The 82,568-nt window shown below is 38.6% G+C and carries 77 protein-coding genes and 1 other RNA gene; 15 read left to right on the forward strand and 63 right to left on the reverse strand.

The features are described from left to right. Window positions 1-342 precede the first annotated feature (342 nt). Entirely contained in the window at window positions 343-1,248 is a 906-nt protein-coding gene (locus tag ACOEN1_RS04435) for a selenium metabolism-associated LysR family transcriptional regulator (protein ID WP_422485262.1), read from the forward strand. 5 nt (window positions 1,249-1,253) lie between these two features. Here the strand turns inward: ACOEN1_RS04435 and ACOEN1_RS04440 are convergent, their stop codons facing one another. The 9 genes from ACOEN1_RS04440 to ACOEN1_RS04480 form a co-directional block, all read right to left on the reverse strand. Next, window positions 1,254-1,907: a LuxR C-terminal-related transcriptional regulator gene (locus ACOEN1_RS04440; protein ID WP_422485263.1), complete on the reverse strand. Its 654-nt coding sequence runs from the start codon at window positions 1,905-1,907 to the stop codon at window positions 1,254-1,256. Then, window positions 1,888-3,030 carry a TMEM165/GDT1 family protein gene (locus ACOEN1_RS04445; protein ID WP_422485264.1) on the reverse strand — a complete coding sequence of 381 codons (1,143 nt, stop codon included), beginning with the start codon at window positions 3,028-3,030 and terminating at the stop codon, window positions 1,888-1,890. The genes ACOEN1_RS04440 and ACOEN1_RS04445 overlap by 20 nt, the downstream gene beginning before the upstream one ends. A 114-nt stretch (window positions 3,031-3,144) precedes the next feature. Beyond that, window positions 3,145-4,674: a histidine ammonia-lyase gene (hutH, locus tag ACOEN1_RS04450; protein WP_422485265.1), complete on the reverse strand. Its 1,530-nt coding sequence runs from the start codon at window positions 4,672-4,674 to the stop codon at window positions 3,145-3,147. 169 nt (window positions 4,675-4,843) lie between these two features. Further along, a complete protein-coding gene (locus tag ACOEN1_RS04455) occupies window positions 4,844-5,875 on the reverse strand; it encodes a LacI family DNA-binding transcriptional regulator (protein ID WP_422485266.1) in 1,032 nt (343 codons plus the stop codon). Window positions 5,876-5,910: 35 nt separating this feature from the next. Then, window positions 5,911-11,187, reverse strand: a complete 5,277-nt coding sequence (locus tag ACOEN1_RS04460; protein WP_422485267.1) for a diguanylate cyclase — start codon at window positions 11,185-11,187, stop codon at window positions 5,911-5,913. Between the two features lie 14 nt (window positions 11,188-11,201). Then, on the reverse strand, window positions 11,202-11,645 hold the full coding sequence (locus ACOEN1_RS04465) for a MarR family winged helix-turn-helix transcriptional regulator (RefSeq protein ID WP_422485268.1): 444 nt from the start codon (window positions 11,643-11,645) through the stop codon (window positions 11,202-11,204). A 10-nt stretch (window positions 11,646-11,655) separates the two neighbouring features. Beyond that, window positions 11,656-12,540, reverse strand: a complete 885-nt coding sequence (locus ACOEN1_RS04470) for a diacylglycerol/lipid kinase family protein (RefSeq protein WP_422485269.1) — start codon at window positions 12,538-12,540, stop codon at window positions 11,656-11,658. Between the two features lie 126 nt (window positions 12,541-12,666). Further along, window positions 12,667-13,140 carry a hypothetical protein gene (locus ACOEN1_RS04475; protein WP_422485270.1) on the reverse strand — a complete coding sequence of 158 codons (474 nt, stop codon included), beginning with the start codon at window positions 13,138-13,140 and terminating at the stop codon, window positions 12,667-12,669. A gap of 21 nt (window positions 13,141-13,161) precedes the next feature. Then, a complete protein-coding gene (locus tag ACOEN1_RS04480; protein WP_422485271.1) occupies window positions 13,162-13,611 on the reverse strand; it encodes a YtxH domain-containing protein in 450 nt (149 codons plus the stop codon). Window positions 13,612-13,966: 355 nt separating this feature from the next. On the opposite strand from ACOEN1_RS04480, the gene ACOEN1_RS04485 reads away from it, so the two are divergent. From ACOEN1_RS04485 to ACOEN1_RS04495, 3 genes are all read left to right on the forward strand, one after another. Continuing rightward, window positions 13,967-15,733: an ABC transporter ATP-binding protein gene (locus tag ACOEN1_RS04485; RefSeq protein WP_422485272.1), complete on the forward strand. Its 1,767-nt coding sequence runs from the start codon at window positions 13,967-13,969 to the stop codon at window positions 15,731-15,733. Then, window positions 15,726-17,726: an ABC transporter ATP-binding protein gene (locus ACOEN1_RS04490; RefSeq protein ID WP_422485273.1), complete on the forward strand. Its 2,001-nt coding sequence runs from the start codon at window positions 15,726-15,728 to the stop codon at window positions 17,724-17,726. Before ACOEN1_RS04485 ends, ACOEN1_RS04490 begins: the two co-directional genes overlap by 8 nt. A gap of 140 nt (window positions 17,727-17,866) precedes the next feature. Further along, window positions 17,867-18,667 (forward strand): histidinol-phosphatase HisJ family protein, encoded by an 801-nt coding sequence (locus ACOEN1_RS04495; protein ID WP_422485274.1) that lies wholly within the window; start codon window positions 17,867-17,869, stop codon window positions 18,665-18,667. Between the two features lie 47 nt (window positions 18,668-18,714). Here ACOEN1_RS04495 and ssrS read toward each other — a convergent pair. Both ssrS and ACOEN1_RS04505 read right to left on the reverse strand, forming a co-directional pair. Further along, a non-coding RNA gene (gene ssrS / locus ACOEN1_RS04500) (6S RNA) lies at window positions 18,715-18,893 on the reverse strand. Window positions 18,894-18,942: 49 nt separating this feature from the next. Next, window positions 18,943-19,842, reverse strand: coding sequence for an RluA family pseudouridine synthase (locus tag ACOEN1_RS04505; RefSeq protein ID WP_422485275.1), 900 nt, complete (start codon window positions 19,840-19,842; stop codon window positions 18,943-18,945). Window positions 19,843-19,978: 136 nt separating this feature from the next. Between ACOEN1_RS04505 and ACOEN1_RS04510 the strand changes: the two genes are divergently transcribed. Continuing rightward, window positions 19,979-20,785, forward strand: a complete 807-nt coding sequence (locus ACOEN1_RS04510; RefSeq protein WP_422485276.1) for an NAD(+)/NADH kinase — start codon at window positions 19,979-19,981, stop codon at window positions 20,783-20,785. A gap of 53 nt (window positions 20,786-20,838) precedes the next feature. On the opposite strand, the gene ACOEN1_RS04515 is transcribed toward ACOEN1_RS04510, so the two are convergent. The 3 genes from ACOEN1_RS04515 to ACOEN1_RS04525 are packed head-to-tail and all read right to left on the reverse strand — an operon-like array spanning window position 20,839 to window position 23,911. Continuing rightward, entirely contained in the window at window positions 20,839-22,239 is a 1,401-nt protein-coding gene (locus tag ACOEN1_RS04515) for a peptidoglycan D,D-transpeptidase FtsI family protein (RefSeq protein WP_422485277.1), read from the reverse strand. Beyond that, complete coding sequence (locus tag ACOEN1_RS04520) at window positions 22,232-23,467, reverse strand: FtsW/RodA/SpoVE family cell cycle protein (protein WP_422485279.1); 1,236 nt, start codon at window positions 23,465-23,467, stop codon at window positions 22,232-22,234. Before ACOEN1_RS04520 ends, ACOEN1_RS04515 begins: the two co-directional genes overlap by 8 nt. Before the next feature lie 12 nt (window positions 23,468-23,479). After that, window positions 23,480-23,911 (reverse strand): FHA domain-containing protein, encoded by a 432-nt coding sequence (locus tag ACOEN1_RS04525; RefSeq protein ID WP_422485280.1) that lies wholly within the window; start codon window positions 23,909-23,911, stop codon window positions 23,480-23,482. Window positions 23,912-24,033: 122 nt separating this feature from the next. Between ACOEN1_RS04525 and ACOEN1_RS04530 the strand changes: the two genes are divergently transcribed. Genes ACOEN1_RS04530 through ACOEN1_RS04545 form a run of 4 tightly spaced genes read left to right on the forward strand, consistent with a single transcriptional unit; the run spans window position 24,034 to window position 25,883 of the window. Next, on the forward strand, window positions 24,034-24,423 hold the full coding sequence (locus ACOEN1_RS04530; protein WP_422485281.1) for a PspC domain-containing protein: 390 nt from the start codon (window positions 24,034-24,036) through the stop codon (window positions 24,421-24,423). A gap of 24 nt (window positions 24,424-24,447) precedes the next feature. Continuing rightward, a complete protein-coding gene (locus ACOEN1_RS04535; protein WP_422485282.1) occupies window positions 24,448-25,071 on the forward strand; it encodes a RecX family transcriptional regulator in 624 nt (207 codons plus the stop codon). Then, complete coding sequence (locus ACOEN1_RS04540; RefSeq protein ID WP_422485284.1) at window positions 25,064-25,333, forward strand: GIY-YIG nuclease family protein; 270 nt, start codon at window positions 25,064-25,066, stop codon at window positions 25,331-25,333. Before ACOEN1_RS04535 ends, ACOEN1_RS04540 begins: the two co-directional genes overlap by 8 nt. After that, complete coding sequence (locus ACOEN1_RS04545) at window positions 25,317-25,883, forward strand: glycerol-3-phosphate responsive antiterminator (RefSeq protein WP_422485285.1); 567 nt, start codon at window positions 25,317-25,319, stop codon at window positions 25,881-25,883. Before ACOEN1_RS04540 ends, ACOEN1_RS04545 begins: the two co-directional genes overlap by 17 nt. Before the next feature lie 29 nt (window positions 25,884-25,912). Here ACOEN1_RS04545 and ACOEN1_RS04550 read toward each other — a convergent pair whose 3' ends face one another. The 5 genes from ACOEN1_RS04550 to ACOEN1_RS04570 form a co-directional block, all read right to left on the reverse strand. Continuing rightward, a complete protein-coding gene (locus tag ACOEN1_RS04550; protein ID WP_422485286.1) occupies window positions 25,913-26,374 on the reverse strand; it encodes a hypothetical protein in 462 nt (153 codons plus the stop codon). 11 nt (window positions 26,375-26,385) lie between these two features. Continuing rightward, window positions 26,386-27,888 carry a hypothetical protein gene (locus tag ACOEN1_RS04555; protein WP_422485287.1) on the reverse strand — a complete coding sequence of 501 codons (1,503 nt, stop codon included), beginning with the start codon at window positions 27,886-27,888 and terminating at the stop codon, window positions 26,386-26,388. Beyond that, on the reverse strand, window positions 27,885-29,279 hold the full coding sequence (locus ACOEN1_RS04560; RefSeq protein WP_422485288.1) for a sensor histidine kinase: 1,395 nt from the start codon (window positions 29,277-29,279) through the stop codon (window positions 27,885-27,887). Before ACOEN1_RS04560 ends, ACOEN1_RS04555 begins: the two co-directional genes overlap by 4 nt. A gap of 9 nt (window positions 29,280-29,288) precedes the next feature. Beyond that, window positions 29,289-29,981, reverse strand: coding sequence for a response regulator transcription factor (locus tag ACOEN1_RS04565; RefSeq protein ID WP_422485289.1), 693 nt, complete (start codon window positions 29,979-29,981; stop codon window positions 29,289-29,291). 131 nt (window positions 29,982-30,112) lie between these two features. After that, the gene (locus ACOEN1_RS04570) at window positions 30,113-31,834 is read right to left on the reverse strand and encodes an ABC transporter ATP-binding protein (protein WP_422485290.1); all 1,722 of its coding nucleotides are present in this window, start codon (window positions 31,832-31,834) and stop codon (window positions 30,113-30,115) included. 151 nt (window positions 31,835-31,985) lie between these two features. Between ACOEN1_RS04570 and ACOEN1_RS04575 the strand changes: the two genes are divergently transcribed. After that, window positions 31,986-33,131: an MFS transporter gene (locus ACOEN1_RS04575; RefSeq protein WP_422485291.1), complete on the forward strand. Its 1,146-nt coding sequence runs from the start codon at window positions 31,986-31,988 to the stop codon at window positions 33,129-33,131. On the opposite strand, the gene ACOEN1_RS04580 is transcribed toward ACOEN1_RS04575, so the two are convergent. From ACOEN1_RS04580 to ACOEN1_RS04600, 5 genes are read right to left on the reverse strand one after another with little or no spacing between them, the layout of a single operon-like run. After that, entirely contained in the window at window positions 33,128-33,940 is an 813-nt protein-coding gene (locus ACOEN1_RS04580; protein ID WP_422485292.1) for an alpha/beta hydrolase, read from the reverse strand. The genes ACOEN1_RS04575 and ACOEN1_RS04580 overlap by 4 nt on opposite strands. A gap of 1 nt (window position 33,941) precedes the next feature. Next, window positions 33,942-34,850, reverse strand: coding sequence for an ROK family protein (locus tag ACOEN1_RS04585; RefSeq protein ID WP_422485293.1), 909 nt, complete (start codon window positions 34,848-34,850; stop codon window positions 33,942-33,944). A gap of 15 nt (window positions 34,851-34,865) precedes the next feature. After that, the gene (nagZ, locus tag ACOEN1_RS04590) at window positions 34,866-36,086 is read right to left on the reverse strand and encodes a beta-N-acetylhexosaminidase (protein WP_422485294.1); all 1,221 of its coding nucleotides are present in this window, start codon (window positions 36,084-36,086) and stop codon (window positions 34,866-34,868) included. Window positions 36,087-36,097: 11 nt separating this feature from the next. After that, a complete protein-coding gene (locus tag ACOEN1_RS04595) occupies window positions 36,098-37,744 on the reverse strand; it encodes a nucleoside kinase (protein ID WP_422485295.1) in 1,647 nt (548 codons plus the stop codon). A gap of 16 nt (window positions 37,745-37,760) precedes the next feature. Next, window positions 37,761-38,726 carry an RluA family pseudouridine synthase gene (locus tag ACOEN1_RS04600; protein WP_422485296.1) on the reverse strand — a complete coding sequence of 322 codons (966 nt, stop codon included), beginning with the start codon at window positions 38,724-38,726 and terminating at the stop codon, window positions 37,761-37,763. A gap of 100 nt (window positions 38,727-38,826) precedes the next feature. Between ACOEN1_RS04600 and ACOEN1_RS04605 the strand changes: the two genes are divergently transcribed. After that, window positions 38,827-39,333: a hypothetical protein gene (locus ACOEN1_RS04605; RefSeq protein ID WP_422485297.1), complete on the forward strand. Its 507-nt coding sequence runs from the start codon at window positions 38,827-38,829 to the stop codon at window positions 39,331-39,333. Window positions 39,334-39,358: 25 nt separating this feature from the next. On the opposite strand, the gene ACOEN1_RS04610 is transcribed toward ACOEN1_RS04605, so the two are convergent. The 20 genes from ACOEN1_RS04610 to ACOEN1_RS04705 form a co-directional block, all read right to left on the reverse strand. Continuing rightward, window positions 39,359-39,919 carry a DUF6648 family protein gene (locus tag ACOEN1_RS04610; protein ID WP_422485298.1) on the reverse strand — a complete coding sequence of 187 codons (561 nt, stop codon included), beginning with the start codon at window positions 39,917-39,919 and terminating at the stop codon, window positions 39,359-39,361. Between the two features lie 46 nt (window positions 39,920-39,965). Continuing rightward, window positions 39,966-40,685 (reverse strand): pseudouridine synthase, encoded by a 720-nt coding sequence (locus ACOEN1_RS04615; RefSeq protein ID WP_422485299.1) that lies wholly within the window; start codon window positions 40,683-40,685, stop codon window positions 39,966-39,968. 49 nt (window positions 40,686-40,734) lie between these two features. Further along, the gene (locus ACOEN1_RS04620) at window positions 40,735-41,157 is read right to left on the reverse strand and encodes a hypothetical protein (protein ID WP_422485300.1); all 423 of its coding nucleotides are present in this window, start codon (window positions 41,155-41,157) and stop codon (window positions 40,735-40,737) included. Between the two features lie 31 nt (window positions 41,158-41,188). Then, window positions 41,189-42,157, reverse strand: a complete 969-nt coding sequence (locus tag ACOEN1_RS04625) for a TIGR01212 family radical SAM protein (RefSeq protein ID WP_422485301.1) — start codon at window positions 42,155-42,157, stop codon at window positions 41,189-41,191. A 15-nt stretch (window positions 42,158-42,172) separates the two neighbouring features. Beyond that, window positions 42,173-43,006 carry an HAD family hydrolase gene (locus ACOEN1_RS04630; RefSeq protein WP_422485302.1) on the reverse strand — a complete coding sequence of 278 codons (834 nt, stop codon included), beginning with the start codon at window positions 43,004-43,006 and terminating at the stop codon, window positions 42,173-42,175. A 59-nt stretch (window positions 43,007-43,065) separates the two neighbouring features. Next, a complete protein-coding gene (locus ACOEN1_RS04635) occupies window positions 43,066-43,413 on the reverse strand; it encodes a DUF1292 domain-containing protein (protein ID WP_422485303.1) in 348 nt (115 codons plus the stop codon). A gap of 69 nt (window positions 43,414-43,482) precedes the next feature. After that, the gene (locus ACOEN1_RS04640) at window positions 43,483-44,925 is read right to left on the reverse strand and encodes an aminoacyl-histidine dipeptidase (protein ID WP_422485304.1); all 1,443 of its coding nucleotides are present in this window, start codon (window positions 44,923-44,925) and stop codon (window positions 43,483-43,485) included. Window position 44,926: 1 nt separating this feature from the next. Then, window positions 44,927-46,225, reverse strand: coding sequence for a DNA methyltransferase (locus ACOEN1_RS04645; RefSeq protein WP_422485306.1), 1,299 nt, complete (start codon window positions 46,223-46,225; stop codon window positions 44,927-44,929). A gap of 26 nt (window positions 46,226-46,251) precedes the next feature. Next, entirely contained in the window at window positions 46,252-46,755 is a 504-nt protein-coding gene (locus tag ACOEN1_RS04650) for a GAF domain-containing protein (RefSeq protein WP_422485307.1), read from the reverse strand. A gap of 10 nt (window positions 46,756-46,765) precedes the next feature. Further along, complete coding sequence (msrA, locus tag ACOEN1_RS04655; protein ID WP_422485308.1) at window positions 46,766-47,242, reverse strand: peptide-methionine (S)-S-oxide reductase MsrA; 477 nt, start codon at window positions 47,240-47,242, stop codon at window positions 46,766-46,768. Between the two features lie 14 nt (window positions 47,243-47,256). Beyond that, window positions 47,257-47,955 (reverse strand): LrgB family protein, encoded by a 699-nt coding sequence (locus ACOEN1_RS04660; protein WP_422485309.1) that lies wholly within the window; start codon window positions 47,953-47,955, stop codon window positions 47,257-47,259. 4 nt (window positions 47,956-47,959) lie between these two features. Beyond that, entirely contained in the window at window positions 47,960-48,319 is a 360-nt protein-coding gene (locus ACOEN1_RS04665; RefSeq protein WP_422485345.1) for a CidA/LrgA family protein, read from the reverse strand. Window positions 48,320-48,376: 57 nt separating this feature from the next. Beyond that, window positions 48,377-48,868, reverse strand: coding sequence for a ferritin-like domain-containing protein (locus ACOEN1_RS04670; protein ID WP_422485310.1), 492 nt, complete (start codon window positions 48,866-48,868; stop codon window positions 48,377-48,379). Between the two features lie 57 nt (window positions 48,869-48,925). After that, window positions 48,926-50,599, reverse strand: coding sequence for a DUF4153 domain-containing protein (locus tag ACOEN1_RS04675; protein WP_422485311.1), 1,674 nt, complete (start codon window positions 50,597-50,599; stop codon window positions 48,926-48,928). Window positions 50,600-50,709: 110 nt separating this feature from the next. Next, on the reverse strand, window positions 50,710-52,059 hold the full coding sequence (locus ACOEN1_RS04680) for a GTP pyrophosphokinase (protein WP_422485312.1): 1,350 nt from the start codon (window positions 52,057-52,059) through the stop codon (window positions 50,710-50,712). Window positions 52,060-52,161: 102 nt separating this feature from the next. Further along, complete coding sequence (locus tag ACOEN1_RS04685; RefSeq protein ID WP_422485313.1) at window positions 52,162-53,259, reverse strand: NADH:ubiquinone reductase (Na(+)-transporting) subunit F; 1,098 nt, start codon at window positions 53,257-53,259, stop codon at window positions 52,162-52,164. Between the two features lie 11 nt (window positions 53,260-53,270). Continuing rightward, the gene (locus ACOEN1_RS04690) at window positions 53,271-53,861 is read right to left on the reverse strand and encodes an NADH:ubiquinone reductase (Na(+)-transporting) subunit E (protein ID WP_422485314.1); all 591 of its coding nucleotides are present in this window, start codon (window positions 53,859-53,861) and stop codon (window positions 53,271-53,273) included. Then, window positions 53,858-54,478 (reverse strand): NADH:ubiquinone reductase (Na(+)-transporting) subunit D, encoded by a 621-nt coding sequence (locus tag ACOEN1_RS04695; protein WP_422485315.1) that lies wholly within the window; start codon window positions 54,476-54,478, stop codon window positions 53,858-53,860. Before ACOEN1_RS04695 ends, ACOEN1_RS04690 begins: the two co-directional genes overlap by 4 nt. Before the next feature lie 3 nt (window positions 54,479-54,481). Then, entirely contained in the window at window positions 54,482-55,072 is a 591-nt protein-coding gene (locus ACOEN1_RS04700; protein ID WP_422485317.1) for an FMN-binding protein, read from the reverse strand. Further along, window positions 55,069-56,052 (reverse strand): RnfABCDGE type electron transport complex subunit D, encoded by a 984-nt coding sequence (locus tag ACOEN1_RS04705; RefSeq protein WP_422485318.1) that lies wholly within the window; start codon window positions 56,050-56,052, stop codon window positions 55,069-55,071. The genes ACOEN1_RS04700 and ACOEN1_RS04705 overlap by 4 nt, the downstream gene beginning before the upstream one ends. A 150-nt stretch (window positions 56,053-56,202) precedes the next feature. On the opposite strand from ACOEN1_RS04705, the gene namA reads away from it, so the two are divergent. Next, window positions 56,203-57,219, forward strand: a complete 1,017-nt coding sequence (gene namA / locus ACOEN1_RS04710; protein ID WP_422485319.1) for an NADPH dehydrogenase NamA — start codon at window positions 56,203-56,205, stop codon at window positions 57,217-57,219. A 45-nt stretch (window positions 57,220-57,264) separates the two neighbouring features. Here the strand turns inward: namA and ACOEN1_RS04715 are convergent, their stop codons facing one another. The 4 genes from ACOEN1_RS04715 to ACOEN1_RS04730 form a co-directional block, all read right to left on the reverse strand. Further along, on the reverse strand, window positions 57,265-58,011 hold the full coding sequence (locus ACOEN1_RS04715) for a peptidylprolyl isomerase (RefSeq protein ID WP_422485320.1): 747 nt from the start codon (window positions 58,009-58,011) through the stop codon (window positions 57,265-57,267). A gap of 118 nt (window positions 58,012-58,129) precedes the next feature. Then, window positions 58,130-58,327, reverse strand: coding sequence for a cold-shock protein (locus tag ACOEN1_RS04720; protein WP_422485321.1), 198 nt, complete (start codon window positions 58,325-58,327; stop codon window positions 58,130-58,132). 212 nt (window positions 58,328-58,539) lie between these two features. Continuing rightward, complete coding sequence (locus ACOEN1_RS04725) at window positions 58,540-59,010, reverse strand: methylglyoxal synthase (protein WP_422485322.1); 471 nt, start codon at window positions 59,008-59,010, stop codon at window positions 58,540-58,542. Window positions 59,011-59,034: 24 nt separating this feature from the next. Next, window positions 59,035-59,784 (reverse strand): acyl-[acyl-carrier-protein] thioesterase, encoded by a 750-nt coding sequence (locus ACOEN1_RS04730; RefSeq protein ID WP_422485323.1) that lies wholly within the window; start codon window positions 59,782-59,784, stop codon window positions 59,035-59,037. 122 nt (window positions 59,785-59,906) lie between these two features. On the opposite strand from ACOEN1_RS04730, the gene ACOEN1_RS04735 reads away from it, so the two are divergent. Next, window positions 59,907-60,311, forward strand: a complete 405-nt coding sequence (locus ACOEN1_RS04735) for a DUF4332 domain-containing protein (protein ID WP_422485324.1) — start codon at window positions 59,907-59,909, stop codon at window positions 60,309-60,311. A 187-nt stretch (window positions 60,312-60,498) separates the two neighbouring features. Further along, window positions 60,499-62,025 carry a helicase HerA-like domain-containing protein gene (locus tag ACOEN1_RS04740; protein ID WP_422485325.1) on the forward strand — a complete coding sequence of 509 codons (1,527 nt, stop codon included), beginning with the start codon at window positions 60,499-60,501 and terminating at the stop codon, window positions 62,023-62,025. 42 nt (window positions 62,026-62,067) lie between these two features. On the opposite strand, the gene ACOEN1_RS04745 is transcribed toward ACOEN1_RS04740, so the two are convergent. From ACOEN1_RS04745 to ACOEN1_RS04805, 13 genes are all read right to left on the reverse strand, one after another. Beyond that, complete coding sequence (locus ACOEN1_RS04745; RefSeq protein ID WP_422485326.1) at window positions 62,068-62,403, reverse strand: DUF192 domain-containing protein; 336 nt, start codon at window positions 62,401-62,403, stop codon at window positions 62,068-62,070. Then, a complete protein-coding gene (locus tag ACOEN1_RS04750) occupies window positions 62,393-64,390 on the reverse strand; it encodes a VWA domain-containing protein (protein ID WP_422485327.1) in 1,998 nt (665 codons plus the stop codon). The genes ACOEN1_RS04745 and ACOEN1_RS04750 overlap by 11 nt, the downstream gene beginning before the upstream one ends. 15 nt (window positions 64,391-64,405) lie before the next feature. Next, window positions 64,406-65,326: a type II secretion system F family protein gene (locus ACOEN1_RS04755; RefSeq protein WP_422485329.1), complete on the reverse strand. Its 921-nt coding sequence runs from the start codon at window positions 65,324-65,326 to the stop codon at window positions 64,406-64,408. Window positions 65,327-65,354: 28 nt separating this feature from the next. After that, window positions 65,355-66,314, reverse strand: a complete 960-nt coding sequence (locus ACOEN1_RS04760) for a type II secretion system F family protein (protein WP_422485330.1) — start codon at window positions 66,312-66,314, stop codon at window positions 65,355-65,357. Window positions 66,315-66,316: 2 nt separating this feature from the next. Further along, complete coding sequence (locus ACOEN1_RS04765; protein WP_422485332.1) at window positions 66,317-67,687, reverse strand: CpaF family protein; 1,371 nt, start codon at window positions 67,685-67,687, stop codon at window positions 66,317-66,319. Window positions 67,688-67,701: 14 nt separating this feature from the next. Next, window positions 67,702-68,877: an AAA family ATPase gene (locus ACOEN1_RS04770; RefSeq protein ID WP_422485333.1), complete on the reverse strand. Its 1,176-nt coding sequence runs from the start codon at window positions 68,875-68,877 to the stop codon at window positions 67,702-67,704. Window positions 68,878-68,882: 5 nt separating this feature from the next. Next, window positions 68,883-69,632: a Flp pilus assembly protein CpaB gene (cpaB, locus tag ACOEN1_RS04775; RefSeq protein ID WP_422485334.1), complete on the reverse strand. Its 750-nt coding sequence runs from the start codon at window positions 69,630-69,632 to the stop codon at window positions 68,883-68,885. Window positions 69,633-69,659: 27 nt separating this feature from the next. Continuing rightward, a complete protein-coding gene (locus ACOEN1_RS04780; RefSeq protein WP_422485335.1) occupies window positions 69,660-70,835 on the reverse strand; it encodes a pilus assembly protein TadG-related protein in 1,176 nt (391 codons plus the stop codon). Window positions 70,836-70,845: 10 nt separating this feature from the next. Beyond that, complete coding sequence (locus tag ACOEN1_RS04785) at window positions 70,846-71,283, reverse strand: TadE/TadG family type IV pilus assembly protein (RefSeq protein ID WP_422485336.1); 438 nt, start codon at window positions 71,281-71,283, stop codon at window positions 70,846-70,848. Further along, entirely contained in the window at window positions 71,280-71,843 is a 564-nt protein-coding gene (locus tag ACOEN1_RS04790; RefSeq protein ID WP_422485337.1) for an A24 family peptidase, read from the reverse strand. Before ACOEN1_RS04790 ends, ACOEN1_RS04785 begins: the two co-directional genes overlap by 4 nt. Window positions 71,844-71,906: 63 nt before the next feature. Continuing rightward, window positions 71,907-72,092, reverse strand: a complete 186-nt coding sequence (locus tag ACOEN1_RS04795) for a Flp family type IVb pilin (protein WP_422485338.1) — start codon at window positions 72,090-72,092, stop codon at window positions 71,907-71,909. A gap of 327 nt (window positions 72,093-72,419) precedes the next feature. After that, the gene (locus ACOEN1_RS04800) at window positions 72,420-73,292 is read right to left on the reverse strand and encodes a DMT family transporter (protein WP_422485339.1); all 873 of its coding nucleotides are present in this window, start codon (window positions 73,290-73,292) and stop codon (window positions 72,420-72,422) included. Between the two features lie 16 nt (window positions 73,293-73,308). Next, window positions 73,309-73,740, reverse strand: coding sequence for a DUF1893 domain-containing protein (locus tag ACOEN1_RS04805; protein WP_422485341.1), 432 nt, complete (start codon window positions 73,738-73,740; stop codon window positions 73,309-73,311). 151 nt (window positions 73,741-73,891) lie between these two features. Here ACOEN1_RS04805 and mnmH point away from each other — a divergent pair, with 151 nt between their 5' ends. After that, window positions 73,892-74,953 (forward strand): tRNA 2-selenouridine(34) synthase MnmH, encoded by a 1,062-nt coding sequence (gene mnmH / locus ACOEN1_RS04810; protein WP_422485342.1) that lies wholly within the window; start codon window positions 73,892-73,894, stop codon window positions 74,951-74,953. A 106-nt stretch (window positions 74,954-75,059) separates the two neighbouring features. Here the strand turns inward: mnmH and ACOEN1_RS04815 are convergent, their stop codons facing one another. Continuing rightward, on the reverse strand, window positions 75,060-76,022 hold the full coding sequence (locus tag ACOEN1_RS04815; protein WP_422485343.1) for an O-antigen ligase family protein: 963 nt from the start codon (window positions 76,020-76,022) through the stop codon (window positions 75,060-75,062). Between the two features lie 902 nt (window positions 76,023-76,924). Next, window positions 76,925-82,222, reverse strand: coding sequence for a GLUG motif-containing protein (locus tag ACOEN1_RS04820; protein WP_422485344.1), 5,298 nt, complete (start codon window positions 82,220-82,222; stop codon window positions 76,925-76,927). Between the last annotated feature and the right edge of the window lie 346 nt (window positions 82,223-82,568).

Here is an 82,568-nt window from a genome sequence, read left to right on the forward strand (position 1 = left end):
CTCAATATTATTTGTTTTTAAAAAATTGATTCTTGGTTTATTCAAAGTTCTCACAACTGTTTAGTTATCTAGGTTCATTGTCGCCTCTGATTTAAGGTGACTAGATTATTGTAGCAAAACCTGTCTGATTTGTCAATGGTGTTTTGGATGTTTTCCAAGACTTTTTAATTGATTTCCACAGTCGGTGTTTCGCCCAACAAATACTAACTATACAGGGTTTTAGATTAAAAGTCAACACGTTTTAAAAAGATTTTTTTCGTTTTTTAAACAATTCAATAAAAGGTTGATATTTGAGCATTTTTAAAATAATATACAATTAATAACTAAGAGGAGGCAAATCCAATGGATATTAGACAATTAAGGACATTTATGGAAGTAGCTAAGCTTGGCAGCTTCTCAAAGGCTGCTGAAAAGCTTTATCTTACACAGCCAACCGTGACCAACCATATTCAGGTTATTGAAAGAGAACTCCAAACAGTACTCTTAAATAGAATGTCCAAAGGAATAACCTTGACTGAAGCAGGGAATATTGTGTATCAAAACTCTTTGGATATTATCAACACCTACGAGTCAATGAAATACCAGCTAGACGAACACAAGGGTAGGATAGAAGGCAAACTTGAGATAGCAAGCAGTTCAGTTCCTCGAAAACACCTGTTGCCAGAGCTAATATTTGGTTTTCAAAAGCAACATCCTCTTGTTACTTTCTCAATACTTGATGTGGATTCCAGTAAAGTTGTTGAAAACATTCTTGATGGATATATAGATTTTGGTTTTGTCGGAGCAATCTATGAAGACCCTAACCTTGAGTACATACCGATTATGAATGATTATCTTGTTTTTGCAACACCTGCCAATGTATATAAAGATAGACCCCAATTAAGCAACCTGAGCATCAATGAAGTAATAAAACAACCCCTGATATTGAGGGAAGAAGGCTCAGGAACTGGTAAGATACTAAAAGATTCACTCCTCAATGAAAAAATTGCCATGGATAAACTACACATTTCTGCATACGTTGCAGATACTGAAACTATCAAGAAGATGGTTTCCCTGGGTACGGGCTCTACATTTCTTTCATATAAAGATGCTTTTGATTCTTCTGAAAAGAAAACAATTGAAGGAAATGTTTTTAAAGTTGAAGAGCTTTCTCTATACAGGAACTTCTATATAGTGTTTCACAAAAAAAGAAAGCTTTCTCCATTGGGAGAAGCCTTCAAGGATTTTACACTTTCCAATTCCAAATAATTATATCACCTTATGCCAGAGCGAATTGCAAACAAGGTCGCCTGCACTCTATCACTGACCTCGAGTTTCTTGAATATTTGTGTAAGATGGTTTTTAACCGTTTTTTCACTTATAAAGAGCTGCTCAGCTATGGATTTATTGCTTAAGCCGGAAGCAACAAGCTTAATAATGTCGTATTCTCTTTGAGATAATGAATCAACTCTTTCATTCTCAATTCTTGACATTTTGAGGCACTCGTCTGAATACAGGAGCTCTTTCTTCACTTCCTCATCTATATAATGAACTCCTCGGTTAACCTCTTTTATAGAGTATAAAAGTTTATCCGGGGAAGCAGTTTTCAATACATAACCTTCAATATTGATTTTCGATGCTTCCATGTATCTTTCATTGCATATATTCTCTAGAAGCAGTATGATCCTTCCCTTGAATCCTCTTTCCTTCAATATTCTAATAGTCTCAAATCCATCATAATCCTTTTGTTGTGGATCCATTATCAATATATCTGCATTTGTTGACAGTCCTTTATCCAAAATCTCTAAATGATTGCTGGCGCTTGCCACAACTTTTATATTGTCCTGGGCATCCAATATATACTTTAGCCCATGAAGGCACAATAATTGGGCATCAGCCAACATGATTTTAATTGTCTTTCTTTTCATTCGCAACCTCCCCTTGAAGTACCTTCGAGTATCTTTTGCCTATTGGATAATCAAATGATTTAATCTCTGCCAGATAATTATTCAGTAAACCCGTACTTATTATTTTTCTTTCAAAAACAAGTATTTCTAGAGATTCCCTTGTCTTCGTCATTATAAAATTCGGTTCATCAGTCCATCCATACTTTACAAGCTCTTGTAATGTCAATAGCAATGCATCTTCAACATCTCTTCTATTATATTGTCTTCTTAGCAAGTTTTCCAGTACTATATCTGATTCAAAGTAATAATCCTGGTTCTCTCTTGCACTTGTGAGAATAATCTTGATATACCCAAGAAGGCACCCAGCGCCAGCACAAGTACCACATTTTTCCTCTCCAAGACAAATGTCTTCGATTCTTTCATTTATTCTTTTAGTCATCTCATAAAGCTGTTCTGCTGCTTTTTTTACATGAAGTCTTTCTGGTTGTGTCCTGCTCACTACAAGCGCTTTTCTTATTAGGAATAGTTCCACCAGGACGATCGTTGCAATAATGCCAATTATAATTAACCAGCTGTAAAAGTATATGTCCATTACGCCCACAAGTCTTGAAATCCCAAATCCAAGAAAAACAATCGAAGAAGCAATTTTCAATCCTATTTCCGGTATTTTACGGCCTATTCTAGATCCAACAAATATTCCCAATCCACTGGTAGCTACCATTCCCAATGTAGTCCCAGCCAAGATTATTGCCGGGAAGTCTGACTCCGCTGAAAGAGCCATTGCAGTAAGCTGTGTTTTGTCACCCAACTCTCCAATAAAAAAAGCAAGTGCTACTGTCCATATTGGATGAATTTGAATTTTATTCTCAATATCCTCTGGGTCATCAATCCTCAAAGCATTCCAACCAAAGAATATGAATAATCCCCCGGCTATTACGTCGACAAGCTCCACTGTTATCATATTCCCGATTAATGCTCCCAGTATTATAGCAATCCCATGATTGGCAATGACTCCCAGAGCAACTCCTGAGAGCACGTGTCTTACCATGTATTGTGTAGCAAAAGTCATTGCAATTATTTGTGTCTTATCTCCCATTTCTGCCATGAATATAAGAGACGACGCTTTTAAAAATTCATTGATCATCAAATTCCCCAGCTTTCAAAAAGACTTTTAGCATATGCTAAAAGTCTTTTGTTTGTAATTATTATTATACATTATACTGACTGCTTAAACAATAATAGAAGAAATGACCACTTCCTAAATCAATTCACCTGTTTTGCTTTCCACTTTTGTTACAATTTCCCATGATTCCACTATTTCTTCTGCCATGTTTATGTCAGTGTACATAATTCTGTCATTTTCCAAGGTATCAATTCTATCTCTGATTACTTTATAAGCTTCGCTTGTTCCCATTCCAAGACCTATGTTTCCTCTGATGTCTATAGCCTGACAAGCCCCCATTAGCTCCATGGCAATAACCTTTTTGGTGTTTTCAAAGATTTCTCTCGCCTTTCTGGCTCCTATTGTCCCCATTGATACATGATCCTCCTGGTTTGCTGATGATGGAATTGAATCAACGCTGGCAGGATGAGCCAGAATCTTGTTTTCAGATACAAGAGATGCTGCCGAATACTGAACAATCATAAACCCGGAGTTCACGCCACCTTTTTTTGTAAGGAATGCTGGAAGTCCATTGCTTAATGAAGGATTCACAAGTCTTTCAAGTCTTCTTTCCGAAATGTTAGCTAGCTCAGCTATTGCTATCCCCAAGAAATCAAATGGTAATGCCATGGGTTGCCCATGGAAATTTCCACCGGATATAACTTCTTCTTCTTTAGTAAAGATCAATGGATTATCAGTTGCTGCATTCATCTCTATCTCTACCTTGGATTTTATAAATTCCAATGCATCTTTTGATGCTCCGTGAATCTGTGGTGTACATCTTAATGAGTAAGGATCCTGTACTCTCAATTCCCCCTGTCTTGTAGTCATTCGGCTACCATTTAAAATTCTCAACAAATTGTCAGCAGAATTTATCTGGCCCATATGTCCTCTTGCATTGTGTACCTTGGGGTCAAAGGCATCTGTGATTCCATTTAGGGCCTCTATTGTCATTGCAGCCGCAATATCCGCTGTCTTTGACAGCATTATTGCATCATACAATGTCAATGCTCCAATGGATGTCATTACCTGTGTACCGTTTATTAGAGCAAGTCCTTCCTTTGATGTCAGTTCAACAGTATCTATGCCTGCCATCTCCATTGCCTTCGCTCCGGACATTCTCTCACCTTTATGGAAAGCCTCTCCTTCGCCAAGCATTACCAGCACCATATGTGCTAAAGGAGCCAAGTCACCACTTGCTCCTAGTGAACCTTTTTCTGGTATCACTGGGTTAACTTCCTTGTTTACCATTTCTATAAGTGTATTCAGAGTTGATAATCTGATTCCTGAATATCCTTTTGCCAAAGCATTTATTCTTAGTACCATGATTCCTCTCGAAGCTTCCTCGTGAAGTGGATTGCCAACTCCACATGAATGGCTGATAATAAGATTCTTTTGCAAAGTCTTTGCTTCTTCTGGGCTAATCACCACATCACTGAATTTACCAAATCCCGTTGTTATTCCATACACTACCTTTTCTTCTTCAACAAACTTGTCTACAAGATTCCTTGCCTTCTCTACTCTCTTCAAAGCTTCATTTGAAAGTTCAACTTTATAGCCACCTCTTACAATTCTAATAAAATCTTCAAGGGTCAAGCTATTGCCGTCCAAAACTATTTTATTCATCAAAATCCTCCTCTCGCGATATCCTAGTATCTGGATAAAGTGGCACAAAAAAAGCCACAGAATAATCTGTGGCTTGTGTTTTTTGTAGTTTGTGAAGCAATAATGTCTTACACATATTATCCCCACTCCTCCATCTATTGTAATCATTATATCATACAAACTCCAAGTATCAAATATTTTTTGGTTTAGAAGTACTGTCTCTTTCTATAAGCTGTACAGGAAGAACCAAAGTCTGTTCTTCGATCTTTTCACCCTGCAGAACCTTCAGAATTCTTCTGATTGATACTGCTCCAATATCATAGTATGGCTCCTTGATGGTCGTAAGCTTAGGTCGATAATATGATGCAAGGCTAATATCTCCATATCCTACAACTGATATGTCCTCAGGTACTCTTATATTATGGTCGTAAAAATAATTTATTAGACCCAGTGCTATTTCGTCCTCACAACAATATACTGCGGTTATCTTCTTTTCCAAAAGAGTATCAATTATCCTTTCACCAAGATCATACCCATCAGAGATATTGTGTCCATCAACTTCAAAGACAATGCCTGATTCGTTGATGGAAGAAATCCACTCTCTGTAGGATTCAAGTTTTTGTTTTTCAATAGTCAGCTCTACATCCTTTTCCTGTGTTACATAGGATATTCGTTTATGTCCTTCATCAATAAGATGTTTCATAACCTTGTCACTTGCCTCACGATTGTTAATTGCAACTGTAGGGCTTTCCAAAACATTGTAATACTTGTTTAAATATATGAAAGGCACTTTTGACATGTCCAGATATGTCAAAACTTCTGAGTTAAGTATTTCAGACACCATTATTATACCAGCCACTTGTTTCTGCATAAGAAGCTGGACAAATCTCATTTCTGCTTCTTTATCGCCATAACTGCTGCAAAGAAGTATGTCGTAATTATACATCCTTCCTACTTCTTCGACTCCCCTGATTATCTGTGCAACATAAGAGCTGCCAATATCATCCACTATTATTCCTATTAAGTTCGATTTTTTGGTAACCAAGCTTCTCGCTACCTCATTCGGCTTATAACCCAACTCCTCAATGGACTTAAGCACCCTCCTCCTGGCTTCAGGACTGACAGGCTTCGAATCATTAATAACCCTGGATACTGTGGATATTGAAACCCCTGCCATTTTTGCAACATCTTTGATTGTAGTTGACATCCTATCCCTCCTCAACCGACCGTATCTATCTATTCGCCGGAATATTAATATTATACTAAATTAACAGAAAATACTCCACCTAAAACTTCGACTGCAGTTATATCAGCACTTGTAAAATCTTTATTTCGTAGACTTGTTTCGCTGTAAACAATAGCCTTTACTCCATCTTTAATAATAATTGGAGATATAATTATAGACTTAAGAGATGAAATGTCAACATCTCCTTGTCTCTGCACCGCACCTGACCAATTGACAGTCATCAGGGTTTCTCTTGAATCAATAACCTTAACTGTTAAACTACTTGGCAAGTCAATATTGTCAGACCAATTACTCTTTACTTCTTCCCTGGTGAATTGATCGACCACATGATCTCCTTCAAGGATGAGTATAGAGCTCAGCTCAGCTTCAATGCTTTCGTTAATAGCTCCTAAAAAACTAAACAGCTTATCATTCAATGATTGCCCTGATCTTGATAGTACAGCCATATCCATCAATGAGACCATGCCATTTTGATTTCTCTCAAATACTTCCATGGAAATTTTATGTGATTTATTCTTGATATCTTCAATTTCTTCCATATTAACATCCCAGTAAGCAATACTATTTCTTCCCAAAATTTCCTTTGCGTAATATAGCGATTGGTCTGCCTTGTAAATCAATTCTTCCTTTGAATTTCCATGAACAGGATAATGAGAAATACCAATGCTTACTGTAACCTTTCTATCAACTATAAACCCTTTATCTCCGGCAATGGCTTTTCTAATTCCCTCAGCAATGCCAATTGTGTCTTCCTTTGTAATATTTTCCAGTATTATCAAGAACTCTTCCCCACCGTACCTTCCAACATGATCACTGGTTCTGGTGTTTTCATTAAGCAAATCTCCAATTCTTTTCAATACCTGATCTCCTGTTTGATGACCATAAGTATCGTTGACATCTTTAAACCTATCAATGTCCATCATCAATACGGAAAACTCATCCTCGATACCATTATAGGTTCTAATCACTTCCTCCATTGCATTTTCAATGGACTCACGACTTAATACATTTGTTAACTTATCAAAATTTGATCTCAAGTAGAGTTTCTTGTTCTCCATGTTCAGATAGACAAGATTCGTCATACTTTTTACAAGCTGCAATCTATAAATGTCAAATCTGTTGATTCCACTACCAGTTTGAAGATATATGTAACCATACACTTTCGATTTCCTTTTTTGAGATCGTCTTTCAATGTTTGATTCCATTTTCGATGGTTCAAATATTGGCACGCCTATAAAACCATTTATACTCGTTTCAAAGTACTCCTGACTTACTTCGCTCTCAAAAGAATTACTCCCTTTATTGAACAATATTTCTTCTCCTTCAATCAAGATATCCTCGATTATAGGGCTAATATTTTCCCCTGCGCCAATGGGGATGTCTATTCTACCTTGTCCTTCAGTTCCAAATATTTGAATTCCACCTGTAGTAGCACCTGACTCAGCCATTACATACTGTAGTATCTGTTCCAAATTTTCAATGTGATCATCAGTGAACCCTAATATAAGCTCTTGAATTGTGTACGGAATGCTTTTTTTATCTCTATCAATAAAAAGTTCATTATACTGATTATAATCAAGCAGGGATAGATAGTTTCCTATCAAGTTTTCACCGAAGACGATAGCGTCAACCTTATCGGATTCAATCCCCAATCCCTCTTTAAAAACCTTGTCTAAGGTACTTGTGACGCTTTCGATATTATAATTGTCTAGAATTTTTTTAGAATATCCATTAATTTGTATCTGATCTATTTTTGCCTGAACCAGGTCAATTGACCTTAATAGATGAGCTGCTGAGAGATTATAGCTTTTGTTTATATATAGCAATTCACCTATATATGCGTGATATCTGCATAAGGACTGAGTAAAAGTACAATCCTTATCCTCCATGATAAGTGTAGCTTCAAGAACTTTTTCAGCAGAGCCTGACTGTATAAGTTTAAGAAGATTATAATCATTTTCGTGGATGGACTTTGCTTCTTCAGAATCCAACTCTGAGAATTCCCTCTCGAGAAAACTGAAATTTTCAGCGTCTTTTAATATCAAACTGAGATGCATCATTTCAATAAGGAATCGCCCTTTTTCAAATTCATTACCCTTGATTTTGAATTGATTTAAGATTTCCTTTACAGCCTCCTGCTCAATCTTTTTCTGAATGATCGAATTAATTAATATGATCCTGGCACTAGATCTAAATTGAAGTTTTGGATTGACTCCCCTGGATTTTTCCTCAGCATTTCTAGTAAACATTTTACCAAGGTAATAATCTCCAACCTCCATATAGAAGCTCGCCAAAAAATCCAAATAATGAACTATTACCTCTTTTTCCATGACGGGATCTTCTCTATTGAAATCTCTTACCTTTAAAAATATCCTGGAAGCATTTTCCAAATCCTGTTTAGCAAGTTCCAACATCCCACTATATACAGTACCTTGGAACTCATTTATCCTATCCCCATTGAGATGTGACAATTCAATGGCTTTCTTAATATATAATTCTGCATCCTCATACGAGCCTATTGTAAGATGCACTTCACTTAAGTTATTCAAAAATGTTGTCTGAAATGATGCCAGACCATTTTCTTCTGAGATACTCAAGCATCTGGCGTAATATTCAAGAGCTTTTTTTGGCTCCCCTGTTACCTCATTGTATAGATTCCCAATATTATTCAAAGCCTTAACTCTATCAAATGGTCGTTTTGAAATAACGAATTTTTCTATTGCCATATGATAACTTTCAAGAGCTTTATTGTGGTCACCAGATAAATAGAAGCTTATTCCCTGAAGATTATACAAATCCCCATCATAATCATGAATATCTTCCTTTTCAGAGATTTCAAGTGCATCCTCAATGTTCAATAATGAATCATAATTATTGTCCATTATCTGATTCATTATTGCCTTTAGCTTCAACAGATGAATTCTATTCTCTGGATCCGCAGCTTCCAAAGTTAAACTCTCACATTTCTTAACTTGTTCCTCTAGCGCAGACAGATCTCCTGACCTCAGCATAATCTCCAATTTCATAATTTCAGAAGTGAGTAAGTCGCTTATTGATTTGTTTTCTTTTGCATGGGAATTATAAGTCTTTATATATTCAAGGCATTCACTGAATCTTCCTTGTGTTATAAGAGCTTCTATAATAAATTGAAGAATTATTCCTTTAGCTTGGTGATTTTTGCCTTTGAGATTTCTGTAGCACATTTTTAGAATATTGACCGAATTGTCATTGTATCTGTTTAACTCCTTAGATACTCTCTGCATTACTATCTCTACCATCTTGTCAAGTTGCTCAGATGCACTAAGATGAAGAATCAATGATTCAAAGTTAAACACTTCATTGTCATTTCTTCTTGCTATTAAAACATCAGCAATACTTTTATGATATCCTAGTTTCTCCTCTTCCTTGATGTCGTTGTGAATTTGTCTCTTGAAATCTCCTTCAACAAAAGATATTAAATGGTTTGTCGCATTCGTAGTGTTAACAGTTCTTCTCTTTACCAACTTTTGTAATAACTTCTTGTAACCAGCTTCGTCTGTTTTCATGATTTGAAGTGGAATTTCTTCTTCTATTGGATAGTCAAAGCAGGAAAGCAGCTTCAAAAACTCCATCTCATCCTTGTTTAATTCATTAATCTGCTTAATAATAGTTTTCTTGAAAGTTGTTGGATAATATACCGAAGCATAGTCATCTGTAGTTGTAGTCCAGTTTCCATCCTCATCTATTTGCAGTACTTTTCTGTCAATGAAATGTCTTAGCAAAATTCTGATATATCTCGGATTCCCCAATGACTCCTTGTAGAGCGCTCTCAAAAGATTTTCTGGGATATTACTGTTGCCAAGAATTGCATAAATGTATTCATATGTCTCGACCTTTGTGAGATTGTTTAAGAGGATCACTTCAAAGAAACCAGTTTTAATCCATTGTTTTATATACTTGTCATTCCTTAATCCTTTTATGTCATCGCTGATAACTGAAAACACAAAAAAGACTCTTCTGCCTGCTGATTTGCTGATTATGAAATCCAAAAAATTATATATTTCAATATCAGCTCTTTGAAGGTTTGTAATCCCCAAGAATACTGTATTTGTTTTTGAATTTCTTGCAAGTTCCTCAGCAAGATCTGTATATAATCTGAGCCTGGAATCAAGTCGATCCAAATTGTAGCTCAAATCAGAGCCTTGTATTTTCAGTTCCATATTATTGGATTCTGTCTCTACTTTGTTAAGTATATCAAGCTGATTACAGAATTGAATCAAAAAAGTCTTGAAATTATCAGAGCTTGAAATCTCACCTTGACCAATATCAACGGAGTATGTCTTCTTTCCTTCAAGACTTCTTCTCCTAAACAGCTCTTTAACAAATCTGCATTTGCCAGTTCCACTATTGCCATCAACCATTAATCCCGAGGTTCCTTTTCCTTGTGTTCTGTTGAATGGGTCCCTAAAGTTTGGATTGTTAAGATGCTTCTTAAAACCAATGGATGTGACTTCAAAATACAATCTTTCTCTTTCCAGTGAAAGATCTCTTTTGTAATCTATTCCACTTTTTTCCTTTATAATCTCAGAGTAATAACCAAGAGTTCTACTCTTTTTACTATTCTCTTTTGATTTCAGACCCTCTTTAATCTCATAAAAAAAATTGCTCATATCAGGATTCTTTTTATCAATTTCAGACAATAGAAGTTTTTCTATCAATACACCTATTGACCAATAATCAGAACTTTTGTTTTTTCCTTGACCATGCTTGATTGATTCTGGTGCTATGTACTCACTTATTAACTTGAAACTATTTCTATTCTGTTTCATATGAACTATTGAAGATATATTTAATAGTTTTACTTGACCAGTTGATGATACAAATACCTTGTCAGGGCTTAAAACATCATAGGTAAGCTCTCTGAAATGGAGGTAATCAATAGCCTCAATGATTCTTAATAAAATGTCGACACGAGTATCAAAAGTAAATTTATCCAAATTCTTGTCCAAGGAATCCCATTCAGTATAATCGGAAAGAATGTAATACATTTCACCTGATGCAGTTTTAAGGTTTATTGTATCAACTCGTCCAAATTCTAAGGTTGAAAGAATTCCAGGGTGCACAATGGTCTTATAAAGTTGGATATTTTCAAAATAATTATCGATCAAAGTCTTATGATTATATGAATCGAGAATTTTTAGAAAACACTTATGACCTGGATTATCCAGTTGCTCGGCAATATATGCCTTATCTCTATTCTCGGTGTCGAATTTTTCAATTAAACGAATTTCGCCATTGATCAGTTTCATGCAGCACCTCATTTTTAGATTTCTTCTTCCATCTCCAGATATAGACTCTCCAAAGCAACCCTCAGTGTATTCTTGTCATTTTCTGAAATTCCCTTTAACTTTTCTGTTAAGAACTCAATCCTCTTCTCCAAAACCCTTGCAAGTATATCGTGTCCTTCCTGAAGCACTTCAACTCTTACAACACGTTTATCCTGCTCATCTTTTTTTCGCTTAACCAAATCTGTTTTTTCCATTCTGTCAATCAAGTCAGTTATTGTACTGCATGCCAGATCCATCTTCTGGCTAAGCTCGCTTATGGTCATATCACCATTGTTTATAAGTATCTGTAGTGCAGTGAACTGAGGAACAGTAATATTGAAATCACTAAGGATAACTCTTCCTTTCTTTCTGATGATATAATCTACTTTTCGAAGATATTCTTCAATAGCATCAACGTGTTGTACATTTTTTTGTATCATTGCTTACCTCCTAGACAAGTATTTTTAAACCCTTTGGTATTACCTTGAAGTGGGCTGGCAGTTTTCCTCCATACTCACCATCCACATCAACAACCAAGGCATCTTCAGCATCAATAAAAACTTCTCTGGTCTTGTAATATATTACCTTTGGATGCTTTATATGCTCACCTGTAAGTACATTTAAAAATATATTGGCCAATTCACCGATATCAGCATTTTTAATCAGGACAACATCCAATAAGCCATCAAGTACATCAGCTTCAGGTGCCAGTCTCTTGAATCCTCCAATGGATGAGCTGTTTGATACTACAAACATCAGAATTTCTTCATCCCCAGTATGCTCTTCACTTGTAATTCTTACCTTAACAGGTTCAAGGCCCTGACTAACAAGTTCGCGCAATCCCTCTAGATAGTAGGCCATTCTTCCTAAAACAGCTTTCATATCTGATGGTACCTGGTATCCTACTTTTGTTAGAAGTCCCCCTGCTGCAACATTTACAAAATAATCATCATTTACCTTCCCAAGGTCCACATCAATTATATTCTCCTTTTGAATCATTTTGAAGAATTCTTCTGATGTCCGCGGTATTTGTAGATAGTTTGCAAAGTCGTTGACAGTTCCACTGGCCATAATGGCTAGTGGAACACTGTTTTGGCTCGTCATGATACCTTTAACCACCTCATTGACGGTGCCATCTCCCCCACAAGCAACTATTAAATCAAACCCTTCTCTGCAGCTTTCTCTAGCCTCAAACATTGCATCGTACTTCTTTTTTGTAAAAAACTTCCCAACTATATAACCATCATCCAAGAGCATTTTACACAAGTTATCAATCTTTCTCTCCATGGCTTGTCTTCCTGAAGATGGATTTATTATAAATTTTATTTTTCTCATCTCTTATTCTCCATTCGCTATTATATAATCTAAACCAATATTACTATATTTCTTCCATTACAGTATACCAGTTATTTGTTTAACGGTATAGCATAATAACTAAAAAAGAGCCCCAAAAGGGCTCTTTTAGTACTTTTTAATGCTGTCTCGCACAATTTCAATTATCTCTTTTACTATCTCAATGTACGAAGTAACTGATTTAGCGTTGAATTGGAAAGCCAAGGCTGTTTCAGCTAGTGTCTCTGATAAAACATCTACAGTATCTCCAACCTTATGTCCGGTATTATCAATTATGTTGGCCATATCATCTACTTTTTTGGTAATTCCATTTACATTTCTTACCACACCGGTCAAATCCGGAGACATCTCCGAAATCATCTTGTTGGCTTCATTGGTTATTTTATTTACATTCTCGGTTATTTGAGGCATTTGCTTGATTGTAGCATCTATTTCATTAATATTCTCTTCCATCATTGCTTCAGCCTGACCAAGCACCTTGTTTACATTTCTTAGGATAAGTAGTAAATATCCAAGAACCCCTATTCCAAGTAGAAACAATACCAACTTTAGCAAATCCGCCAGTGTCAAGGTTACATCCATCAAAATCCCCCCTTAGATTTGCTATTTTTTGATTTCCTTCTCAACATCTTTCTTTGTCTCTTCAGCTACATCCTTAAGGTCTTTAACGCCTTTTTTTAACTCATCAGCAACATCTTCAGCTTTATCAACTGCTTCATCCAGTTCTTTCTCTGCTTTTTCCTTATCTTTCTTAGCTTTTTCCTTTAAGTCTTCCCATCCCTTTTCAACATCTGTCTTAACTTTGTCAATCTGCTCTTTTGTTGTATCCAATTGCTCTTCTACCTTAACTTTAACGTTCTCAGCAACTTCCTTGCTTTTAGTTGTAATCTCTTCCCTTGTTTCCTTACCTGCTTTAGGTGCGAATAGAAGTCCTGCCGCAGCTCCTAATGCAGTACCAATTGCAGTACCAACAGCTACATTTTTAGCAGTTTCTTTCTTTTTCGCTTTCTCCATTTGTTTTCTCTTTTCCTCAATGATATTTTTTAACTTCATCATTATATCTCCCCTTTTCATTTTTTCTATACACAAAGTTTACCCCTAAAATATTAGTAATAATCAGAGATTGATAAATAAGTTTCTATTTTGCAATCATTTTAATTGAATTTGCCCCAATAATATTTTCCTATGACCAGTCATCTGCCGAATTAAAGACCTTATATAATTATTTTGTCCGGTTTTTGTAAAAAAAGCATCTGAAATGCATTAAGGAAGCTTTTTATGATACTCATATACGGAAATTCCATTATTTAAAATAGTAGAAATTTCCTATTCGTAATAAAAAGAAGAAACTTTACTGGAAAATTGTTATAATGTTATTTGAAACATAAGTCCAGCGAGGAGGATCAACATGAAATCATTTTTGACAATTAAAGAGTACTTTCTGGAACATAAAAAGTATTACATTATAGGTGTTCTATGGCTGATTGTAATAGATGCGGTCCAGTTGGTCGTGCCTCAGATTCTTAGGAGACTCACCGACGATCTTCAATATGGAAACCTGGATAAGGATAAATTGATGCTATATGCTTTTCTTATCGTTGCAACTGGTCTGTTCATCGGTGTTGGAAGATATTTTTGGAGAATATACCTGATAGGCTCATCACGTGAAATTGAGTTCAAGATTAGAAATAAACTGTTTTCACACTTGTTGACCTTGTCTCCAAACTACTTCAACACTCACAAGACAGGAGATCTGATGGCACACGCAACAAACGATATTAATGCAGTCAGAATGGCTCTTGGTCCAGGTACAATAATGATAGTGGATTCAGTTTTTCTACTTATATTCTCACTGTTTATGATGGTCAGGACCACAAATCTGAGCCTTACCGCAGCGTCTGTTTTTACTCTGCCAATTATCATTCTGCTTGTAACCAAGTTTGGAAGGATTATATACAGGAAGTTTAAAATTGTTCAGGAGGCATTCTCAAATTTATCTGATATTACCCAGGAAAGCTTTTCAGGTATCAGGGTTATAAAATCCTTCGTGCAGGAGAAACTTGTTTCCACTAACTTTGAATCGGTAAATGAAAACAATTTCAATAGAAATATGGAGCTCGTCAAGGTACATGGTGGCTTCCATCCACTTCTTCAACTAATAAGCTCCATTAGTTATCTGGTTATTATTTTTTATGGAGGGCGACAAGTTATAAACGGAACAATAAGTCTAGGAGATTTCGTAGCATTCAATTCATATCTGGGCATAATAATCTGGCCTACAAGAGCTCTTGGCATGGTGATCAATGTGCTGCAACGTGGTGCCGCTTCTTTGGACAGGTTGAATGTTATTTTCAATGAAAGTTCTGAAATTAAGGAAAAAGAAAATCCTATACCCTTAAGACCATTTAGGGGTAATATTGAGTTTAGAAATGTATCTTTTGCCTATCCAAACACAAAGCACAATGCCTTGACAAATGTTAGCATTAAAGTACCTGAAGGAAAAACTTTGGCAATCACCGGAAGGACCGGCAGTGGAAAAAGCACAATAGCAAACCTTCTACTGAGATTGTATGACATTACAGGTGGAGAAGTCCTTGTTGATGGATCTGATATCAGGGATGTCTCATTGGATGATCTTAGGAAGCACATTGGATTTGTACCTCAGGATAATTTTCTATTCTCTCAGAGCATCCGTGACAATATCGCTCTCGCATACGATAAACCACCTGCTGATTCAGAAATTGCCGAAGCCAGTAGATTGGCACAACTTTATGATAACATAATGGACTTTCCACAAAAGTTCGATACTGTTATCGGTGAACGAGGTGTGACCCTATCTGGTGGTCAAAAGCAAAGACTGAGTATAGCCAGAGCACTTATTAAAAAACCTCCCATGTTAATCATGGACGACAGCCTTTCAGCTGTTGATACAGAAACTGAGGAAAAAATCCTGGAAGGAATTAAAGGATTCTCAAAAGACATTACAACACTTTTAATCAGTCACAGAATATCCACTGTAAAGGGTGCAGATGAAATCATTTTCCTTGATGATGGGAAGGTGGTCGAAAGAGGTACTCATGATGAACTCCTCTTGGCAGAAGGCGAATACTTTGAACTATATCAAAGACAGCTTCTTGAGGAGCAGGTTAGCAGTAAGGAGGACAAAAATGGATAGAATTCATGAAGAAGAAGTACTAGGTAAAGCCTACGACTGGAAACTGATGAAGAGACTTCTTAAATATGCAAAACCATATTGGATTCTGCTGACCGTTTCAATTCTATTATTGATTGCCATAACCGGTCTTGAGCTCTTAAATCCATATCTTGTCAAGATAGCAATAGACGAACACATCAGCGGTTATAAAAAGCCTGTAGTGGAAGTGCCTGTTGAGGAATCAACAAACCATGAAAGCATAATCCTTGGGGACAATGCCTATATACTTGAAGATTCATTTGTCAATTCAGATAATTACCCTTTAAAAAAATTGATTCAAAGAACTGATGGGTATTATCTGATTGATGCAGATGCTCCAGATTCAACAGCTGGTCAACTGCTTTCAGAGCAAGAATACCGCAGGTTTAGAGCCAGAGATATTGAAGGGCTCGACAGGATAGCAGTTATATTTGCAGTTGTTATTGTTATGACTTTTCTCCTAAGTTATCTGCAGATATATATATTGAACTATACAAGCCAGAAGATAATATTCAATATTCGAAATGAACTTTTCAATCATCTTCAGGGCTTGTCTGTCAGGTACTTTGACAACAATCCAATAGGGCGACTTGTAACAAGGGTCACCAACGATACGGAAACACTGAATGAAATGTATACAAATGTCCTGGTGAATTTGTTCAAGGACTTTTTTATGCTAACTGGAATTATGATAGTAATGATAAGCCTAAATCTTCAACTTGCACTTGTCTCATTTTCTCTGATTCCTGTAATACTGCTGATATCAGTAGTTTTTAGAAAGTACATCAGAGAAGTATACAGACTTTCCAGAGTTCAATTGGCAAAAATCAACTCAAGTTTGAATGAAAACATCTCCGGTATGAGAACAATTCAGATTTTCAAGAAAGAAAAGAAGTTCCTTGACAATTTCAATAAGATAAATAGAGACTATCTAAATATCCAAAAAAAAGAGATCACCTACTTTGCCATATTCAGACCGTCTATAGAAGTAATAAGGTCCCTGGGTATAGCTCTCTTGGTATACTATGGAGCTGGCAACGTAATCTCAGGGAGTATTCAATTTGGAGTATTATTTGTATTTATCAACTATCTTCAAAGATTCTATGATCCTATTTTAGATCTTACTGAAAAATATAATATCCTTCAATCAGCCATGGCTTCGAGTGAGAGAATATTCAAGATCCTTGATACAGACATGGTTATTGAAAACCCTGAATCTCCGATTAATATAGATAATCTTAAAGGAGAAATTGAATTTAGAAACGTATGGTTTGCATATAATGATGATGACTGGGTACTCAAGAATATAAGCTTTAAAATTAACCAAGGGGAATCTGTTGCAATAGTAGGTGCAACTGGAGCAGGAAAAACGTCCATAATAAACCTGTTAACCAGATTTTACGATATTCAGAAAGGTGAAATACTGGTTGATGGCATAAACATCAAGGAGTTGGATAAAAATGTTTTAAGGCAAAAGATTGGAGTAGTACTTCAGGATGTATTTATTTTTACGGGAAATATCAAGGATAATATTAAGCTGAATAAAGACATAAGTGATGAAAAGGTTATTGAAATCGCTAAATATGTAAATGCCCATAAATTCATATCGAGGCTTCCTGAAGCTTATGATGAACCTGTGATGGAAAGAGGCTCAACTCTGTCCTCCGGAGAAAGGCAGCTACTTGCCTTCGCTCGAACCCTCGTTTACAATCCCCAGATTTTGATTCTGGATGAGGCTACCTCAAATATCGACACCGAGACAGAGATTTTAATTCAGGATGCGCTTCGCAAGTTGATTGAAGGAAGAACTTCAATTGCCATAGCACACAGATTGTCCACAATACAGCATTCAGATAAAATCATAGTTTTAAAACTGGGTGAGATAAAAGAAATGGGATCTCATCAGGAGCTGTTGAATAATAAAGGGTTGTATTATAATCTGTATCAGCTACAATATAAGGAAAGCTCTAGATAATGATTTTAAATGAAGCTTTCCTTGATACTCATGACGCAAAGTTCCCTATAAGATTATTCAAAACTTGGAACTTTGCCATTCGTATACGGAGAAAGAAGATAAAGAAGAGAAATGAAAATAAACGACAGGAGTTGTAATTAATGTACGATTTTCACATTCACAGTGATTTTTCCCTGGATTCAAAAACACCCATGGAGAAAATTGTTAAGAATGCAATTGAGAAAAATTTTAAAACCATATGCTTTACAGACCATGTTGATCTTGAGGCAACCGAGGACAAAATAGACCTTCTTTTCAGGCCACTGGATTACTTTAGGGATATCAACAGGGTAAAGTACAAATACCGCGATAAAATCGAGATTCTAGCAGGAGTTGAGATAGGAATGCAACCTGGACTTGAGTCCCGGTATAACGACTTCGTGGAAGAGTATGATTTTGATTTTGTCATAATGTCTCTGCACACCATCAATCGAAAAGATATATTCCATGACTACAGCAGCACTGAACTATCCTCATCTGAAATAATATCCAGGTATTATGATGAACTTTTACATTGTGTAGAAGTATATGATAACTATGATGTGGTTGGACATATTGATTTTATAGACAGATACATAGACGACAAGGAAGTAATTGAACGGTATGATTTGTATATGAACAAGATAGAAAAAATCTTGAAGGTCATAATTGATAAAAGTAAAGGCCTTGAAATAAATACAGGTGGACTTAGGTATAGACTGAGTGCTCCTCACCCCAAGCCTTCTATCCTAAAATTATATAAGGAACTAGGTGGTGATATTGTAACATTTGGTTCAGATTCACATATAGCAGAACATGTAGGCTATGAATACAAATCCAGTGAAAAGATGCTAAAAGAAATGGGTTTTAAATACATTTATCTTTTCAGAAACAGAAAAAAGTATCCTATACAGATACTCTAATAGTACAAACAAATAAAAACCCTTTTTCAAGGGTTTTTATTATCAGATTGATTCCCGCAATGCCGTCCTCTCGTCTAATTCAGACCCGCGTAAGTGCAGGTGGGTGTCTAGCCGAAAATTTCTAACTTCCCCTCAAAGAGGGCATGTTATACATTCCCGAACGTCTGACTCCCGTATATAATATGTCGGTTGAATTATATGAGAATAACGCACATCGCAGAAACATTCCTTGAATATATTATACTACTTTTTCCTAATTACTTCAATCAATTCCCTTAATATTTTGATATTTTTAAAAGACGAATCAGCTTTTTCATATCCTCAGGCATGTCTGTCTTAATATTTACACATTCACCCGATCTGGGAGTGTAAAAGGATAAGCTGTAAGCATGAAGTGCCTGCCTGTCGATTGGAGCTTCCATTTCAGAATACAGATTGTCCCCCATTATTGGATGCCCAATATGAGAAAGATGCACTCTGATTTGGTGGGTTCTTCCAGTTACAAGCTCAAGTTCCAACAAAGTACTATCCTGCATTCTTTCCATAACCCTATACTTTGTAAGTGCCTGTAAACCATCTTTCCGTACAGTTTGTCTAATTCCATCTTCATGCTTGCCAAGAGGCAAGTCTATTAGACCACTATCTGATTTAACTATCCCGTGAACAACAGCCAGATACTTCTTTTCAATGCTTCCCTTTTCCATCTGGCCAGCCAATTGCTGGTGCCCATAGGGATTCTTTGCAAATACTATAACACCAGATGTATCCCTATCAAGTCTATTGAGTATCCTAACTTTTCTCTTGATCCCCTTCTCAATGAAATAGTAGGCAACCCCATTTGAAAGTGTGCCCTCAGGATGATTTGGGGTTGGATGGACCAGAATAAATGGCTTCTTGTCAAGAACCAGAATATCCAAGTCTTCAAACAAGATCTCCAAATCCATTTTCTGAGGCATCATATCACTATCCTCTTCTTCCATCCTGAAATAAACTCTTGCGCCTTTATTCACAATATCTTTTCCTTTACAGGAGTTTGAGTTAATTTTGATCTCACCACTTCTCAAAGCTTTGGATATCATTCTACCCGACAATCCTTTGTCTTTAAGGAAACTCTTCAGGTCAATTGTCTCTTCATAATTAATAAATATGAGGGTATTCTCATCTTCATTATACATTAATGTTCTCCTCTCCATCTTTTAATACTCTTTCTGATGTGTTAGAATTATTATAACAAGAATTCATCCAACTTATTGGATTAATACAAAAAAAATTGAAACAATTAAATACTGACTTTTATAAAGGGTGTGTACTATGAATAGTGAACGTATAATCAACATAATCTCAAATAAAAACTATGAATCAAGAAAAACTAAAAAGAACTTGATTTATAAGTTGCAAAAAAATGGTTTCGAACCTTCTGAGACCTACAATGAAAATGCGGAATTGAATATTTGCATCGGCGGTGATGGTGCTTTTATTAGGGCAATCCACAGGAATGCATTCCCGGAAATCCCTTTTATTGGAATCAATACAGGCCATCTTGGCTTTTTCCAGGAGCTGTTGCCAAATGAAATAGACACTTTTATCCGAAGGTATAAGGATAAGGATTACCTTGTTGAAAATATATTCCTTGTTGATGCAAAGGTCTGTACAAAGAAAAAATGCTTTTACCTAACTGGAATAAATGAAATAGTAATCAAGGGAGTTCATTCCAAGGTAGTTCATCTAGAGGTTTTTATAAATGAAAACCACCTGCAAAGGTTCAGTGGTGATGGTTTAATAGTTTCAACTCCATCAGGAAGCACAGCCTATAACTTTTCAGCTGGGGGAAGTATCGTTTATCCGAGTCTTGAATCATTGCAAATTACACCCTTGGCACCAATCAATTCAAGTGCATACAGAAGCCTTCCAAATAGTGCTGTTATACCAGGAGATGCAATAATCCAAATCAAGCCTGAAATGAGATATGAGAATTCAATTCTAGTACTAAACGACGGTATGGAGTTCAAGTATGATAATATTGTATCCATAGATTTGACCACTTCAGACAAAAAAGTTTACAAGCTAAATTTCAGCAGAGATATGTACTGGAATAATCTAAAGAGCAAGTTCCTTTAGTTTTGCATCTTGAATAAGACTCTGAATCAAAAATGCTCCCGTGGGAGCATTTTTTAATTTGATATATTCTTTAGTGCAAAATCCATTAGCTCCCTTGCAATTGGAGCTGCTGCCCTGCCACCTGAAGATCCTTCTTCCTCAAGCAATACAACAACTGCAACCTCCGGATCCTCAAGAGGTGCAAATCCAACAAACCACGCGTGATTTCTTCCAGAGGAATTTTCAGCTGTCCCTGTCTTTCCAGCTACCTCAACTCCACTAATTGCAGCATTGGCTCCTGTTCCTATCCTTACTACCTCTCTCATCATTCTTTGAAGTGCCTGAGCTTCACCAATCTGAAGTACTTTTTTTGACTCACTTACATGCGACATAATGGTTTGACCCTGAGGAGATCTAACAGCTTCCACAATATAAGGCATAGGCATGTAACCGTCATTAGCCACTGCTGCTGTTATCATCAGCATATTGAGTGGAGTTGCAAGAACCCTCCCCTGCCCTATTCCTGATGCTCCCAGGTCGGTAAGGCCAATTGATTCAGCTGGGAATACCGACTTGTTTGTTTCCAGCTCAAATTCAATACTCCGATTGAAAAAGAAATCCTCTGAGATATTCCTTAATTGATTATGACCTAATGCTACTGCTTGCTCTGCAAAATAGGTGTTGCAGGAAACTGAAAAAGCCTGTTCCAGATTTAATGATCCATGTCCGCTCTCATCAAAGTCCCTTATCGTATAACCATCAATAACTGTGCTTCCGGTGCATTGATATACAGCCTCCGGTACGCCGTTTTGAATTACACCTGTGGCAGTTACGATTTTAAATACCGAGCCCGGCGTGTATAATCCTTGTGTTCCTCTGTTTAGCATAGGGCTTTCAGTATTCTCAGAAATACTGGTCCAGTTCTCGCTTAAACTGTTAATCCCAAAATCAGGCGTGCTTACCATGGACAGAATTTCACCTGTCTTTGGATTCAGTGTAATTACAGAGCCTTTTTTATCACCAATAAGCTCTCTTGTCCTCTTCTGCAAGCCGTGGTGTATAGTCAGGTTAAGATTGTTCCCTATTCCAGATGGATTGATTAGATTTATCAACTCATTTATGGCAGTATTTTCATTTGCGTTTACAAGATAGGAGTTGTATTTTCTCTCCAATCCTGATTTTCCATAATCTCTTAGACTATATCCTATTACATGGCTGTAAAGATTGTCATACTTGTAAATCCTCTGAACATCTCCCTCATGACTTTCTGAATATACAAGGATTTCACCATTCCGGTCTGTTATACTTCCCCTTAAAATATTATCTTCGTTTATCCACAGCCTCTTGTTGTATGAGTTGTCTCTTACAGCCTGAGCCTCGAACATTTGAAAATAGCTTAAATAACCAATAAGCAGCACGAATCCAAGGCAAATGGCAGCAAGTATTGTGATTATTCTTTTTCTCTCATTATTCATTTGACTTACCTGCCTTTCCCCTTTTTTCAGAGGCTCCCTGAAGTATTCCCAATGCAATAAAGCTTGTAACTGCAGAAGTCCCTCCATATGATACAAAAGGTAAAGTCAATCCTGTCAAGGGGATAACCTTAAGCACTCCGCCTATTATGACAAAGGATTGTATCCCAAACATGAGACTAATTCCCAAAGCAATAATTCTGTAAAACTGGCTATCCTGCCTTAAGGCTATCTTAAACCCTCTGTAAACAAGCAGCATAAAGAGCATGATAATTCCAATTCCTGTAAATATTCCCATCTCTTCACTAATCGCTGAAAAAATGAAATCATTATACGACAAAGGAATAAAGGAAGGGTTACCTCTTCCCAATCCAGTACCAAAGAAGCCACCTTCTGCTATTGCAAATAAAGACTGAGTTATCTGATATCCTTTGTCATTGATGTGTGGCCATGGATCAAGCCATGTAACGACCCTTACCTTTACATGGTCGAACAGCATATATCCTGAAACTGCACCCATCATTGACAAACCAACATTTGCCCAGATTAGTCTTCTGTCTTCAGAGTAAATATACTGAAGACCTGTGAAGATTCCAAAGAAAATCACGGCGGCTCCCAAGTCTCTTTGTAAAAACAGTAGTGCTATAAATGAATACATTATTCCCATAAGGAAAAGCTCTGCATTCTTGATTTTGCGATACCTCTCAATTCCGCCATAGAAGGATGCCAGCAAAAATACGACAATTATCTTGGTTATTTCTGCTGGTTGTATGCTTATTCCTGCAATTGATATCCAGTTGATTGCACCATGTGTTCTTGTTCCCATCACAAAAGTTACTGCAAATAGAATATAGCACGCTGCAAGATACAGCGGCGCCAACTTTTCCCAAAATCCAATGTATCTAATTGCAAAATAAGCAGCAAAAAACATTGTTATTCCAACCGTCAACCACATAAGCTGTCTTAATCCAAGTTCAGGACTGATCCTGTATATCATAATTATTCCAATTGAAATCAGCATGCTTACTATCAGAAAAATGTAGTTGTCTCCACTGGATATTTTACTTAGTATAAAGTTGGAAAAATATATCAATACAACAAGTCCTATGGCTATGGTATATGTTTCAGTTTGGATGCCTTCCCAGCTATATAAGAATATCAATGACAAGGAAAGGATTTCAAATATAAACAAGAGCTTTCTAGGAGTCTTGCTATTTAACTTATCGTTCATCTAATCCACTTCCTATTCTCTGTCAATAAATATAAATTCCAGCTCCCCCACTTTGACCATATCACCTTTTCTGATTCTTGTGACATCGAGAAGCTTTTCCCCGTTGAGATAAGTACCGTTTGAGCTTCCAAGATCCTCAAGAAAGAACTCTTCTTCATCCTTGACAATTCTGAAGTGATGCTTGGAAATGTAGGGGTCCTTGATCTGAATAACATTGTCCTTCTGTCTTCCCAGCGTCAACTCTGTTTCAACAGGATAACTGTCGCTTAAGTTATATGGAAGTGTGTCAATTCTGTTAAGAAGCTTCAGGTATGCACCAGAATCAAGATTACCATAGTCTACATTCCTGATATCCAGGTATATCATTCTTATGATGGTAAAGATAAACAAATATATTATGAAAACAAAAACATACTTAAATCCAATTGACATTAAATCAAACACATTATCACCCCTTATTATGTTACCACAAACCCGTTTGCATGGGAATTAATTTAAGCTGCCTATTTTCATTGAAGCCCAAATCTGATATTATCAAAATGAGAAACAGAATGGGAGGGAATACAATGAAAAAATTGAGAAGGTCAAGGTCTGACAAGTATATTTTCGGTGTATGCGGAGGCCTTGGAGAATATCTAAGCATGGATCCGACGATAATAAGACTTATTTGGTTTATACTTGCACTTACCTCATTTGGTACCTTTGCTCTTGCATATTTGATTTGCGGACTGGTTATACCTGAGGATGATGGCTACATACACTCTGATGAGGAAAATGGCGAGGAAAGAAAAGACAACAGCAGACTTGTAATGGGAATAGGACTGGTGATAATTGGAATTGTACTGCTTGGAAATACAATGTTCCCATGGTTTTCTTACACAATGAGACAAGTAATGAAGCTTTGGCCTGCACTGTTGATAGTTCTGGGAATCTATGTGCTTGTAAAGAAAGACTAGAATACCCTTAAGAAAGGACATCTTATGATTATCACAAATATTACCTCACAAAAGGATCCGGAGAGAGTTAACATATTCATTGACAACGAATTTGCCTTTGGTTTGTTTTACTCCACCAAAGAGGAACTTGGACTTAAAAAAGGGTTGGAGATTGATGAAGAGACCATTGATAAAATCAAAGTCAGGGATGAACTTCAAAGTGCAAAATCCAAAGCATACCATTACCTAAGCTTTAGACAGCGCACACAAAAGGAGCTGGAAGATTATCTCTTCAAGAAGGAATTCAGTGAGGATACCATCGAAAATGTCATCCAGTCCCTATCCCAAGCGGGATATATTGAAGACCTTGACTTTGCAAGAATCTATGTAAGGGATAAAACAACCTTCAAAAAATTCGGTCCTTACAGAATAAAGAACGAACTTTTACAAAAGGGTGTGTCAAAAGAACTAATTGACCTCGCACTCGAAGAAGAATATCATGAGGAAATTCAGGAGCTGGTGGATCTCGTTAAAACAAAGTATTCATCCATAATTCAAGATAAATCCGAAAAAAGATTTAGAAGAATTGGAGGCTATCTTCAACGAAAAGGGCACTCCTTCGAAACGATCAGAAAAGTACTCGATTCAATTGATGGAAAGGATGACTAATTTGTTTTACGTTTATATTCTCAAATGCAAAGATAATAGCCTCTATACCGGCTACACTGATTCCTTGGATAAAAGGTTGAAAAAACACAATGATGGTAAAGCTTCCAAATATACAAGATCCAGACTGCCTGTTCAGATGGTGTATTATGAAGAGCATCCTGACAAGAGTTCTGCAATGAAAAGAGAAATTAAGATAAAATCGCTTTCCCGTGAGAATAAAATCAAACTGGTTGAGGAGGCTCTACATGAACCGATTATTTGATAGCTTGATTCAATATCCCATAATAGCTGAGGTTAATACACTTGACGAATTTAACAAGGCTCTTGATTCCCATTGCCAAAACATCTTCTTGATGACAGGCAATGTTTTTAATCTAAGACAGCTTTCCAATAAAGCGCACAATAGCGGAAAGAACATCTACATCTATCTGGATGCCATAGATGGCTACTCAAAAGATTCCTGGGGTCTTGAATTTATATCGAAAAATATTGAAATAGATGGGATAATTACATCAAAACCGGTTCTAATGGAACAGAGCAAGGAAATGGGGATTTTTACTTTAGGAAGGTTTTCCATTTACAATGAATACAAACTAGATTACACCATAGATAAAATCAAACAAACCAGACCACATTGTGCAATAATACTACCAGGTGTTTTGCCAAAGCTTATTGAAAAAGTTGCAAGAGAAACCAAGACACCCGTAATTTCAAGTGGATTCCTGGATTCAAGGGAAACCATTATAGAGTCTCTGGAGTCTGGTGCAATAGGAATCACAACTGTTCATTTTTTAAATCCTGAAATATACTAACCCTGAATCAAACTGATTCAGGGTTTTATCTAGCTCTTTGTTTTTTCTTTTGTCTTATCTTCTTTTTTTTCTTCATTTTTCTCAGTGCTGTTCTTCTCAGCATTACTCTTTGCAGTCTTTCGCTTTTTCTTTTTAACCGGTTTTGAATATATTCCAACTATAAGTGCAAATAGCATTCCTACAAGACCCGCCACTGTACCTATAATAAATAGCAGCAGGTTGATAAGACTTTCATCAGAAGTCAGATTGTCCTTGACACTATATAAGTTGAACAAGCCTATTCCAAGTACAATTAAGCCCGGCAAGTACTTCATAATCTTGACCTTTTTAAATATTAAATGTGTCAAAAGAGTAATTGCAATAACTGCCAATGTAATATAGATTATCATTCTCGAATCGTCGTAATAACCTGCAAGCTCAGCCAATATTTCCTTAACCTTAGAAAACAGGGTAGTTAATGTCCCCATAAAATCAATCCCTTCAATTGTCATGTCCCACAAAGCTATCTCTCTATCTCCGTAGCCCCATGCTTAATCATTTCGTTTTGCCATATCTGCGGATACCTTCCTACACCCCACTCTGACATTATTACTGTTGAATCATTTGGCAGGCGTATCCTTGCTACAGGTGTATTATTTATATCATACTCTTCTAGAGAATATATTACAATATGAGAGGTGGTTATTACAACAATAAATTCATTGCTAGGTGATGAAAACACATCCTCAACATCCGGTACTGTCAATTTAACAGCATCCCATGGAATAGCCAATTCATCATAACTAACCATTTCTTTTGGCGGTATTGCCTTTATGTTGAAGTCCTTGTAGAGCTCTTTTTCATTCTCCTTGTAATTGATTCTACCCTTTAGTGTCCAGTAACCATTTCTTCTTACCAGCCCAACATTCTCTTCATTTATCATTATATTGTCATCAATTGCAGCTACACTTCTTACACCCTCCTGGAAAAGATCCCTTCCAGTATCACCTATCAGGTCAGAAAGCTTGATGGGCTTCTTCTCAGCAAGATTGTCAATAGCATAAACCTGCAGTGTCCTTCTATCCTCCCTGTCCAACTCAATATTTTCAACTGAAATATAGTCATTACCCACAAAAAGAATATTTTTCAATATCGAAGGTATAGGTCTCTCCTCAAACAATGACCTCTCTCTGGCATCAAAAACCATTGCCTCCATTATTTCTGAGTTATTCTCCGGTGTAAATAGAGGAGTCGCTTCAATCTCATCTGAAATTATACCATTTTCAACATTTCTTTCCTGGTCAATAAACCAGAAACCATTCTTTCTTGGCAGCAATAACCTGTCCAGCTCATAAAGGCCTTCTAGACTTCTGTTCTGCATGTTTATCCAGTAGGTCTTGTATTCCCATGTAGGGATCTGATAGGTATCATCAAAACCCTGAGTCTTTATTCCAAGGAGTAATCCTGTACTTAGGCTTTCATCAGCAATCTCACCCAGGTTTCTCTGAACGTTCTTTTCGACATTTATATATCTCTCTACCTCATCAAGGCTTACTTCTTCCAATTGTCTCTCCAGCCTATAGAAGCTTTCATTCAAATAAACAAGCATGGTGTCCTGGTCAATCTCAATAAATTCAGTGAAGTATTGATCTTCATTCAAAATTGTTATCACCTTGATATAGTCATCCTCAATTTGAAGTGATGCAGGATTAAGCTTAAATTTTGAAATCAGATAATCCCTTGTTCTGACCTTCTTTATTTTAAATGACGGATTTGAGGTATAATCCTGGCCCAGTACAACTCCATCCTTGTGAAAAAGTCCGGATTCGCCTATATTGGTAGCTTCATCCTGGTTATTGATGCTACTTAAGCTATAAACCAATTCTGTTACTTCCCACTTGCCGGTTATTGGTGCAAGATTATTCTCCGGTGCCACTATTCTTTCCTTTGTTTCTCCCTCTATTACCGCGCAGGATGTCATTAGAAATGATATACCTACGAGTATTGCAATTAATAGTTTTTTCATGCTGACACCTCCCTTGGGAAGCCTACAATAGCAGTGGTCCCTTCCCCAGCATTTGACTCGACTCTAAAAACACCGTCATGGAGTCCAATTATCTCATCGCAAATGGAAAGACCGATTCCGCTATGTGATTTACTGTTCTTACCCTTGAAAAACTTGTCCTTGACATATGGAAGCTCTTCCTCTGGGATACCAGGTCCATTGTCCTTTATCTCAATGAAAAGATATTCCTTGTCTTCATAAGCAATCAGGTCAACCTCACCCTCTCCTGTAAACTTAAAGGCATTGTCGAGCAGATTGATCAAGACTTGCCTGATTCTATTTTCATCACCCAGGATGGGGCTGATGTCATCATCAATGTCTACATTGAAATCGATGTTGTTGTTAAGTGCCCTTGGCATCATCTGGTATACTACTGTCTTTAAGATGTCCTTTATATCCACAGTATCTTTTACGAGAGCTATCCTTCCAGAGGTAAATCTTGAGAAATCCAGTAGCTCCTCCACCATTCCCGTAAGTCTGTCACTTTCAGCTTCAATGATTTCAAGTCCGTCCATTAGAATATCTCTGCTCAGCTCCTCATAGTCTTTAAGTGTTATTGCCCATCCCTTTATGGATGTAAGAGGAGTCCTCAGCTCGTGAGAAATCGATGATATAAAATCATTTTTCATGTTTTCTTTTCTTGTTATTTCCTCAGCCATGTAATTTAACGTGTGTGAAAGTCTTCCAATTTCATCATTTACTCTAACTTCACTTCTGACCTTGAATTGTCCATCAGCCATTTTTTCTGCCACCTCAGTTACTTCCTTAAGAGGCTTCACTATTGAATTTGCCAAAAACAGACTTAGAAATCCCGAAATGGTAACTACCAGTAGTCCAATTAGAATCAATACCTGGGAAATTTGATTGATAATATTATTTGTTTCCTCCATGCTTGAGATAAATCTTATGATTCCGATGCTATCACCAGTGCTCTCAATTGGCATTGCAACAGCCATTACAGGTTCGTCATCATATGACACATTACCTGTCCATACACCTCTACCCTCATTCAATGCCTGTTGTATATCAGGAGTCTCAATTTTATCTGTGAAGTTTATTCCCAGAGAATCCATCAGTATGTTACCTTCCAGATCCAGTATCTGTACTTGAGCAGCTGTATGCTGCCAGAAAATATCAGTGTCCTCAATTAAAATCCCCTCCAGAGTTCCAGAAGAGAAATATCGGGCATAAAAATTAGTAGAAAACTCTATCTGACTTGTCAGAATGTCTTCTACATTTTTATAATAATGATTTCTTATTCCCGTTATAAGCAGTATTTCCAGGAATATAACAGTCACAAGTATTATCAGCATGAAATTCTTGATAAGCCTTGATTTTATGCTTCGTCTCATTTCCTGCTCCTAACTTTTTGCTCTCCATCTATATCCAACACCCCATACTGTCTCAATAAAAAATGGCTGGCTGGAATCCTCTTCAATTTTCGATCGCAGTCTTCTAATATTTACATCAACAATCTTGGAATCTCCTACAAAATCCACTCCCCATACATGATTCAGAATTTCATCCCTTTTAAAAGCCTTGCCTGGATTCTCGACAAAAAGCTTGGCTATTGCAAATTCAGTGGGAGTAAGCTCAATTTCTTCACTGTTTCTAAAGAACAATCTAGAATAGACATCAATCTTAAAAGGTGGATATTCAAGCATAGTATCCTCCGGGCCACCTTCTGACTCAAGTCTGCGCTCAAGTGATTTTATTCTCAGAACCAGCTCAGTCGGGTTAAAGGGCTTGGTCATGTAATCGTCAGTTCCGTACTCCAGACCCATGATCTTGTCAATATCCTGACTTTTGGCTGTAAGCATAACTATTCCAAGGTGGGGATACTTTGACCTAAGAGTCCTGCATACCTCAAAACCGTCAATTCCAGGTAGCATAACATCAAGCACTACAATATCAATATCTTCCTCGTCCGCTATTTTCAGACCTTCCTCTCCTGTAGGTGCTTCAAGAACATCATAGCCTGATCTGTCCAGATTGATTGTAATAAATTTCCTTATGGATTCTTCATCTTCCACTACAAGTACTTTTCTGCTCATACTATCCCCCCTAGGTTTACTCTTGGAATTCATCCGGTTCTCTTTATTGGTATCCTTCCATTACATATTATTATACCCGCAAAGCCCAGTAGTTACAATCCAATTAATAAGCGGTTACAAATGAATTACACTTAAAGATCTCTGAATTGTGATTTGTAAAGCACAGAATATATGCCTCCTCGATCCAGCAGCTCCTGATGACTTCCCTTCTCCTCAATTCCATTCCCTGTCATCACAAAAATTTCATCAGCATTCTTGATAGTCGACAGCCTGTGAGCAATAACAAGGGTAGTTCTGTCTTTGGATAATCTCTCAAGTGATTTTTGTATCATCCGTTCAGTTTCATTGTCCAATGCCGAAGTTGCCTCATCAAGTATTAGAACAGGTGGATTCTTCAAGAACAATCTGGCAATCGATATTCTCTGTTTTTGACCACCTGAAAGCATCACTCCCTTTTCTCCAACAAAAGTATCATAGCCCTTGGGAAGTCTCTCAATAAAATCATGTATGCTTGCATTCTTGGCAGCATCAATTATTTCCCCATCAGTAGCATCTGGCTTACCATATTGAATATTCTCCCGAATGGTCCCTGTAAATAGGAATACATCCTGCTGAACCAAACCGATGTTTTTTCTCAGGGACTTTAGTTTCACGTCCTTAATATTTATTCCATCAATTAGAATCTCGCCTGAAGTAGTTTCATAGAATCTTGGAATCAAATGACACAGAGTGGTTTTACCAGCACCCGATGGGCCTACCAAAGCAACCGTTTTGCCTTTTTCAATGGTAAGGTTTATTCCAGACAATACCTTATCATCATCATTTCCGTAGCTGAAGGTTACATTCTTAAAGTCAACCCTGCCCTGAACATCCTCCAGCTCCAAGGCATCCTCTTTATCGAAAATTGAGGGTTCAATGCCCATGACCTCCTGGAACCTGGTGAATCCAGTCATACCGTTTTGAAGTTGCTGCATGAAATCAGTAAGCTTCTTGATCGGCTGCATAAAGAAGTTTACGTATAATGTGTAGGCAAACAAATCTCCAAGATCAATTATATTTCTGTAAACAAAGTAACCTCCCAGTGATATTACAAGCAAGTTAAGAGCGCTTGAAATAATGCCTACACCAGATACAAACTCAGCCATGACCTTGTATGATTCGCCTCTGGCACTTGCAAACCTGGCGTTTCTGTCATTGAATTTGTCTATCTCATAATCCTCATTTGTAAAGGACTTGGCAACTCTGGCACCACTTATGCTGTTCTCAATCTGAGAGTTGACACTTGCAATCTTCATCCTGGCTTTCATAAATGCCTCTTCCATCCTCTTCCGCTTCTTGATTGCAAACCATATCATCAGGGGAATAAAGGCAAATATTATAAGAGTCAGTCTCCATTCAATAAACATCAATATGGTGAAGGATCCCGCCAGCATGATAGTCGATATGAAAACATCCTCTGGTCCATGGTGAGCAAGCTCTGTAATATCCATAAGATCATTTACGATCCTAGACATGATATGACCGGTTTTTGTGTTATCATAATAGCTGAAGGGAAGCGTCTGAAGGTGTGTAAAAATATCACGTCTCATATCATGTTCAATTCTAACTCCTAGCAAATGACCATAATATGCAACTATGTACTGGCTGATATAACGTAGTATAAACAGGAATACCATGATGCCGGTCCATTTTATCAGTAATTCCATATTCCCTTCAGGGATAATTGTATTTATCATATTTCTGGTAAACATTGGAAATACAAGATCAAAGACAGATATGAGGAATGCAAAAAACATATCAGTTATAAATAAGGTTTTATGCGGCTTGTAATAGGATACAAATTTCTTGAACATAGGCAACTCCTTTACTTCTTTTTATTTCAAATATATGATATGATAAATGGGATTATTTTACTTAGACACACGAATATTATAACATTATTTTAAAAAAATTCTATGTTTTTAATAAAATATTTATTAGGAATATCTTATTATGGAGGCACTTATGAACCAGACACTAATGTTTACTACAACCTTTATTATTCAGTTTATCATTGCAATGGAAATGAACTTCATCGGACCACTGGCACCTTACCTTGCAGATTATTTTGGAATCAGGGATAGCCAGGTAATACTTTTCAATCTGGGCTATTCTGCAGTTGGTATTTTGGTGCCACTTTTTGGGGTTTGGGCTGACAGATACGGAAACAAAAGGCTTATATCCTATTCTCTGTTGCTCTTTCTTGCAGGCAGTATCGTAAGCGGATTTGCTCCAACTGCCATCATTTTTGCAATTGGTCGTATTCTGATCGGTCTGGGATATTTCTCCCTAAGTGGAAGTCTTATGTCATATATATCAGAGTTTATCGACTATAGAAACAGAGGCAAGGCAAGTGGTATCTTGAGAACGGCATTTGGAGTTGCACTACTGGGAAGTCCTCTTTATACTGCTTACATGACCAGTACCTTTGACAATCTTATAAGCATATACCTTCCAATCAGCATACTTGCAGCAATAGCCTATATTCTTCTGAGAAAACTACCAGAAACAGAAATTCTGGAAAGCAGTCAGCTGAACATGGATGAGTTTATTGCGATTCTAAAGCATCCAAGAACAGTAAAAGTGCTGCTATCACTATTTCTAGTAATTTCAGCACCCGTTAATATGTTTAACTATTTGGGACTTTATCTATCATCGGAATTCTCACTTACTCAGGGTCAAATAGGAATCAGCTACTCACTTATAGCCGCTGGAACAGTTCTGGGAATATTTGTTGCAACCCTATTTTCAGACAAAATCGGAAAGCTGACCTTCTCCAGGATAGCTTTTACAATAATGGTGTTTGGCTTGTTTCCAATTCCATACGTTGGAAGCGTAGTGCTTATAATAGCGCTTGCCTTTACATTTGCATTTGGACTCGACGGAGGTTGGACAGCATACCAGGCATTCTCCTCTGAAATACAGCCTGGCAAAAGAGGAACCTTCCTTGCCTTGTACTACACAATAAATGCAGCCACAGTAACAATATATTCCCTGATTGGACCCCTACTTTACGACTTTGGTGGAATGAAGCTTACAACAGGCGTTGGCTTTGGTTCATCTTTGATAGCGCTGATAATATTGTTTAGACTAAGTAGATCACCAGCTTAAAGATTTTTAATCCAATTTATAATACCATCCAGAATTTCATCTTTTTTGTCCTCATTCAGTATCTCATGGTAAAGACCATCATACTCAATGAGGTCCTTTTTTTGAGATGAAATGGTGTTATAAAAAGATCTGCTGATTTCAACAGGCACAATTGGATCTATTTTCCCATGAATGATCAGGCAGGGGTAATTGTACTCCTTAGCACCTTCTAGTATCATTTCAGAAGCTCTAAACAGAAATTGATAGTATAATTCAAGAGATACCTTGTGAAGTACCAGTGGATCATTTATGTAGTCCTCGTAGACTCCCTCCTTGCCGCATAAACCCTCATCAACCGGATTCTTCAACTTCCATCCTCCTGCAATACCGGATAAAAATTTCATCATTCCTGGTTGGAGCTTTTCAGCTGAAGGAAGTTTCCCTACAGTAGGGCCAGAAAGTATCTGCGCTGTAACCAAATTTGGATGCTCTATTCCATAAAGTGCAGTTATAAGTCCACCCATACTATGGCCAAGGGTTATCTGTGGCAAATGAGGATACTTCTCTGAGACCATCTGAACAATTTCAGCCAAGTCATCCACATAATCCTCAAACCTGTTCAAACGACCTCTCTTCTTGTTCCTTCCATGACCTCTTAAATCATATCTGATAATGGAATATCCTTCCCTAATCAGATAATTCGAGACATGATCATACCTGCTGCAATGCTCAGCAAACCCATGGGTTATAGTAATAACTCCCTTTGGGTTTTGAGCTGGTTCATCGCGAAAATATATCTCGTAGCCATCTCTCATCTTGATGAATTCCATATTAATCCACCTCCTCAATTCTATCCAATGCTGCTCTTGCAGCACCAATGGTTCCCGAGTCATTGAGATATAGAGCGGGCAAAATTGTTATTCCGGGATCGTTGTTTACCTCGCTCTGGAAATTGCCTATCATTTCATCCCACCAGTGATCCTTTGAAAGAATTACTCCTCCACCAATTATTACAGCCTGAGGATCAAACATGTTTTTTATGGTCAGCAGGAATACTGCAAAATCCCATGCAAACCTTGCAACTACTTTTCTGGCTATATCATCACTTTTGCAAGTGTCGAATATTTCTTTCCCACTTTTTCTAATGCCTGATAGCCTTTCGTATTCATTCTCAACAGCGGTACCTGAAACATACTCTTCAGTGCAACCCCTCTGTCCACAGCTGCATTGATGACCTCCGGGATATAGAATCGAATGCCCAACTTCACCAGCCTGAAAATGATGTCCTCTCCATATACCTTCCCTACGGGTAAATAAAGCACCACCAAGACCTGTTCCCACTGTCAGCATGACAAAGCTCTCCAAATCCCTTCCAGCTCCAATCCAGGCCTCACACAAGCCAGCTGCGTTGGCATCATTCTCGACCTGTACTGGTATTTTGAACTCCTTTTCCAGTGGCGACTTGATTTCAGTTCCTGCCCAACCTTCAATATTTCCTCCTACTGAGAGAACCTTTCCATTCACTGAGTCTATAAATCCAGGTGAACCAATACCTATCGCTGAAATATTTTCCCCTTCAGAGAGCATATGGACCAACTCTTTTATTCCATCCATCACTTCTTCAGGGGAGCCTGATTTACTTGTGGATAGGGTATCCCATTTCAGGATTTCTCCAGACTCATCCACAACAGCTCCGTTTACTTTAGTCCCTCCTAGATCGATTCCAATTACCCTTTTCATACAAGGTACCACTCCCTAATTAAATAATTCATCTATTCTCCAGTCAATTTCATCTTCATAAATCCTCTTGACCGGGATATCCTCAAGTTTGAAATACTCTTTAAGCTTAAGGATTCGAATAACCTTATCATTAATTTCATCCTCAACAAGATAACCTCTTTCCCAGGCACTCATCATTGAATCAAATGTCTCAACAACCTGGTCCTCTCCATGACAAATCAATGCGACATCTCCACCAGCCACTATAAACTCAACAGCAGCATCACTTGCATTCATACTATTTGTAATGGCCCCCATTGTTAGGTCATCTGAAAAGACCACTCCCCCAAAGCCTTGCTCTTCCCTTAGAAGACCCTCAATTATGGGTTTTGAAAGTGATGCAGGCTTCTCATCTAGTGATGCTACCAATAGATGACCAACCATTATTGCGGGAAGCCCTTCATCTATTGCCCTCTGGAAAGGAAGGAGCTCCATTTCGAGCAGCTCCTCCTTTGACTTTTCAATGACAGGCAATAGAGTATGGGAGTCAACATCAGTATCACCATGACCAGGATAATGCTTTCCAACAGGAACAATTCCCTGGTCCGCAATTCCCTTTGATACCTGGATCCCCAATTGTGCAACAAGCTCAGGCTCTTCAGATAATGATCTGTTGCCAATCACTGGATTATCAGGGTTTGAATTTACATCAAGTACCGGGCTGAAATTTACGTTAAGCCCAAGTCTCTTCAGTTTTTCTCCCTGAATCGAGCCATACTTGTATGCAAGTTCAGGATCCCCACTCTCTCCAAGTCTTGATTGTGGTGGAAGATTCCCATAGATCCCGGATAATCTTGTCACCACCCCCCCTTCCTCATCCACTGCGAGAAACAAGGGTATTGAATGCTCCGAATTGGCCTCTTTTAGACTATCCAGGAGATCTCTGGTTCCTTCCTCATCTGATATGTTTCGTGCAAACAAGATAAATCCACCTATCCTATAGTCATTAAGAAGGCTTCTCTCCCTGTCACTTATTTCTGTTCCATCAATTCCAGCCATAATAAGCTGCCCGATTTTCTCCTCTATACTCATTCCTTCAACAATTTCCCCTAGAAGCTCCTCCTGACTTGGAGCCTCTTCCTCTTGTGGAGGAAGACTCTCTACAGGCTGCTCTTCAACTGGTTTTTCATAAGATATAGCCTCACCACATCCTGTTAGAAGCAAGAGAGCCAATAACACAATCCAAATTCTTTTCATAATCGCACCTCTTAGCTTCCTATAAACTCTCTTAAAATTGAATTAGGAGGTATACATCCCTCATCCTCTATCGGATTAAAGTATTTCAGGAATTTGAGCAGCTTCTTTGCCTCCGAATAATATACACTTTCCGGAGTTATTTCCTGAAGAAGAGGCATTATATATTTTTTCAGTACAGACATTTCATATACCAGGGATGAGTTGAACATAACGTCCGCTTCTTCCTGATATGGGAATATATACTTCTCTTCACCCGATCTAACTCCCTGCCACATTTCAAATGTTCTCGATGGTGGATTTCCTCTGTACTTTACATCCCTTACCATTCTACGAATAAGTCTGGTGTCAGTAGTGGAAATACGATTGTGATTGTCTATGTTCAACTGGGTCAATGCAGATATATATACTTTGAATTTATTCTTTTCCGGTATGTCGATTGTCAATTTGGGATTGAGTCCATGGATTCCTTCAATGATAATCGGATGATCCCTGTCTACTCTTATCCACTTCCCCGAAGGTTCCCTTACACCTGTCAAAAAGTTGAACTTTGGAAGTTGAACGGATTCTCCCTCCAAAAGCTTAACTAGATCTTTGTTAAAAAGCTTGAGATCTATTGAGTCTATTGATTCAAAATCAGGTTCCCCATTCTTGTTAAGGGGAGTATCTTCCCTGTTAACAAAATAATCGTCCATTGAAATGGAGATTGGTCTCTTGCCATTTACTTTCAGCTGAACGGAGAGTCTTTTCGCAAAGGTCGTTTTCCCCGACGACGTCGGTCCGGCAATTAGAATCATATTAACCTCATGGTCCTGACAAACCTTATCTGCAATCTGAGCAATCCGCTTTTCATGTAGGGCTTCTGAAATAAGAATAAGTTCCCTCAGTTCACCGTTGTTTACCCTCTCGTTTAAGGATCCAATATTGGAAAGATCAAGTATTTCAAGCCAGTTGTTGGACTCCTTGAAAATCTTTGCAAGCTTTTTCTGGTCCTTGAAATTATCCATGTTGTAATGATTTTTCCTGCTTGGGAATAAGATAATCACTCCTGGATAGTAGTATTTCAGCTTGAACTCACTTACGAATCCTGTCGAAGGAGCCAGGTAACCATGGAAAGAATCCACGTGATCACCAATCTTGTAGATGCTTACCGTGTCCTTGTCCATTGAGGAAAGAAGCCTTATCTTATCTGAATAATCATGTTCCTTGAATATCTCAATGGCTTCTTCCTTGGTGTAGTCAGATCTTTCAATCATTATATTATTTTTGATGATCTCCTTCATCTTTTCTTCGAGAAGCTCAGTTTCCCTGAATGAAATTCCGTGTCTGTCATCCAGTTCAGCATAGAGTCCAGGACCCAGAAAATGATGAATGATTGTATCTTTATCCGGATAAATCTCTTTACAAGCCATTATAAAAACTGCTGATATGGTCTTGGTGTAAATCCGGTACCCATCCACATCCCTGTTATCCAGAAACTGAATATCAAAACCGTCATTTGCTTCCTTGTAGAGAGGATATATTTCGTTATTTATCCTTGCACCCAGATAATTCAAATATTCATCCTTGTAAACCTCTTTTGCAATATCCAGAAGAGTCGTTCCTTCAGGTACATTGATTTCTCCGTATCCATTTACTCTTAAGTTCATCAGCTTTCCCAAATCAATCACCTCGCCGTTAAAATATTTCTCTCTCTATCCTCTTGAACAAACCACCTACATCTGCAGTAAACTCTTTATTGTTAAGATAATCCAAGGGTTCTTCCAGACCATCAAATATAAGCCTGTAGCCGTGAAGCCACTGATCCGTAAGATCGTACTCCTGCTTGAACTCTTCATTAATTCTTCTGTCGCCGTATTTTCTATCACCAATAACAGGATAGCCCAGGGATGAAAGAGAACTTCTGATTTGATGTGTCCTACCAGTTATAAGCTCCACTTCCAGCATTGTGTAATCCCTGGAATTTTTAAGAACCTTGAATCTGGTCCAGATTTCCTTTCCTCCGTCTGAATCATCATCACTTATTTGAACCTTGTTCCTTTCCTCATCCTTTGTGAGGAAAGCCTTGTGCTCGAAATCCTTCTTGATGGTCCCTCTTACTATTGTTTTATAGAATTTAGCCACCATGCCCTCTTTGATTGCCTGGTTCATCAGCTGAAGACTTTGATAATTCTTTGCTCCCACAATAATCCCAGATGTATTCCTATCCAGCCTATTGCATATTGATGGAGTAAAGGTCTTTTCCACTCTTGGAACGTAGTCACCATTATCAATAAGATAGCCTACAAGTGCATCCACAACATTATCCTGGAATTCCTCGCCGGTTCCATGGGATAGAAGACCGACAGGCTTGTTTATAAGCACAATGTTTTCATCTTCATATACAATGTCCAGATCTATTCTTGATCTGGAGTGTTGCCTTTGCCCACGAAACTTTTCAATGGTATCTTCAGCAAGATACAACTGAACCACGTCCCCTTCCTCCAACATCATATCGGGAACCGCCTTCTTTTCGTTGACCTTGATATTCTTTTTTCTTATCATTTTGTATATAAATCCCTGCGTAGCATCTGCCAGGTACTTCTTAAGGAATCTGTCCAATCTTTGCTGGCTATCATTTCTTTCAATTCTTAGTTCTCTCAAATTTTATCTCACCTTTTCTTATGGATTATGTTATAATTATACTACAATATGAGTAAAAAAGGAAAAAAACAGACGTTTAGAATACACAGAGGTGAACTGGATGAAGTTAATGGACAAAATCAGAGATATTTTATACGACTCAATTGATTATATTTTCATGGTATTTATAATAGTGATTGTCGTAGGCGTAATTGGTTGGAGACTGGATGTTCTATTTGCCAAAGATGCACTTGAATCACATACACCTGGACAAATAGTGGTCGATAACAGCAGCAGAGCAGATGATAACCCTTCCGATAACGAAGATGAACCATCTGATAGCACAGATCCACAGGATGATCCCTCCAGCGGAGACAATCCTCCTGAAGAGCCACAGGAGCAACCAAATCAACCATCGTCTCCTGTAGTGGTTAAAGTAGAAATTCCCGTAGGCAGCATGCCAGGAAAGATTGGACTATTGCTTGAGGAAAAGGGAGTTGTCAACAGCAGCAGGGAATTTATTGCAAAGGCTGTGGAAATGGGTTTGGACACCAAGCTAAAATCAGGAACATACAATATTCAACTAGGACTTCCAACTGAAGATGTAGTAAGGTTACTTACAAACTAAAAGACTGGCCAATGGCCAGTCTTATTTAATAGGTCTCGTTAATGTACTCATCTATTACTGATATCCGTCTCTTGTCTGAAAAGACTCCCTCTTCCTTTAGAATATCCAGAAGCCAGATTGCCTTTGAATGAAAGATTGCCTCCTTGTAATCCAGCAGCAATATCTCATAAAGCTTATCCTTCAGACCTTTTGATTCACACTTAATAAAGTATGCCTCCACACCTTCAAACTCAATAAGCTTTAGGAGTGCAAGTGCAGACTTGTCCTTTTCGTGATAGTAATTATTGCCTTTGTTAAGATACTGAACATAATACTTCTGATGCTTCCTTGAGGATTTAACCTCTTTAGCAAGCATTCTGAAATACTTTGCCAATACGTTGTAATACTGATAATTGTACATTCCCTTTTCAAAGCTATCCACTCTGATAAAAGGCTTCACATTCATTCTTCTTACAAAATCATAATTGTACTCTAGAAATTCTCTCTTGTTAATGTCTCCGTTTTCGTATTGAGTAATAAGAGCAGACCTGTGTTCAAAAAATGTCTCAAACAAACCTTTTTTCCTATGATAAATCAAATTATACACCCATTCTAATTTTTAATCTCTATTCTTATTGGTATTATACCACATATCACCTGTTCAGCAAGGAGGTAATTTCCTCTTCAGTAAGTTCTCTGTACTGTCCAGGCTCCAGGCTCTCATCAAGGGAGATCGGTCCCATTCTGATTCTCTTAAGATAAGAGACTCTCATCCCCAGAGCACCTATCATTCTTTTAACCTGATGGTATTTTCCTTCCTGTATGGTGATTTCAGCCACTGAAATCACACCTGATGATAAGATTTTTAATTCTGCAGGCAGGGTAGTGTAACCATCCTCCAGTAATATTCCCTTCTTGAAGATTTCTACGTGTTCCTCCTCCAAGGCACCATCAATGGTGGCGTAGTAGGTTTTACCTACCTTTTTCTTGGGGGAGAGTAAATCGTGAGCAAGTTTGCCGTCATTTGTAATTAGCAATAATCCTTCAGTGTCTTTATCCAATCTTCCTACGGGAAATGGCCTGAAATTTTTATAGAAGTCATCCAGCAGCTCAATTACAGTGGAATCTCTGGGGTCATCAGTTGATGAAACCATGCCATGGGGTTTGTTCATCATCAGGTAGACAAATTCCCTGTACCTAATCATCTGCCCTCCACATATTATTTCATCTTCCTCGACATTCACCTTGAAGTCAGCCGCTTTTACAATATTGCCATTTATTGTTACCATCCCGGCTTTTATCATCTCTTTGACTTCCTTTCTCGTACCAACTCCCATATTGGCGAGAACCTTGTCAAGTCTTTCTTTCCTCACTTTTTCACCCCCTAATAAAAAACTGAAGGAGCCCGAAGGCTCCCTCCCCTTAAATCTCTATTTCGTGGCAGTATGGTTTCAGATTCTCAGGAATCTCAGCCATTGTGTAGTCGATATTGATGTAAAACTCAACCTCGAATTTCTCTGAAATCCTCTTCAGTGAATCAATTAAGTACACCATGTCGTTGAACTCAACACTCATAACCTTGTAGATCCCATCCACATAGATTTTCTCCAGATCGTAGTCCATCGCCATAATCCCACATAAAAAGCCATAGAAGGACCGTACATTAAGCACGTTGAACTCCATGGCATTAATCAGTCTAACATTATAGTTCAAGCTGAAGATGTGATTATCGTCCACGTCAACAAACGCAATATTGCCATTGCCCTCTGTCATGTCCTTGTTGGCGTTGTCGATTAACCACTTTGTCTTCCCTGAACCCTTCTCACCTAAAATGAATTTAACCATGATAAACCACCTTACCTTTCTTGTCTTAAATTTATCCTTCTCCAGATGATTGATTAAAGATTCTTAAGGCTTTACCACCAAGGTAGTCAAATCTCTTTCCTTGGTAAGTCTTTTCATGTTCCATGCGGTGAATAATTTCATCCCTGATCTTCCACCATGATTCCTGCCAGTTGACAAAAATCGCACCTTGCTCAGGAGCCCTCCCGATAATTCTCTGTACAACAATATTTGGGTCCAGATACTCCAGAAAAGCTATTACTCTTTTGATGTACTCCTCTTTTGGATAAAGATCAAATTCACCATTTTCATACTGCCTTGCCAGCACAGTATTTTCCATCAAGTAGAGACTGTGCAACTTGACTTCATCTACTCCCAGAGCTGAAATCACTCTTGAAGTCTCAATTACATCCGTCATGTCGTCCCAGGGTAGGTTTGGTATTACATGGGCACATACCCTTAAGCCATTGCTTTTAGTGTTTATTACAGCTTCAATAAACTCAGCAAGTCCATGTCCCCTGTTTACTTTCTTCAAACTGTGATAGTTTGCAGTCTGAAGTCCCAACTCGATTGTTATATCTATACCCTTATTATACTTGATATCACTTAAAAATTGCAAATATTTCGAGTCGATGCAGTCAGGTCTTGTAGATACTGAAATTCCAACAATATCTTCCTGTAAAGCTTCATTTATATACCTTTGAAAGTCGTCAAAAGGCATATATGTGTTGGAAAAATTCTGAAAATATGCAATGAATTTTTTTGCCTTGTACTTCTTGCCTATGTGCTCTTTATTTCTTGACAATTGTTCCTCCACACTTAGGCAGGATGAAAGGTTCTCAAAGGATCCTCCCTCTTCTCCGCAAAAGGTACATCCTCCACTGCTTAAGTTTCCATCCCTATTGGGACAGGTTAGGGGCAGCTTGACGGGAAGCTTGTATACCTTTTCTCCATATTTATCTTTTAGATAGCTGGAATATATATTATATACGTCTTTTTCCACTTTACACCTCTGATTCTATACGTTCAATACCCTTCCCAGCACCTCTGCAAGGCCGGAATGGTCGTTGTCTCTATCTGTTACGATATCAGCCGCTTCCTTTGCAAGCTCGCTTCCATTTTTCATTGCAATTCCAAGTCCTGCATTGAGAATCATATCAACATCGTTGTTATCATCACCTATTGCTATTATTTCTTCAGGTTTAATCTCGATTGAACTTGCATACTCGAGCAGGGTTTTCCATTTGCTGCCACCAGGATTCATTGCCTCGAACATGGCCTCAGCAATATATATGTTCTCCAATACATGCGAGCTGTACCTGTCTGGATACTTTTGGAGAACAGCATCGCTAAACCTGTGAACTGACTTTAGATCTCCAGGAAAAACAACCGCAAGAACCCTGTCAAGAAGATATAGCTCCTTTTCAGGCAGTATCAAATATCTATCATCCTTTTCCGTAAGATATTTCATATGGTCATTGTGCAGGTCATCTTGCTCCACTACCATGTCAATACCATCGAGATATTTATCAACATGGACTATCCCCCTAAGTTTATGGTCTTTAGCCTCATCCAGAATATCCCAGTAGGACTGCTTATCCAGAAACTTGGAAAACAAGATGACATCATCCATTGAGCTTCTGACAATGTTCCCATTGTTTGCCATTATGACAAGATGGCTGTCAAGTTCATCCACAAGCAGCTTCGCTGAATAATACCTTCTGCCGGTTGCAATTACAACCTGGTATCCCAGATTTATGATGTGATTTACCATATCCCTGTTTTCTGTTGATATCTTTTTCCTGCTGTTTAAAAGTGTCCCATCTAGATCTATTGCTATTAGCTTATACAAGTCAGTCACCTCATATTGAAAGAAAGTACCTTGCAGATGCAAAGTACTTCCCAGTAAGATTATTCTTCGTCTTCCTCTTCGTGCTCATCAGTGTATAGCGCATAAAATGCTTCAGAAACAAGATCGAATTCATCTTCGTCATCAATCAAGGCTAGCTCAAACTCCTCTTCCGCCAGTTCCTTGTATTCATATAGAAGAACTTCATCTTCTTCTTCCTTGTCCTCATCTCCCAATGGAAGAAGTGCAATATACTCCTTATCCTCTACTTCAAATATTCCAATTACCGCACACTCAAGCTCAGTTTCGTCGTCTAGTGTAAGGGTCATTATCTCCATTTCCTCATGCTCATGCTCGTGGTCGTGATCATGGTTACAGTTTTCATCGTGTACATGTTTGTTATCGCTCATCATCATTCTCCTTTTTTTATATTATACTGTTATAGTACCTTATATGGTGGACATTATTCAAGTGAAAACTCAATTTATTTTTTTCAATGCTTCAAGAAGTAATTTAAACGTTCTTTCAGTAGATGAAATGCTCAGCTTTTCACCAGGTGCATGAACACCGGCCATATCAGGTCCGAGGGATATCATATCCACATCATCCATCACCTCATCGAATAGACCACACTCAAGCCCGGCATGGATGGCCTCCACATTTGGATCCTTGCCAGCCACTTCCCTGTGAGCCTCAATAAATACATCCCTGATATATGAATCTTTCCTGTATTCCCATGCAGGATAGTCTCCTGACGTCTCCCATTGGAGTGACAGGCTTTCAGCAAGTACTCCAATCTGAGCTGCAATATATTCCTTCAGAGTCTTTACTGAACTTCTAATGGCGTTTTCAATTGTTACCCTATCATGGAGGGTTGTTACAACGCCCATGTTATTTGAGCTCTCCACAAGACCTTCAATATCCTGACTCATGGATTGTACTCCTGTTGGTATCAGCATCATGGCTGAAATTATTCTATCCCTGACACCATTGGCTATTGCCTTGTCAGTCATTTCAGTTTCCTCAAGAGTTACTTGAACACCGCTGTCACTGGTGGCAAGCTCGTTCCTGAAGGCTTCCTGGTATTCCTTTGCCAGCTCTCTCGCCTTTTCCAGATTGTCCTTATCCAAAGTAATCTTTGCAACTGACAGTCTTGGTATTGCATTTGATTTTGAACCGCCTTCGATGTGCAAAAGCTGATAATCAAGTTTTTGCATTCCACTGAGAACCCTTGCCAGCAGTCTGTTGGAATTACCTCTACCCTTGTCTATCTCCATTCCGGAGTGACCGCCTTTTAGTCCGCTTATTCTTAGCTCATAGGCCTTGTTCTTCGGCTCAGTCCATTCCAGGGGAGCTGTTACCATCAATCTTGTTCCACCGGCGCAGCTTACAAGCAAGGTACCCTCTTCCTCGGAATCTATGTTTATAAGAATCTTGCCCTTTAGATTGTTTACATCCAGTTCCTTTGCTCCTGTCATTCCGGATTCCTCGTTTGTCGTTACAAGTAGCTCAATTGGTGGATGGGGTATATCCTCCGACTCAAGAATTGCCAGTCCCATTGCAACAGCTATCCCATTATCTGCTCCAAGTGTTGTCTTTTTGGCGACCATAAAATCTCCTTCAATTTCAAAAGGTATCGGATCTTTTGAAAAATCTATATCACAGTCATCTGCCTTTTCACAAACCATGTCCATATGACCCTGGATAATCACAATTGGCTTGTCCTCATATCCCTTTGTTCCAGGTTTTCTTATTATAATATTCAATGCCTTATCCTGGATCACCTGCAAACCCAGTCCTTCACCAACGCTTTTCAGATAGTCGCTGACTCTCTGCTCATCGTATGAACACCTTGGTATCTTTGTCAGTTCTTCAAAATAATAAAATACTCTCTCTGGCTTAAGCCCCTCTGTTTTTCTCATCTTAGACCTCCAATTCTTTCTCTGAAATGTTTCCGAATATATCAATCAATCTGATAACAATACGGTCTTCCTTTTGGAAAAAATCCTCTATTTCAAACTCCGTTTCAACCTCTGGACCATACCATTCCCTGATGCATTCTCTGTGAATGTTTACCCTATATATTCCCAGATAGTCAATGTATTTTGATGGTTTTTCCTTAAGTGTTCTTTCTGCCAGATCAGGATCTGATGAATTCAGTGTTATAAAGTCCTGATCAATTCTTATATCCTCAATTGAGATGCCAATCCTTTCACCGACTCTGTTCCCCTTAACTGAAAAGTCAATGGATGAATCTTCCATATCCAGATTGTGGAATAATCTGTAGCCTGCTGAATCACCGAGCCTGCTTCCACAGGTGACAACACTGTGGACGCTGTTGTCAGCTCCAATCCATCTTCTGCCATTTTTTTCCGCCACCTTGATTGTGGTTCCACTTCCCATAAAGAAGTCCCCAACAATTGAGCCTTCATTTGAGGATGCCAATACTATCCTTTGCAGCAGTGCTTCCGGTTTCTGAGTTTCATATCCCACTCTTTCAGAGGACGTCCTGCCGACCATGTCGACATTCCATACATCCTTCATATTTACAAGAGTGTGCCATCCAATTTCATCTTCATACTCAAGAACATTCTTAAACCTGTATGGCTTCATTCCACGGTTATAGGATTTCTCCCTCAGTGGATTGAAGATAAAGTTCTTGGTCTTTGTATATACCAGAATATTGTCATGCTTCTTGGAGAAGCTTTTTCTTCCGGCACCACCAGACTTGTAGGACCAGATTATTTCATTCAGGAATCTATTCTCGCCAAAGACTTCATCCAGGATCAATCTCATATAATGGGCGGTTCTGGAGTCTACATGAACATAAATCGTGCCCTTGTCAGATAAGAGCTCCCTGATCAAAAAAATACGGGTTGAAATCATTCCCAGGTAGTCCATCAATCCATCTTTCCAAGTATCCTTGTATGCATCATTATAGAAAACAAGCTCATCCTCTCCCTTGCCAATGGAAATCCTTTTGCGATAATCAGATCCCGAGAAAAAAGGTGGATCAATATAGACAAGATCCAACCTGCCCCTGAATCCATAATCAATCAGGTTTGACATTGCATGAAGATTCTCCCCCAGGTACAGCCTGTTCTCTCCTGTGGGAGAATTGTGAGACTCACTCATAAATTCCGGTGCTGGATTCTTCAAAATTTCTTCTGAGACCAACCGGGAGTTTTCAATCATCTTATGGAATTCCAGCATTCTGCTCATTTGAACAACTCCTGTCTGAGGTATTGTTAAGCCGTAACCTTTTCCCAATCTATATATTCATTCAAAATGTGAACAAATTTCTCAAAATATTTCTGGTGAAGCTCCCCAAACCTATCCTTGGAAGGGCTGTCAAGATCCAACACCCCATATACCTTGCCCTCTTTAACGATTGGCACAACCAACTCTGAACTGGAAGCAGAATCGCAGGCGATATGACCCGGGAACAGATCAACATCAGGTACCAGCTGAGTTTTCTCTTCTTTTACAGCCGTACCACATACACCTTTTCCCACCTGAATTCTATTGCATGCAGGCAACCCCTGGAAGGGTCCAAGTACAAGCTCGCCCCTGTTCATAAGATAAAATCCTGACCAGTTGAGATCCTCCACGCAAGCCTTGATTATGGCAGTTGCATTTGAAAGATTTGCCAATTCATTTTTTTCCGAATCCACCTGTCCTTTGAGGAGGAGATTCATGAACCTTAGCCTATCCTCTTCATTCATTTTTTCCACTGCATCAACTTTGATCACTTTATCCCCCCTACACACTCATATCCACGTGACAGTAGCCACCTGGGTTTTTCTTCAGATAGTCCTGATGGTATTCCTCAGCCGAGTAGTATGACTTTATGGGTTCAACTTCAGTTACCACAGGCTCCCTGTGCTGTTCTCTTATTTCGTCCATTTTCTTCTCAATAAGTGGTAGATCATCCGGATCAACATAGTAAATTCCTGTACGGTATTGGTTGCCAATATCTCCACCCTGTCTGTTTAACAGCGTAGGGTCAATTATCCTAAAAAACTTGTCAAGCAGGTGCTCCAGCTCAACCACATTCTCATCATATTTTATATAAGCTGTTTCAGTATGACCTGTTGTACCTGTACAGACCTGCTCATAAGATGGATTTTCTCTTCTTCCATTGGCATATCCAACTTCAGTATCCACAACTCCTTCAATTCTTGAAAAATACTCTTCCACTCCCCAAAAACATCCTCCAGCAAGATAAATTTCCTTCATTTTTTATCCCTCCATTAAATTATATTCAACAACCACAATATTCCCGGCACAATAAGAACTGTAACAATCCCAGCTACCCCTATTGCAAGTGAACTCATGGCACCTTCAACTTCTCCAATCTCCATTGCCTTTGCTGTTCCAACTGCATGGGCAGAAGTTCCCATTGCAATTCCCTTGGCAATTGGATTGCGAACTCCAAATAGCCCTAAAATCTTTTCTCCAAACATATACCCACTAATACCCGTTATGGAAACAAATATGGCTGTCAAGGAAGGATTTCCCTCCAAAAGAATGGATATTTCCATGGCAATTGGAGTAGTGGTTGATCTCGGCACCAAGGATGCTATTAGCAACCTGTCAAGTCCCAGGAGTCTACCCGCCAGAACAACGAACAAAATCCCTGCCACCGAGCCCACGAGTACTCCCGCAAGTATAGGTGTCAGATTCCCTTTTAAAAGTTCTCTCTGCTTATATAGTGGTACCGCCAGCACAACAGTCGCAGGTCCCAGGAAGAAGGTTATCATCTGCCCTCCAAGGTTGTAGGTTTCATAGTCTATATCAAAGATCAAAAGAATACCGACAACAATAAGCATTGCAACAAGCAGCGGATTTAGAAGCATTATTTTGGTCCTCTTTGCAATATAGCTGGAAAGGGCAAATGCAAGTATTGAAATTCCAACACCAAATATCGGCGTATTTATATAATCATACATGATATCAGTTCTCCTCCCTTTCCTTGCTTCTTAATATCCACTGGACTGTCAGACCCGTGGTTACCATAACAACCACGATACCTACTCCAAGAATAAGCAAGAGTAAAACCAGATTTTCACCCAGCAAATGAGCAACAGTAAGAACCCCTACAATTGTAGGTAGAAAAAGAAAAGTCAGATGTGCAAGCAGAACATCTGCTGCTTTTTCCACCAATTTCAATGGTAGTATCCCAGTCATAAGGAGAAATAGCAGGATCATCATTCCAAGAACATTACCGGGCAGCGAAAGCCCGAACATGCTCTGTAAAGTTTGTCCAGTCCATAAAATCAATAGAATAAGTCCAAGTTGTTTTAAAGCCGTCATCAAAATTCATTCCCTTCTACAAAGAAATAACAGGGTCTCCCCCTGTCATTTCCAAGCTTAAAATGGTGCAAAGCCCTGGTCTGCCCACCAGTCTTCCTTGTACATATTGTACTGCTCCGTAAACTGCTCAAGATGTACTCTTTCCCACTTGATAAGCATATCGTATAGCTTTCTTGCCTCTTCAAGTTCAGTCTCTTCCTTGGCTTTTATATAGAAATCAACTGAATCCTTTTCCATCTGGATTCCTATACTGAAAACCGACATGGCCAGTGAAGTCATGTCTTTGTCCAGCTTATCCCATTTGTAGATTTCAGGTGATGGAGGACCTTCCATAAATGCCATTTCCTTTTCATCTTCAATTCCATCCTTGATTTTGATGAAAAGCGCCTCCAAATATTCAATATGCTTCTTCTCTTCATTTGCAAGTTCCATAAAGGCATCTCTGCTTCCGCCCTCGCCTGCCTGCTTGGCAGCCATTCTGTAAAATTCAAAGCCCTCTACCTCGTTCATGATAGCCTGCTTGATTGCACTGAGTTCCTCTTTTAACATATAATCACCCTTTCTTTTTGATTACCCTTAAATTTATACCCAAGTTGGGGTTAATTATCACTCTATTCCGAGAAGAACCATAAATTCCATGCTTCTTATATCAGGCTCAGTGCCAGGTTCGTATGTCCCGTTAATGGATGTGAAAATTATTTTCATTCTTGCATTTTCGTTTTCCATCTGGAATGTCATCTGATCCTGATCTCTTGATGAACTTATTCCAGGCTGATTTCCGTCCTCTTCAAGAATCTGTTTAATCAGCGGAGATATACTTTCTGAGAAAATTACTCTATCAGCCAGGTACAATTCAAGGAGATTGTCATCTTTTGTAAATTTGGATCCAATTTGTCCTGATTCCATTAATTCCTGATTCCAGCTTGAAGTTCTAAAATAGTAATCATATTCCGATACATCAATAATTTCACTTTCCATGTTCGCAAGATAAATATTGAAGCTACCACTCATATCACCTCTTGAATAAGGCTCATAGTCGAAGCCAAGAACCTCTGATAGATTACCCGGTTCTGTATTCTCAGGCAGTGTTTTTATATCATCAAGAGAATGATTCTGCTGGAAATAGTAGATAATATTGTTAATTTCCCTTTTGTCTTCCAGGCTGACATCTCCTCCAGCAACAAGTACACCTTCACCTATCATCCCATTCTCCTGTAGCAAATCATCCAGTCTGCTATTCTGGCTCCTTATGGAAACGTTGTAGGCGCTCACTGGTCCATACAGTGATACGGTGATTATAATTGCAATTGCAACTAAAACGGAAATATTGCCAAATCGATTCTTTAATGCGTAATTTATCATGGTAAATAGAACCCAGACTCCCAATGCCAGGACAAAATATCTATTTTCTGTAATCCCATACTGCATTATCCTCTGCCCCATTGAAAGAAACATCATAAGGAGTATTGGCAGATTGATAATCGGGAACCATTTATTGAAAAATTCTACAATCCTGCTCTTGCCAATAAGTGGAGATGATATGAGAATCAATCCACTTGCAAGTACTGAATACCATAGAACAAGATGAGAAACTAGACCCTTTGGCCAATCCCAGGTAGCTATTATCTTTATGAAATAAACATACAGAATTGCTGAATATATGAATATCAATGGGATAACGATATATTCCAGGAGTATTTTTACAGCAGGCGAATAATATCCGTCATCCGATTCTTCAACGCCAGGGATCTTCCATAGAAACATTGAAGCTGCAAATACAAAGACTACAAGTATAAATAGCTCAATGTAAATACTATCACCAAATGGTATCTCAAATAGCTGCTCTATTGTAAAAACGATAAGTACAAGTCCAATAAAAAGAACAACTGCATAAACTGCTGCTATTGAAAATGCATAAGTCAGACCCTTGACATAGCTTACCAGACCATCTGGTCTCCTCAACCTTGGAATAAACATAATCAATGCAAGCAGCAGCAGAATGGTACCCATGTATCTTGTTACACTGACCATATTCATCTCGTTTAAGAAAACAAAATAATACAAAACCTGAAAAATTGCAGCTCCAACAAAGCCAACTATTCTGACATTTTTCTTGGTTCCCTGTGATTCAAATCCAAGATTGAGCGCCAGAAACAGTAATATACCCATTCCAAGAACCATTGCAATTTTCACAAGATTTTCAATAGTTTCAGATGATACCACATTTTCGTTTTCAATCAAAAATATAAGAATCAGACCAACTAATATCGAATAAATCATTGAGACAGGAAATCTCGCAAAAGCACCTTTTACACCCTTGATAATATTTTTAGACAAGTTTACCATTTTTTCATTCCCCCGGACTTCCATAAAAAGGAGCAAGGTTTCCCTTACTCCACTCTGCCAAATTCAATAATTGCTTCTCTAATGGTTTCCCTGTTTCTAAGCCAATCCTCATAGTTGTTCAATGGTCCAATCAGATGCAACAGTTTTTCTCCAAGGGATTCTATTGAACAGTTATTGATGAAATCAATGCTGGCTTCAGGATAAAAGCTTTCATAGATATACATAAGTAGACAATCTTCAACATCATTCCTATCAGAATCCTCAAGTTTCATTCCATCCATTGATTTCTTGATGATTTCCCTGTATCTGTATCTGATATAATGCATAAAACCTTCAAAGTCTTCTGCATTTGTGCCTTCTTCAACCTCGTAGATGATCTTGAAGAAGAGGTTCCATCTGAAGTCCTTGTTTATAACATCTAAAATCCTGTTGCCAAATCTTCTTGAGAACTGGTCGTTATATGCTATTTCTCTTTCAAATTCGATGAAGTTGTTGAATTCAATGGCACTCTTTCCAATATCATTCAATCTGTTCATAACTCTCAGGAAGTTTTCGCTGTAACTTCCATTGCCATCTTCAACCCTCATAAATACAAAATTTACTATTACATCAGTAGATTTCTTGAAATCAAGCACGAACCCTACTTCATGTCGTACCTTGACAATATATATGTCGTGAATAATCTTTGAAAGCAGGCCCTTCATCTGTGCACGTTTCGCAGGAGTTGTGCTGGCATCCATGCTGCTTAGGTGATTGTAGATCAACATCAGCTGTCTATCGATCATTGTCAGGTTATCCTTGATGGATGACATTATGTCCCTGAAAAAATCCTCTGTCAGCATATAGTTGAAGTTCTTGTAAAGCACCCTGTGGTCTATGTCTCCCCAGAAAACATTTACCATGGATTTGATCTGCAGCTCAAAGTTCACTGCAACTCCATCCTTTGAGTACTTTCCGTCAATCTTGAAAATCTCAAATCCATTCTTTTGTATCTGCGGCTGTTTCTCATCAAGTAAAAGTGATATGCTCTCATTCAAAGGATTGGAATAGTATCCACCCTCTTCCCTTCTATTGAAAAGCTTTACAATATCTTCATAGATTTTTGCCTCATCCTCTATGAATCTACATTCAATTCTGAATCCTATCAGGTCTGAAAGATCGTCAACAAGATTCTGCGGTGATTCATACTTAAGGTAAAAGTTATGCCTTAATATCTTTTCCTTCAAGCTTTCGGTTGATTTTATTCTGTAGTTTACGTTTAAAAAATGGTCCTTTATAAACAAGCTGTCATTGAAGAACTTCTCAAGCTCCCCGGCAACCCTGTCCAACTCATCAGACTTGTCCTCAATAAGTGACAATGTAGTATCTATAAAATCAAAAAGCTCCAATTTCATATTAACCCTCCCCATAGTCTCTATAAATATTATATCACACAAAAAATAAAGATAGTACTATTTACAAAGAAAATCCCCCGGTGGAAACCGAGGGATATCAATCTAGAATTTGTCGAAGTAAACCAATTCTTCTGGCATGCCTTTCTTGGTAAGACTCTTGACCACACTGTCGATCATAGGTTCATTGCCGCACAGATAAGCCTCTTTGTTCTCACCATCTTCAAGCATTTCATCAATTGCATTGTTAACACGTCCACTGAATCCATCCCAATCATCATCTTCCCCTAGACGGGACAGACACGGGATAAACTTAAAGTCGGGAAGCTCTTCTTCAAGCTTCTCAAAGTGATCCAGCAAAAACAGGTCTGAAGGTGTCTTTGCTCCAAAGTAGAATCTTGCTTTTCTGTCAATTCCCTTTGATTGCATATAGTTCAGAAGTGAAAGAATTGGTGCAACTCCAGTACCCACTGCAACCATTATCATTTCCCTGTCGTTGTCCTGATAGTAGAAATCTCCAAATGGTCCGTTGATGGTAACCTTGTCGCCCACCTCAAGATGGTGGTGGACATAAGTTGTTGCTATGCCCTCCGGTACCAATCCAATTATAAGCTCGATATACCCCTTCTCAAGCGGTGAGGATGCAATTGAGTAGGCTCTGTATACCTCTTCGTCATTTCCATCGTAGAGGGGTGCCTGAAGCTGTACATACTGACCAGGCTTAAAGTTTATTTCCTCTCCTTCAGGAAGCTTAAATCTCAATTTCTTGATTACATCAGTCAGGTCATCAATTGATTCAACCGTAGCCTCAAACTCCTTGACATTGAAAAGCTCCTCAGGAATCTGAATCCTTATATCCTGCTTTACCTTGCATTGACAGGATAGCCTTACGTTGTCCGCAAGCTCCTCTTCAGTCATAAATGGCGTCTCGGTTGCAAGAACAGGACCTCCACCTTCCAGTACCTGAACCTTGCAATATCCGCAGGTTCCCTTTCCTCCGCAGGCGGAAGGAATAAAAATCTTCTCCTGATTAAGGGTAGTCAGAAGCGATGTTCCTCCGTCAACTGTAAACTGCTTGTCATCATTTATTGTCATGGTAACCTGACCATAATTACCTATTGTTCTGTCAGCAATTGTAAGCAGCACTGCAAACAATGCCGTTATTATTGAAAGTGATACGGTTGAGATTACTATTGAACTCATTTAATCCCCCCCTAAGATATTTGTACGATTCCAGAGAACCCGATAAATGCCAATGCCATCAACCCTATTACAATCAGGGTTATGCCTGGGCCTTCAAGTCCCTTTGGAACGTCTGCTCTTTTGAGCTTCTGTCTAATTCCTGCAAGAGCTACAATGGCCAGAGTCCAACCCAAGCCTGAGCCGACTGCGAAACCAAAGGACTGCAGGAATGTGTAATCACGGATAACCATAAACAGCGATACACCGAGAATAGCACAGTTTACTGTGATCAGCGGAAGGAAAATACCAAGAGCATAGTAAAGATTTGGTATATATCTTTCCATAATCATCTCAATAAGCTGAACGAATGCAGCTATACTGATTATGAATATTATAAATCTCAAGAATTCAAGATTGTAAGGAACCAAAAGATAATGATAAACAAAGTAGTTGATTATTGAGGTTCCCGCCAAAACGAATGTTACGGCCTGTCCAAGACCAAGTGAAGTGTTTATCTCCTTGGATACTGCAACAAAGGAGCACATTCCCAGGAAGTTGGACAAAATCATATTATTTGTAAAAATTGCTGCGATAAAGATTACAAATGGATTAAGTTCAATCATGATTTAGCCCCCTCACTTTGATACTTTTCCCTCAGATTATGTGCAAGCCATATTGCTATTCCCAAGAGGAAGAATGCACTTGGTGGCATTATCATGATGGTCCATGGTGTCCACCAATCTCCAAAGATCTGAATTCCGAACAATGAACCGAATCCAAGAAGTTCCCTGAAGAAAGCAATAAAAAGTAGTACTCCAGTATATCCGATTCCATTTGCAATTCCGTCATAGAAGGAAGGCATCGGTTTGTTTTTCTGTGCATAGGCTTCAGCACGTCCCATAATTATGCAGTTTGTTATTATCAGGCCTATGTAAGGTCCCAAGGCCTTGCTCATTTCAGGCATATATGCCTTGAGGAATATATCTACCATGATTACATATGCTGCAATTATAAGTACCTGAACCATCATCCTTATGTGACCCGGAGTATAATTTCTTATTGCAGAAATGGTCAATGATGAAAATGCGGTTACAAATGTTGTTCCTATTCCCATTACAAGGGAATTGACCAGCAGGTTGGTTACGGCAAGTGCTGAGCAGATACCGATCAGCTGCCTAAGAATTGGGTTGTCCAGCCATACGCCCATTGAAAAAATCTCTCGTGTTTTTTGTTTTGCCATGACCTATTCCCCCCTTCTTTCCTGCAAAAATTCATGTATGTCATCATTCATGAAGTTTGCAACTGATTTGGAAGTCAGTGTGGCACCTGCGATGGCATCTACATTTGCACCAGGAGCAGGACTGTATACCACGTATTCTTCCTCTGAGCTTTCAGATATGTCCAGACCCCTGAACTGACTTAGGAATTCCTCATCTTCAATTCTTCCCCCAAGACCTGGAGTCTCTGACTGTTGTGTAAAGGTCAAGCCGAGCATTGTTTCATAATCCTCTGAAATTCCAACATAGCCTACAATGCTTCCCCAAAGTCCCGCACCGGCAACGGGAAATGCATAGCCTTCGACTGAATCACCCTCCTGGTAGACAAAAACATCATCCTCAAGGGTTATTTTTTCACTAAAAAGCTCATCAACAGCTTCCACACTGTCGTCTTCAATTGGTATGTCAAATACATACAGAATCTTGGCCTGCAGCTCATACTCTTCGTTTGCAGCTACTCTATCAGCTGTAGAGTAGTTCATGTATGCAAGTATAAATGTAAAGATTGCCGTAAGCAGCGCCATGAAAACTATTGGGTACCAGAATGTTTTTTTCATGCTGTCACCTCTTTCTTCGCTTCTGCCTTTTCCTTCCTGTAATTCTTGTATGCCTTAATGCTTTCATCAATAATCGGTGAGAATATATTCGCAACTAGAATTGCAAACATTACTCCACCGGCAAAAAGTGCAAATCCCCTTATTATTACAGTAACTGTTCCAATGATGACACCGTAGATCCACTTTCCTTCCTTTGTCTTGGTTGCAGATATTGGATCCGTTGCCATAAAGACGGTACCGAAAAGGAATCCGCCCACGACCATTCCATAAAGTGGATTTGGCACTGATGGAACCCCTGAAAAATGAAGAATGGAACTCAAGGCTGTAAAGCCTAGAATACAGCCAGCCATAATCTGCCATGATGCAACCTTTTTATAGATTAGATATGCACCTGCAAGAACGACAAGAATTGCACTTGTTTCACCTATTGATCCCGATACATTTCCAATTATAAGATCCATATAGGGAACAGTTCCTCCTGAATCCCTGTAAAGAAGCATTGGTGTAGCGGTTGATACCATTTCAATTCCCTGGTTTAAATATGTAGCGAAGCCTCCCGGAAATCCCATTGATGGATTTGTCCACTGAATTGTAAGCGGCTCTGGGAATGAAACGTAGACAAAGGCTCTGGCAACCAATGCCGGATTGAATATGTTCTTTCCAAATCCTCCAAATACCATTTTCCCGAACAGTACACCAAATACAATCCCCACTGCTGCTATCCAGAAGGGAGTTGATGGCGGCAAGGTCATAGTGTAGAGCATACAGGTTATAATAACCGCCTCCGAGACCTTTTTATTCTTCTTTTTTTCATAAAGATATTCCGTTCCTATTCCGAATAGACCAACTACAAATAACAATAATAATACCCTTAGTCCGAAATAATATGTAGCCACCAGCATCAGTGGAATCAATGAGTATATAACAGTTCTCATCATTTTTTGTTTAATAAAGTATTTTGCGACCAGATCTGAAAACAAAAGATCACCTCCAAGTTGATATAAGTAATAAATTCCATACTATATTAATACCACATTTTGACTGTTTAATTCAATATTATTTCGATACACCAACTTTAATTGATATTATTACAGAAAGAGTGGTATAAATTAAGACGAGGTGATAAATAGATGAAAGCATTTGAAAAATACACATTGAAGGATATGGAAATCAGAAATAGAATAGTTATGCCTCCCATGTGTATGTACTCAAGCGATGATACAGGATCAGTACAGGAATTCCACAAAATGCACTACGGAGCGAGAGCAATCGGTGGAACAGGATTGATTATTCAAGAGGCAACGGCAGTTGAGCCAAGAGGCAGAATATCCGACAGAGATTTGGGACTTTGGTCTGATGATCAGCTAGAAGGAATGAAAAATCTGGTAGAAATCATAAAAGGCTATGGTGCAAAAGCAGGAATACAGCTTGCTCATGCCGGGCGAAAATCAGAATCAATATCTGCCATTCCGGTTGCACCCTCTCCAATTCCATTTAGCGACGACTACAGGACACCCCATGAACTGGGTATTGAAGAAATCAAGGAAGTAAGGGAGAAATTCAAGGAAGCAGCAAAAAGGGCACTCCTTGCTGGCTATGACCTGGTTGAGATACATGCTGCCCACGGATATCTGATACACGAATTCCTCTCCCCCATTACAAATAGAAGGACCGATCAATACGGAGGATCTCTCGAAAACAGAACAAGATTCTTAAAGGAGGTAATACAAGCTGTAAAGGAAGTGTGGCCTGATGAGAAACCATTGATCATAAGGGTATCAGCCACTGACTATCTCCCTGGTGGCATTGACGGTGATGAAATCGTAAGGATTGTTGACCAGGTAAAGAAAGAAATAGATATGGTACATGTCAGCTCAGGTGCAATTGCACCTGCCCAAATGAATCTCTATCCTGGATACCAGGTTCAGTTCGCTGAAAAGATCAGGAAGGAATGTGACATTCCAACTATTGCAGTTGGCCTTATCAAGAACTTTGATCAGGTTGAGGAAATCCTTCAAAACGAGAGGGCTGATCTTGTCGCCCTTGGAAGGGAAATTCTCAGAAATCCAAACTGGGTTTGGAGCAATATGCATGATCATGATATCGAAACAAAATATCCGGACCAGTATTTCAGAGCTTTTAAATAGAAATTAGAAATCCCCTGTCGGTTGCAACCGACAGGGGATTCTTGATTAGTAAATTTCTACTGGATATTTAACTTTAAGACCTGATATTTTCTCCTGATACTTCGCTTCCTGCTTTCTTGCAAGAACCTGCTGCTGAACCTGCTCCTTAACTTCTTCAAAGGCTGGCTCCTCTGCTTCATTCTTTGCATCAACACGGATGATATGGTATCCAAACTGAGTCTTAACAGGCTCTGAAATTGTTCCCACTTCCATATTGAAAGCAGCATCCTCAAATTCAGGAACCATCTGACCTCTTCCAAACTCTCCAAGTGTTCCTCCTGCTTCTTTTGAAGGACATGATGAATAGTTTGCAGCTGCCTCTTCAAAGTTTAGACCATCATTAAGCTCCTGGATTACCTCTTTTGCCTTATCTTCGTCTTCAACAAGGATATGGCTTGCCTTTAATGTTTCAGGCTGGCCGAAAACATTTTTGTTTTCCTGGAAGAATTCCTTCATCTCTTCCTCTTCCGCGTCGATATCTGCAACAAGCTTATTGAAGGCATATCCTTTAAGAAGATTCTTTTTAGTTGCTTCAAATGTCTCCTTAAATTCAGCTTCCTCTTCCATATTCTGCTCAAGAGCATCAAGATAAAGAAGCTCCTGATTAACCATTTCTTCAATAACTCTCTTTATTCCCTCTGGGGATTGAAACTGCATAGCCACCTGGGGACCCATGTCGTTGAGGAATTTAAGTACTTCCTCTCTTGATATTTCCTTGCCGTTAACTACTGCAACTAATTGTTGTTCCGTCATCAAATCTCTCCTTTTTTAAATATATTCCTTTAAACCTTAACACAGGCTCAACACCTTGTCAAACCACCATATACAAAGAAAACCTCCTGGAAAAATCCAGGAGGTTAATGAGTCTAAATTATACTGCTGTTATATTCTCAGCTTGAAGACCTTTTTGACCTTCAACTACTTCAAACTCTACTTCTTGACCTTCTTCAAGAGTCTTGAAGCCGTCTTTTTGAATTTGTGAGTAGTGAGCAAATACATCGTTGCCTTCCTCAGTTGTAATAAATCCAAATCCTTTTTCTGCGTTAAACCATTTTACTGTACCTTTCATTGCATAACCTCCAAAAATTTATTTCTTTAATTCATGTAACCTTTACAACAATAAATTTGAGTTATACTTTGATAAGGCAAACCAAAATTGTTGTTTCTTTTATTACTTCTGAATTAAAGCTCATGTTAATGATAACACCTTTATCCCCAAATTGCAAGGTTTTTTTGCTTTTTATGCAAAAATAGCTGAATTCATCGATTTTTCCAACAATTCTACTTGTTGAACAGTCTAACCCTATCCTTTAACACATTCTCGAAATCAAATGTATGTCTTTCGTACTCCTTGTCCATATATGGTGAGCTAAGTATAAAATCAGCTGTGGCTCTGTTGTTTGCAACAGGTATATCATAGAGAACGGCAATCCTCAACAAGGCCTTCACATCGGGATCATGTGGCTGTGCTTCAAGGGGATCCCAGAAGAATATCATAAAATCGATTACTCCCTCAGCTATCCTGGCTCCAACCTGCTGGTCTCCACCAAATGGACCAGACATGTACCCTCTTACGGGCAGTCCTGTTCTCTCTTCGATCAGTCTTGCAGTTGTACCAGTTCCAACCAGGTGATGACCTGAAAGTATATCCTTGTTAGACCTTACCCACTCAATCAATTCATTTTTCATATTGTCATGGGCAATCAATGCGATATTTTTCTTTTTGCCCAATCTCAGTGTTGAACTCTGCATCCCTATCTCCTCCTCACATTAGAATTATACCATAGGTGAAACAGGTTTCCAAAGGGTATATCCCTGTGCATTCAATTCCCCATTGACAGATATGACATGGTTGAAAAACTTGTCATTTTTTTCATCTCTGGACCAATTGGTCTTGAACTCATCTCCAGGAAGAATCTCTTTCTTGTATACTATCCCAAGCTTATGAAGCATCATGCTGTCCAGAACTCCATCTTCCAGCCCCTCCTGCATCCATTCCACATATCTGATATTATTCACGTGGTTGTTGTTGTCAATATCACTTCGCCTTACTCTCATAATCCTAGATTCAACAAGATCTCCACTCAGCTCATCCATTTCAGTGAATTCCGGAAAGTTAAAATCCTCCACAAAGCTATACCTCTTCTGGATTTCATCCGGAATCCTCTTTGGTCTTCTCCTCTTGATGTCAAGAAAAACCCATTTTGTAGTTGCTTTTGCAACAATATTCTCTTCTACATCCATCATAACAAACTCCCTGGTAGCATAAAATCTGTCAAAGCTAGATGTCCATGTACCGATCACAACATTATCCTTTGCCTTTGGATACTCTAATATTTCAGCTTCCCAGCGAAGGAGCATCCAGGCATAATCCTTCTTCGAAAGTTCCTCAAAGCCCACACCCAGACTATCGCTGTGCCAAGAAGATGTTTCAGCCATATATGACAATATGTTCTCTGGTTTGATATAACCTTCCTTATCTGTATCGTAATAAGGTATGGTAAAGTTTCTCCAATATTTGCTCATTTTTATCCCTCCAAAGGATATTATACATCAAAAGTGTTTTTTTTATCAATAATTTCGGATAAATGTTACAATCTACTAATTTGTGGTATATAGTAAGTAAGATATTGAAAAGGGGGGTAATTATGGCAAAAATCAATGCAATCGAAGGCGTAGGAGATGCGTATGAAGCAAAGTTGAAGGAGATGGGAATTGAAACGACAGAGAAGTTACTGGAAGTTGCAGCTGATAAGAAAGGTCGTACAAAGCTTGCCAAAGATTCAGGAATCAGTGAAAAACTCTTACTTACATGGGTTAACCATTGTGACCTTTTCCGAGTCAAGGGAATTGGCCCCCAATATGCTGAAATTCTTGAAATCGCGGGGATTGATTCAGTCCCTGAGCTGGCAAGGAGAAATGCAGCCAGTGTATTGGAAAAAATGAAGGAAGTCAACTCAAGTAGACCAGTAGTCAGAGGTCTTCCAGCGCAGAAGCAGATAGAGAACTGGATTATCAGGGCTAAGGATCTGCCCAAAGTTGTAAAACACTAGGAGGAGGCTACATAAGTAGCTTCCTTTTTATTATTACGAATAGGAAATTTCTACTTTCTCCAATCAAGAAATTTCCGTATATGAGTATCATAAAAGGCTTCCTTAATGAGTATTCGAAGGCTTTTATATTGAATAACACCATTTACTATATTACAATTAAACAAAGAGAACAAAGGAGGGCGAGCAAATGTCGGAGGGTTATAGATTTACAATAGGAAAGGGCGACGAAACCGTTCAGCTGCTTTCAAGAATGAGTAATCGTCATGGATTGATAGCAGGCGCTACAGGTACCGGTAAAACAATTTCATTAAAGGTTCTTGCAGAACACTTCAGCGAAATCGGAGTCCCTGTTTTTCTTGCAGATGTAAAGGGAGACCTGGCAAGTCTAGCTGAGCCTGGTTCCATGAACGATAAGTTGAAGGAAAGAATAGATACAATCGGTCTGGAGAATTTCACTTTGGGCTCCTTTCCAATCCGTCTGTGGGATGTCTACGGAAAGCTTGGTCACCCTGTAAGGACAGATACAACCGAAATGGGTCCAATCCTCCTTTCAAGACTGCTTGATCTTAACGAGGTCCAGACAGGTATTCTACATATTGCATTCAGAGTGGCCGATGAAAATGGATGGCTACTAATAGATCTGAAAGACCTTAGGTCAATGCTTCAGTATCTTGGAGACAACAGAAAGGAATACTCTCTTCAATACGGAAATATTGCACCTCAATCAATAGGCGCAATTCAAAGATCCCTACTTACACTTGAATCTCAGGGAGGAGATATATTCTTCGGAGAGCCTTCCCTGGAAATAAAGGACCTCTTGATGACAGACATAAATGGCAAGGGCATTGTAAATGTTCTGGCATCACAGGATCTTTTCAACTCCCCCAGAATATATTCAACATTCCTCTTGTGGTTGCTTTCAGAGTTGTTTGAACAGCTGCCAGAGGTAGGTGATCCTGAAAAGCCAAAGATAGTATTCTTCTTTGATGAAGCCCACCTTCTTTTTAACGATACCCCAAAGGCTCTTCTTGAAAAGATTGAGCTGGTTGTACGGCTTATCCGTTCAAAGGGCGTGGGAGTGTTCTTTGTAACACAGAATCCTGCTGATATTCCAGACTCAGTTCTTGGACAACTGGGCAATAGGATTCAGCATGCACTAAGGGCATATACACCCAAGGAGCAGAAGGCAATCAAGTCAGCAGCAGAGACCTTCAGACAGAATCCAAAATTTGATGTTGAGGAAGCAATCACACAGCTAAGAACTGGTGAAGCCCTGGTTTCATTCCTGGATGAGGATGGCAAGCCATCGATCGTTGAAAAGGCTCTGATAGCTCCACCAAGAAGCATCATCGGAACACTGGATCCAGCAAAGCGACAGGCGATCATCAATAATTCACCAATGTTCTACAAGTATACAGAACCCGTTGATGAGGAATCAGCCTATGAAATCATCCAGGCCAAGTATGAAAGAATTGTGGCACAGCAGCAAAATGAAGAAGATAAAAAAATTCGCCAGCTTGAAGAAAAAGAAGCAGAAAAGCTTCGAAAGGCTAGGGAAAAAGAAATTGCAAAAGAGAAAAAGGAAAGAGAAAAGGCATTAAAGAAGAATCCTCTTTACAAGGTTGGCAGAACTGCAGTTTCAACTCTTACCGGTGATATCGGCAGAAAAATTGCAAGAGGACTTCTCGGCAATGTTGGAAGTTTCTTTAAATAGAAATAAATTATACTAACAAGGGAGTAGGCAATTGCCTACTCCCTAATTAAATTCAAGCTTATCTCCCTCATCTACATCATCAAAAACTCCTGCTTCGGCTTCCATAACAAAATGTGACTTCAAGACAAGAGGTCCCATTCTGCCTGGTTTAAAATTTCTCAAGACCTTCCGGACAATATTGTTTTTATCCACAAACAGTACATCTATTGAAAACTTCATTCTGAAGGTGTGAATCGAATTGCAGGGAACAATCATCATCCCCTCCTTCTCATCCAGACCCTTTCGTCCAAGAAGTCCTTGAAGTCTCTTTGTATATGTGTCAGCCATAATAATCTTATCCAATACCACCTTATCACGCACTGTCATTCTAGAAACCATTTGTTCTGCCCTCCAGGAAATCCTTGCCTGCTTCCTCTCCCTTGGACCATTTGGCATCCCCCATTGAATACCTGAAATGGTAGTCTCCAGAGACGAACTCCATTCCGTCATAAAGGTTCATCTCAGTGTAGATGTCATTTCTGAAGTGAAGTATTCCAGGCTGTGTTGTCTTTATATATGTTGATGTCATTGGCTTGTTTGAAAATAGCTTCTTCCATCCAAGAACGAATTTCCTACCCTCAACCAGCAGCTTCTTCCCGACGAAAATATCAAAGCTGTATCTGGTGCTGTGAAGATTGAAATCAGCCTTATCCTCCATATCCATCGATATCATGACTTCTCTCTTTTTTCTTTCCTTAAGGTTAAGGTCTTTTTTATCCTTAGGCTTTGATTCCTTCCAGTAGGTCAAGGTTCCCCTGATTTTTATGGCAGGAGCAAGCAGGATCAAGTAGAAAAGATTGCCAAGAATCCAAATTACCAATGGAAGCACAATAAATATTCCTACAATAATTGACAGAATGAAATAGTTCTCCTGTAGGTTGTTTACTATACTTCCAAAGAAGCCTACTCTCTCAACACGGTACTCAAGAGTAGCGTTTTCTAGCTCAGTTTCAGGATATAATGCCCTTACAAGAATCCTTAAGTCATCGGATCCCTTCTCAATCCCGGAATCTGTGTCTATATACAAGTTGACCGTTTTTGTGGTATCTGGTCCGACTTCAATCTGGCTGTTTCTGATATCCCCCAGGTTACCTTCAGCTGAAAAACCAAGCATCTCAGCAAATGGTGATCTGTTTTCAACCTCTACAGGTATGGTAAGGGCCTCGCCGCTTCTTACCCAAAGATCTTCCTTCCCAGCTTTCAATACTACTGTTCCCGGTACAGCAGAGAATATCTCTCCAAGATCCTTCCTCAAAGCAAAGGCCTCTTCCCTGTAAAGTCCAGTTGCCTCCAGTGATACATTGGCTGTGTACTCGCTGGTGATTTCCAATCTATTGGTCCAACGGCCATCACCTCCCATGATATCTCCGCTAATTTCTCCTCCATCGTCATAAAGAGGTAATCTGAAAACACCGCCGTCATCCTTTTCAACAACAAAATTGAAGCTATCAACCTTCAATAATGGTCCTTCCCCTACGCTTCTGTTGCCTACTCTTATTGATGCAACTATGGTTTCCCACTCACCAATTCTGTAACCTCCTTTTTTAGGCCAGAATTCATTTTGGAGAACTGGCTTTCCAATTGCTTCCTGAATTATTGCGGGAGCCAGAAGCTCCTCCACAAGTATTTCCCTTGATTGTAGCACCTGGATAAGATTTACATCAAGGTCATTGGAGTCAGTAAATATTCTTACATCGCCTGATGTTTCAGAGGCTATTCGATTCAAAACATCTACATCTATTCCCTCACTAAATCCAATGGAATAGACAGGATATCCATTTCTGGATATATCTGTCAAGCTTCCCCACAAACCTTCCATATACTCAGCCATCTGTTTTGGATTATTTGTTATATTGACAGGGTCCGGATCAGGTTTTCCATCTGTCAAGAATATTATTAGCTTTCTAACCTCAGGATCGTCAAGCTCCTGTAGCTGCGTATTTGACATATCAAGTGCAGCCTTGTAATCGGTATCTCCATCACTCGTTAACCTTCCTGCAATCTGAGTTTTTATATTATTACGTGAATCATCACCATCCATTTTAGTCATGGGTACAATCAAATCAACATTACTGTTGAAGGTTACTATACCAAGATAATCCTCAGGATACAAAAGCTCAATAAAGGTATTTGCGACTTTTTCCCTGAACATCAAAGGATCTGTTGTCAGCATGCTTCCGGATGTATCGATTACAAGTGAAATAGCCAACTTCTCCGATTTCAATTCCTCCAAAGGGTTGGCATAACTAGGGAATGGCATAACCATTCCCGCAAGTATAGATATTATCATTAAAATTACCATTGTTTTTGCTGTAAGTTTTATCACTGTCATCACCTCTGATTAAATCATATCTGAGAATACCCTTATTATCCTTATAATCGCAGGTCCAAGAATAACTATAAACAAGGCAGGAAACATAAAGACTACCAGCGGAAAGAGCATTTTTACCGGAACCTTCATTGCAGCCTCCTCTGCTCTTTGTCTCCTTTTCTGTCTCATTGAAGTCGATTGTACCCTCAACATATTTGCAATATTACTACCCAATTGCTCAGACTGAATAACAGCAGTCATAAAAGATGATATATCATCCACACCAGTTCTTGCATATATACCTCTTAAGGCATCCTCCCTTTTTCTGCCCTTGTTTATTTCATCGAGTGCTCTGTTAATCTCATCTGATAGCGGTCCAGGCATCTTTTCTGTAGTCCTCTTCAAGGCCATATCAAATCCCAGCCCTGCCTCTACTGATACAAATATCAGATCCAGCATATCCGGAAGACTCTTTTGTATCCTGGACCTTCTTGCCCTTGCCTTGATGTTTAGAATATAGTATGGAAGTATAAAGCCCACCAATGCAAGGAATACAATCATAAGTGGATTCAATTCAGAGGCTGTAGCCTGCACAACAAGAAAATAAAAGGCAGGTAATATGATAGCCACCATAAACTGGATGGCAATAAGTCTGTTTACATTGATGTTTCCCGGCGAGCCTGCCTGGATAATTGTCCGTTCCATGGCTTTGCTAATTCCCTTAGGAGTTGTCCTTCCAAGGAATCCAATAAACTTCTGGTAGGCAGGTTTAATTATCCTGTCCTTGAAAGGTTCCTGAAGAACAGATTCATCTGTGGGATCAACAAAATCTTGTTTAAGACTTTCCAGTCTCCCCTTGACCTTCTCCTTACGCTGGAATACTACCCCATAAACGATGAGCACAAGGTAGGCTACAAATGCTATTGTAGATAAATAGGCTAAAATCATCATAAGATCACCTTCTTGTCTTTCTTTTTATCTAGATCTCAATATCCGCTAGTCTCATCATAATAAATGCTCCTACAATTTGGAAGAAAATCGCTAATACTACCATTATTACCCCAACTGTACTACCAAACAGCTCCATAATATACTCTCGATTAACTACAAAAGTTATTAAAGCAATAGCGAAAGGAAGCAAAGATATAATTACTGCTGAAATTCTGCTCTGTGCTGTTAGTGTCCTTATTTCTCCCCTGATTCTCATTCTATCCCTGATTGTTGCAGCAATGGTGTCGAGGATCTCAGCAAGATTTCCTCCAACCTTACGCTGTATTATCAAGGCGGTTACAAACATATCAACATCTTCATCATCTGTTCTATTGGAAAAATCCATCAATGCATCGTCAAGTGTCTTGCCAATTGAGTTATCCCTCATGATTCTTAAAAACTCATCCCTGATTGGAGATTCCATTTCTGTTGCAGCAACATTCATTGCCTGAATAAAGCTGAATCCTGCCCTTAAACCGTTTGAAAGTATTGTCAATGCTTCCGGCAGCTGTGAATTCAACTGCTTCATCCTTTTCTTCTTGGTTGATGTTACAACCATATCAGGAATTCTGAATCCAAGAAGGAATCCTGCCACACCTATAAACCACATTCTTGTCAAAAGAAACAAGAGCAGTCCAAGGCCTGTTGCTACCAATAGCGATAGTCCCAGAAACTCCTCAACCCTCATAAAAATATAAGCGTGCTGAAGCTTTGCTTTCTTCTCTTCCATATATGACTTTCTCGAAACAGATCTGCTTACTGTACCGATTGTCTTAAGAACAAATTCTTTGAATGATATGTCCTCTTCCTCGCCAACTTCTTCTTCATCGCTCAGATACATTTCCATTCGATTGGCTACCTTCAATTTTCTATTAAAAAGAATGGCATACAACCCTAGAAAAACCAAAAATACTGTAAGAAATCCCAAAAATAATATAAGATAAATCATGGCTATAACCTCCTGTCAGTGTTGAAAACAGATGCAGGTATGGTTTCGCCATAGGCTTTCAGCTTCTCCATGAATTTAGGAACGATTCCAGTTGGCATATGTCTGCCAAGAACATTCCCTCCTTCATCGAAGCCTTCCTGTTTAAATATATATAAATCCTGGAGGGTTATTGTATCTGCCTCCATTCCAACTATCTCAGTTATTTTCATTACCTTTCTTGTACCATCAGTCATTCTTGAAACAAATACAATAAGATTGATTGCAGATGACACCTGCTCACGAATTGCCCTTGAAGGTAGATCCATTCCAGACATCATCACCATTGTTTCAAGTCTACCAAGGGTATCCCTTGGACTGTTGGAGTGTATTGTTGTAATTGATCCGTCATGCCCTGTATTCATTGCCTGGAGCATGTCCAGCGCCTCGCCGCCTCTTACCTCTCCTACAATTATCCTGTCCGGTCTCATCCTAAGGGAGTTGATTACAAGTTCCCTGATTGCCACCTGACCCTTGCCTTCAATGTTAGGAGGTCTGCTCTCAAGAGAAACCACATGGTCCTTCTGAAGCTGAAGCTCTGCCGCATCCTCAATTGTTACTATACGTTCGTTGTTTGGAATAAAATTAGATATTACATTTAGCAGTGTTGTCTTACCGCTACCAGTACCTCCTGCTACGATTATATTGATTCTTCCCCTTACACAAGCCTTTATCAGTTTTGCAATATCAGCTGTAAGGGTACCAAAGGTAATCAAGTCCTCAAGAGTATAGGGTTCAACTGCAAACTTACGGATGGTGATTGTTGGTCCCTTGATGGAAAGTGGTGGAATTATTACATTCACACGAGATCCGTCTGGGAGTCTACCATCTACCATCGGCGAACTTTCATCTACCCTTCTTCCAAGAGGAGAAATGATCTTGTCAATTGTATGCATAATATGGGTGTTGTCCCGGAAATTGATTTCAGCCCTTGTGATCTTTCCCTTTCTTTCAACAAATACATCATCAGGAGAATTTACCATAATCTCTGTTACAGTTGGGTCGTTAATCAGCGGTGTAATTGGACCGTATCCAAATACCTCGTCCATTATATAACCAGCAACTCTTTGCTTGTCCCCAAATGAAAGATTACGTTTTGATTCCATTAGAATATCGTTTATTATCTTGTTTGTATCATCCAGTACCTGCTTTTTAAAAAGCTTGTCTTCTGCATTTACAGTACCAGAGATTGTTTCTATTACCCTACCCAGCGTTTCTGTGGCAATCTCTTCAAGCTCCTTCCGCTTACGGAGAACCACTTCACCAGTTCCCTGGTCATGTATAATTGTATCATCGTTGTTTTTTAAATTCTTAAAATTAAAGGAACCGTTTCCCATGGTATCACCTCCGGCTAGTTACGGCCATTCCCCTCAAAATCACTGCTGATCTTCTTTGCCAAAGCACTGAATCCCTTTCCTACTGAGCTTCTTGGTTTTGAAATCACTACTGGTGTCCCGCTGTTAAGGGATTGTATTGCCAACTTGTAATCTGCATCAATCACCGAGTAAAGACTCTGACCCAATGTACTTTCAACATCCTTTGTCTTGATCTGACTTGATGAGTCCGCTCTGTTTAACAATATCTTTATCTTGTTCTTTGGAAAATTCAATTCGTGAAGAGTCAAAATGGATGCCTTGATATTACGAAGTGTTGAAATCTCAGGTGTAGTTACCATAATAAGCACATCTGCAAATTGAAATGCAGGGTTAACAGGCTCGTAGAACCTGGCTGGCATATCAACAACTACGTAATCAAAAGCCCCTCTTAACGCCTTCAATATAATTTCAATATGTTCCGCTGTTATAAATTCATTTATCTGTGGCTTTGCATTTGCAGGAAGAACCTTAATTCCCGATTCATGCGGAATAAGATATGATTCAATAATATCCTGGTCAATGTTTCTAATATCATCAACTATATCCATAATGGTAAACCTTGGTATAAGATTAAGTGCCAGCACTGTATTCCCAAAGTCCAGATCCAGGTCCACCAGACATACCCTCTTGTCGTTGCCTTTTGAAAGTGCAATAGCAAGGTTTGTTGAAATAAAGGTTTTTCCAACACCTCCCTTGGTGCTGAATACCGTCACCACATTGCCATTTGACGATCTCCTTCTTCTGGTTGGAGCCGATTCCCTGTGTACAACCTCCTTGTCCTTTACAAGTTCAAAGGACCTGTAAATGGAATCCACAAGCTTGGATGAAGTAAACGGGGAGATGATTACATCCTTTGCTCCGACAAATATCGCCCTGTACATTGTGTCCTCAAGAAGTTGATTCTCAACCAGCACCACTGCAATTTCAGGATACTCTTTGGATAAAAAATCCGTAAACTCATATCTGTCGAAATCAACATTGGTTCCAATAAGGACAATATTGGGATACTTTTCGCCGATGTAGTAATTGGCCTCCTCTGTTGTAGTGGCATCCCCCACCAGATTGACATAGTCAACTTTGCCTAGGGTTTCCGTTACCAGGTCCTTGTCATCACTGCTCTTTTCAATCAATAGTACCTTTATTTTATCCAAGAATATCACCTCACTCTAAATGTCTCAAAATTGTCCATACCGTAATGTTCAAGTTCGTTGATCTGGTTGTCAACTGGATTTCGAAGGGTCATGTGAATGCTACCGTTCAGTGTAACCCATGCAAGTATTTCAGCTTCTTCAGGGGTTGCCAGAAGTGTTATTGATCCGGGTTGCTCGTAGCTTTCCTCAGCTGTTGGAGCATTTCTGCTTCCCAGCTCCAATACTTCCATATTCTGGAACTGAGTGAATGTTGTTGAGCCAACTCTGTCTCCCTCTACTGGTGGCTCAGTCTCCTCAAGATTTGTTTCGTAGGTTACAAGTATATCTACCTTGTCACCCTTTTGGATAAAATTAGAAACTCCGCTGATTGTAGAGAGCGGTATTGAAATTGCTCTCATGTTTTCTGGAAGCCAATAGGATAATCCAGCATCGGATTCTTCATTAACAATTCTTCCTGAAAGAATCTGCTCGCCTGAGATTATTTCTGTTCTTGTTATTGCTCCCACTACTAAATCAAGTTCTGTTACTGCATCAGGATGTATACCTTCGGCTGGAAGTGAAGAAATCTGTACCATCTCCTCGGTAATCCTGATATGCTCAGGTATTGCGGTTATGGCTGTAACCACATCAGAATAAGAGGTTGCAGCCGCTTCCTCTGGTTCGACCCTGAGAGACTGAATATACCTGTTTAAGAAAAATATTGTGATAATACCTAGTAGTACCCCGATCAGGAGTATCTTTTTGTTCACCTTCATAGACTGCACCTCTTTCTGTTTTTTACTTTACTCAATCAGTTTGCTATATGGTGGAGTGGGAATTTCTGAATCAGAGTTAGGATCAGTTTGATCATCATCCTTAACAATGACCTCTAGTGGAACTTTTGTCCCAGTAAATTTACCGATTATAGTTGATTTTGGTAGATGCTCTCCTTCAAACTTATCATGATATTTAACTGCATTATCGCTAGTAGTATCAAAATAATCTGAATTATCGTATAAAGCAAACTTTGAACCTTCGCTTGGCTTGTAACCACCTTCACCTTCATCTTTGTCGTTACCCTCACTTGTAATTACATCATAAATCTCAAAGTAAGCAAAATACTTAATCGGTAACCTTAAACTGCTTCCTTGTTGAGTGATATTATCCCAATCAATTACAGGTACTAAACCTGTCATAAACGCTCTTCTATCATCCTCGTTTGATAGTTTGTTTGCTTCCTTCATTCTAGTCTCTATAGGATTATTTACTTTACCAACATCTAATCCAGTTTTATTATCTATAACAGTATCAAGTTCTAACTCAACCTCCATATATTCACCCTCGAATGCATCTGCAATTCCAGATGAGCTTTTGAAGATATCTAATAACCCCCAGTTCCCGTTAACTACTGAATCCAAATCATCTACAAACTTTCCTGAGTGTAAATATACAATATCTGGATTTAGATATACGTCACCCGAACCCTCAAACTCCTTCGTAAAAACAGGCAATATATCTCCAGCCTTCACTTTAGTAATATATCCCCAAGTAGCTACCGCTTTAGCCGAAACATCGCTATCTGTGTTTGCAGGGTTTAAAAACCTAGCAAATACGGTATTAATATTATTAGTTACAACAACTGTTATTGTATCTCTCTGAGGATAGTCATCGTTATTCCAAATAACTTTAATATCTTCATCTTTAACTACCCCATTTTTTTTAGCTAAATCTCTAGCTACATTTTCAGCGGTGATTTTTGCAGCACCTAAATCTGGAACTATCTTTCTTAGTTCATCCTCCATAACTTGTGCTCCACCAAGAGTTGCAGCATCAGCTGCCGTAACCATATTTCTTCTCTCTCCATAAACATAGCCTGTATCTACCAAAAAAGTTGAAAAGCCCATTAAAAGAACTAACAAAAGAGCCATAAATATTGTGGATTGACCTTTTTCATCCTTGAACAAGTTACGGTTCTTCATTTCTAATCACCTATTCCTTCCTCATTACTGCACTAGCTTCCCAAATAAGTTTATCTGCTCCTATTAGCTTCCCATCACCAGCAATAACTCCTAAAAGCGGCTCCATCTTAGCGGTTACTAAAACTGTAACATTTGGCTCCAGATTGTTAGTAAAACCAGAAACATCGACATCTAGAATAGTCAAATCGGAAAAATCATAATTATTGGCAACCCCCATGACATAGTCCTCTATATTGAAACCAGGAATCTGATTATACTCGAGTGGAGGCACTGCAGCGGCTCTTACACCTTCTCTTACCATACTGTTCAAAGTTATTCTTCCATAAAATAGCCAGCCCACCTCTAAAACTCCTATTAAGAATGGGAGGACCAGTAAAGCAAATATTAGTGCGAATTCTACTGTCGCCTGTCCTTTTTTCTCATGAATTAATTTATGAAATATTCTCACTTTATCACCCCATTCACATAAGAAATCACCACTCCTAACCCTATTGCTACTCCATAAGGCAGATAAGTACTCTTTACACCAGTTCCCAATCCAAGAAAGTAATCATTTATTTCTTTTAATTTTTGATTATTAAATGTTGACGTTAGTACAAATAATAAGGGTCGTAAAATCAAACCAAGTATTCGTTTTAGAGTAATACCCAACTTCTTCTTATAAATTAAGTATATTATTACAATCACACCACCTGCAAAAGATGAATACAGAAGTGTATAAAGTGTAAATTCGAATCCTTTCAAAGCTCCAATGGCAGCCAAAAACTTTACATCTCCACCACCTAAGGCTCCTAAAATAAAAGGAATTACAAGTATTCCAAGTCCTGTAATAAATCCAAAAAAACTAAACTTAAATCCCTCAAACCCGCCAAATATTGTATATGCTGATAAACCCCAAAGTATTACAGGTAAAGTAATAAAATTGGGGATTTTTTTCTGAGTTAGATCAAAGTAAACTGCTAATATTACCATAGAAAACAAAATAATGTCATTTAGTATTAGGTTCATATCTGTCTCCTGAAGAATTTTGGGAGAACTGCCCAAAAGGGCAGTCTCTCATAAATACCATACTTAATTCACTCCTGATGCTGCATTGTCAAGAGCACCACCAATTGCGCTCCATAAGCCTCTCATTGCAGTTTCTACTGGGCCAGCTGATAAAATCAGTACTATAGCTATCAAACCAATAATCAATGCATACTCTACAGTTCCCTGTCCTTCTTCATCCTTCCAAAGTCTCATAATAAGATTCATCATCATTTTTCCTCCTTTTCATGTACTCTCTCCGGCTTTCGTTTATCTTCTACGTACAATTTCCTTTCACTACTAACGTTCACTTCATCCAACCACCCCACTAAAGTTATTAGGTCTAAAAAAGACCGTCACAAATTCTGTCCCGGTCGGTTACGTCACTGGCTAACTATAAAGAAGACGTCCAAATAATCTTTATAGATCAAGGCCCCCAAATAAACTAGTATTATTACTTAACATTATAATACCCGGTGTTGGCTAATGTAAACCACCTCACAGTTTTATACTGGTTTTATTTGGATTTTTTTTCAGTTTTATGTAATTACTTGTTAACTACCCTTCGATTTGATGGTTGACATATTTGTTCGCTTCTATTTGATTCATTCTGTTTGCCAAAAGGCTTCTGGCAATGACAGTTCCAAGTACAATTGCTCCACCAACCAGGGATATTGGTCCAGGTCTCTCCCCTGCAATCAGGAAAACCCAGATTGGATTAAGTATCGGTTCAAGAAACATGATAAGAATTGCTTCAAGGGCTGTAAGGTGTTTTACTGCCAGTGAATAGAATATGTAGGCAATCCCCACCTGAAAGGTTCCAAGGACGAACAGTCCGATTAAATCTCCCGTTGTAAATGACAGGCCAATAAGAAATGGAATTCCAATGACAGCTGTAATCATATGCCCTAGAAGTGTTGTTTCCACTGGTTTTTCATCCTTCTGGAATCTCAATGAAATGGTCACTCCAGCTAGGGCAATCCCGCTTCCGATTGCAACCATATTACCTGTCCAGTTTCCTCCTGATACATCATCCATGAAAAACAGGACCATTCCTATTGCAACTGAAAATATTGCGGCAGTATCATACCATCTTATTCTTTCCTTCAATACCCATACGCTTAATATGGCCACCCAGATCGGTGCTGTGAACTGGAGAATTATAGCATTTGCTGCCGTAGTCAATTTATTCGCAATAACAAAGCCTATGATCATTGCCGAGTAGCATAAGGCTCCTGAAATCTGTGCCTTAGAAAATGTAAACTTTGGTTTTTTTACATAAAGCCATACCACTACAGTTGAAAATATTGCACGTCCTCCCGCTATGGTCATCGCAGGCAGGTCAATAAACTTGATTATAATCCCTCCGGTACTTAGGAGAGTTGCTGCAATTACAATATATATTATGGATCTTAATCTGTCCTTGTTCATTTCTCTACCGTCCTTGCTATTTTTTCATCCCAACTGTAATGAAGAATGCCTCAATTCCATCAATCAGGTCATCGACACTGCTTACATTTCTTGATATCGTTTCAATTGGACACATTCCGTCCATATCCCTGTTAAGTATATGTTTTACCTTTTGCCCATATTCTATACTAACACCTTTGGACTGGAAAATCTCTACTGCTGGATCTGATATCAGGTCTGTATAGATACCTGAAATCTTACCTTCTGCCAGTAACATAGCGGCTGCTTTTCCAGTTATTCTATCCGCAACAAATGCTCCCTTGAGACTATCAAATTCTTTCGTATAAACATCATAAACCGGTTTTATTCCTCTGTCTGTTGATTGTGCCACTACTTTTTCATTATTATATACAACCATTTTCAGGCTATTTAACTCCATATATTCTTTTGCTTTTATTATTCCTTCCACTTTGTCATCTCCTCCATTATGTTCTCCATCTATTCTACATCAAGGGTGGAAAAAATCAAGCGGTTTTCCCTATATGCTTTACTAATAGAGAATTAGGTATATAATATTAGAGTAGAAAACTAATATAGATATTAAGAAAATGAGGTAGATTATGTATCCTGATATAAAGTACAGTGAGCTGGAAGAAAAACTAAAAAGTGACGATTATGTTCTAATAGATGTACGAACTCCAAAGGAGTATGCACAGGAAACTATTCCTGGTGCCATAAATGTTCCACTATTTTCAAATGAAGAAAGGGAAATTGTAGGCACAGCATACAAGCAGCAGTCCGTAGATGAGGCCAAGATGCTTGGTGTTGAAGCTGTATCAAAGAGGTTGCCGGAAATGTTCAAAACCTTGTTGGAAATCAACAAAAAACACCAGCATTTGGTGTTCTTTTGTGCAAGAGGTGGATTTAGAAGTGCAAGTATTGTGGCTTTCTTGAAAAGTCTTAAGATAAGTGCATTGAAGCTGGATGGTGGATACAAAAGCTACAGGACATATGTCATAGAAAAGCTCCCTGAGGTAACGAAGGATATTGAGCTTGTTGTACTTTATGGCAATACCGGGACTGGCAAAACTCAGGTTCTTGAAGCCTTGAAAAGGAAGGGTGCTGATGTTCTTGACCTTGAGGGATGTGCAAATCACAGAGGTTCTACTCTTGGTGCGGTTGGCCTTGGTGAGCCAAATACTCAGAAAATGTTTGAATCATTGCTTTACGATGCATTGAAGGATAAAAAAACGAATCTTGTCTTTACTGAGGGTGAGAGCAAGAGGATCGGTCGGTCTGTTATTCCTGAATATATTTTTGATAAGATTCGTGGTGGAATTCATGTTGAGATTACTGCTCCGATGGATACGAGAGTCGAGAACATCGTATCTGATTATGTCTATGATAGTGATGATGATCTTATTGAAGCCTTGAATTATTTGAGAAAACGTCTTGGCAGTGAGAAGATTGACAGCTATATTGAGAGGGTTAAACAGGATGATTACCGATCTGTTGCAAGGGATCTTATGATTGAATACTATGATCCCATGTATGAGCATAATCCGAAGAATTATGTTTTTCAGGTTGAAAATGTTGATCCGGAAAGGACGGCGGAAATACTTCTTGAACATTTCCAAGTTGAAAGTAGAAAGTTGAAAGAAAAAGATTCTTTATTATTCTGATTGCTACTTTATGAATTCAAACAACTAGAAAGCCTCATGCTTATTTATTAGGGTCTACCTATTAGGTATGTGATCTCTCCACGAAGGTCGGAATGATTATAAAAAGCTAATTCAATTCTTGGTTTTCAGCATCCAAAGATAAGCGCAGCAGTATCCCCAAAAATACCCAATAAATATATGCAACTGTAATAATGCTTAAGTTGAAAAAAGCCTGAATAAGATATCCAATGATTGATGCCATCAAAGGTATTATCATTGGATTTTTGTTTTTATTTCTAAATGCCCTTCTTAAAATGCTAAACACAAAAGCAAGATATACAAGTAATGATGGTATCCCTGTGGTAAAGGCAATATGAAGGTATTCATTATGTGCCTTATCAAATATTCTTTCTTCATCATATTTCGCAATAATATCATCATAGTAACGCTCTGAAAAAACCTCTCCCAACGTTTCAGGACCAAATCCAAGTAGTGGTTTTTCAAATATAAGTGGTATAACCCTCTCCCATATGAAAATTCTGTTGGCACCTCCATCCTCATAACCATCTGCTTGAGTCAAAACATCTCCTGCTTCATCCACTAAACTAAGTGCTCTTAGGATAACCCTACCCTCACTTTCAATTTCCATGGCAACAGTAATTACCAATAGCAAAACAAGTAGGTAAATGATAAACTTTTTGTTAAATTTTGATTTAATAGCATATGATACTATAATTCCGAATGCAAAAAATGAGCCTACCCATCCACTTCTGGTAAATGAGGTGATAAGGGAAAAGTAAATGGAACCAGCTGCAAGATAATATAGCATATTACCTGTCTTGAGGTATGCATAGGCAGCAATAGGAAGTACAAGTGTCAGGTAGGTACCATGAAAGTTTGGGTTTCCGAAGGTAGAATGCCCTCTGCCTACAAAAATCACCCTAGCCAATTCCTTAGGCATGGGATCGAAACCAAAATACTGGATTACTCCATACAGAGATAAAATTATTGTTGTTACGATAAACACTTTGAAATATTTTTCGTTGAACTTAAAATTTCTGTATGCAAGAAAAAATAGAAATATGTACATAATTAGGGTTATAAGTCCTTCGAATCTTGTTGAATAACCTATTAGAGAATATAGACGATTATGGGAGAATACCGTGGCTAAAACTATGAGAAGTAAATACAGTAAAATAAGTTTATCTTCGATGTGAATAGGATATGACTCCTTTGATTTTCTAAGGAGCATGGTGATTGATATCAATACTGTTAGTAGGAGTAAAAAAAGAAACTTTGGCCAAGATGAATAGCTTATTGTATTTGGAAAATACATAAATGGAGTGACTGCTATAACAATTAGTATGAAAAAATTCATTTTGTCCCTAAAGTTCATGTTTTCACCCCTTGTAATTATTCTGCGTACTCTAAATGTTCAATATTACTAATCTTATTAATGAGGTTATACCCATTACAGAATAATTTCAAGAATTTTCTATTTGAAAAATGAAAAAAGAGATCCCTCCGCTAAGATCGGGAAGACGGACCAATTCATACCCCATCGATTAATTACAGTAAAATCAAAGATTTTTTGTAATTATATCGCCGGGCATACCATGCTGACAGATTAAAATCAAAATCTAAGATTTTGATTAGTCTAGTCGCTTGGGACAAGCAAGCAACTTAGAATTGTGTATGGCTATATTAAGGGTCAAAGATCCTTCGCGTTGCTCAGGAAGACAATTTTTCTAGTATGAGACAATAGAAAGAAAATTTGAAAAACGATATCCTTCCACTTCGGTCAGGATGACTGAACAACTCATACCCTACCAATGAAATATATCAAAATCATTTTTTTTTGGGTATTTCTATCGCTAGCACTTATTACAAAAAATCATCAATAAGCAGTTAAAGGTCATTGAATAGACAAAACTAATGGAGATGATCTATCTCCATTAGTTTTATAACCCGTTTCTTGTTGTATGCTTAAGATTAACCTATTGGTTGTGGAAGTGGGTCTTGTTCGTTGTCTATAAGGTATGGATAAGTAATATTCTCAATGATATTCCAAATTGTGTCGAAATTCCAATCACTAAAATTTGATGAGTTGGTCATATATGAGGTTGAATATCCTGTTCCACCTGCTGAAGTATCTTGATTGGAAGTTTCTGTGTTCCAGTAGCTTAATGTAACAGTTCCTTTATTAAATCCTAACAATCCTCCAGTACCTGCAGTCCCAGTGACTGACCCTGTGGAATAAGAATTTGATATTTTTCCATTACTAGTTGTATTATAACCAACTAATCCTCCGACAAACCTGTAGCCAACTACGTTTCCTAAAGAATAACAATTCTTTATATTGCCTGAGTTGTATCCAACTAATCCACCAGAATGAGTATCACTATTAATTGTATCAGCAGTAACATTTCCAGATGAAAAAGACTCGTTTATATCACCCTCATTACGACCGACAAGTCCACCTACTTGCTTGATACCTTTTACATCCCCTGTTGAGTAACACTTATCAATTTTACCAACGTAATTATGACCTGCAAATCCACCAACATTATCAGCAGAACTAGTAACTTTTACTTCAGAATTAGAATTAGTTATAATCCCAAAGTCTCTATTACTTCCTACAAAACCTCCAACACCGAATGTTCCGCTAACTTCTCCTTTGACATTGCTATCATTAATGATTCCATTATTAATGCCGACTAAAATCCCTGTTTGTTGATTTCCATTTACTATACCTATCACTGAACATGACGATATAATACCTGAATTGTAACCAAACAAACCTATATAGATACCTGAAGGACGGTTGATATATAAGTTGCTAATTGTGTACTCATTACCATTGTAACTTCCACTAAAAGTTTTTAATGTGTTACCTATTGGTTCCCAACCATTCCCTTCGTTATAAGGAGCTTTATCCAAATCTATATTGGCCGTCTGAATGAATTGTTTGTCTAGGTAGTTGCGCACCTGGTCAAGCTGCTCTGCTGTGGCAACTTGAAAAGGATCCTCCGCTGTTCCTTTACCTCCTGCAAAAGGACTTGGGGGATATGGAATAGTTGACTCGGTCTGCCACTGGAAATATGGATAAGTACCTTCTTTTATATTCCAAATATCTTTGAAGTCCCACCCAAAAAATGTTATTTGTTGGATCATCTCATCAGTTGTTTTCCCATTAGCAGAATCACTTCCGCTAGAAATAGTCTGGTTGGTGGTGTCTTTGTTCCAGAATGAATTGTTGATAAGGACACCGTCTCTATTTGCACCCACTAAGCCGCCTGTGTCTTGACTCCCGGATACTTGTCCAATAGCGTAGGCATTATTGATATTCCCGTTATTTGTCCCGATCAATCCCCCAATAAATTTATTGCCTGTGACGGATCCTGTAGCGTATGAATCTTCAATTAATGTATCTAATTGCGAATTCCCCACCAGGCCTCCAATTGCATTTCTTGTTCCTGGCTCTATTCCAATTACACTGCCTGAGGCATAAGAAGTTTTTATGGTACCTGTACTGAAATCACCAACCAAACCACCTACCCAAACAGGACCTCTTACCTCTCCTGTTGCATAACTGTCTTCTAATACGCCCTCGAATGAGCCTATCAACCCTCCTACGAAGCTTATATTTCCTGTAACATCGCCTGTTGCATAAGATTCACTAATGGTAGCGTTAGTTCCCGTCCCTAAAAGGCCACCCACATACCTGCCAGTTCCATTTACGATACCCGAGGCACTGGATTTTCTAATAGTAGCATTTGGAGAGGATCCTACCAAACCGCCCACCCATTCGAATCCAGAAACATCAACAGTTGAATTGCACTGTTCAACCAAGCCACCTTGCAAATTTCCAACCAATCCTCCCACATAAGTTGACTCTGCGCTTACAGTTCCTGATGCGCTGATGTTGCGCAGGGTACCGCCATCGATCTCTCCTGCTACTGTACCGACTCTGGTGTTACCTGAAATATTAGCATTCACCAGAGCAAGATCTTGGATCAGGACAGTGGATAATAAAGTGTCGAATAGTCCCACATTATTCTCAGTGGGCCTGTTAATCATGATGTTGCTGATGGTTTTTTCATTGCCGTCATAGGAGCCTTCAAATCCACTAATCGGCACCCAACCTTTTCCGGTGTTCCAGGGATCAAGGTCTAGATCAATATTTGCTGTTTGAATGAAATGTTTGTCGAGGTAATTTCTGACTACGTCCAATTGTTGGGCATTGGCCACTTGATATGGGTTCAAAAGAGTTCCAGAGCCTCCGTCGAACGGAGATGGTGGATACGGAATATTTTGATCATTTTGCCACCTGAAGTAGGGATAGCTTTGTCCCTCTTTCATGGTCCAGATATTAGCAAAATCCCAGTCTACATAAATAGGAACGCTGTTAATTTCTTTAATCATAGCACTGGTTACATACCCTGTGCCACCTACGGAATTTAACCTTCCTGTGGTTTCTGTATCCCAGTAGCTGGATGTTATAGGTGCCGATGGGCTACTTTCCCAGATTGCACCTACCAAGCCTCCAGTGTAAGCTGACCCGCTTACTTTTCCATAGGCATATGCATTGGTAATTTCAGCAGGGCTACCTCCACCACTGTAGAAACCAACCAAACCTCCCACAGTGTTGCCACCGGTTACCGAACCGGAAGCGTATACATTTCGTACATAACCCGGTAAGCTACCAATCAATCCTCCAACATAGGTATTTCCATTAACATTACCGCTACTAAAGCATCTTTCAGTAATTCCCCATGCTAGTCCAATCAAACCACCCACTGATTCATCCCCTGTAACACTTCCTGTGCTGTAGCTGTTTGTTAGTGGATTGTTTGAGTGCCAACCTAACAAACCCCCGACATATTCATTACCCGTAACATCACCTGTGGCAAAAGAGTTATTAATATGTCCACCATTATGACCAGCTAAGCCTCCTGCTTTATTACCTGTACCAGTAGGCGAAACGTATATCTTAACACTAGCTTCACTATTGGAAAGAGTTGCATAGTTGACGCCAACCAACCCTCCAATTGCATATCCCCGCTGATCCAAAGCGATAATTTCTCCGAATGCAGAACAGTTATCAATGGTTGTATTATTATCAGCTCTTCCCACAAGAGACCCAACTGAGTGAAGCTCAGTGCCTCTAATTATAACATTTTCCAAGTTTATATTGGATAGCTGTGCATATATCTCAGCTTCCCAGTCATATCCGATTACACCAAACAAGCCTACATATTGATCACTCGCATCAGGAACAATGGTTAGATGATTAATAGTTTTATTATTTCCATCGTATGATCCTACGAACTGACCTCCGCTTGAAAACTCTCCGATGGGCTCCCATTCCTTATCAGTCAGGTCAATATCTTCCACCTGGATGAAATGTTTGTCAAGATAATTTCTAACATTATTAAGCTGTTCAGCCGTTGCTACCTGAAAAGGATTAGATTCTGTACCTGAACCTCCAGCAAATTCTCCAGTTGATTCGAAATAGGCTGTAAAAGTCTTATTTTCAGAAGTCGTGGTATATGAAAGTGCTGAGGATGTAGTTATTTGATTCTCACCATCTTTCCATTCCACAAATTCATAACCATCATTGGCAGTTGCAGTTATTGTAACTTCTGTGCCTTCTTCATAGTTTCCAGAACCACTCGTTGTTCCAGATCCGGTTGGAGTAACTACTAAATCTAAACTGTAATTAGGTTCGCCAGTTGATTCAAAATAGGCTGTAAAAGTCTTGTTTTCAGAAGTCGTAGTATATGAAAGTGCTGAGGATGTAGTTATTTGATTCTCACCATCTTTCCATTCTACAAATTCATAACCGCCATTGGCAGTTGCAGTTATTGTAATCTTTGTGCCTTCTTCATAGCTCCCGGCACCTCTCGTTGTTCCAGCTCCAGTTGGAGCAACATTTAATGTTAGACTGTATTTAGATACAGAAGGTGTTGAAGGTTCTGTAGAGGATGAAGTTCTAGAATCTCTTCTAGGCTGCAAGTTCACTGGAAGTTTGACATCGTAGTTTGAATCTTTAGCGAAATCTCCCAGTGCCTCTAGTATGATGCCTTTATTAACAACTTCAATTTCTGAATCTACATATAGTTTTTCAACCCTGGAATCTGCTGACACTAATATGTTCACATTTTCCAGATCTTTATGGATGTTTAATTCTTCAATTTTGCTATTGCCAGTTATTTCTATATCAGCGGGTGCCTTAACGTCGATTTTATCGAAGCTACCTTCAAATTCTAGGCTTTCTCCTGGAGTCACTCTTATTACTTCTACATCTCCAAAGCTGTTGGAATTTAGTCTTTCCACTTGCAATCTAGCTGATGAATAAAGGTATGTTTTATTTATAGTTGTATTACCTTGTGCAATAATTCTTATTTTTCCATCTTTTTTTATTATTAGCAGATTTGCAAGAGATGAGTTTTTTATTATTATTGAGTTATCTCCCCCACCCTTTACTATGGTTTCTCCTGTAACTGTAATGTTGTCTAAGGTTACATCTCCTTCTCCTATTCCTTCTGCCAGGTATAGGTCCCCGTCTATTATGATGTTTTGAAGGGTTACATCCTCAGCTGAAACGGTAACATTTCCAGTTACTTGTAATACATCTTCATCTACACTTGGTCCGTATGTTCCAGATTCATTGTAAATAGTTCCAAATAAGTTATTTAAGACCTTGACTGATTCTGCCCTTGTTATATAGTCTGAGGCTTTCAATGTATTATCTTCATATCCTGACAAGTAGCCTCTCTGCACTGCAAGCATAAGTGAAGCTCGACTCCAGTCAGGTGTATCTTCCGTATCAGTAAATCTCCCCAAACTATCTTCGTCAGTTGCTTCGAGTTGTGCTAAATTTTGAAGTATTACAGCAACTTCCTGTCTTGTAATCTTCTCATTTGCCCTAAAAGTATTATCTTCGTAGCCTGTTATGTATTCTCCGTATATTGCCCTTTTCAAATCTTTGTAATACCAATCACTTTCTTCTACATCGCTAAAAGAAATTTCTTCCTCAATCTGAATATTTATTACATTGTTGACCAATGTAATAAATTCAGCTCTGGTGATATTATCGTTGGGCTTGAATGTGCCATCACCATATCCGCTAATTAAATCTTTCTCCGTCCATTCTTCGATATCTGTTTTTGCCCAATGGTTGTCTACATCCGTAAATGACTCTCCAAATGCTACTTGGCCAACTCCCCCAAACATTGAGAAAACCATTGTAAATGTTAATAGCCAACACAAAATTTTCTTGTCCACCCCTTACTCCCCCTTATAGATTATTTTTACTGGCTCACATTTCTCAGTCGAATTAATACAATATTACTTCATCATATATTATATAATTTTCTGACTATAAAAGGATGCATTCAAGTCATTTGTCAATGCCAATTGCCTGGCATGAATTGTGACAAGAAACGAGATCCTTCGGCTTCGGTCAGGATGACGTTTGGGTCGAGCTCTTGGGGAACAAGATTCTTCGGCAAGCCTCAGCTACCCTATCAATGAAATATATCAAAATCAAAGATTGGGGATGCGGACAAAATCTTGGACAAATAGTCTAGGAGGGTGTCTATGTATTCCAGAGAAGAGAGAAACAGAGCAA

This window comes from Gudongella sp. DL1XJH-153 (assembly GCF_049310905.1).
Classification (GTDB): domain Bacteria; phylum Bacillota; class Clostridia; order Tissierellales; family Tissierellaceae; genus Gudongella.

What these genes read in the sequence shown, in the direction of transcription:
- ACOEN1_RS04435 (WP_422485262.1), top strand. Translation starts at nt 343, where the DNA reads ATGGATATTAGACAATTAAGGACATTTATGGAAGTAGCTAAGCTTGGC.
- ACOEN1_RS04640 (WP_422485304.1), bottom strand. Translation starts at nt 44,925, where the DNA reads ATGAGAAAAACAGAGGGGCTTAAGCCAGAGAGAGTATTTTATTATTTT.
- namA (WP_422485319.1), top strand. Translation starts at nt 56,203, where the DNA reads ATGAAAGCATTTGAAAAATACACATTGAAGGATATGGAAATCAGAAAT.
- ACOEN1_RS04510 (WP_422485276.1), top strand. Translation starts at nt 19,979, where the DNA reads ATGAATAGTGAACGTATAATCAACATAATCTCAAATAAAAACTATGAA.
- ACOEN1_RS04505 (WP_422485275.1), bottom strand. Translation starts at nt 19,842, where the DNA reads ATGTATAATGAAGATGAGAATACCCTCATATTTATTAATTATGAAGAG.
- ACOEN1_RS04660 (WP_422485309.1), bottom strand. Translation starts at nt 47,955, where the DNA reads ATGTATGATTATATAAATACGCCGATATTTGGTGTTGGAATTTCAATA.
- ACOEN1_RS04690 (WP_422485314.1), bottom strand. Translation starts at nt 53,861, where the DNA reads ATGATTGAACTTAATCCATTTGTAATCTTTATCGCAGCAATTTTTACA.
- ACOEN1_RS04635 (WP_422485303.1), bottom strand. Translation starts at nt 43,413, where the DNA reads ATGAGCGATAACAAACATGTACACGATGAAAACTGTAACCATGATCAC.
- mnmH (WP_422485342.1), top strand. Translation starts at nt 73,892, where the DNA reads ATGTATCCTGATATAAAGTACAGTGAGCTGGAAGAAAAACTAAAAAGT.
- ACOEN1_RS04780 (WP_422485335.1), bottom strand. Translation starts at nt 70,835, where the DNA reads ATGAAGAACCGTAACTTGTTCAAGGATGAAAAAGGTCAATCCACAATA.
- ACOEN1_RS04815 (WP_422485343.1), bottom strand. Translation starts at nt 76,022, where the DNA reads ATGTACATATTTCTATTTTTTCTTGCATACAGAAATTTTAAGTTCAAC.
- hutH (WP_422485265.1), bottom strand. Translation starts at nt 4,674, where the DNA reads ATGAATAAAATAGTTTTGGACGGCAATAGCTTGACCCTTGAAGATTTT.
- ACOEN1_RS04580 (WP_422485292.1), bottom strand. Translation starts at nt 33,940, where the DNA reads ATGGAATTCATCAAGATGAGAGATGGCTACGAGATATATTTTCGCGAT.
- ACOEN1_RS04465 (WP_422485268.1), bottom strand. Translation starts at nt 11,645, where the DNA reads ATGATACAAAAAAATGTACAACACGTTGATGCTATTGAAGAATATCTT.
- ACOEN1_RS04530 (WP_422485281.1), top strand. Translation starts at nt 24,034, where the DNA reads ATGAAAAAATTGAGAAGGTCAAGGTCTGACAAGTATATTTTCGGTGTA.
- ACOEN1_RS04495 (WP_422485274.1), top strand. Translation starts at nt 17,867, where the DNA reads ATGTACGATTTTCACATTCACAGTGATTTTTCCCTGGATTCAAAAACA.
- ACOEN1_RS04680 (WP_422485312.1), bottom strand. Translation starts at nt 52,059, where the DNA reads ATGAAATTGGAGCTTTTTGATTTTATAGATACTACATTGTCACTTATT.
- ACOEN1_RS04490 (WP_422485273.1), top strand. Translation starts at nt 15,726, where the DNA reads ATGGATAGAATTCATGAAGAAGAAGTACTAGGTAAAGCCTACGACTGG.
- ACOEN1_RS04570 (WP_422485290.1), bottom strand. Translation starts at nt 31,834, where the DNA reads ATGTTCAAGAAATTTGTATCCTATTACAAGCCGCATAAAACCTTATTT.
- ACOEN1_RS04735 (WP_422485324.1), top strand. Translation starts at nt 59,907, where the DNA reads ATGGCAAAAATCAATGCAATCGAAGGCGTAGGAGATGCGTATGAAGCA.
- ACOEN1_RS04565 (WP_422485289.1), bottom strand. Translation starts at nt 29,981, where the DNA reads ATGAGCAGAAAAGTACTTGTAGTGGAAGATGAAGAATCCATAAGGAAA.
- ACOEN1_RS04745 (WP_422485326.1), bottom strand. Translation starts at nt 62,403, where the DNA reads ATGGTTTCTAGAATGACAGTGCGTGATAAGGTGGTATTGGATAAGATT.
- ACOEN1_RS04715 (WP_422485320.1), bottom strand. Translation starts at nt 58,011, where the DNA reads ATGACGGAACAACAATTAGTTGCAGTAGTTAACGGCAAGGAAATATCA.
- ACOEN1_RS04575 (WP_422485291.1), top strand. Translation starts at nt 31,986, where the DNA reads ATGAACCAGACACTAATGTTTACTACAACCTTTATTATTCAGTTTATC.
- cpaB (WP_422485334.1), bottom strand. Translation starts at nt 69,632, where the DNA reads ATGAAGGTGAACAAAAAGATACTCCTGATCGGGGTACTACTAGGTATT.
- ACOEN1_RS04620 (WP_422485300.1), bottom strand. Translation starts at nt 41,157, where the DNA reads ATGGTTAAATTCATTTTAGGTGAGAAGGGTTCAGGGAAGACAAAGTGG.
- ACOEN1_RS04760 (WP_422485330.1), bottom strand. Translation starts at nt 66,314, where the DNA reads ATGATTTATCTTATATTATTTTTGGGATTTCTTACAGTATTTTTGGTT.
- ACOEN1_RS04605 (WP_422485297.1), top strand. Translation starts at nt 38,827, where the DNA reads ATGAAGTTAATGGACAAAATCAGAGATATTTTATACGACTCAATTGAT.
- ACOEN1_RS04675 (WP_422485311.1), bottom strand. Translation starts at nt 50,599, where the DNA reads ATGATTTATTCGATATTAGTTGGTCTGATTCTTATATTTTTGATTGAA.
- ACOEN1_RS04560 (WP_422485288.1), bottom strand. Translation starts at nt 29,279, where the DNA reads ATGAGACGAAGCATAAAATCAAGGCTTATCAAGAATTTCATGCTGATA.
- ACOEN1_RS04800 (WP_422485339.1), bottom strand. Translation starts at nt 73,292, where the DNA reads ATGAACAAGGACAGATTAAGATCCATAATATATATTGTAATTGCAGCA.
- ACOEN1_RS04720 (WP_422485321.1), bottom strand. Translation starts at nt 58,327, where the DNA reads ATGAAAGGTACAGTAAAATGGTTTAACGCAGAAAAAGGATTTGGATTT.
- ACOEN1_RS04700 (WP_422485317.1), bottom strand. Translation starts at nt 55,072, where the DNA reads ATGAAAAAAACATTCTGGTACCCAATAGTTTTCATGGCGCTGCTTACG.
- ACOEN1_RS04665 (WP_422485345.1), bottom strand. Translation starts at nt 48,319, where the DNA reads ATGACGGCTTTAAAACAACTTGGACTTATTCTATTGATTTTATGGACT.
- ACOEN1_RS04470 (WP_422485269.1), bottom strand. Translation starts at nt 12,540, where the DNA reads ATGAGAAAAATAAAATTTATAATAAATCCATCTTCAGGAAGACAAGCC.
- ACOEN1_RS04535 (WP_422485282.1), top strand. Translation starts at nt 24,448, where the DNA reads ATGATTATCACAAATATTACCTCACAAAAGGATCCGGAGAGAGTTAAC.
- ACOEN1_RS04480 (WP_422485271.1), bottom strand. Translation starts at nt 13,611, where the DNA reads ATGAAGTTAAAAAATATCATTGAGGAAAAGAGAAAACAAATGGAGAAA.
- ACOEN1_RS04585 (WP_422485293.1), bottom strand. Translation starts at nt 34,850, where the DNA reads ATGAAAAGGGTAATTGGAATCGATCTAGGAGGGACTAAAGTAAACGGA.
- ACOEN1_RS04795 (WP_422485338.1), bottom strand. Translation starts at nt 72,092, where the DNA reads ATGATGAATCTTATTATGAGACTTTGGAAGGATGAAGAAGGACAGGGA.
- ACOEN1_RS04740 (WP_422485325.1), top strand. Translation starts at nt 60,499, where the DNA reads ATGTCGGAGGGTTATAGATTTACAATAGGAAAGGGCGACGAAACCGTT.
- ACOEN1_RS04550 (WP_422485286.1), bottom strand. Translation starts at nt 26,374, where the DNA reads ATGACAATTGAAGGGATTGATTTTATGGGGACATTAACTACCCTGTTT.
- ACOEN1_RS04685 (WP_422485313.1), bottom strand. Translation starts at nt 53,259, where the DNA reads ATGAGTTCAATAGTAATCTCAACCGTATCACTTTCAATAATAACGGCA.
- ACOEN1_RS04445 (WP_422485264.1), bottom strand. Translation starts at nt 3,030, where the DNA reads ATGATCAATGAATTTTTAAAAGCGTCGTCTCTTATATTCATGGCAGAA.
- msrA (WP_422485308.1), bottom strand. Translation starts at nt 47,242, where the DNA reads ATGAAGGAAATTTATCTTGCTGGAGGATGTTTTTGGGGAGTGGAAGAG.
- ACOEN1_RS04725 (WP_422485322.1), bottom strand. Translation starts at nt 59,010, where the DNA reads ATGCAGAGTTCAACACTGAGATTGGGCAAAAAGAAAAATATCGCATTG.
- ACOEN1_RS04645 (WP_422485306.1), bottom strand. Translation starts at nt 46,225, where the DNA reads ATGAGCAGAATGCTGGAATTCCATAAGATGATTGAAAACTCCCGGTTG.
- ACOEN1_RS04540 (WP_422485284.1), top strand. Translation starts at nt 25,064, where the DNA reads ATGACTAATTTGTTTTACGTTTATATTCTCAAATGCAAAGATAATAGC.
- ACOEN1_RS04755 (WP_422485329.1), bottom strand. Translation starts at nt 65,326, where the DNA reads ATGATGATTTTAGCCTATTTATCTACAATAGCATTTGTAGCCTACCTT.
- ACOEN1_RS04545 (WP_422485285.1), top strand. Translation starts at nt 25,317, where the DNA reads ATGAACCGATTATTTGATAGCTTGATTCAATATCCCATAATAGCTGAG.
- ACOEN1_RS04520 (WP_422485279.1), bottom strand. Translation starts at nt 23,467, where the DNA reads ATGAACGATAAGTTAAATAGCAAGACTCCTAGAAAGCTCTTGTTTATA.
- ACOEN1_RS04695 (WP_422485315.1), bottom strand. Translation starts at nt 54,478, where the DNA reads ATGGCAAAACAAAAAACACGAGAGATTTTTTCAATGGGCGTATGGCTG.
- ACOEN1_RS04555 (WP_422485287.1), bottom strand. Translation starts at nt 27,888, where the DNA reads ATGAAAAAACTATTAATTGCAATACTCGTAGGTATATCATTTCTAATG.
- ACOEN1_RS04485 (WP_422485272.1), top strand. Translation starts at nt 13,967, where the DNA reads ATGAAATCATTTTTGACAATTAAAGAGTACTTTCTGGAACATAAAAAG.
- ACOEN1_RS04515 (WP_422485277.1), bottom strand. Translation starts at nt 22,239, where the DNA reads ATGAATAATGAGAGAAAAAGAATAATCACAATACTTGCTGCCATTTGC.
- ACOEN1_RS04475 (WP_422485270.1), bottom strand. Translation starts at nt 13,140, where the DNA reads ATGGATGTAACCTTGACACTGGCGGATTTGCTAAAGTTGGTATTGTTT.
- ACOEN1_RS04670 (WP_422485310.1), bottom strand. Translation starts at nt 48,868, where the DNA reads ATGTTAAAAGAGGAACTCAGTGCAATCAAGCAGGCTATCATGAACGAG.
- ACOEN1_RS04790 (WP_422485337.1), bottom strand. Translation starts at nt 71,843, where the DNA reads ATGAACCTAATACTAAATGACATTATTTTGTTTTCTATGGTAATATTA.
- ACOEN1_RS04440 (WP_422485263.1), bottom strand. Translation starts at nt 1,907, where the DNA reads ATGAAAAGAAAGACAATTAAAATCATGTTGGCTGATGCCCAATTATTG.
- ACOEN1_RS04765 (WP_422485332.1), bottom strand. Translation starts at nt 67,687, where the DNA reads ATGGGAAACGGTTCCTTTAATTTTAAGAATTTAAAAAACAACGATGAT.
- nagZ (WP_422485294.1), bottom strand. Translation starts at nt 36,086, where the DNA reads ATGAAAAGAATTTGGATTGTGTTATTGGCTCTCTTGCTTCTAACAGGA.
- ACOEN1_RS04730 (WP_422485323.1), bottom strand. Translation starts at nt 59,784, where the DNA reads ATGAGCAAATATTGGAGAAACTTTACCATACCTTATTACGATACAGAT.
- ACOEN1_RS04460 (WP_422485267.1), bottom strand. Translation starts at nt 11,187, where the DNA reads ATGAAACTGATCAATGGCGAAATTCGTTTAATTGAAAAATTCGACACC.